The organism is Rhodococcus sp. IEGM1428 (assembly GCF_050321865.1).
Taxonomy (GTDB): domain Bacteria; phylum Actinomycetota; class Actinomycetes; order Mycobacteriales; family Mycobacteriaceae; genus Rhodococcoides.
Map to the genome: position 1 here is coordinate 469,646 of NZ_JBNQFW010000004.1, position 113,599 is coordinate 583,244.

General features: G+C 64.6%; 108 protein-coding genes, 1 tRNA gene and 1 pseudogene (2 of these 110 cut by a window edge). 64 read left to right on the forward strand and 46 right to left on the reverse strand.

Going from position 1 to position 113,599, the window contains the following annotated elements:
- A protein-coding gene (locus ACQR3T_RS20440; protein ID WP_052070819.1) for a DNA polymerase IV crosses the window boundary here: on the forward strand, positions 1-1,041 show its 3' portion. 270 nt of this gene lie to the left of the window's left edge; 1,041 of the gene's 1,311 nt are visible here — the last part of the coding sequence; its start codon lies off the left edge, out of view; it ends in the stop codon at positions 1,039-1,041.
- Between the two features lie 199 nt (positions 1,042-1,240).
- Positions 1,241-1,729, forward strand: a complete 489-nt coding sequence (locus ACQR3T_RS20445) for a hypothetical protein (protein ID WP_371829189.1) — start codon at positions 1,241-1,243, stop codon at positions 1,727-1,729.
- Between the two features lie 97 nt (positions 1,730-1,826).
- Here ACQR3T_RS20445 and ACQR3T_RS20450 read toward each other — a convergent pair whose 3' ends face one another.
- Entirely contained in the window at positions 1,827-2,570 is a 744-nt protein-coding gene (locus tag ACQR3T_RS20450) for a sensor domain-containing protein (RefSeq protein WP_032379032.1), read from the reverse strand.
- Entirely contained in the window at positions 2,567-3,538 is a 972-nt protein-coding gene (locus ACQR3T_RS20455) for a hypothetical protein (protein WP_428694651.1), read from the reverse strand. The genes ACQR3T_RS20450 and ACQR3T_RS20455 overlap by 4 nt, the downstream gene beginning before the upstream one ends.
- A 70-nt stretch (positions 3,539-3,608) precedes the next feature.
- Here ACQR3T_RS20455 and lspA point away from each other — a divergent pair, with 70 nt between their 5' ends.
- The 4 genes from lspA (at position 3,609) to dnaE (ending at position 9,525) form a co-directional block, all read left to right on the forward strand.
- Entirely contained in the window at positions 3,609-4,259 is a 651-nt protein-coding gene (gene lspA / locus ACQR3T_RS20460; protein WP_080730625.1) for a signal peptidase II, read from the forward strand.
- Complete coding sequence (locus ACQR3T_RS20465; RefSeq protein ID WP_428694652.1) at positions 4,256-5,182, forward strand: RluA family pseudouridine synthase; 927 nt, start codon at positions 4,256-4,258, stop codon at positions 5,180-5,182. Before lspA ends, ACQR3T_RS20465 begins: the two co-directional genes overlap by 4 nt.
- Complete coding sequence (locus ACQR3T_RS20470) at positions 5,182-5,841, forward strand: hypothetical protein (RefSeq protein WP_428694726.1); 660 nt, start codon at positions 5,182-5,184, stop codon at positions 5,839-5,841. The genes ACQR3T_RS20465 and ACQR3T_RS20470 overlap by 1 nt, the downstream gene beginning before the upstream one ends.
- A gap of 147 nt (positions 5,842-5,988) precedes the next feature.
- Positions 5,989-9,525 carry a DNA polymerase III subunit alpha gene (dnaE, locus tag ACQR3T_RS20475; RefSeq protein WP_428694653.1) on the forward strand — a complete coding sequence of 1,179 codons (3,537 nt, stop codon included), beginning with the start codon at positions 5,989-5,991 and terminating at the stop codon, positions 9,523-9,525.
- Here dnaE and ACQR3T_RS20480 read toward each other — a convergent pair.
- The gene (locus ACQR3T_RS20480; RefSeq protein ID WP_052070684.1) at positions 9,496-9,765 is read right to left on the reverse strand and encodes a hypothetical protein; all 270 of its coding nucleotides are present in this window, start codon (positions 9,763-9,765) and stop codon (positions 9,496-9,498) included. The two genes, dnaE and ACQR3T_RS20480, sit on opposite strands and share 30 nt — an antisense overlap.
- 165 nt (positions 9,766-9,930) lie before the next feature.
- On the opposite strand from ACQR3T_RS20480, the gene ACQR3T_RS20485 reads away from it, so the two are divergent.
- Together ACQR3T_RS20485 and ilvA are read left to right on the forward strand one after the other, a co-directional pair.
- Entirely contained in the window at positions 9,931-10,365 is a 435-nt protein-coding gene (locus ACQR3T_RS20485) for a nitroreductase family deazaflavin-dependent oxidoreductase (protein ID WP_032379532.1), read from the forward strand.
- 70 nt (positions 10,366-10,435) lie between these two features.
- The gene (gene ilvA / locus ACQR3T_RS20490) at positions 10,436-11,791 is read left to right on the forward strand and encodes a threonine ammonia-lyase IlvA (protein WP_032379531.1); all 1,356 of its coding nucleotides are present in this window, start codon (positions 10,436-10,438) and stop codon (positions 11,789-11,791) included.
- A 1-nt stretch (position 11,792) separates the two neighbouring features.
- Here the strand turns inward: ilvA and ACQR3T_RS20495 are convergent, their stop codons facing one another.
- Positions 11,793-12,317, reverse strand: a complete 525-nt coding sequence (locus tag ACQR3T_RS20495) for a TetR/AcrR family transcriptional regulator (RefSeq protein WP_032379530.1) — start codon at positions 12,315-12,317, stop codon at positions 11,793-11,795.
- 137 nt (positions 12,318-12,454) lie between these two features.
- Here ACQR3T_RS20495 and ACQR3T_RS20500 point away from each other — a divergent pair, with 137 nt between their 5' ends.
- Positions 12,455-14,002: an MFS transporter gene (locus tag ACQR3T_RS20500; protein WP_428694727.1), complete on the forward strand. Its 1,548-nt coding sequence runs from the start codon at positions 12,455-12,457 to the stop codon at positions 14,000-14,002.
- On the opposite strand, the gene treZ is transcribed toward ACQR3T_RS20500, so the two are convergent.
- From treZ to ACQR3T_RS20520, 4 genes are read right to left on the reverse strand one after another with little or no spacing between them, the layout of a single operon-like run.
- Positions 13,975-15,750, reverse strand: a complete 1,776-nt coding sequence (treZ, locus tag ACQR3T_RS20505; RefSeq protein WP_428694654.1) for a malto-oligosyltrehalose trehalohydrolase — start codon at positions 15,748-15,750, stop codon at positions 13,975-13,977. The genes ACQR3T_RS20500 and treZ overlap by 28 nt on opposite strands.
- Positions 15,747-18,122, reverse strand: coding sequence for a malto-oligosyltrehalose synthase (gene treY / locus ACQR3T_RS20510; protein ID WP_428694655.1), 2,376 nt, complete (start codon positions 18,120-18,122; stop codon positions 15,747-15,749). Before treY ends, treZ begins: the two co-directional genes overlap by 4 nt.
- Positions 18,123-18,125: 3 nt before the next feature.
- Positions 18,126-20,417, reverse strand: coding sequence for a glycogen debranching protein GlgX (gene glgX, locus ACQR3T_RS20515; protein ID WP_032379025.1), 2,292 nt, complete (start codon positions 20,415-20,417; stop codon positions 18,126-18,128).
- A 56-nt stretch (positions 20,418-20,473) separates the two neighbouring features.
- Positions 20,474-22,609, reverse strand: coding sequence for an acyltransferase family protein (locus ACQR3T_RS20520; RefSeq protein ID WP_428694656.1), 2,136 nt, complete (start codon positions 22,607-22,609; stop codon positions 20,474-20,476).
- Positions 22,610-22,866: 257 nt separating this feature from the next.
- On the opposite strand from ACQR3T_RS20520, the gene ACQR3T_RS20525 reads away from it, so the two are divergent.
- Complete coding sequence (locus ACQR3T_RS20525) at positions 22,867-24,075, forward strand: MFS transporter (RefSeq protein WP_428694657.1); 1,209 nt, start codon at positions 22,867-22,869, stop codon at positions 24,073-24,075.
- A 529-nt stretch (positions 24,076-24,604) separates the two neighbouring features.
- Here the strand turns inward: ACQR3T_RS20525 and ACQR3T_RS20530 are convergent.
- Positions 24,605-25,408 carry a MerR family transcriptional regulator gene (locus ACQR3T_RS20530; protein WP_428694658.1) on the reverse strand — a complete coding sequence of 268 codons (804 nt, stop codon included), beginning with the start codon at positions 25,406-25,408 and terminating at the stop codon, positions 24,605-24,607.
- Between the two features lie 68 nt (positions 25,409-25,476).
- Here ACQR3T_RS20530 and ACQR3T_RS20535 point away from each other — a divergent pair, with 68 nt between their 5' ends.
- Positions 25,477-26,424 carry a sensor domain-containing diguanylate cyclase gene (locus ACQR3T_RS20535; protein WP_428694659.1) on the forward strand — a complete coding sequence of 316 codons (948 nt, stop codon included), beginning with the start codon at positions 25,477-25,479 and terminating at the stop codon, positions 26,422-26,424.
- A 3-nt stretch (positions 26,425-26,427) separates the two neighbouring features.
- Here ACQR3T_RS20535 and ACQR3T_RS20540 read toward each other — a convergent pair whose 3' ends face one another.
- Complete coding sequence (locus tag ACQR3T_RS20540) at positions 26,428-27,024, reverse strand: CHAP domain-containing protein (RefSeq protein ID WP_428694660.1); 597 nt, start codon at positions 27,022-27,024, stop codon at positions 26,428-26,430.
- 47 nt (positions 27,025-27,071) lie between these two features.
- Between ACQR3T_RS20540 and ACQR3T_RS20545 the strand changes: the two genes are divergently transcribed.
- The gene (locus tag ACQR3T_RS20545) at positions 27,072-27,851 is read left to right on the forward strand and encodes an SIR2 family NAD-dependent protein deacylase (RefSeq protein WP_428694661.1); all 780 of its coding nucleotides are present in this window, start codon (positions 27,072-27,074) and stop codon (positions 27,849-27,851) included.
- A gap of 47 nt (positions 27,852-27,898) precedes the next feature.
- Here ACQR3T_RS20545 and ACQR3T_RS20550 read toward each other — a convergent pair whose 3' ends face one another.
- The 4 genes from ACQR3T_RS20550 to ACQR3T_RS20565 form a co-directional block, all read right to left on the reverse strand.
- Positions 27,899-28,969, reverse strand: a complete 1,071-nt coding sequence (locus tag ACQR3T_RS20550) for a hypothetical protein (RefSeq protein WP_428694662.1) — start codon at positions 28,967-28,969, stop codon at positions 27,899-27,901.
- Positions 28,966-29,826, reverse strand: coding sequence for an ABC transporter ATP-binding protein (locus ACQR3T_RS20555; protein ID WP_428694663.1), 861 nt, complete (start codon positions 29,824-29,826; stop codon positions 28,966-28,968). The genes ACQR3T_RS20550 and ACQR3T_RS20555 overlap by 4 nt, the downstream gene beginning before the upstream one ends.
- Positions 29,823-30,224, reverse strand: coding sequence for a GntR family transcriptional regulator (locus tag ACQR3T_RS20560; protein WP_032379018.1), 402 nt, complete (start codon positions 30,222-30,224; stop codon positions 29,823-29,825). Before ACQR3T_RS20560 ends, ACQR3T_RS20555 begins: the two co-directional genes overlap by 4 nt.
- Before the next feature lie 70 nt (positions 30,225-30,294).
- Positions 30,295-30,675, reverse strand: coding sequence for a helix-turn-helix transcriptional regulator (locus ACQR3T_RS20565; RefSeq protein ID WP_428694664.1), 381 nt, complete (start codon positions 30,673-30,675; stop codon positions 30,295-30,297).
- 62 nt (positions 30,676-30,737) lie between these two features.
- On the opposite strand from ACQR3T_RS20565, the gene ACQR3T_RS20570 reads away from it, so the two are divergent.
- Positions 30,738-31,127 carry a hypothetical protein gene (locus ACQR3T_RS20570; protein ID WP_428694665.1) on the forward strand — a complete coding sequence of 130 codons (390 nt, stop codon included), beginning with the start codon at positions 30,738-30,740 and terminating at the stop codon, positions 31,125-31,127.
- 55 nt (positions 31,128-31,182) lie between these two features.
- Here ACQR3T_RS20570 and ACQR3T_RS20575 read toward each other — a convergent pair whose 3' ends face one another.
- Entirely contained in the window at positions 31,183-31,752 is a 570-nt protein-coding gene (locus ACQR3T_RS20575) for a TetR/AcrR family transcriptional regulator (protein WP_428694666.1), read from the reverse strand.
- 76 nt (positions 31,753-31,828) lie between these two features.
- Here ACQR3T_RS20575 and ACQR3T_RS20580 point away from each other — a divergent pair, with 76 nt between their 5' ends.
- From ACQR3T_RS20580 to ACQR3T_RS20590, 3 genes are all read left to right on the forward strand, one after another.
- On the forward strand, positions 31,829-32,401 hold the full coding sequence (locus ACQR3T_RS20580) for a dihydrofolate reductase family protein (protein WP_032403972.1): 573 nt from the start codon (positions 31,829-31,831) through the stop codon (positions 32,399-32,401).
- A gap of 74 nt (positions 32,402-32,475) precedes the next feature.
- Positions 32,476-34,779, forward strand: a complete 2,304-nt coding sequence (gene secA2, locus ACQR3T_RS20585) for an accessory Sec system translocase SecA2 (RefSeq protein WP_428694667.1) — start codon at positions 32,476-32,478, stop codon at positions 34,777-34,779.
- Positions 34,772-35,179, forward strand: a complete 408-nt coding sequence (locus tag ACQR3T_RS20590) for an META domain-containing protein (protein WP_428694668.1) — start codon at positions 34,772-34,774, stop codon at positions 35,177-35,179. The genes secA2 and ACQR3T_RS20590 overlap by 8 nt, the downstream gene beginning before the upstream one ends.
- Before the next feature lie 12 nt (positions 35,180-35,191).
- Here ACQR3T_RS20590 and ACQR3T_RS20595 read toward each other — a convergent pair whose 3' ends face one another.
- On the reverse strand, positions 35,192-35,779 hold the full coding sequence (locus tag ACQR3T_RS20595; protein WP_428694669.1) for a TetR/AcrR family transcriptional regulator C-terminal domain-containing protein: 588 nt from the start codon (positions 35,777-35,779) through the stop codon (positions 35,192-35,194).
- Between the two features lie 123 nt (positions 35,780-35,902).
- Here ACQR3T_RS20595 and bioB point away from each other — a divergent pair, with 123 nt between their 5' ends.
- Genes bioB through ACQR3T_RS20610 form a run of 3 tightly spaced genes read left to right on the forward strand, consistent with a single transcriptional unit; the run spans position 35,903 to position 37,730 of the window.
- Positions 35,903-36,895, forward strand: a complete 993-nt coding sequence (gene bioB / locus ACQR3T_RS20600; protein ID WP_428694728.1) for a biotin synthase BioB — start codon at positions 35,903-35,905, stop codon at positions 36,893-36,895.
- A gap of 22 nt (positions 36,896-36,917) precedes the next feature.
- Positions 36,918-37,142 carry a hypothetical protein gene (locus tag ACQR3T_RS20605; RefSeq protein ID WP_032379013.1) on the forward strand — a complete coding sequence of 75 codons (225 nt, stop codon included), beginning with the start codon at positions 36,918-36,920 and terminating at the stop codon, positions 37,140-37,142.
- 6 nt (positions 37,143-37,148) lie between these two features.
- The gene (locus ACQR3T_RS20610) at positions 37,149-37,730 is read left to right on the forward strand and encodes a DUF2567 domain-containing protein (RefSeq protein WP_428694670.1); all 582 of its coding nucleotides are present in this window, start codon (positions 37,149-37,151) and stop codon (positions 37,728-37,730) included.
- Positions 37,731-37,744: 14 nt separating this feature from the next.
- On the opposite strand, the gene ACQR3T_RS20615 is transcribed toward ACQR3T_RS20610, so the two are convergent.
- Entirely contained in the window at positions 37,745-38,443 is a 699-nt protein-coding gene (locus tag ACQR3T_RS20615) for an NUDIX hydrolase (RefSeq protein ID WP_428694671.1), read from the reverse strand.
- A 79-nt stretch (positions 38,444-38,522) separates the two neighbouring features.
- Here ACQR3T_RS20615 and nadA point away from each other — a divergent pair, with 79 nt between their 5' ends.
- The 5 genes from nadA to ACQR3T_RS20640 all read left to right on the forward strand — a co-directional run bounded on the left by nadA (position 38,523) and on the right by ACQR3T_RS20640 (position 42,679).
- Complete coding sequence (nadA, locus tag ACQR3T_RS20620) at positions 38,523-39,581, forward strand: quinolinate synthase NadA (protein WP_052065879.1); 1,059 nt, start codon at positions 38,523-38,525, stop codon at positions 39,579-39,581.
- A complete protein-coding gene (locus ACQR3T_RS20625; protein WP_428694672.1) occupies positions 39,578-41,146 on the forward strand; it encodes an L-aspartate oxidase in 1,569 nt (522 codons plus the stop codon). Before nadA ends, ACQR3T_RS20625 begins: the two co-directional genes overlap by 4 nt.
- A 1-nt stretch (position 41,147) precedes the next feature.
- A complete protein-coding gene (nadC, locus tag ACQR3T_RS20630; protein WP_428694673.1) occupies positions 41,148-42,023 on the forward strand; it encodes a carboxylating nicotinate-nucleotide diphosphorylase in 876 nt (291 codons plus the stop codon).
- A 32-nt stretch (positions 42,024-42,055) separates the two neighbouring features.
- The gene (locus ACQR3T_RS20635; RefSeq protein ID WP_037150788.1) at positions 42,056-42,430 is read left to right on the forward strand and encodes an RNA-binding S4 domain-containing protein; all 375 of its coding nucleotides are present in this window, start codon (positions 42,056-42,058) and stop codon (positions 42,428-42,430) included.
- A 66-nt stretch (positions 42,431-42,496) separates the two neighbouring features.
- Positions 42,497-42,679 (forward strand): hypothetical protein, encoded by a 183-nt coding sequence (locus tag ACQR3T_RS20640; RefSeq protein WP_428694674.1) that lies wholly within the window; start codon positions 42,497-42,499, stop codon positions 42,677-42,679.
- A 53-nt stretch (positions 42,680-42,732) separates the two neighbouring features.
- On the opposite strand, the gene ACQR3T_RS20645 is transcribed toward ACQR3T_RS20640, so the two are convergent.
- Positions 42,733-44,526, reverse strand: a complete 1,794-nt coding sequence (locus ACQR3T_RS20645; RefSeq protein WP_428694675.1) for a DUF222 domain-containing protein — start codon at positions 44,524-44,526, stop codon at positions 42,733-42,735.
- Between the two features lie 79 nt (positions 44,527-44,605).
- On the reverse strand, positions 44,606-45,589 hold the full coding sequence (locus ACQR3T_RS20650) for a LysR family transcriptional regulator (protein ID WP_037177542.1): 984 nt from the start codon (positions 45,587-45,589) through the stop codon (positions 44,606-44,608).
- A gap of 99 nt (positions 45,590-45,688) precedes the next feature.
- Here ACQR3T_RS20650 and ACQR3T_RS20655 point away from each other — a divergent pair, with 99 nt between their 5' ends.
- Complete coding sequence (locus ACQR3T_RS20655) at positions 45,689-46,105, forward strand: DUF5997 family protein (protein WP_428694676.1); 417 nt, start codon at positions 45,689-45,691, stop codon at positions 46,103-46,105.
- Here ACQR3T_RS20655 and ACQR3T_RS20660 read toward each other — a convergent pair.
- The 3 genes from ACQR3T_RS20660 to rhtB are packed head-to-tail and all read right to left on the reverse strand — an operon-like array spanning position 46,102 to position 47,269.
- The gene (locus ACQR3T_RS20660; protein WP_428694677.1) at positions 46,102-46,485 is read right to left on the reverse strand and encodes a YchJ family protein; all 384 of its coding nucleotides are present in this window, start codon (positions 46,483-46,485) and stop codon (positions 46,102-46,104) included. The genes ACQR3T_RS20655 and ACQR3T_RS20660 overlap by 4 nt on opposite strands.
- A complete protein-coding gene (locus tag ACQR3T_RS20665) occupies positions 46,482-46,631 on the reverse strand; it encodes a hypothetical protein (RefSeq protein WP_155289322.1) in 150 nt (49 codons plus the stop codon). Before ACQR3T_RS20665 ends, ACQR3T_RS20660 begins: the two co-directional genes overlap by 4 nt.
- Before the next feature lie 11 nt (positions 46,632-46,642).
- A complete protein-coding gene (rhtB, locus tag ACQR3T_RS20670) occupies positions 46,643-47,269 on the reverse strand; it encodes a homoserine/homoserine lactone efflux protein (protein ID WP_428694678.1) in 627 nt (208 codons plus the stop codon).
- A gap of 81 nt (positions 47,270-47,350) precedes the next feature.
- On the opposite strand from rhtB, the gene ACQR3T_RS20675 reads away from it, so the two are divergent.
- The 12 genes from ACQR3T_RS20675 to hisI all read left to right on the forward strand — a co-directional run bounded on the left by ACQR3T_RS20675 (position 47,351) and on the right by hisI (position 56,326).
- Complete coding sequence (locus tag ACQR3T_RS20675; RefSeq protein ID WP_428694679.1) at positions 47,351-47,818, forward strand: SRPBCC family protein; 468 nt, start codon at positions 47,351-47,353, stop codon at positions 47,816-47,818.
- A gap of 21 nt (positions 47,819-47,839) precedes the next feature.
- The gene (locus ACQR3T_RS20680) at positions 47,840-48,358 is read left to right on the forward strand and encodes a DinB family protein (protein WP_037177552.1); all 519 of its coding nucleotides are present in this window, start codon (positions 47,840-47,842) and stop codon (positions 48,356-48,358) included.
- 89 nt (positions 48,359-48,447) lie between these two features.
- Complete coding sequence (hisD, locus tag ACQR3T_RS20685) at positions 48,448-49,800, forward strand: histidinol dehydrogenase (RefSeq protein WP_428694680.1); 1,353 nt, start codon at positions 48,448-48,450, stop codon at positions 49,798-49,800.
- A complete protein-coding gene (locus ACQR3T_RS20690) occupies positions 49,797-50,927 on the forward strand; it encodes a histidinol-phosphate transaminase (RefSeq protein WP_428694681.1) in 1,131 nt (376 codons plus the stop codon). Before hisD ends, ACQR3T_RS20690 begins: the two co-directional genes overlap by 4 nt.
- Positions 50,924-51,547: an imidazoleglycerol-phosphate dehydratase HisB gene (gene hisB / locus ACQR3T_RS20695; RefSeq protein WP_032379000.1), complete on the forward strand. Its 624-nt coding sequence runs from the start codon at positions 50,924-50,926 to the stop codon at positions 51,545-51,547. Before ACQR3T_RS20690 ends, hisB begins: the two co-directional genes overlap by 4 nt.
- Positions 51,548-51,608: 61 nt before the next feature.
- Entirely contained in the window at positions 51,609-52,727 is a 1,119-nt protein-coding gene (locus ACQR3T_RS20700; protein WP_428694729.1) for an MFS transporter, read from the forward strand.
- A complete protein-coding gene (gene hisH / locus ACQR3T_RS20705) occupies positions 52,724-53,353 on the forward strand; it encodes an imidazole glycerol phosphate synthase subunit HisH (RefSeq protein ID WP_032403988.1) in 630 nt (209 codons plus the stop codon). Before ACQR3T_RS20700 ends, hisH begins: the two co-directional genes overlap by 4 nt.
- Positions 53,350-53,556 (forward strand): hypothetical protein, encoded by a 207-nt coding sequence (locus ACQR3T_RS20710; RefSeq protein ID WP_428694682.1) that lies wholly within the window; start codon positions 53,350-53,352, stop codon positions 53,554-53,556. Before hisH ends, ACQR3T_RS20710 begins: the two co-directional genes overlap by 4 nt.
- A 56-nt stretch (positions 53,557-53,612) precedes the next feature.
- Entirely contained in the window at positions 53,613-54,347 is a 735-nt protein-coding gene (gene priA, locus ACQR3T_RS20715) for a bifunctional 1-(5-phosphoribosyl)-5-((5-phosphoribosylamino)methylideneamino)imidazole-4-carboxamide isomerase/phosphoribosylanthranilate isomerase PriA (protein ID WP_428694683.1), read from the forward strand.
- Positions 54,348-54,353: 6 nt separating this feature from the next.
- Positions 54,354-55,184 carry an inositol monophosphatase family protein gene (locus ACQR3T_RS20720; RefSeq protein ID WP_428694684.1) on the forward strand — a complete coding sequence of 277 codons (831 nt, stop codon included), beginning with the start codon at positions 54,354-54,356 and terminating at the stop codon, positions 55,182-55,184.
- Positions 55,181-55,954, forward strand: a complete 774-nt coding sequence (gene hisF / locus ACQR3T_RS20725) for an imidazole glycerol phosphate synthase subunit HisF (protein ID WP_428694685.1) — start codon at positions 55,181-55,183, stop codon at positions 55,952-55,954. The genes ACQR3T_RS20720 and hisF overlap by 4 nt, the downstream gene beginning before the upstream one ends.
- A 15-nt stretch (positions 55,955-55,969) precedes the next feature.
- Positions 55,970-56,326, forward strand: coding sequence for a phosphoribosyl-AMP cyclohydrolase (hisI, locus tag ACQR3T_RS20730; RefSeq protein ID WP_094704743.1), 357 nt, complete (start codon positions 55,970-55,972; stop codon positions 56,324-56,326).
- On the opposite strand, the gene ACQR3T_RS20735 is transcribed toward hisI, so the two are convergent.
- Together ACQR3T_RS20735 and ACQR3T_RS20740 are read right to left on the reverse strand one after the other, a co-directional pair.
- Entirely contained in the window at positions 56,317-56,838 is a 522-nt protein-coding gene (locus ACQR3T_RS20735; RefSeq protein ID WP_230594647.1) for a MarR family winged helix-turn-helix transcriptional regulator, read from the reverse strand. The genes hisI and ACQR3T_RS20735 overlap by 10 nt on opposite strands.
- A 121-nt stretch (positions 56,839-56,959) precedes the next feature.
- A complete protein-coding gene (locus ACQR3T_RS20740; protein WP_032378994.1) occupies positions 56,960-57,421 on the reverse strand; it encodes a peroxiredoxin in 462 nt (153 codons plus the stop codon).
- Positions 57,422-57,541: 120 nt separating this feature from the next.
- On the opposite strand from ACQR3T_RS20740, the gene ACQR3T_RS20745 reads away from it, so the two are divergent.
- The 12 genes and pseudogenes from ACQR3T_RS20745 to ACQR3T_RS20800 all read left to right on the forward strand — a co-directional run bounded on the left by ACQR3T_RS20745 (position 57,542) and on the right by ACQR3T_RS20800 (position 74,155).
- Positions 57,542-59,110: an anthranilate synthase component I gene (locus ACQR3T_RS20745; RefSeq protein WP_428694686.1), complete on the forward strand. Its 1,569-nt coding sequence runs from the start codon at positions 57,542-57,544 to the stop codon at positions 59,108-59,110.
- On the forward strand, positions 59,107-59,769 hold the full coding sequence (locus ACQR3T_RS20750; protein WP_428694687.1) for a TIGR02234 family membrane protein: 663 nt from the start codon (positions 59,107-59,109) through the stop codon (positions 59,767-59,769). Before ACQR3T_RS20745 ends, ACQR3T_RS20750 begins: the two co-directional genes overlap by 4 nt.
- Before the next feature lie 82 nt (positions 59,770-59,851).
- Entirely contained in the window at positions 59,852-60,661 is an 810-nt protein-coding gene (gene trpC / locus ACQR3T_RS20755) for an indole-3-glycerol phosphate synthase TrpC (protein WP_032378991.1), read from the forward strand.
- 135 nt (positions 60,662-60,796) lie between these two features.
- Complete coding sequence (trpB, locus tag ACQR3T_RS20760) at positions 60,797-62,068, forward strand: tryptophan synthase subunit beta (protein ID WP_428694730.1); 1,272 nt, start codon at positions 60,797-60,799, stop codon at positions 62,066-62,068.
- Positions 62,065-62,868 (forward strand): tryptophan synthase subunit alpha, encoded by an 804-nt coding sequence (trpA, locus tag ACQR3T_RS20765; protein ID WP_032378990.1) that lies wholly within the window; start codon positions 62,065-62,067, stop codon positions 62,866-62,868. Before trpB ends, trpA begins: the two co-directional genes overlap by 4 nt.
- On the forward strand, positions 62,865-63,872 hold the full coding sequence (gene lgt / locus ACQR3T_RS20770; RefSeq protein WP_428694688.1) for a prolipoprotein diacylglyceryl transferase: 1,008 nt from the start codon (positions 62,865-62,867) through the stop codon (positions 63,870-63,872). The genes trpA and lgt overlap by 4 nt, the downstream gene beginning before the upstream one ends.
- The gene (locus tag ACQR3T_RS20775; RefSeq protein WP_428694689.1) at positions 63,865-64,707 is read left to right on the forward strand and encodes an NINE protein; all 843 of its coding nucleotides are present in this window, start codon (positions 63,865-63,867) and stop codon (positions 64,705-64,707) included. The genes lgt and ACQR3T_RS20775 overlap by 8 nt, the downstream gene beginning before the upstream one ends.
- A gap of 140 nt (positions 64,708-64,847) precedes the next feature.
- Positions 64,848-65,336: pseudogene (locus ACQR3T_RS20780) on the forward strand (TM2 domain-containing protein); the annotation flags it as partial.
- 269 nt (positions 65,337-65,605) lie between these two features.
- Positions 65,606-70,189: a glutamate synthase large subunit gene (gene gltB, locus ACQR3T_RS20785; RefSeq protein ID WP_428694731.1), complete on the forward strand. Its 4,584-nt coding sequence runs from the start codon at positions 65,606-65,608 to the stop codon at positions 70,187-70,189.
- Positions 70,182-71,687 (forward strand): glutamate synthase subunit beta, encoded by a 1,506-nt coding sequence (locus ACQR3T_RS20790; protein WP_032378987.1) that lies wholly within the window; start codon positions 70,182-70,184, stop codon positions 71,685-71,687. The genes gltB and ACQR3T_RS20790 overlap by 8 nt, the downstream gene beginning before the upstream one ends.
- Positions 71,688-71,809: 122 nt before the next feature.
- The gene (pyk, locus tag ACQR3T_RS20795) at positions 71,810-73,228 is read left to right on the forward strand and encodes a pyruvate kinase (protein WP_080730620.1); all 1,419 of its coding nucleotides are present in this window, start codon (positions 71,810-71,812) and stop codon (positions 73,226-73,228) included.
- On the forward strand, positions 73,229-74,155 hold the full coding sequence (locus tag ACQR3T_RS20800; RefSeq protein WP_052065892.1) for an acyl-CoA thioesterase: 927 nt from the start codon (positions 73,229-73,231) through the stop codon (positions 74,153-74,155).
- On the opposite strand, the gene ACQR3T_RS20805 is transcribed toward ACQR3T_RS20800, so the two are convergent.
- Entirely contained in the window at positions 74,121-74,645 is a 525-nt protein-coding gene (locus ACQR3T_RS20805; protein ID WP_428694690.1) for a DNA-deoxyinosine glycosylase, read from the reverse strand. The genes ACQR3T_RS20800 and ACQR3T_RS20805 overlap by 35 nt on opposite strands.
- Positions 74,646-74,701: 56 nt before the next feature.
- Between ACQR3T_RS20805 and ACQR3T_RS20810 the strand changes: the two genes are divergently transcribed.
- Positions 74,702-74,905, forward strand: a complete 204-nt coding sequence (locus ACQR3T_RS20810) for a hypothetical protein (RefSeq protein ID WP_032378984.1) — start codon at positions 74,702-74,704, stop codon at positions 74,903-74,905.
- Here ACQR3T_RS20810 and ACQR3T_RS20815 read toward each other — a convergent pair.
- Both ACQR3T_RS20815 and ACQR3T_RS20820 read right to left on the reverse strand, forming a co-directional pair.
- Positions 74,881-75,372: a DUF1772 domain-containing protein gene (locus ACQR3T_RS20815; RefSeq protein WP_094620069.1), complete on the reverse strand. Its 492-nt coding sequence runs from the start codon at positions 75,370-75,372 to the stop codon at positions 74,881-74,883. The two genes, ACQR3T_RS20810 and ACQR3T_RS20815, sit on opposite strands and share 25 nt — an antisense overlap.
- Positions 75,369-76,250 carry an NAD(P)H-binding protein gene (locus ACQR3T_RS20820; RefSeq protein ID WP_428694691.1) on the reverse strand — a complete coding sequence of 294 codons (882 nt, stop codon included), beginning with the start codon at positions 76,248-76,250 and terminating at the stop codon, positions 75,369-75,371. The genes ACQR3T_RS20815 and ACQR3T_RS20820 overlap by 4 nt, the downstream gene beginning before the upstream one ends.
- Before the next feature lie 120 nt (positions 76,251-76,370).
- Between ACQR3T_RS20820 and ACQR3T_RS20825 the strand changes: the two genes are divergently transcribed.
- Positions 76,371-77,345 (forward strand): AraC family transcriptional regulator, encoded by a 975-nt coding sequence (locus tag ACQR3T_RS20825; RefSeq protein ID WP_428694692.1) that lies wholly within the window; start codon positions 76,371-76,373, stop codon positions 77,343-77,345.
- Positions 77,346-77,361: 16 nt separating this feature from the next.
- Here the strand turns inward: ACQR3T_RS20825 and ACQR3T_RS20830 are convergent, their stop codons facing one another.
- The 3 genes from ACQR3T_RS20830 to ACQR3T_RS20840 all read right to left on the reverse strand — a co-directional run bounded on the left by ACQR3T_RS20830 (position 77,362) and on the right by ACQR3T_RS20840 (position 78,412).
- Positions 77,362-78,093 (reverse strand): AAA family ATPase, encoded by a 732-nt coding sequence (locus ACQR3T_RS20830; RefSeq protein ID WP_032404005.1) that lies wholly within the window; start codon positions 78,091-78,093, stop codon positions 77,362-77,364.
- Positions 78,094-78,096: 3 nt separating this feature from the next.
- Positions 78,097-78,273, reverse strand: a complete 177-nt coding sequence (locus ACQR3T_RS20835; protein ID WP_165430221.1) for a hypothetical protein — start codon at positions 78,271-78,273, stop codon at positions 78,097-78,099.
- Positions 78,274-78,335: 62 nt separating this feature from the next.
- Positions 78,336-78,412, reverse strand: a tRNA-Leu gene (locus tag ACQR3T_RS20840).
- A gap of 120 nt (positions 78,413-78,532) precedes the next feature.
- Between ACQR3T_RS20840 and ACQR3T_RS20845 the strand changes: the two genes are divergently transcribed.
- Positions 78,533-79,165, forward strand: coding sequence for an ANTAR domain-containing response regulator (locus ACQR3T_RS20845; RefSeq protein WP_032378977.1), 633 nt, complete (start codon positions 78,533-78,535; stop codon positions 79,163-79,165).
- A 173-nt stretch (positions 79,166-79,338) separates the two neighbouring features.
- Positions 79,339-80,673, forward strand: a complete 1,335-nt coding sequence (locus ACQR3T_RS20850; RefSeq protein ID WP_032378976.1) for an ABC transporter substrate-binding protein — start codon at positions 79,339-79,341, stop codon at positions 80,671-80,673.
- A 145-nt stretch (positions 80,674-80,818) separates the two neighbouring features.
- Here the strand turns inward: ACQR3T_RS20850 and ACQR3T_RS20855 are convergent, their stop codons facing one another.
- From ACQR3T_RS20855 to ACQR3T_RS20870, 4 genes are read right to left on the reverse strand one after another with little or no spacing between them, the layout of a single operon-like run.
- The gene (locus tag ACQR3T_RS20855) at positions 80,819-81,622 is read right to left on the reverse strand and encodes an ABC transporter ATP-binding protein (RefSeq protein WP_032378975.1); all 804 of its coding nucleotides are present in this window, start codon (positions 81,620-81,622) and stop codon (positions 80,819-80,821) included.
- Positions 81,622-82,716 carry an ABC transporter ATP-binding protein gene (locus ACQR3T_RS20860; protein ID WP_428694693.1) on the reverse strand — a complete coding sequence of 365 codons (1,095 nt, stop codon included), beginning with the start codon at positions 82,714-82,716 and terminating at the stop codon, positions 81,622-81,624. Before ACQR3T_RS20860 ends, ACQR3T_RS20855 begins: the two co-directional genes overlap by 1 nt.
- The gene (locus tag ACQR3T_RS20865) at positions 82,709-83,698 is read right to left on the reverse strand and encodes a branched-chain amino acid ABC transporter permease (RefSeq protein ID WP_428694694.1); all 990 of its coding nucleotides are present in this window, start codon (positions 83,696-83,698) and stop codon (positions 82,709-82,711) included. Before ACQR3T_RS20865 ends, ACQR3T_RS20860 begins: the two co-directional genes overlap by 8 nt.
- Before the next feature lie 7 nt (positions 83,699-83,705).
- Complete coding sequence (locus tag ACQR3T_RS20870; RefSeq protein ID WP_052065943.1) at positions 83,706-85,046, reverse strand: branched-chain amino acid ABC transporter permease; 1,341 nt, start codon at positions 85,044-85,046, stop codon at positions 83,706-83,708.
- A 260-nt stretch (positions 85,047-85,306) separates the two neighbouring features.
- Here ACQR3T_RS20870 and polA point away from each other — a divergent pair, with 260 nt between their 5' ends.
- A complete protein-coding gene (gene polA, locus ACQR3T_RS20875; protein ID WP_032378973.1) occupies positions 85,307-88,048 on the forward strand; it encodes a DNA polymerase I in 2,742 nt (913 codons plus the stop codon).
- A 110-nt stretch (positions 88,049-88,158) separates the two neighbouring features.
- On the opposite strand, the gene trxA is transcribed toward polA, so the two are convergent.
- The 3 genes from trxA to ACQR3T_RS20890 all read right to left on the reverse strand — a co-directional run bounded on the left by trxA (position 88,159) and on the right by ACQR3T_RS20890 (position 90,329).
- Positions 88,159-88,530 carry a thioredoxin gene (trxA, locus tag ACQR3T_RS20880; RefSeq protein WP_032394311.1) on the reverse strand — a complete coding sequence of 124 codons (372 nt, stop codon included), beginning with the start codon at positions 88,528-88,530 and terminating at the stop codon, positions 88,159-88,161.
- Between the two features lie 87 nt (positions 88,531-88,617).
- Positions 88,618-89,616, reverse strand: coding sequence for a helix-turn-helix domain-containing protein (locus ACQR3T_RS20885; RefSeq protein ID WP_032378971.1), 999 nt, complete (start codon positions 89,614-89,616; stop codon positions 88,618-88,620).
- Between the two features lie 206 nt (positions 89,617-89,822).
- On the reverse strand, positions 89,823-90,329 hold the full coding sequence (locus tag ACQR3T_RS20890; protein WP_032404008.1) for a 2'-5' RNA ligase family protein: 507 nt from the start codon (positions 90,327-90,329) through the stop codon (positions 89,823-89,825).
- 10 nt (positions 90,330-90,339) lie between these two features.
- Between ACQR3T_RS20890 and ACQR3T_RS20895 the strand changes: the two genes are divergently transcribed.
- Complete coding sequence (locus ACQR3T_RS20895; RefSeq protein WP_428694732.1) at positions 90,340-91,437, forward strand: isocitrate/isopropylmalate dehydrogenase family protein; 1,098 nt, start codon at positions 90,340-90,342, stop codon at positions 91,435-91,437.
- Between the two features lie 12 nt (positions 91,438-91,449).
- Here ACQR3T_RS20895 and ACQR3T_RS20900 read toward each other — a convergent pair whose 3' ends face one another.
- Positions 91,450-92,277 carry a class I SAM-dependent methyltransferase gene (locus tag ACQR3T_RS20900; protein ID WP_032378970.1) on the reverse strand — a complete coding sequence of 276 codons (828 nt, stop codon included), beginning with the start codon at positions 92,275-92,277 and terminating at the stop codon, positions 91,450-91,452.
- Between the two features lie 213 nt (positions 92,278-92,490).
- Between ACQR3T_RS20900 and rpsA the strand changes: the two genes are divergently transcribed.
- The gene (gene rpsA, locus ACQR3T_RS20905) at positions 92,491-93,969 is read left to right on the forward strand and encodes a 30S ribosomal protein S1 (protein WP_027497255.1); all 1,479 of its coding nucleotides are present in this window, start codon (positions 92,491-92,493) and stop codon (positions 93,967-93,969) included.
- A gap of 162 nt (positions 93,970-94,131) precedes the next feature.
- Here the strand turns inward: rpsA and ACQR3T_RS20910 are convergent, their stop codons facing one another.
- Complete coding sequence (locus ACQR3T_RS20910) at positions 94,132-94,341, reverse strand: hypothetical protein (RefSeq protein WP_032378969.1); 210 nt, start codon at positions 94,339-94,341, stop codon at positions 94,132-94,134.
- Positions 94,342-94,470: 129 nt separating this feature from the next.
- On the opposite strand from ACQR3T_RS20910, the gene coaE reads away from it, so the two are divergent.
- Complete coding sequence (gene coaE, locus ACQR3T_RS20915) at positions 94,471-95,688, forward strand: dephospho-CoA kinase (protein ID WP_037150758.1); 1,218 nt, start codon at positions 94,471-94,473, stop codon at positions 95,686-95,688.
- A gap of 16 nt (positions 95,689-95,704) precedes the next feature.
- On the opposite strand, the gene ACQR3T_RS20920 is transcribed toward coaE, so the two are convergent.
- Positions 95,705-96,250: a DUF402 domain-containing protein gene (locus ACQR3T_RS20920; protein WP_428694695.1), complete on the reverse strand. Its 546-nt coding sequence runs from the start codon at positions 96,248-96,250 to the stop codon at positions 95,705-95,707.
- Positions 96,251-96,328: 78 nt separating this feature from the next.
- On the opposite strand from ACQR3T_RS20920, the gene uvrB reads away from it, so the two are divergent.
- Together uvrB and ACQR3T_RS20930 are read left to right on the forward strand one after the other, a co-directional pair.
- The gene (gene uvrB / locus ACQR3T_RS20925; protein ID WP_032378966.1) at positions 96,329-98,491 is read left to right on the forward strand and encodes an excinuclease ABC subunit UvrB; all 2,163 of its coding nucleotides are present in this window, start codon (positions 96,329-96,331) and stop codon (positions 98,489-98,491) included.
- A 64-nt stretch (positions 98,492-98,555) separates the two neighbouring features.
- Positions 98,556-99,422 carry an SCO6745 family protein gene (locus tag ACQR3T_RS20930; RefSeq protein ID WP_428694696.1) on the forward strand — a complete coding sequence of 289 codons (867 nt, stop codon included), beginning with the start codon at positions 98,556-98,558 and terminating at the stop codon, positions 99,420-99,422.
- A gap of 6 nt (positions 99,423-99,428) precedes the next feature.
- Here ACQR3T_RS20930 and ACQR3T_RS20935 read toward each other — a convergent pair whose 3' ends face one another.
- Positions 99,429-100,286 carry an ABC transporter permease gene (locus ACQR3T_RS20935; protein WP_037177595.1) on the reverse strand — a complete coding sequence of 286 codons (858 nt, stop codon included), beginning with the start codon at positions 100,284-100,286 and terminating at the stop codon, positions 99,429-99,431.
- Positions 100,283-103,135 carry an alpha/beta fold hydrolase gene (locus ACQR3T_RS20940; protein ID WP_428694697.1) on the reverse strand — a complete coding sequence of 951 codons (2,853 nt, stop codon included), beginning with the start codon at positions 103,133-103,135 and terminating at the stop codon, positions 100,283-100,285. The genes ACQR3T_RS20935 and ACQR3T_RS20940 overlap by 4 nt, the downstream gene beginning before the upstream one ends.
- 182 nt (positions 103,136-103,317) lie before the next feature.
- Between ACQR3T_RS20940 and ACQR3T_RS20945 the strand changes: the two genes are divergently transcribed.
- On the forward strand, positions 103,318-103,770 hold the full coding sequence (locus tag ACQR3T_RS20945; protein WP_032378962.1) for a universal stress protein: 453 nt from the start codon (positions 103,318-103,320) through the stop codon (positions 103,768-103,770).
- A gap of 71 nt (positions 103,771-103,841) precedes the next feature.
- Here the strand turns inward: ACQR3T_RS20945 and ACQR3T_RS20950 are convergent, their stop codons facing one another.
- From ACQR3T_RS20950 to ACQR3T_RS20960, 3 genes are all read right to left on the reverse strand, one after another.
- On the reverse strand, positions 103,842-106,163 hold the full coding sequence (locus ACQR3T_RS20950; RefSeq protein ID WP_428694698.1) for a HelD family protein: 2,322 nt from the start codon (positions 106,161-106,163) through the stop codon (positions 103,842-103,844).
- Positions 106,164-106,311: 148 nt separating this feature from the next.
- Complete coding sequence (locus ACQR3T_RS20955) at positions 106,312-107,502, reverse strand: DoxX family membrane protein (RefSeq protein WP_428694699.1); 1,191 nt, start codon at positions 107,500-107,502, stop codon at positions 106,312-106,314.
- Positions 107,503-107,635: 133 nt separating this feature from the next.
- Entirely contained in the window at positions 107,636-108,325 is a 690-nt protein-coding gene (locus ACQR3T_RS20960) for an MBL fold metallo-hydrolase (RefSeq protein ID WP_032404076.1), read from the reverse strand.
- A gap of 260 nt (positions 108,326-108,585) precedes the next feature.
- On the opposite strand from ACQR3T_RS20960, the gene uvrA reads away from it, so the two are divergent.
- Complete coding sequence (uvrA, locus tag ACQR3T_RS20965; RefSeq protein WP_032379507.1) at positions 108,586-111,516, forward strand: excinuclease ABC subunit UvrA; 2,931 nt, start codon at positions 108,586-108,588, stop codon at positions 111,514-111,516.
- Positions 111,517-111,595: 79 nt separating this feature from the next.
- On the opposite strand, the gene ACQR3T_RS20970 is transcribed toward uvrA, so the two are convergent.
- Positions 111,596-111,982 (reverse strand): DUF1844 domain-containing protein, encoded by a 387-nt coding sequence (locus tag ACQR3T_RS20970; protein WP_032404077.1) that lies wholly within the window; start codon positions 111,980-111,982, stop codon positions 111,596-111,598.
- Between the two features lie 382 nt (positions 111,983-112,364).
- On the opposite strand from ACQR3T_RS20970, the gene infC reads away from it, so the two are divergent.
- The 3 genes from infC to rplT form a co-directional block, all read left to right on the forward strand.
- Complete coding sequence (gene infC / locus ACQR3T_RS20975) at positions 112,365-113,105, forward strand: translation initiation factor IF-3 (RefSeq protein ID WP_052058412.1); 741 nt, start codon at positions 112,365-112,367, stop codon at positions 113,103-113,105.
- Positions 113,106-113,221: 116 nt separating this feature from the next.
- Positions 113,222-113,416, forward strand: a complete 195-nt coding sequence (gene rpmI / locus ACQR3T_RS20980; protein ID WP_008715923.1) for a 50S ribosomal protein L35 — start codon at positions 113,222-113,224, stop codon at positions 113,414-113,416.
- Positions 113,417-113,502: 86 nt separating this feature from the next.
- Positions 113,503-113,599 carry the 5' end (the start) of a 50S ribosomal protein L20 gene (rplT, locus tag ACQR3T_RS20985; protein WP_032378959.1) on the forward strand. The gene runs 293 nt beyond the window's last position, so 97 of the gene's 390 nt are visible here — the first part of the coding sequence; the start codon lies at positions 113,503-113,505; the stop codon falls past the right edge of the window.

Below are 113,599 nucleotides of genomic sequence, written 5' to 3' on the forward strand. Positions count from 1 at the left end.
CAGCTCTCGATCGACGAGGCATTCGGCGAGCCGCTCGAATTGGCCGGAGCGACGGTCGGTGAGGTCGAGCAGTTCTGCGCTGGGCTGCGCGCGCTGATACTCGCCGAGACCGGTTTGGTCGCCTCGATCGGTGCCGGATCGGGAAAACAGATCGCCAAGATCGCGTCGGGCCTGGCGAAGCCCGATGGCATCACCGTCGTCGCCCCTGGAATACAAGCAGAGCTGATGGCGGCCCTGCCGGTGCGGAAGCTGTGGGGTATCGGACCGGTGGCCGGAGAACGGTTGCGGCGTTTGGGAATCGATACCATCGGCAAGTTCGTGGCCACCCCCGAGTCCGAGGTGGCGTCGATACTCGGGGCCACGATGGGGCCGAGTCTGCATCAGCTGGCGCGAGGAATCGACAATCGCGTGGTGGCCGAGCGGGCCGAGGCAAAGCAGGTCAGCGCCGAAACGACCTTCGCGCAGGATGTCATCTCCCTCGCTCAGCTCCGACCGGCCATCGAAGCCATCGTCGAATCGACTCATCGCCGGTTGCTGAAGGACGGCCGGGGTGCCAGAACCGTGGTGCTCAAACTGCGGAAGTCCGACATGAGCATCATCACCAGATCGGCGACGTTGCCCTACGCGACCGTGGACAAGCAGACGATCGTGGCCACCGCACAGCGACTGGCGGTCGATCCCGTCGATGTCGGACCGATCCGGCTGGTCGGGGTCGGTCTGGCCGGGCTGTCGGCCGTTCGGCAGGGGTCGCTGTTTCCCGAACTCGAACACGAACCGATCGTGGATGCGGCAGACGCAACGGAGGAGTCGGCCGTGCCGGTGGCGGCCGCCGCGGACGTCGTCGTTCCGGACGGCCCACGATGGCAGCCCGGGATGGACGTCAGGCATCCCGAATTCGGTCACGGCTGGGTGCAGGGCGCCGGGCACGCGGTGGTGACCGTGCGATTCGAGACCCGCACCACCGGGCCCGGGACCGCGCGTACTTTCGCCGAATCGGACGAGAACCTGGTCGTCGCCGATGTTCTCGACAGCCTGAAGTGAGTTGTGGCAGAGCTGAGGAAACTCTGTGAGGTCTCACAGGTAGGCGTTACGGGTTGTGTCTCGACCGATCCGAGCTGACATAGTGGACTCCGGTCCGAGACGACCACTACCCGCAACGACCGACGAGTCACAGAACGATCGAGACGTGACTCAGAGTGAAAAGGACAAGCACTTGAAGCTTCGCAACACCCGACGGGCAATGGTTGCCGGTATCGCCATCGCCGCAGCCCTCACCATGACCGCCTGCAGTTCCGACGACGGCGGCACGACGGATACGACGACGACGGCCGCCACGACCACCTCCGCGGTCGCTGCTCCCGAGGGCGGCGCGTACCCGCCGGCACCCACGGTCGAGGAGCTCAACACCCAGCTCATGCGTGGACTGGATCCGAACGTCCCGGTCGAGGAGAAGGCGGCTCTGATCCAGGGCGCGTCCGAGGACCCGGATCTGATCAACCAGGTCGCCGCGGCTGCTGTGGCCAACAATGCTCAGATCGAGATCACCAGCATCGACGACCTCGGCACCGGTGTTCTCAACGCGGGCATCACCATCACCCTCAATGGGCAGGCCAACCCCGGCACGTTCCAGTTCGTCCCCGAGGACGGCGTGTGGAAGCTCTCCAAGGAGAACGCCTGCGGCATCGTTTCGCTCGCGCAGCTGACCAGCCCGGCGTGCCCCGCACCCTGAGTCCTGCCGATCGTCTCTGACCGCACCTGAACTGCCGGTGACATCTCCCCTCGGGGACATGTCACCGGCAGTTCTTCGTTCGGAGGCTCGTACCGACTCAGGCGCTGGGCGTGGCCGTTCGGATACGGTCGGCGGCGGCCTCGGCCACGGCCGTGACAGTCGCGGGTTCGAGTCCGCTCTGATCCGAGACGACGATCTGCAGGACGGTCGAATCGACCACGGCCACCACGACGTCGGAGATCAACGTGAATCCCTCGCTGCTGGTGGTCAGACGAATGGAGGCGGACGCGTCACCGATCTGCCGCTGCTCGCGGCCCGCCAACGCGTACTCGACGCTCACCCCGTCCGCATCCGTGCCGGTGAACTCGGCGCACCCGGTCCACGCCTGCTGCACCGATGCGAATGCCTCTGCTGTTCCGGTCCCGGTGTAGCTCGCCGCGTCCTCGTCGATCGACGAGAAGTTCGGCCCCGAGAAGCGAGCCACCGCGGACGACGCCGCACCGCCGAGTTGTTCCGAGACCGGTGCCAGTACGGCCGCGCACGCAGACGGGTCGGTACTGGACTTGTCGGGGGAGTCGTAGTCGGGGGCCGGGTCCAATCCCAGATCTCGGACCGGGTCCGGAATCGAGGAGAAGCCGTCCGGCAAGTCGCCCAGCCCCAGCATCGATGCCGTCAGAACGGCGCTGTCGGTGATGGGCACACCGAGCAGGGGATCCGGAGCGGCGACGGCAGTCGGTGCCGGCGCGGTGGCCTGCGACGGTTCGTCCGAGCTGCATCCGGCGGCTGCGGCGAGTCCGACCAACGACAGCCCGGCCAGCAGACGCGTGGTGGTTCGTGTCATCGGTCACCCCAGGTGATCGAATCTCCGACCGTCTGCCGCAACACGGTCGTGCTGTCGGGATCGGTGTACATCTGATCGCCACCCGCGGTGATCGTCCCACCGACGGGAAGCGGCTGTGTCAGGTCGATGTCGAGGGTTCCCGCGCCTGTATAGGTGTACGACGCGATGTTCAGCGTGCCGGAATTGTCGGGGAGGTTCCACACCGGTGATTCGGGTGTCTGTGTGATGGCGATATCCACGGTCGCCCGGTCGCCGTCGAGTGCTCGCAGCGTGACCGTCGTGCGCTGGTTCAGTGTGATTCCGCTCAGCACCTGCTGATCGATGGTCCACACGGCACCGACACCGACTTCTGCGTCGGGAAAGGCGACGGAGCGGTACACCGCGGCGTTGAACGAGCGTTCGATGGCTGCCCTGGCGGTATCGAGCGCGGCATCGGCCGGAGTGATGTGCAACGCAGTGATCGCTCCGGACTCGGTGGCCGCCAGCCGCGCCGTGGAGCCTTCCGACGCGGACAGTGCGTCGGTCAGGCCCTCGTCGGGTGAGGTGGCGGCCCCGATGGTCAGGTCGATCGACCGCGTCGCCCCGGTCGAGGCGTCGTCTTCCGGCACGGCATCGGCCGTCGACGCGCTCAGCGGCACCGTCAATTCGGGACTTGAGAAGTCCTGCGCCGCCCCGACGTCGATCTGTTGTTGGACGGTGGAGGTGGTCGTGAGGTCGATGTTCTGCGAGTCGGTGTCGGCTGTGTCGAAAGCCAGCACGCGGCGTGGCTCGGCCCCGGGGTCGACGACGGTGGTGGTCGTCGGCGTCACCGCGATCGTCACCTCGTTCGTGGACGCTGTCTGCTCGGCTGCGGGTTCGGTGTCGGTGCTCGAACATCCCGCCACCAGAGCCACCGCGCAGCATGCAGCGAGGAAACCGGCACGGACGGTGCTGGAGTGGACAGTGCTGGCGCGATCGGTCGACTTCACGGCCACCAGGCTACTGACAGCCCGGCCCGTAGCCGTATCGCGCGGCACGGATGAGTGTCCGCCGCCGCCGATGCGCCATGATGGACAGGTGAGTGAAGACCGCGCCGACGACCCGACACCCGAGAGCAGCGGTGTCTCGGCACCGAACGAGACCGCGGACCCGAAGGGGACCGATTCCGACAGTGCTGTCGCCAGGCCCGTGAAGCCACTGAAAACTCGACTGCTGATCGCCATCGCGGCGGTGATTCTGCTGTTCGATCTGGTGACCAAGATTGTGGTCGTGCACTTCGTGAAGCCCGGGAATCCGATCGAGATCGTCGGCGACGTGGTGACGCTGCGATTGGTGCGCAACCCCGGTGCGGCGTTCTCCATGGCGACCGGCATGACGTGGTTGTTGACGGTGGTGGCCGTCGCTGTCGCCATCGGTGTGATCAAGATCGGTCGGACGCTGCGATCACCGTGGTGGGCACTGGGATTGGGTCTGGTTCTCGGCGGCGCACTGGGCAACTTGATCGACCGCTTCTTTCGCGCTCCCGGTCCGTTCCAGGGCCACGTCGTCGACTTCGTGTCGGTGGGCTGGTGGCCGGTGTTCAATGTCGCCGACTCGTCCATCGTCTGCGGGGCGATTCTGCTCGTCGTGCTGAGTCTGTTCGGCTTCGAGCCGAACGGCGAACGCGTGACCAAGTCCACGTCCGATGCCCCGGAGAAGGCCGACTCGTGAGGGAATCGCGTTCCATGCCGGTGCCCGACGGCTTGGACGGAATGCGGGTCGATGCCGGGCTCGCGCGATTGCTGGGACTCTCGCGCACCGTCGCCGCGGCACTGGCCGAAGAGGGTTCGGTTCTGGTCGATCACGGGGCCGTGGGCAAGTCCGATCGTTTGGCCGCAGGCTCGTGGCTCGAAGTGACACTGCCCGAGCCCGCCCGTGTTTTGACGATCGAAGCCGAACCGGTCGAGGGGATGGAGATTCTCTACGCCGACGACGATGTCGTGGCCGTGGACAAGCCCGTCGGTGTCGCTGCTCATGCCAGCGTGGGCTGGACCGGCCCGACGGTGATCGGCGGTCTGGCTGCTGCCGGCTTCCGAATTTCCACCTCCGGTGCACACGAGCGTCAGGGAATCGTGCACCGTCTCGACGTCGGAACGTCCGGGGTGATGGTGGTCGCGACGTCCGAGCGGGCGTACACCGTGCTCAAGCGTGCGTTCAAAGCGCGGACCATCGACAAGCGTTATCACGCTCTGGTGCAAGGACATCCGGATCCGAGCAGTGGAACCATCGATGCCCCGATCGGGCGACACGGCAGCAACGACTGGAAGTTCGCGGTGCGCGCGGACGGCAAGCCGAGCGTGACCCACTACGACACGGTCGAGGCGTTCCAGGCCGCGAGTTTGCTGGATGTGCACCTGGAAACCGGTCGCACACACCAGATTCGAGTGCACTTCTCGGCCCTGCGCCACCCGTGCTGCGGGGATCTGACCTACGGGGCCGATCCGCGCCTGGCCGAACGGTTGGGCCTCGAACGCCAGTGGTTGCATGCACGTTCGCTCGGCTTCGCGCATCCGTCCGACGGCCGTTGGGTGGAGATCGAGAGTAAATATCCGGCCGACCTCGAGCACGCTCTCGAGGTGCTCCGGAAGGCGTGATGCGCGGATTCCCGGGCGTGGTCGGTCTCGTCGCCGCTGCCACTCTGGTGGTCGGGGGCCTGGCCGTCGTCGGGAATTTGAACCCGCAACGGCAACTGGGTGTGGGTACCGACCGGCTCGGCCCGGACAGCGGTGAGCAGGTGAGCGACTATCTGGCTCGCGCCGAGACGAGCCTGCTCGCCGATGGTGCCGAACCCCGCTGGGGCTCTGTGTCGTTCGATCGCGAACTCACCGCCGAACAGGCCTATGCCGCAGCGAACGGCGTGCGCATCTCGCAGGTGCTCTTCCGAGTGCCGCTCGATCGTGTGCAAACCCCGATACTCACGGTCGGTGTTCCGGGCACTGAACGGTCGGTATCGAACTCGACCGCACGCGCTGCCGGCCAGATACCGGAATCGTTCGGCGCAGGGGACCGGCAGGCGCAGATAGAGGCGGTGTCGCAGCGCCGGTTGCTTGGCGCATGCGCGTGCGTGGTGACATTGGTGGTGCGGGGCACCGCGGCCGAGCTGGACGAGGTGGCCGGCCGCGACGGAGTGCGGGCGGTGGAGGCGCTTCCGCCCGACGCTGTGTCCGGGAAGTTCGCTGTCGAGCCGTTGCTTCCGGAGTACGTCGACATCGTCGGGCCGCTGCCGGACGACGGGCCGATTCCGGCGGAATGAGGGCAACTCCAGTCTCGTTCGTCACACGCGTCACGTCCTCCCAGGACACACCGACAGCTACGAAAATTCTGTCGGTTCCACCGCTTAGAGTGGGTGCATTCGCGGCTCGTATTTTCGAAAACGCACGACCTTCAGGAGAGAACCTTCGTGGCCGATTCGTTCGTTCATCTGCACAACCACACCGAATATTCGATGCTCGACGGTGCCGCCAAGATCGGGGCCATGTTCGCCGAGGCGGCGCGGTTGGAGATGACGGCGGTCGGGATGACCGACCACGGCAACATGTACGGAGCCAGCGAGTTCTACAACGAGGCCAAGAAGGCCGGTATCAAACCGATCATCGGTATCGAGGCCTACATCGCCCCGGAGTCTCGGTTCAACAAGAAGCGCGTGCTGTGGGGCGATCGGAGCCAGAAGTCCGACGACGTCTCCGGTAGTGGTGCGTACACGCACATGACGATGGTCGCCGAGAACGCCACCGGCGTCCGCAACCTGTTCAAGTTGTCGTCACTCGCGTCGATCGAGGGTCAGCTCGGCAAATGGGCGCGCATGGACGAGGAGATCATTGCCTCGCATGCGGAAGGCATCATCGCCACCACCGGCTGCCCGTCCGGCGAGGTACAGACTCGGCTCCGGCTCGGCCAGGAGCGTGAGGCGCTCGAAGCTGCAGCCAAGTGGCAGGAGATCTGGGGACCGGACAACTTCTTCCTGGAACTGATGGATCACGGCCTGTCCATCGAGCGACGCGTCCGCGAGGGCCTGCTCGACATCGGTAAGAAGCTCTCCATCCCGCCGCTCGCTACCAACGACTGCCATTACGTCACCAAGGACGCCGCCGAGAACCACGAGGCGCTGCTGTGCATTCAGACCGGCAAAACGCTGAGTGACCCCACCCGCTTCAAGTTCGACGGCGACGGTTACTACCTCAAGTCGGCCGCCGAGATGCGCGCACTGTGGGACGACCAGGTGCCCGGTGCCTGCGACAGCACGCTACTCATCGCCGAGCGAGTCCAGCCGTACGACGAGGTGTGGGCGCACCGAGACCGGATGCCCATCTTCCCGGTTCCCGAGGGCCACACTCAGGGCACCTGGCTGCGCCACGAGGTCATGACCGGGCTCGAGCGTCGGTTCCCCGACGGCCCGGCCGAGGACTACCTCGCGCGGGCAGAGTACGAGATCAAGGTCATCCTGGAAATGGGCTTCCCGGCCTACTTCCTCGTGGTCGGCGACCTGATCAACCATGCCAAGGCCGTCGGCATCCGCGTCGGGCCCGGCCGAGGATCCGCGGCCGGGTCGCTGGTGGCCTATGCCATGGGCATCACCAACATCGATCCGTTGCCACACGGTCTGCTGTTCGAGCGATTCCTCAATCCCGAGCGCGTGTCGATGCCCGATATCGATATCGACTTCGACGATCGTCGCCGCGGGGAGATGGTGCGTTACGCCACCGAGAAGTGGGGCAGCGATCGCGTCGCTCAGGTCATCACCTTCGGCACCATCAAGACCAAGGCGGCCATCAAGGACTCGGCGCGGGTGCAGTTCGGTCAGCCGGGTTTCGGGATCGCCGATCAGATCACCAAGGCGCTGCCGCCGCCCATCATGGCCAAGGACATCTCGGTGGCCGGCATCACCGATCCGTCCCACGAGCGCTACAAGGAGGCCGTCGAGGTCCGTGCGCTCATCGATTCCAACCCCGACGTCGCGACGATCTACAAGACGGCCAAGGGCCTCGAGGGCCTGATCCGTAACGCAGGCGTGCACGCCTGCGCGGTCATCATGTCCTCGGAGCCGCTCACCGACGCCATTCCGGTGTGGAAGCGCGCGCAGGACGGCGCGATCATCACCGGCTGGGATTACCCGTCGTGCGAGGCCATCGGTCTGCTCAAGATGGACTTCCTGGGTCTGCGCAACCTCACCGTCATCGGTGACGCGATCGACAACATCAAGGCCAACCGCGGGATCGAGATCGACCTCGACGCACTGCCGCTCGACGATCCGGCCACGTTCGATCTGCTCTCGCGTGGAGACACACTCGGCGTGTTCCAGCTCGACGGCAGCGCTATGCGAGACCTGCTGCGCCGCATGCAGCCCACCGGCTTCGAGGACATCGTCGCCGTCCTGGCTCTGTACCGCCCCGGTCCGATGGGCATGAACTCCCACAACGATTACGCCGACCGCAAGAACGGTAGGCAAGAGGTCAAGCCGATTCACCCCGAGCTCGAAGAGCCACTCAAGGTGATTCTCGGTGAGACGTACGGCCTGGTGGTCTACCAGGAGCAGATCATGCAGCTCGCGCAGAAGGTCGCCGGGTACACCCTCGGCCAAGCCGACCTGTTGCGCCGCGCCATGGGTAAGAAGAAGCTCTCCGAGCTCGAGAAGGCGTACGCCGGGTTCCGACAGGGCATGTTGGACAACGGTTTCTCCGAGGCGGCCATCAAGGCGCTGTGGGACACCGTGCTGCCGTTCGCCGGCTACGCGTTCAACAAGTCGCACTCGGCGGGCTACGGGCTGGTGTCGTACTGGACCGCGTATCTCAAGGCGAACTACCCGGCCGAGTACATGGCCGGCCTGCTCACCAGCGTCGGCGACGACAAGGACAAGGCCGCGATCTATCTTGCCGACTGCCGCAAGCTCGGCATCACCGTGCTGCCTCCCGACGTCAACGAATCCGAGCTGAACTTCGCGTCGGTCGGCAAGGACATTCGGTTCGGTCTCGGTGCAGTGCGCAACGTGGGCACCAACGTGGTCGCCTCGATCATCAGGGCGCGATCGGAGAAGTCGAAGTACACCGATTTCTCGGACTACCTGGGCAAGATCGACGCAATAGCCTGCAGCAAGAAGGTCACCGAATCCCTCATCAAAGCAGGCGCTTTCGACTCGCTCGACCATCCGCGCAAGGGCCTGCTGCTCATTCACGCCGACGCGATCGACGCGGTGATGGGCACCAAGAAGGCCGAGGCGATAGGTCAGTTCGACCTGTTCGGCGGCGAGGACGCCGACGAGTCCATCTCGGCAGTGTTCAACGTTCGGGTGCCGGACGAGGAGTGGGAATCCAAGCACCGGCTCGCTCTCGAACGCGAGATGCTCGGCCTGTACGTCTCCGGCCACCCGCTCCTGGGCGTCGAGCACATGCTGGCCGCGAAGTCCGACTGCAATATCCCGACCATTCTCGAAGGTGACATCAAGGACGGCACTCAGGTCACCGTCGGCGGAATTCTGGCCTCGGTCAACCGGCGGATCAACAAGAACGGTCTGACGTGGGCGTCGGCTCAGCTCGAGGATCTGGCCGGTGGTATCGAAGTGCTGTTCTTCCCACAGGCGTACTCGGTGTTCGGCGCCGATGTCACCGAGGACTCGGTGGTACTCGTCAAGGGTCGGGTGTCGGTGCGCGACGACCGAGTCTCCTTGATCGCGAACGACCTTGCGGTGCCCGATCTTTCGGCGATCGGTATCGACAAGCCTCTCGCGGTCAGTCTGCCGACCCGGCTGTGCACGGCGGACAAGGTCGGTGCTCTCAAACGAGTCCTGTCAAGCCACCCGGGAACCTCGGATGTGCACCTTCGGCTGGTCAGCGGCGACAAGATCACCACGATGAAGCTGGACGACAGTCTGCGCGTCACGCCGACATCGGCGTTGATGGGAGACCTGAAGGCGCTACTGGGACCCGGCTGCCTGACGGGGTGATGCAGGCGCGGTCGGGTGTAGCTCGGTGAGGCGCAGCGTCCACCAGGCCGCGACCGCGATCGCGGCACCGGCGAGTACTGCGGCGTGCAGGGACCCGGCGATCACGAGCATCGCGACGAACACGAATGATCCCAGCGCGAGGGCTTCCAGTTTGTAGACCGGCCACGCGATGCCTGCGACGTCGACGCTGCGCAGGGCGGCGGTGGGTCGGTGGCTCACCCGGGTGCTCGTGAAGGTCATCGCGTTCTCCTCTGCTGCGCCCGGTGTGGTGACGATTCGGCTGTCCGGCGCGCGAAGTTCAGACTATACCCACCGAAAGATTCGGTCCACCGAACTTGGCATCCGGACCAGGCAATGTGGCCGATCTTGTGGCGTCACGCGTACGAGAGGTGTTCACTGAAAGTCATGCCATTGACAGGAGAATACGAACCGAGTTCATCCGACTGGGCCCGTGAGCAGGCCGAGCGATACGAGAACTCCGGCGGAACCGAGGGCACGACCATGAACGGGATGCCGGTCGTGCTGCTGACCACCAAGGGGAACAAGAGCGGCAAGCTGCGCAAGTCGCCGTTGATGAGAGTCGAACACGACGGCGAGTACGCCATCGTGGCCTCGCTGGGCGGAGCGCCGAAGCACCCCGTCTGGTACCACAACGTCAAAGCCGAGCCGCTCGTCGAGCTGCAGGACGGAACCGAGAAGCACGACTACGTCGCTCGCGAGGTGACCGGCGACGAGAAAGCCGTGTGGTGGGAACGCTCGGTCGCTGCCTACCCCGATTACGCGGACTACCAGAAGAAGACCGATCGCGAGATCCCGGTGTTCGTCCTCGCGCGCGTCTGATCGCGAGCCGTCAGAGGAGTGGAACGGTCCCGAGTGGGTGACCGTTCCACTCTGGTGGCAGCATGTGCTGGTGTCTTCATCCCCTGACCTCGCCTCCCAGCACCCATCGTCGGTAGCCGTCACCGCTGCCGATATCGATGCCGCTGCGGTGCGGATTTCGTCGGTGGTGGCCGCGACACCCCTGCAGTTGTGCGAGCGATTGTCGGCCGAGACCGGCGCGAGGGTCTACCTCAAGCGCGAAGACCTGCAGATCGTGCGGTCGTACAAAATTCGTGGTGCCTACAACCTGATGGACCAGCTGACCGATGCGGAGCGGGCTGTCGGCGTGGTCACCGCGAGCGCAGGCAACCATGCTCAGGGAGTGGCGTTCGCGTGTCGCTCGATGCAGGTGCACGGTCGCATCTACGTTCCCGCGAACACCCCCAAGCAGAAGCGCGACCGAATCCGAGTGCACGGCGGTGACTTCGTGGAGCTCATCGTCATCGGCGATACGTTCGATGCCGCGGCAGCTGCCGCAGCCGCAGATGTCGCCCGCACCGGTGCCACCATGGTGCCGCCGTTCGACGATCCGCGAACCGTGGCCGGGCAGGGCACCATTGCCGCCGAGATGATCGATCAGCTCGGTGGGGCACCCGATGTCGTCGTGATGCCCGTCGGCGGAGGCGGATGCATCGCAGGCATCTCCAGCTACCTCCGTGAGCGCGCACCGCAGACGTCACTGGTGGGTGTCGAACCGTCCGGCGCGGCGTCGATGACCGCTGCGCTGATCGCCGGCGGTCCGGTGACGCTCTCCGAGATCGATCCGTTCGTCGACGGGGCCGCCGTCCGCCGCATCGGCGACGTGCCGTACGCAGCGTTGCAGTCGCTCGGTGCCACGGTGGTGTCCCATGCTTCGTTGCCGCTGATCACCGCGCCCGTGTTCGACAGTTCCGGCCCCGGTGCATTCCTGATCACCCAGATCGACGAGGGCGCGGTCTGTACCGCGATGCTCGAGCTGTACCAGAACGAAGGCGTCATCGCAGAGCCTGCAGGCGCGTTGGCCGTTGCGGCGCTCGAGCATCTCGACATCGCGCCGGGAAGCACAGTCGTGTGTTTGGTGTCCGGCGGCAACAACGACGTCTCTCGCTACGGCGAAATTCTCGAGCGATCGCTCGTTCACCTGGGCCTGAAGCACTACTTCCTCGTGGACTTTCCGCAGGAGCCCGGCGCACTGCGTCGTTTTCTCGACGAGGTGCTCGGGCCCGAGGACGACATCACCCTGTTCGAGTACGTCAAGCGCAACAACCGGGAGACGGGTGCCGCGCTCGTCGGCATTCAACTCGGCGCTGCGGACGGCCTCTCTTCCCTCCTCGAACGTATGCGGTCATCGCACCTGCAGGTGGAGCAGTTGGAGCCGGGTTCGCCGGTGTACCGGTACCTGACCTGAGTCAGCGACCGAGCAGGCGGTCGACGACGCGTTTGTGCAGTTCGGGGTCCACGGCTGGCAGGTCGAGCACGGCACCGAGGTAGATTCCGTCGCCGACGAGCCGGATGATTTCGGCCTGGACCGGATCGTCTATCTCTGTGCGTAGACCCTCGTCCCACTGCTGCATCATGTCGGTGACGGCATCCTGCACCTCGCCCGAGTTCCCGTCGACGCTGCGCAGTGCCGCCAGCGTGGAGCGATACAGGGCGATTTCCTTGTCCGAAATGGAATCGGGTGGCTGCAGATACCACTCCGCCACAGAGGTGCCACCCTCCGCAGCGTCGGCACGCTGTAGATCGGCCTGAACGGCGAGCCGCCGGACCATGGCAGCAACCAGCGCGTCCTTTGTCTTGAAGTGATACAGCAAGCCGCCCTTCGATACCCCGGCGGCGGCGGCGACGCTGTCCAGAGTCACTTTTGTCATGCCGTGTTCGAGGAGCAGCGTCTCGAGTGAGTCCAAAATTCGGTCGCGGGTGTCCGATGACATGGAATCCACTTTACCGGCTGGACGGTTCGCGGTACTCTCAATCACTGTACCGGCTGGACGGTTGGTGCTGTGGAGCGTTTCGGACCCGGCGATCGCCGGCGCACCGGGCGCAGAACGTAGGAGATGTAGTGAGTGACATGCGCACCGGTTCGGTGCACGAGGTAGCCGGGGGATCCGAGCACCGGGCGACCCCGCGGGACTGGCTCGGTCTGGTGGTACTGGCGTTCGCCGTGTTGCTCATCGCTGTCGATGGCACTGTCCTCGACCTGGCATTGCCTTTCATCAGTTCGGACTTGGCACCGACCAGCAACCAGTTGCTGTGGATCATCGATGTCTACTCGTTCGTGCTGGCCGGCCTGCTCATCACCATGGGCACGCTCGGCGACCGAATCGGCCGTCGCCGATTGCTACTGATCGGTGCTGCGGGCTTCGGCATCGCCTCACTCGTAGCGGCCGTGTCGACCAGCGCGGAGATGCTGATCGCGGCCCGCGTGTTGCAGGGTATTTCCGGTGCGACACTGATGCCCGCGACCCTGGGCTTGATTCGAACCATCTTCCTGAACCCGCGTCAACGCGTCGCCGCGATCGGAGTATGGGGCGCGATGGCCGGTGGCGGTGCCGCTGCCGGTCCGCTCGTGGGCGGTTGGCTGCTCGAGCACTTCTGGTGGGGATCGGTGTTTCTCATCAACATCCCCGTGATGCTCGTGCTGATCGCGCTGGGACCGCTGGTGATTCCCGAGTCGAAGGACCCGAACCCGGGTCGGTTCGACCTGACGAGTTCGGCGCTGTCGATGCTCGCCATCGTGCCGCTGGTATTCGCGGTGAAGGAGACCGCGGCACACGGCTTCGAAGTGGTCTACCTGCTGTCGGCGGTGGTCGGTGTGATCGCCGGATACGTGTTCGTCCGCCGTCAGCGCACCCTCGCGGCACCGATGATCGACCTGAGACTGTTTGCCAACCGGGCCTTCTCGACGGGCGTCGCAACGAACTTCCTGTCGGTGTTCGCCCTCGCCGGGGTCCTGTTCTTCGGTTCGCAGTATCTGCAGCTCGTGCTCGGCAACAGCCCGCTCGAGGCGGGTCTGTTGCTGCTTCCCGGTACCGCCGCCAGCATCGTCACCTCACTGCTGGTTGCGGTCCTGGTTCGATACTTCAGTGCGGGAACGGTTCTCGGGGTCGCAATGTTCGTCGCCGCCGCGGGTGCCGGGATCCTGGTCGGCCTCGCAACCGACAGCGGTCCGGCCCTGTTCATTGCCGGGTTCGTCCTCGTGGGGGCCGGTGTCGGTGTCGCGCTGACGCTGACCTCGGAGCTGGTGGTCAGCGCCGTCGAACCCGAACGGGCGGGAGCTGCCTCGGCAGTGTCGGAAACCGCATACGAACTGGGTATCGCACTGGGCGTCGCACTACTCGGCACCGTTGTCATGGCGATCTTCCGTCGCGGCATCGACGTCACGCAGCTGACCCCCGAACTGGGGGCAAGGGCCGGTGAGACTCTCGGCGGTGCCGATTCGGTAGCCCGTGAGCTGCCGGACTCGGTGGCGACGGGTCTACTGGACTCCGCGCATGCTGCCTTCGTCTCGGGCATGCATGTCGCGGCCGTCGCCACCGCGGTGGTGCTGGCGATCACCGCCGTGTTCGTCCTGGTCAATCTACGCAGGCGTCAGGATTCCAGTACCACGACGGAGTGACCGGGAACCGTTGTGGCAGAGCCAGTTTCGTCCGATGTCGTCGGCTCCCACTCGAGCAGTGGTGAGCCGCCGACCGGCACGGTCACAGCGGATTCGGACAGGTTGCACACCACGCTGAGTCGGCTACGGCGAACGACGATCCATTTCGCGTCCTCGTCGTAGTCCACCTTCACGTGGTCCAGCCACGGGTCGGTCAGTTCGGTCCGGTCGCGACGCAGCGTCAACAGATCGCGGTAGACGGCCAACAGTCGTGCATGGTCGCCGTCGCCCAGTTCCGACCAGTTCAGCTTCGACCGCGTGAAGGTCTCGGGATCCTGTGGGTCCGGGATATCGCTCTTGTCCCAGCCATGTTCGGCGAATTCCGCCTTGCGTCCCTCGGCGGTCGCCTTACCGAGCTCGGGCTCTGGATGAGAGGTGAAGAACTGGAACGGCGTGGACGCTCCCCACTCCTCTCCCATGAACAACATCGGTGTGTAGGGCGAGGTCAACACCAGAGCAGCCTTGATAGCGAGCTGGCCGGGGGAGAGGTAGAAACCCGGTCGATCGCCGATTGCGCGGTTACCGACCTGATCGTGAGTGGTCGTGTAGGTCACCAGCGAACTGGCCGGAATTCGGCGCGTGTCCAGCGGGCGGCCGTGGATCCGACCGCGGAAGCTCGAATACGTTCCGGCATGAAAGAACCCCTGCCGCAGCGTGTTCGCCAAGCCCTGGAGGGAACCGAAATCGCCGTAGTAGCCCTGCCGCTCACCGGAGACAGCCGCGTGGATCGCGTGGTGAATGTCGTCGTCCCATTGCGCGTCGAGTCCGTAGCCGCCACCCGACCGTGCCGTGATCAGCGAAGGATCGTTGAGGTCGCTCTCGGCGATCAGGGTCAGGGGACGACCGAGATGCGCTGACAGAGTGCGGGTTTCGATCGAGAGCTGCTCGAGCAGATGCACCGCGGTGTGGTCGACTATCGCGTGAACTGCATCCAGTCGCAACGCGTCGATGTGGAACTCGGAGAACCAACGCAGAGCGTTGTCCAGGGCGTATCGCCGAACCTCGCCCGAGTCTGCATCGGCGTAGTTGATTGCCTGGCCCCAGCTGTTGGCCCCTTCGGTCATGTAGGGGCCGAAACGTTCGAGATAGTTGCCGGACGGGCCGAGGTGGTTGTAGACCACATCGAGGACGACGCCGATGCCGCGGCCGTGGCATGCGTCGACCAAGCGCTGCAACCCTTCCGGGCCGCCGTACGCCTCGTGCACGGTGTACCAGAGCACGCCGTCGTACCCCCAGTTGTGCACACCGTTGAACCCGTTGACCGGCATGATCTCGATGAACGAGACGCCGAGATCGACGAGGTGATCGAGCTTGCCGATGGCCGCCTCGAAGGTGCCCTCCTCGGTGAACGTCCCTATGTGCAGTTCGTAGATCGAGGAGCCGGGTAGTTGACGCCCGGTCCATGCCGAATCGGTCCACAGCGTGGGATCGACGTCGAACACCTGGGACAGCTCGTGCACGCCGTCGGGCTGCCTCGGTGATCGCGGATCGGGCAGTGCCTTGTCTGCGTCGTCGAGCAGGTAGCCGTATCGAGAGTTCGGTGCGGCATCGACGTCGGCGTGCCACCACCCGTCCGAGGAACGCTGCATCGGATGCACCGTGTCGTCGAGTTGCAATCGGACCGTCTCGGGGGACGGTGCCCAGACCTGGAATCGTCGTGTCGTCGCCGAAGAGGTCGCTGCCGTCGATGTCGCTGCTGTCGATGTCACTGTGTCACCGCTTCTTCGTTGTCGCGCACCAGGAGTGCGACCGGGAGTGAGGCGAACATCTCGGCTACCGAGACGGTGCCCGTGTGTTCGGAGCCGGTGATGCGATCGCGCCATCGGCCGTCGGGCAGCGTCACGGATGTCTCGCCCCAGCCCGTCTCGGACACGCCGAGCGAGAGTCTGGTCGCCAGTGCGATCACGTCGGCGTTTCCGGGAACCGGTCCGCGTGCGAATCCGACGAGGTGCTCGGCCGCGGATCCGTCCGCGACGATCGGCGCGTAGGTGCCACCGACGAAGCTCTCCGGCCGCTCGCGGCGCACGTGCAGCGCGGAGCGAACCACGGCCAGCTTGGCAGCACCCGTATCGATCGAGAGTGCATCGGTGTTCGACGCGGCGAGCATCGATCGACGGACGGAGTAGTCGACGGGTCTGCGGTTGTCGGGGTCGACGAGCGAGTCTTCCCACAACTCGGTGCCCTGGTACACATCGGGTATGCCGGGCCCGGCCAGATTCAACAGTTTCTGACCCAGTGCGTCGGAATGGCCGTGGGGAGCGAGCTTGTCGACCAGCATCGTCATCGATCGAGCGACGGCACCGTCGAAGATGGCGTCGAGCCAGCTGTGTACCGCGGACTCGAACTCCTCGTCCGGAGCAGTCCACGTCGTGCGGAGGGCGGCCTCGCGGATTGCCTTCTCCGCGTAGGCGTGAACGCGCTCACGCAGCGTGGACGTGATCACTCCGTCGACCGGCCAGATGCCGAAAAGGTTCTGCCACAAAAACATTCCTGTTGTACCGTCGGGACTCGGGGTCAGTTCTTCCCAGTCCGTGATGCAGCGAGCCCACAGTTCGGGAGTCTGTGACAGCACGCCGATTCGCGCCCGTACATCCTCGCCGCGTTTGGTGTCGTGAGTCGACAGGGTGGTCATCGCAGCCGGCCAGCGTTGCGCTCGATCGGCGTTGGTCAGATGGAAATACGCTGTGCTGCAACCGAATCGGCTCGGGTCGCCGCCCACCTCCTGCAGGGAGATCAACCGGTTGGCGCGGTAGAACAGGCAGTCCTCTACGCCTTTGGCCGTGACGGCACCGCAGACCTGGTCGAAGCGGACCGGCGATTCTGCACCGGTGACGAGGGCGGTCGCCAGTGCGCCCAGACCGCCGGCCAGGTCCGGCTGCTCCTCGCCGACAGCAGCGATCACGCCCGGCAGCACGCCTGCGAGCGGCGCGTAGTCGGTCCGGTAGACCGGGACGGCCGCGACGACGGCAACGATCGCGTCGATGACGGACTCGAGGTCGACGGTGGTGCCGGACTCGCGAACCACGGCCCGAGCGAGGCGTCGCACCTCGGGGGACAGGTCGCCGCGCGCAACGCCGGTCTTGAGATCCAACTCTGTCTCGTGCAACGTCTCGGCGTCGTAGGCGATGCCCGAGCGCACCTGAGACAGAGCAGTGAGTGCATGAACGCCCTCAGGGTCGACGAACACTCCGCCGACCGCGGCCAACGCGTCGTACCCGGTCGTTCCGTCGACGGGAAGCGACTCGTCCAGCGGTTCACCGTCGGCCAGAATCTTCTCGATGACGAGCCACCGGTCGGGCCCGAGAAGTCCGCGCAGTTCGGTGAGGTAGCCGGTGGGGTCGGCCAGGCCGTCGGGATGGTCGACCCGCAATCCGTCGATCAGTCCGTCGTCGATCCAACCTGCCACCTGACGATGGGAGTCGGTGAAGACGTCGAGGTCTTCCTGCCGGATTCCCGCCAGGCCGTTCACGGAGAAGAACCGTCGGTATCCGATCAGCCCGTCGGACCAGCTCACCAATCGGTAGGCCTGACGGTCGTGTACGGCCTGCGCATCGTCACCGTCGGTGCCGTCTGCGATGGGGAAGCGGTGCTCGTAGAACGCGAGGAGAGGCTGCTCCTCCGAGCGGTCGACGGTCAGCTCACCGACGTCGCTCGCGCTGCCGAGCACGGGGATCGCGATCTTGCCGTCGACGCCGTTGTCGGCTCCGAAGTCGATGTCGAAGTACGTCGCGTACTCGGAGTCGCGACCGCGTCGCAGCACGTCCCACCACCACGCGTTCTGCCGTGGGTCCTCCACTCCGACGTGGTTGGGGACGATGTCGACGATTATCCCCATGCCCACCTCTGCGGCACGAGAATGCAACTGCGTCAACGCTTCTCGACCGCCCAGGGCGGCCGAGACCGTCGAGGTGTCGGTGACGTCGTATCCGTGTGTCGATCCGTCGGTCGCGGTCAGGATCGGCGACAGATACAGGTGAGTGACCCCGAGGTCGTGGAGGTAATCGACCACGTCGGAGGCGTCGGCCAGAGTGAAGGCATCGCCCCGCAGTTGTAACCGGTATGTACTGGTGGGCAGCGGCATGTGTCAGGCAGTCTTTCGTAGAACGAGCAAGGAACGAGCGGTGACTTCCACCGGTGTACCCGCTTCTATCGATTTCTCACCCGCTCCCGTTCGGGCTGCTGTGTCCAAGGCGACCGTCCACTCCTTGGCGTAGTTCCCGTCCGGGGTCACGAACTCGAGCGTCTCGTGATGTGCGTTGAAGCACAACAGGAACGAGTCGTCCACCACTCGCTCACCGCGCTGATTCGGTTCCGGAATTCCTTCGCCGTTGAGGAACACGGTCAGCGACTTGCCGAAGCCGCTGTCCCAGTCCTCGGGCGTCATCTCTTCGCCCGCCGGGGTCAGCCAGGCGATGTCTCGTGCCTGCTCACCGGTTCGGATGGGACGGCCCTCGAAGAACCGGCGCCGGCGGAACACCGGGTGCTCGGCGCGCAAGGCGATGGCGTTGCGCGTGAACTCGATCAGTTCCGCGTTGGTCTCGGCCAACGACCAGTCCATCCATGCCAGTTCGGAGTCCTGGCAGTAGACGTTGTTGTTGCCCTGCTGTGTTCGTGCCATCTCGTCGCCGTGAGCGATCATCGGCGTACCTTGGCTGAGCAGCAACGTCGCCATGATGTTGCGGATCTGGCGGGCACGCAGATCCAGGATCTCCGGGTCGTCGGTCGGCCCCTCGACGCCGCAGTTCCAGGATCGGTTGTGGCTCTCGCCGTCGTTGTTGCCCTCACCGTTGGCCTCGTTGTGCTTGTCGTTGTACGAGACCAGGTCGTTGAGGGTGAACCCGTCGTGGGCAATGACGAAGTTGATGCTGGCTCCGGGGCGACGACCGTTCGACTCGTACAGATCCGAGGATCCGGTCAGCCTCGACGCGAACTCGCCCAGCGTCGCGGGCTCCCCGCGCCAGTAGTCACGCACAGTGTCGCGGTACTTGCCGTTCCACTCCGTCCACAGGCCGGGGAAGTTGCCGACCTGGTAGCCACCCTCACCGATGTCCCAGGGCTCGGCGATCAGCTTCACCTGGCTGACGACCGGGTCCTGCTGAACGAGATCGAAGAATGCACTGAGGCGATCGACGTCGTGCAGTTCGCGAGCCAACGTGGATGCGAGGTCGAATCGGAACCCGTCGACGTGCATCTCGGTCACCCAGTAGCGCAACGAGTCCATGATCAGCTGCAGCGTGTGCGGGTGCCGGGCGTTGAGACTGTTGCCGGTACCGGTGTAGTCCATGTAGTGCTCGAGATCGCCGTCGACGAGCCGGTAGTACGCCGCGTTGTCGATGCCGCGGAAGCTGATGGTCGGGCCCATGTGATTGCCCTCGGCGGTGTGGTTGTAGACCACGTCGAGGATCACCTCGATGCCGGCGGCGTGGAACGAGCGAACCATGGCCTTGAACTCGGTGACCGCCGCACCGGGGGACTGCAGTGAGGAATATTCCGCGTGCGGGGCCAGGAAGCCGAATGTGTTGTAGCCCCAGTAGTTTCGCAGTCCCTTGTCCAGCAGAACCTGATCCTGCATGAACTGGTGCACCGGCATCAGTTCGATGGCCGTGACTCCGAGGTGGTTGAGGTGATCGATGATCGCCGGATGCGCCAGCCCGGCGTAGGTGCCGCGCTCGGCCTCGGGAATGTCGGGGTGGTTGATCGTCATGCCCTTGACATGGGCCTCGTAGATCACGGTCTCGTGGTACGGGCGTTTGGGGGCGCGATCCGCCTGCCAATCGAAGAACGGGTTGATCACGACGGTGGTCATCGTGTGACCTAGCGAATCATGCTGGGGGAAATCGTTGTTCGGCACGTCGTCGTGCGCGATGGGAGCTTCCTCGATGATCTCGTCGTCGGGATCGGCAAGATCGGTGGCGTCCTCGAACGGGGCCTCGGCGTCGAGTGAATCCGCGGATTCGTCGTCGATCTGTACCTCGGCCTCGGGTTCGGGAGCGGGCGCGTCCATGTTGTACGAGAACAGCGATCGGTCGCCGTCGAACGATCCCTCGAACGCCTTGCCGTACGGATCCACGAGCAGCTTGCTCGGGTCGCAGCGATGCCCGGCTGCCGGATCCCACGGGCCGTGAACGCGGTAGCCGTAGCGCTGACCCGGTACCACGGTGGGTAGATATGCGTGCCAGACGTAGCCGTCGGACTCCTCGAAACGGATGCGGGTCTCGGTTCCGTCGTCGGCGATCAAGCACAGATCCACGGCCTCCGCGACCTCGGAAAACAGTGCGAAATTGGTTCCTGCTCCGTCGTAGGTCGCGCCGAGCGGATAGGCGGATCCCGGCCATACTGCGATGGCAGGCGTGTCGTCGGAGGCTTCGTGCAGCATGTATCAACCCTACTGTGGCCGGTGGGCCCGGGCTTACCGAGCGCGAGGCGCTCGGCTCACGGTCCGGCCCACCACCCGGTGGCCGATCCGACCTGCCGTCCCAGCTCGGTGGTCAGAGTTCGCACGTAGGTCGCAGTGAGATGATGCTCGTCACGGTAGACGAGTACGTTGCCTTGCTCGACGCGGCACACGGTGGCGTCGCAGACTGCATCGGACAAGTCGAGAGCGGAGAACCCGGGGAGCCGGAACGAGGCCGCAAGCGCGGGATTGACGGGGTCGAGTGCTTCGTCCCGTGGAATGCCGCACGAGGTGGCATCGCCGCCGTCGGCCAGGCAATCGATCGCCCGGTACGCGAGCCACGGGGTGTCCCGAACACCCAGAATTCCGACACCGTCCGCAGCGAGTTGCTGCCACACCGCGGCGTACCAGGTGGGGGTGTAATCGCCGGGGAAGTCCTCCCGCGGGCGGGTGGCGGTGGTGAACACGTAGGCAGGTTCCATCGCTGCGACGTCGGCGAGCACGGTCTGCGTCCAGTCGAGACAATCCGGGTATTCGTTGGGGCCGAGCATCGGCATCGTGTCGATGCTCAACGGGCAGCCCATCTTCAGGAATGTGACGACCTTGAACCCGTGCTGGAGTCCGAGTGCGTCGAGGGCCGTCACCCAGTGCTCGGCGTGTGAGCTGCCCGCCAGCACGATGGTTCGGTTCGCGTCGAGGTCGCCGTAGCTACACGAGACCGCATCGCGTGTTTCGAAGTCGGCGATGCAGCCTTCGAGGGTGGTGGCGGGGAGGTCCTCGGGAGCCGAGTACAGCGGGGGACGGACGGCGGCCGGCTCGGCGCGAATCCCGTCGGTCAGTTCGAGCGCCCCCGGGTGAGTCAGTTCGTCGACCGATTCATCGGCCTGCACCGCGGTGATCGACCGGTCGATGTAGACGTTCCATCCGACCGAACCGGCCGTGACGGTGAGCGCGGCGATCCCCGCGCAGGCAGTGACCGCGATGCGTCCCGGCGTGAACGTGCTCGACTGCGTGGGGCGCTCGACCAGGCGCACGGTCAGCCATGCGAGTGCGACCGACGCCCCGACGATGCCGAGACCCCCGAGCGCGTCTGCATGGGATCTGCCGGTGGCCGACAAGTAGAAGATCAGCAGCGGCCAGTGCCACAGATACAGCGGAAATGCGATCGATCCGACCCAGGCGAAGAAACGGTTGGAGAGCGTTGCCGCGACGGCGGTCTCGGACCCGGCGACGATCAACGCGAGGGTCGCGAGCACCGGAATCAAAGCCAGGGGACCGGGAAACGCAGTCACTCCGTCGACGACGAAACCGCACGCGACGATGACGGTCATGCCGAGAACAGCCAGGACTCCGCGTGTCGTCGACGACCAGCGGGCACGTCCGGGCGAGGCGGCGGCCACCGAGGTGCTGGTTCGCGAGGCGAGCACTGCCGCCAGTGCGGCACCGAGCATGATCTCCCAGAGTCGCGCACCGGTGTCGTAGTAGTTCCATGCCTGATGCCGTCGAACGCCGTCCGCCGCGTACACGAAGGACACCACAGCGATCATGGCGAAGATCACGGCAAAGGTGCGTGGTCGAAGACTTCGTGGCCCCTCGGGTCGGGCGATGCGTCGGAGCCATGCGAGACCGAACACGACGGCAATGGCCAGCAGATAGAACTGGAACTGCACAGCGACCGACCACAGATGCTGAACGGGGCTCACCGAGGGATCGGCCGCCAAGTAGTCGTTCGCTGTTGTCGCCAGCTGCCAGTTCACGTAATAGAAGACACCGGATACGAGTTGATCACCCAGGTCTGCCCAGCGGGTGCGCGGCAGCAGGAACACCGATGCGACGGCGACTGCGAGCAGCGTGATCAGCAGCGGTGGACCCAGTCTGCGCAGCACGCGCGTGATGCGGGTGATCGGATTCAGGCTTGCCCCGGCCTCGGCCGATCGCAGTAGGGATGCGGTGAAGAAGAACCCGGACAGCGTCAGGAAGACGTCGACGCCACCCGACACGCGACCCATCCAGATGTGGAACACGACGACGAGTGCGATCGCGACGCCGCGCAAGCCATTGAGATCATGCCGTTGCGGTGGTCGACCCTGTGGGCCGGGTGCCGGAGCGGAAGCGCCCTGGACCGGTGTCGAGAAATCGGTGGCCGAGTCGCTGTCGGTCGGGTGTACATGCATGAAGGAGAAGTGGCTCCGGCTGTCGATCGACTACTCGGTCGGATGTGCGATACCGGGCAAACAATACGTGTACGCGAGGTGAAGCACTTCTCGGAGTCTGCTTCGGGGCAATAGTCCCAGTTCGGGAGCGTAGATGTTGATCCGGCACATTGCCTTCTTGCGCGGATAGAGCGCGTATGCAATTATTTGCCAAGCGCGTGCAACTACACGCGATAGCCAGATATTTACCTACGCCACTTCGTCTCAGGAGATTCGACATGCCTCTCGGCCTGCTCGCCCTCGCAATCGGAGGATTCGGCATCGGTTTGACCGAATTTGTCATCATGGGCCTACTACCGGAGGTCGCGGCCGACTTCTCGGTCACCGAAGCCACTGTCGGCTGGCTCATCACCGGATATGCGTTGTCCGTCGTCGTCGGAGCGCTGGTGGTCACCGCTGCGGTGACGCGACTTCCCCGCAAGACCGTCTTGCTTGCACTGATGTGCCTGTTCATCGCAGGCAACCTGATTTCTGCACTCTCGGGCAGCTACGACACGATGCTGCTCGGTCGTGTGGTTGCCGCACTGTGCCACGGAGCCTTCTTCGGAATCGGTGCCGTGGTCGCGGCAGGTCTGGTCGAGCCCGCAAAGAAGGCGGGAGCGATTGCCATGATGTTCGCCGGCCTCACCGCCGCCAACGTTCTCGGCGTTCCGTTCGGAACGTTCCTCGGTCAGAGCTACGGATGGCGGTCGGCGTTCTGGGCCATCACGGTGATCGGCATCGTTGCGCTGATCGGCATCGCGGCCCTCGTTCCTCGGGAAACCGGGATCGGTGAGGAGAGCGATCTGCGCCGCGAATTGCGTGCGTTCCGGTCTCCCCAGGTGTGGCTCTCCATCGCCACGACGGTGCTCGGATTCGGCGGTATGTTCGGCGCGTTCACGTATATCGCGTTCACCCTCACCGATGTCAGCGGTTTCGCGTCGAGCTCGGTGCCCTGGCTGCTCGTGCTGTTCGGTGGAGGCCTCTTCATCGGAAATTACCTCGGCGGCAGGGCCGCCGACCGCAACCTGACCGCCACGTTGCTGACGTTGCTCGGCGCGTTGACCGTCGTTCTGGTCTTCTTCGCGCTCACCGCAGAGAGTCGACCGGCAACTGTTGCCTCTCTCGTCCTCATGGGCGCTTTCGGTTTCGCGACGGTGCCGGGGCTGCAGATGCGGGTGATGTCGTTTGCGCCCGACGCACCGACGATGGCGTCCGGTGCGAACATCGCCGCGTTCAATCTCGGAAATGCGTTGGGCGCGTGGCTCGGCGGCGTGACGATCTCGGCCGGCCTCGGCTACACCTCGCCCATCTGGGCCGGATCCGGTATCACCGTGCTTGCGTTGCTGGTCCTGTTGTTCGCAACTCGTCTGCTGCGCCGCTCCACTTCGGGTGCCGCAGTGGACGGAGTGAGCGCAGCAACCAGTGCTGCGGGATCGTCCACCTGAACACCGAACGAGTGAGCGAAGCCGGATATCCGCCATCGCGGCAGGAGTGCGGGAACCACCACCTCTGCGGCACTGGACAGCTCGATATCGACCGTGGTTCCGTCCTGGTTCGGTAGGACGAGCCGGCCTCCGTCGAGAGCGGGCGACACGACGCCGTAGCGACGGTGGATACGAACCGACACGATGTTCGCACGGTCGACCCTCGCTACGACCGTGCCCGACATGCGCAGAACGAGGGCTTCGGGTGAGAGAACATGCGGGTGCGCCCGAGCCAGGGCGACCGCTGACGCGAGTAGCACCAGGGACGCCACCGACGCGGCTGCGACCAGCGCACTGAGCCACAGCCACGGAATCAGCAGGTGCAGAACGACCATCTCGATCACGGTGGCAGCACCGAACATCAGGGGTAATCCGAGTGTTCCGCGGGTAGCAGTGAACACGGCCGCGTCCGCAGCGATCGGCGCGTGCTGCCCGCGCGTCCAGAGCGCCAACGAGTGCCATCTACCGACCTGGACAGGGAAGTCGACCGTCATCGGGTGCCTCCGGAGCGTGGGTGTTCGGTCGTCTGCAGGCGTGTGGTGGCGCGGACGATCACGGTGCGCTGGGCCGGATCGGGCAGGATGTCGTCGATACTCAGCGAACCGATCTCCTCGGTGTCCACAGTGGTATCGGACGGATCGGAGGCGAGTGAATCGAGATCGAACATCGACTCCAGCTCTGCGGCGAGCGACGCGATATCGCTCTCGGCCTCGGCCGGATTTCGGCCCTCCAGTGCGCTGAACCTGCGGAGAAGTCCGAGGTACCTCTGACGAAGGCTGTGGTCGCCGAGTGTGGTGGTCACCGTCTCGAAGAACGATGCGGGAACGGCGCCCGATATCGCCATCACCTCGAGTAGATCGCGTTCACGGATCAATGCTTCTCGGTCCGTCTCCGCGGAAGTGCCGATCAGCGCGCTCAGGGCGTCGGCAACCTCGCGCGGAAGAGCGGTCAGCTGGCGATGCTCGACTGCGTCGTTCAGCAGTGCCGACAGGCGGATGTGCTTGCGCGCGAGCGCGGACTGCTCCCGTTCCAAACCGACGAGAAGCGCCCTGAGATCGGCGACCACATCGGTCTCGCCCGCCGGAGACTCACCGAGGGCGGCGGCTATCTCGCCGAGTGGCATCCCGCAGTCGGCCAGCCACCGGATTCTCATCAGACGAACCACGTCGTCGATCGTGTATTCGCGATATCCGTTGGACAGACGGCGCGGCTCGTCGAGCAGGCCGAGGCGGTGGTAATGACGCACCGTTCGCGGTGTCGTTCCGACGGCCTCCGCCAGAGATCCGATTCTCATGTGTTCAGTGTGAACCTTGACGCTACGTCAACGTCAAGACCGTCTGCCTCGCCTTCCCAGGGCCGGGCGTGGCAGCGCGGCGTATCGTCGGGTCGTCGTGTGAGTCGTCGTGGCTCGCACCGTTCGAGGAAGAGACCTGGCTGAAGATGGTCGACGCCGATCGTTGGTACCGGGAGATGTTCGAGGCCAGCACGGTCGGGTTGGCGCTCGCCGACGAAGACGGACTGCTCGTTCTCGCCAACGAGGCCTACGCAGCCATCGTCGGATGTCCTCGTGAGCGCCTGCCCGGCAGATCTTCTCGTGAATTCACCCATCCCGACGACCTGGCCCAGCACGCCGCCATGGAGCAGATCATGGACGACGCGAAGACTCGAGGGGAATCGGTTCACGTCGAGAAGCGATACCTGCATGCCGACGGCACAGTCCGGTGGGGTTGGATCTCGGCCAGCGAGGTTCCTGGGCCGGAGGGACAACGGTGGACGATGGCCGTTGTGCACGACATCACCGATCGAAGGCGCGTCGAGGAAGACCTGCGCGTGGCCGCACAGACCGACGCCCTCACCGGACTGCTCAATCGGCGCGGATGGCGAGATCGGTTGCACCAGTTGACCACACCGCCGGGGGCCGAGGGCACGGTAGCGCTCGCCATGATCGATTTCGACCGCTTCAAGCTGTACAACGACAGGTACGGCCACGGCCGCGGTGATCAACTGTTGGTTCGGTTCTCCGCTGCTGCGGCAGATCTGCTCGGTGGCCGAGCCTCGATCGCGAGATGGGGTGGGGAGGAGTTCGCTCTCGCGATGCCGGGAGTGGGATCGACGACGATGGCGGCCGTGCTGACCGAGCTTGCCGCCGTGGTTCCCGACCGGCAGACGTTCTCCGCGGGGCACACGACGTTGCGGCGAGGCGAATCCGTGGACGACTGTTTCGATCGCGCAGACATGTTGCTCTTTCAGGCCAAGCGAGATGGTGGCGCGCGATCGTACAGCGACGGAAGCCGCCGATCCGGCGAGTGAGCGTCAGCTCGCCAGTCGGCCGAATCCGACCACGCCGGAGTCGGATCCGTAGTGCAAAGTGTGAACTCGGATCTTGCCGGCCTCGTTCCCACCGACGGTGACGGCCTCGTCGCCGTCGACCGCCACGATCACGTTCGTGTGTTGGCCGATCCAACTGGTGTTGTCGTAGAGCACCACGTCGCCCACCGCCGGCGTGTAGCTACCGACAGCCTCGAATCGGCCCTGCTCCTGGTAGTACTCCTGCAGGGTGTAGACGCCGGGTATGCGCCACGAACCGGAATTGGGGTTCGACAGCGGCATATCCGCTTCCTTCATGATCCAACTGACGAAGTCGGCACACCAGGCTTCGTCCACACCCTCGGCATAGAACGTTCCCGGGCGCTGCTGCTCGTGCTCGGTGCGCAACAGTTCCACCACCCGGGCCTGATCGGCGGTCAGCTCACCGGTGTTCACCTCGGGAAATGCCTCGGTGTCCCACGGGAGGTATCGGCTCGGGGCCAGCCACAGAACACCAACGACCGCAACCACGACGACGGCCGTGCAGGCTGCCACCCACAGCGGCCACCGTCGTCGGGTTCGCGAGGCGGTATCGATGCTCATGCGACCACGGTAGCGCGACGGGTAACACCGCTCGGCACAATGACTGTGTGACCGCTTCCGAGAATCTGCATCCCGTTACCGTTCCGGAATCCATCGTGGACTCCGCGCGCCGAGCATCGCGCATCGCCGTACTCACGGGCGCAGGCATGTCCGCCGAGTCGGGGATCGCAACATTCCGGGACGCCCAGACCGGGTTGTGGAAGGACTTCGACCCCAAGGATCTCGCCAGTCCCGAGGGCTGGACGGCCGACAGTGATCTGGTGTGGGGCTGGTACCGATGGCGAGCGGAACTGGTCCGACGCTCCGAGCCCAACGCCGGTCACGTGGCACTCGCGCAATGGCAGCACCGAGCGCACGTCGACATCGCTACCCAGAATGTCGACGACCTCCACGAGAGAGCCGGAGCCACGGTGTTGTCACATGTGCACGGGTCTCTGTTCGAGCCGTATTGCAGCGACTGTGGGACGCGAGCAGCACTCGACGCCGGTGCCGCCGACGCACCGGCCGAGGAGGACCAGCGGGTTCCGCCGCCGGAATGTCCGTTGTGCGGCGGGCTGATTCGGCCGGGCGCGGTGTGGTTCGGCGAATCGCTGCCCGAGGCCGCGTGGGACGCGGCCGAGGACGCCGTCCGACGTGCCGACCTCGTTCTCGTTGTCGGCACGTCGGGAGTCGTGTACCCGTTCGCGGGACTGCCTGCGATCGCTCGTAGCGCCGGGGCCACGGTAGTGGAGATCAACCCGGTCGAGACCGAGGTCTCGGACATGGCCGATCACCGGTGGCGCACCACTGCGGCGGTGGGATTACCGGCCCTCGTTGCGCGACTGTGAACGCCGAAACACGCTGTCGCCGTGGCCGTTGCACCGACCGCTCGGCCTCAGGGCCGCAGTCTCTTGACGAGTAGCAGCGACAGTCCTCCGAGTAGACCGGCGATCAGCAGCGTCAGAGCTGTCTCGATCGCCTGGAACCGCCAGAACAATCGATCCTCGTGGTACTTCGTCTCGAAGGCTTCGGCACCCTGACCACTGATGCAGTCGAGTTGTAGGCCCTTGATCCGTTCGAGTAGCAGGTTCGAGTATTCCTCGTACTCGGCGACCGTCTCGAATTCGCTCATGTCTCGACGGTTCTCGAGTTGGGCGCATTGTTGCCAGTCGATCGCCACGGGTTGTCCACTCGAATCGACATAGTCGGACGAAAAAACCCAACGCGCATAGAAAAGGTCACTCGAGTCGAGTGGCAGAAAGAAGTCCGGGGTACCGCCGCCGTACATCTCGTTACTTTTCTGCTCCAGGGTCAGCTCGTCGACGGACGCCGCCGCGTAGTGCTCCCGAATCTGCGTGGGGAACAACGCGATCAGTAGCGAGGTCGCGATGACGGTCCCTACCATCGCTGCCACTGTGTTTCGTAGAGCCAATGCAAGGGCCGCGCCGAGCATCAATCCGACGGCGGTGTACCCACCTGCGACGAATCCCGTTGCACCGAAAACCGGAAACTCGAGGGCCGAATCGTATCCGCCGAACGAGACGGCGAACTCATCGGGCACGGTCTGGTACTTGGCCCAGTACAAAGCGCATCCGAGCAGCGTCATGGCGAGCACAGTGGGCACGAACACCACGGCGACACGCGTCGTGTACCACCGCCGTCGGCTGACCGACTGGGTCAAACCGAGAACGTGAGTTCGGCGTTCGAGGTCGCGAGAGAACACGGTCACGCCGACGAAGGCTCCCAGTGCCACCGGTAGGACAACGGTCAGCAGAATCGCCAGAGCCTGCGCGGTCTCGGCCCTGCACCCCGTGTCATCGAACGAGAAGCATCCACGGAGAGCAGCAGTGGGAAAAACGCCACCGTCGATCAGCGTGATCGCAATCGTGATGGCCGCCAACAACAGTGGCGTCAGGACCCCGAACAGAATTGTCGCGCGGAATTGTCTCCATGTCACCCAGATCATGCCGCTACCTCCGCACCGAGGTGTGCGAGTACGACGTCGTCCACGGTGGCGTCCTCGAGGGTCCAGCCCGGTCGCGCTGTCTCCGGTCGAGTGCCGTGGACGACGAATACTGCTGCATTGGAACCGGATACGTCGGAGATGATGGTTCCGTTGTCAACAGTGGGTTCGGCCTCGGTGCTACCGACGAGCAGGTAGTGCTCGGCGGTGATGGTATCCAGTTCACCGTCGAGTCGAATGCGGCCGTTGCGCAACAGGAGTAGTCGGTCGGCGACGTCGACCAGTTCCGACAACACGTGCGACGACAGCACGATGCTCGTGCCGTTCTCGGCCGCGTCGCGCATCAATGTCCGGGCCACAGCACGGCGGGCAACCGGATCCAGATCTGCAAGAGGCTCGTCGAGCAGCAGTACCTCCGGTCGGCGACCCAGAGCCAAGGCCAGCGCGACCCGGGTGCGGTGGCCGGGAGAGAGTGACTTGACGCGTGCCGAGACGGCTATCCCCGCTGCGTCCACGAGTTCTGCCGCATACGCATCGTCCCAGTGCACGTTGGTGTTTCGGCCGAAGCGGAGCGTATCGGCGACAGTGAAGTGTGGATAGAGAGGTTTGTGCTGAGCGAGGTAGGAGAGGCCGGGCGCGATGCCGCGTTGGCCCACGGCTTCGCCCAGTACTCGAATGTTCCCGGAGTCCGGTGTGAGCAGTCCGACCGCCAACGACATCAGAGTCGACTTGCCTGCGCCGTTGGAGCCGACCAACGCTGTGACGCTTCCTCTTTCGATGGCAAACGAGCAGTGGTCGAGGACGGTCTTTCGGCGGAACGACTTGACCACCTCGTCCATGGTGAGAACTGCGTCGGTCATGATCCGTCTCTTTCCGGTCGGTCGAAGTGGGTGTCGAGGGCAGCGGTGACGATGGCCTCGAGGTCCGGTCTGTCCAGTCCTGCTGCCAGGCAATGGCGAATCCAGCGGCTCAGTTCGTTCTCAAGGGCCGATCGTTCGGCCATACCGGGTTTCGCCAGGGAGGCGACGACGAAGGTTCCCGATCCGGTCCGTGGTTCGACCAGGCCTTCTCGCTCGAGTTCGCGGTAGGCCTTGAGCACGGTGTTCGGGTTGATGGCGAGCGCCGTGACCACGTCTTTCGCCGTCGGGAGCTTGTCGCCGACAGTGAGTGATCCGAGGCGCAGGGCCTGTTTGGTCTGCAGTATCAGTTGGACATATGTAGGGATGCCGGACTGACGATCGATACGGTAAGCGATCACCAGGACCCTTTCACTAGTTGATTAGTGGAAGACGATAATGCGGAGTCGTCTGTTTGTCCAGGTTTTGCGGTCAGTGGATGGTCAGGGCATCGATGAGTGCGCTCATTGCCGATGCGGCACTGTCGGTTTCGGTGGGTCCCAGGGCGGCGAGACTAGCGATGAGGGCTGCTATCTCCGGGACGGTCAGACGCACAGGACGTGGACCGGGCACACTCGCCAGCCGTGATCCGCCGTGCACACCCGAGGCCGCATCGATGGGTACGCCGGATTCACGCAATCGGGCGAGATCGCGCTCGACCGTGCGCACGCTCACTCGCAATCGCTGCGCAAGTTCGGGTGAGGTCAGCGGCATCGCTGCCGAACTCAGCCACTCGACGATCCGTTGCTGGCGCACGACGCGACGCAGGGTGAGGGCGCTGTCGAGCGAGTGGGGCGAGGTCTCCTTGGGCACTGTTCGAATTCTTCCCGATTCCCGACACCGACCTGACGGGAATGAGTCGTACCGTTCTCGGTATGACCTCCGAAACGGAAACGATCGACCGCTTCTTCGCTCGCTACACGGGGTATCTGACCTCGGGTGATCTCGACAATCTGGCAGAGATCTACAACTACCCTGCGCTGGCTGTGACGGCGCGAGGCTGCGCAGCTATCACCGCGCCTCAGCAAACACGAGAGTTCTTCGAGCAGGGGCAGGCCTACTATCGATCGCGCGGAGTACAGGGCGTACGAGCACGCGACATCGTCACCGAGATCGAGGTGCCGGGGGTGTGGGTCGGTCATCTGCTTCTGGAGAACCTCGACTCCGACGGCCTGCCGGTGGGAACCGAGCGCAATGCCTATCAGGTGGTGACGGCCGAGGACGGTACTCGTCGAATCGCGGTGACAACGCCCCTCGACGCCTAGGGGCGGTGGTCGTGTGCGCCCGAGTCGCCGATCCTGGACTGGTTTCGGTAAGCGATCAGGGGTGGAGAAGACCCGCAACCAGGGCGTCGACAACCTCGTCCGTCGAGGTGTTCGGATCGATCGGGTAGGTCAGGCGGTCGAGCAGAAGTCCGTCGATCGCGTAGTGGAAGAGTGCGACTTCCTTACGACCCCCGGGTAATCCTGCGGCGAGGTTGAATTCGACGTCGGCGGAGAAATTCGAGTGCTGCCAGCTGCCGAGCATCTCCTTGATCTCCGGCCGTCTCGATGCCTCGAGCCGCAGCTCGAACAGCGCGAGTGTCACGTCGCTGTTCGCGAGGAGTCGGGCGACGATGTCGCGGATGTACGCGCCGAACAGCTCGGGGCTGGGGGGTTGCGCAGCGAGTGGTTCGTGGACCTCGGCGTCGGGGGCGAGTCTCTCGCCGATCCGCTCGATCAGTCCGGCAATGATTTCGGTGCGGGTCTTGAAATAGTTCGATGCCGTTCCCTTGGGCACAGCTGCTTCCTCGTCGATCGCGCGGTGGGTCAGTCCGCGCGCTCCTTCCGCGGCGAGCAGGCGAAGTCCGGCGTCGGCCAGTTCGGAGCGTCGTAGTGGGTTGCGAGCCATGAAAACAGACTAGCGGAACCACTACGGATGTCGTAGTCTAAAACAACCACTACACCCGTCGTGATCGGAGAAGCTCATGCGTGAACTGGTCTATTACGTCGCCGTCAGTCTTGATGGCTACATCGCTGCCCCCGACGACTCCTTCGCCGACTTCCCGATGCACGGCGACCACATCGACATGATCCTGCGTGAGTACACCGACACCATTCCGACGCTGGGCCTTCGGGCGACGGGCCTGACCCCCGACCTGAGTCGTTTCGACACCGTGCTCATGGGGTGGAACACGTACAAGGCCGGTGGAATCCATCCCCCGGAGGGTCCGTACGGCCACCTGAAGCAGTACGTTTTCTCGCGCGATCACTCGGGCGTGGAAGCGGCCGTGACGCTCACCGGTGAAGATCCCGTAGCGGTCGTGCGAAAGCTGAAGAGCGAGAATGGAAGTGGGATCTGGCTGGCCGGGGGAGGGATGTTGGCGTCGGCTGTGGCGGGCGAAATCGACAGGCTGATCCTCAAGGTGAACCCGATCCTCCTCGGCTCGGGTAAGCGTCTCTTCGCCGAGCGTGCGTACTCACCGATCCGAAGTCGCCTCGTGGCCAGTACCCCCTTCGAGTCCGGGGTGGTGGTGAACGAGTACACGGTCGATCGATGATGTGGAACCGAGGACGACGTCACACTCGGTACTGTGGAAAGGAACGTTCTTTCTTTCTCAGGTAGGGATTGCACATGGCTTTGGGCTCCGACCGGTTCTGGCGTGTACTCGGACGCTCCGCGCAGAAGGCGCAGAGCACGTCCCGTCAGCACGTCGACCGAGCCCAGGAGCACGCCGAGTGGGCGGCCGCTCTGGACGACAGCGACTTGGCGACAGAGGCGACCGCACTTCGCGTCGACAACACAGCGCGGCTCGATGTTCCGCGGTACCTCGCGTTGGTGCGAGAGGCGAGTGAGCGAACACTGTCCATGCGGCCCTTCGATGTCCAGCTCCACGGTGCCGTGCGACTTCTCGCCGGCGACGTGGTGGAGATGGCGACCGGTGAGGGCAAGACGTTGGCCGGCGCCATCGCTGCCGTTGGGTACGTCTTGTCCGGGCGCGCGGTGCACGTCATCTCGGTCAACGACTTCCTTGCGCAACGCGATGCACAGTGGATGAAGCCGTTGTTCGAGGTTCTGGGTATCACGGTCGGTTCCATCGGTGAGGCGTCGAGCGCGCAGGAGCGTCGCACCGCCTATGCCTGCGACATCACGTACGCCTCGGTCAACGAGGTCGGCTTCGACGTCCTGCGTGATCATCTGGTGAACGACCGACAGGATCTGGTCTCGCCCGTCCCGGACGTCGCACTGATCGACGAGGCCGACTCCGTGCTGGTCGACGAGGCGCTCGTCCCGCTGGTGTTGGCCGGTTCGGTATCGGGTGACGTCTCGACCTCGACCGTGATGGACGCAGTCCGATTGTTGGACAAGGGTGTTCACTACGACACCGATGCCGAAGGGCGGAACGTTTTCCTCACCGACGAGGGTGCCCTGCGGATCGAGAAGGAGCTCGGCGGAATCGATCTGTACTCGGAACAGCATGTCGGATCGACCCTGGTGGCGGTCAACGTGGCCCTGCACGCCCAGGTGCTGGTGCAGCGCGACGTCGATTACATCGTTCGTGACGGACGGGTTCAGCTGATCAACGCCTCGCGTGGACGCGTCGCCGAACTTCAGCGCTGGCCGGACGGGCTGCAGGCGGCGGTCGAGATCAAGGAGGGGCTTGCTCCCACCGAGACCGGCGAGATTCTCGACACGATCACCGTGCAGGCATTGATCAATCGGTACGCCACGGTGTGCGGCATGACCGGAACGGCCATGGCGGCGGGGGAGCAGCTTCGGACGTTCTACAGCCTCGGGGTCTCGGTCATCGAGCCCAACGTGCCGACGGTGCGCGTCGACGAAAACGACCGTGTGTACAACACGATCGAGCACAAGAACGCTGCAATTGCTGTGCAGGTGAAGGAGATTCACGAGACCGGGCAGCCGATTCTCATCGGAACCCATGATGTCGCCGAGTCCGAGGCGTTGGCGGCGACTCTCACGGCCTCGGGCGTGGACGTGGTGGTGCTCAACGCGAAGAACGATGCTGAGGAGGCAGCGGTCGTCGCCGCGGCCGGAGTGCACGGCGCGGTGACGGTGTCGACTCAGATCGCCGGTCGCGGAACCGATATCAAGCTCGGTGGTCCCGACGGTGCCGATCGCGAACGTATTGCCGAGCTCGGCGGACTGTTCGTTCTCGGGACCGGTCGCCACACGACCGAGCGACTCGACAACCAGCTCCGGGGACGCGCAGGTCGACAAGGAGATCCGGGTCGTTCGCTGTTCTTCGGCAGCTGGGAGGACGACGTCGTCAAGAACAACATCGGCGACAAGGATGCTCCGAAGGGTATCGACGACAGCGGAATGTTCACCTCGCCGGCAGCGGCCGATCGTGTCGATCACGCACAACGCATCGCCGAGGGTCAGATGCTCGAAATACATTCTCGTACTTGGCGTTACAACCAGTTGACGGCTCAGCATCGTGAGATTCTGGATCGCAGTCGGGCGACGTTGCTCAACTCGGACGAGGCGTTGACCCTGCTCGAGGCGCACTCGCCGAAGCGCTCGAAGGAGCTTCGCGACACAGTCTCGGAGGAGACGCTGATCGAGGTCGCTCGCCAGATAGTTCTGTACCACCTAGATCGATCGTGGTCCGATTACCTCGCGCACCTCGCAGACGTGCGTGAGAGCATCCACCTTCGGGCATTGGGCCGCGAGAATCCGCTGGACGAGTATCACCGCATTGCGGTCGAAGCGTTCAAGACGGTGTCGTCGAAGGCGATGGATCTCTCGCACGCCACCTTCGAGTCGGCCGACATCACTTCCGACGGAATCGATCTCGACGATGCCGGTTTGCGTCGACCGACGTCGACCTGGACGTACATGGTGCACGACAACCCGTTCGCGTCCCGCGGAAATGCCGGTGCGGCCGGCCTGGGGCCGATCTTCGGTGGCTGACGCGCAGCGCGCGTTGGTCGCTCTGGCGTTGGGCGTGAGCGCGGTGGCCTCCGGGTGTGCCGACTCGTACGGCGAATTCCCGGCCGACAAGATCTACACGTCGATCGACGCTTCCGACTCCTATGCGCCGGTGGACGGAACCACGATCAGGCTCGAATTCGCCGACGACCGAATCTCGGCGGAGGCCGGGTGCAACAGATTGTTCGGCACGGTCGACACCTCGCAGGGCAGGATCACCACCGACTCTCTCGGTTCTACCCGTATGGGCTGCCCACAGGCATTGATGGATCAGGACGCGTGGCTCTCGGCATTCTTGACGTCCACGCCGCGGTGGTCTCGGAACGACGGCACCATGACCCTGGACAACGGAAGCGAACGGATCGTCTTCGCGGAGTCCTGATCGGCCGGAGCTCTAGCGCCGGATCCGATCGGTTGTCGAGTGGCGGACTCCGTCGACGAAGAGCCGCAATCCGAAATCGAATCTGCTGGTCGGGTCCGGACTCTCGAAGATCGGGGATGCTTCGGGGGTGAGGGCTCCTGCGGAGTCCATCTGTAGACGCGATTGTTCGTCCACTGTCTGGCCGAGAACGTAGTACAGCAGGGTGTCGGCGGTCAGTTCCGCGTCGCGTCGCGGAAGTCCCGCGCGAATGCAGACGGCGGCAATGCGTTCGCGAATGCGATTGGTGGTCATCCTCGACGCGTAGGTCGCGGCGACGAGTTCGGCCCCGTCTCGACGGGAGAGAAGCGCGTCGCGCAGCCGATGCGCTATCTGCTCGATCTGCGTATCCCACGCGCCCTCGGCCGGTGGTGCATCGGCGCTGGACAGCAGATGGTCGGCGATCGCGCCGAGCAGGGTCTGTTTGTTGGGGAAGTGCCAGTACAGCGCACCGGGCTGCACGTGCAGGGACGTCGCAAGCCGTCGCATGGTCAGGTCGGCAAGGCCGTACTCGTCGAGAATGACGATCGCGCCGTCCAGGACGTCTTGCCTGTTGAGTTGCACTGCTTCCCCCAAGTCGATCGACGCCTCGTCGCTTTGACAGTAGCCGAGCGCGGTGCCTAACGTGAACGCCGTTCAACTTGAACGGTGTTCAATGTGTCACCGTTCGACTACGAGGGGACCGGAATGGACATTTTGCGCACGGCGCGTACACAGGTGCTCGACGACGGCATTGCACTCGAACGATCTCAGGTTCTCGAGGTCCTCCAGCTCGGCGACGACCGTCTCGAGGAGGCGATGCTGCTCGCGCACGAGGTACGGATGAAGTGGTGCGGCCCCGAGGTCGAGGTCGAGGGAATCGTCAGCCTCAAGACCGGTGGATGCCCCGAGGACTGCCACTTCTGTTCGCAATCGGGACTTTTCGCATCTCCGGTGCGCGCTGCCTGGCTCGACATCCCGTCTCTGGTCGAGGCGGCCAAGCAGACCGCGAAGACAGGGGCGACAGAATTCTGCATCGTCGCGGCGGTCCGCGGACCCGACGCCAGGCTGCTCGCCCAAGTCGCTGCGGGAATCGAAGCCATTCGAGGCGAGGTGGACATCGACATCGCGTGTTCGCTGGGCATGCTCGAGCAGGATCAGGTCGATCAGCTCGCAGCGATGGGTGTGCACCGCTACAACCACAACCTGGAGACCTCTCGCTCGTACTTTCCGAATGTCGTGACCACGCATACCTGGGAGGAACGGTGGAACACGCTTCGGATGGTGCGGGAGGCAGGCATGGAGGTGTGCTGCGGCGGCATCCTCGGGATGGGGGAGACACTCGAGCAGCGAGCCGAGTTCGCGGCCGATCTCACCGCACTCGAGCCCGACGAAGTGCCCTTGAACTTCCTCAATCCGAGACCGGGAACCCCGTTCGGAGACCTCGACGTGCTGCCGGCATCCGACGCTCTGCGCGCCGTCGCCGCGTTCCGTCTCGCGCTGCCGCGGACGATTCTGCGATTCGCGGGCGGGCGCGAGATCACTCTCGGTGATCTGGGTGCCAAGCAGGGAATTCTCGGCGGCATCAATGCCGTCATCGTCGGCAACTACCTGACGACGCTCGGTCGTCCGGCCGAGCAGGATCTCGATCTTCTCGGCGAGCTGCAGATGCCGATCAAAGCGCTCGACTCGACTATCTGATGGGCGTATTAGGGTGGGTCGAATGACGAGTGAGACCCGCTACGACCCGTACACCGGTCGGCCTGTCGACGCCGGAGCCGAGGTGGGTGCGGATTCGTTGTCGGTCGCCGTCCGGCTCGGGTTGGAGCCGCCTCGGTTCTGCGCAGAATGCGGTCGCCGCATGGTGGTGCAGATAGTCCCCGACGGGTGGTCCTCGGTGTGCTCGCGGCACGGCCTGATCGACTCGGCAGCGACGGGCAGGCGCTAGGTGTCCATGTCGGAAATGCTCGAAAGTCCGCCGCGACGCAGCACCCGCCGGGTTCTGGCGGTGGTGGTAGCGATATCGGTGGCGCTGTCCGCACTGGGCGGCATGCTGTGGGGCCTGTTGGCGCCTGCGCAGCAGTTGCTCGTGGTGGCGCAGGACCGCGGGGCGGCTCTGACCGGTGAAAGTCTGCACCGATTCGACGCCATCGCGATCTTCTCCCTCGTCTCGTTCGCGCTCGGTCTCGTACTCCCGGTCGGTTGGTGGCTGTGGAAGTCGGAGCGGGGTCCACGCCTCTTCGTGGCAATTTTCGTGGGTGCGCTCGCCGGTTCGATCGCTGCGATCGTGGTCGGCAATGCTATTGCCGCCCTGCGATTTCCGGAGGCCACCGACCCTGCAGTGGGCTCGATCGTCACGGTGGCACCGAGCATCGAGACTCCACTGGTGCTGATCGTCCAGGCGCTGACGGCGTCGTTGGTCGTCCTGCTGTTGGCAGCAATGAACCCCAACGACAATCTGCGACATACCGATCCCGAACCCGAGGACGCCGAGCCGTTCCCGCCGCCGTCGTTCGATTCGAATCGGGCCGACTGACACGTCGGCAGGGTTCACGCCTGCGGAGGACGCAACGCAGCGAACTCGTCGGTGACCCGAATGCTGTTGTCGGCAAAGCGAAACAGAGCCGGCGGCCTGCCGCCGGCTTTGCCGGACGGCGCTCGACGGCCGGTGGGTTCGATGACGCCCCGACGACTCAGCACCCGCTGCAGGTTGGTGGCATCCACCTGGTACCCCAGTGCCGCACCGTAGATTTCGCGCAGCGACGAGATCGCGAAGTCGACCGGAGCCAGTGCGAAGCCGATATTGGTGTACGACAGCTTCGCTACCAAGCGGTGTCGGGCGTGAGCGACGACGGTTCCGTGGTCGAACGACATGTCGGGCAGCGCGGAAACCGGGTGCCATGCGGTGTCCGAGGGGAGTGTCGGCTCGGCCGATATCGGCACCAGGCCGAGGAACGTCGACGCGATTCGGCGATCTCCCGGTACGCGGTCGGGTTCGCTGAAGATGGACAGCTGTTCGAGGTGCGCAACCGAGCGCACATCGACCTTCTCGGCGAGCTGACGGCGCGCGGACGCGGCGAGATTCTCGTCGTCGCGCAGGGTCCCACCGGGAAGCGACCAGGTGCCGACCTCGGGGTCGAGAGCGCGCTGCCACAGCAGCACTGCCAGTTCAGGGCTATCCGGGTCGGAAAAGGCTCGAACTTGGAACACCGCGATGAGTACTTCGTGGACGGTGCTACGATGAATCATGTTTTCGATCATAGGTCGAAAACTCCCTCGGAGGAAATTCGGTCACCGACGACCGGATGATCGGTGAAGGAGAACCGTCATGACCAGCAGCGCTACCCGGGTGAACATCCTGGACTCGGCATTCGCCGGAGTTCGCGACATCGTCGACGGAGCAGGTGGCTACGGGGGAGTGGAAGCAACTCCGGAATGGGCGGCCGAAGTACGACGGCTCGCCGATCTGCGCGGCGCGACGCTGCTCGCGCACAACTACCAGCTGCCCGCGATTCAGGACGTCGCGGACCATGTCGGCGACTCCCTTGCGCTCTCGCGTATGGCGGCCGAGGTCTCCGAGGACACCATCGTGTTCTGCGGAGTTCATTTCATGGCCGAGACCGCCAAGATCCTGAGCCCGCAGAAAACGATCCTGATCCCGGACCAGCGCGCCGGCTGCTCGCTGGCCGATTCCATCACCGCAGACCAGCTCCGCGAATGGAAGGCAGATTTTCCCGACGCTGTCGTCGTCTCGTACGTCAACACCACCGCCGAGATCAAAGCACTGACCGATATCTGCTGCACATCGTCCAACGCTGTGGAGGTCGTGCAGTCCATCGACCCCAGCCGCGACATCCTGTTCCTGCCCGATCAGTTCCTCGGCGCACACGTCAAGCGCGTGACAGGACGCGAGAACCTGCACATCTGGGCCGGAGAATGCCACGTGCACGCCGGTATCAACGGCGACGAGTTGGCCGAGAAGTCTCGCACCCATCCCGATGCCGAGCTGTACGTGCACCCCGAATGCGGTTGCGCCACGTCGGCTCTCTACCTCGCCGGCGAAGGGTTCGTTCCGGCCGAGAAGGTCAAGATCCTCTCCACCGGCGGCATGCTCGACGCGGCCCGCACTACCGCGTCGAAGCAGGTTCTGGTCGCCACCGAGATCGGCATGCTGCACCAACTGCGCATGGCCGCACCCGACGTCGACTTCCTCGCTGTCAACGACCGTGCATCGTGCGGCTACATGAAGATGATCACCCCTGCCGCGCTGCTTCGTTGCCTCGTCGAAGGGCGAGACGAGGTACATGTCGACCTCGAAACTGCGAACATCGCCAGCAAGTCGGTGCAGCGGATGATCGAAATCGGTACCCCCGGCGGCGGAGAGTGAATCCGTCCGTCGGGTGGGAAACGGGAGCTGATCTGGTCGTCGTAGGCGGCGGTATCGCCGGGCTCACTGCGGCTCGTACCGCTGCCGCCCGCGGCCTCAGGGTGCTGACCGTGAGCAAGGGCAGCTCCACCGACACCGCGACACAGTATGCCCAGGGCGGGATCGCGGTCGTCGGAGCAGAATTCGGCGATTCGATCGAATCGCACGTGGCCGATACGTGTGCTGCCGGTGCCGGACTGTGCGACGAGGACGCCGTGCGCTCCATCGTTGCCGGCGGGCGTGCGGCGATCGCTTCGCTCGAAGCTGCGGGAGCAGAATTCGATCGTGCTGCCGACGGCTCCGTCGCACGCACCAGGGAAGGCGGCCACAGTGTGCGCCGCATCATCCATGCCGGCGGCGACGCCACCGGTGCGGAGGTGCAGCGCACGCTGGACGGTGCAGTGCCGACGGTGCAGTTCGACACGACCGCGTTGCGGGTGCTGACCACCGAGGGCGAGGTTGTCGGTCTGCTCGTCCGCGGGCCCGACGGCCTCGGAATCGTTCATTGCCCGACGGTTCTCCTGGCCACCGGCGGACTGGGACAGCTGTACTCGTGCAGCACCAATCCGGCCGGCGCGACGGCAGACGGCATCGCGCTCGCCCTCGATGCAGGTGCCCGCGTGGCCGATCTCGAATTCGTGCAGTTCCATCCCACGGTGCTGTTCGCTGCCGGGACGACGGGACGCCGTCCGTTGATCAGCGAGGCGGTACGCGGCGAGGGTGCCCACCTCGTCGATGTCGCAGGCCGCGCGTTCATGGCCGGAGTGCACCCGCTCGGTGATCTTGCCCCGCGCGACGTGGTGTCCCGGGCCATTGCCGAACTGCTGCACGACAGCGGCGACGACCTCGTGCTGCTGGACGCCCGCCGCGTGGAGCACTTCCACGAGCGATTCCCGACCGTGACCGCCTCGTGCCTCGAGGCCGGCATCGATCCGGCGGCCAACCTGATTCCGGTGGCACCCGCAGCGCACTATTCGTGCGGAGGAGTGGTGACGGACACGGCTGGACGCACCTCGGTTCCGGGCCTGCTCGCCGCGGGTGAAGTGGCACGCACGGGCTTGCACGGCGCAAACAGGTTGGCGTCGAACAGTCTGCTCGAAGGTCTTGTCGTGGGTGAACGTGCGGCAATTGTGGCTGCCGAACGGGTCGGCAGGAGGGTCGAGGTGACGGACCTCGCGTTACCCATCTATCGCCGCATCGACCGGGGCGTGCTGCAGCGCACGATGACTGCCGAGGTCGGTGTGGTTCGCGATGCAGTGGGACTCGCTGCGGCACAACGCGTCCTGGCTCAGGGTGTCGTATCGGAACCGCCGGTCGACGCCCGTGCTGTCGAGGATGCTGCGCTGACAGCCGCGGCGGAGGTCATCGTCCTGGCCGCGAACCACCGCCGCGAAAGTAGAGGGTGCCACACCCGACGCGATTTCCCCGAGAGTGCGCCATCGCAACGCCGAAGCCTGCACATCGAACGAGATCCCGAGGGACGGCTGGGGATCGTGAACGACGACGTGATGACGGGAGCAAGCTGACATGTCCGAAATCTCGACCGAGGTGAACCCGGGTGTCGACCGAGCCGAGGTGCTCGCACTGATCCGGACGGCGCTGGACGAGGACTTGCGGTACGGGCCCGACATCACTACCACGGCAACGGTTTCCGAGGACGCGGTGGCGACGGCCTCGGTCGTGTCACGCCAGTTCGGCACGATCGCCGGCCTCGACGTCGGCCTTCTGGTCCTCGACGAGGTGATCGGTCCCGAGGGGTATTCCATCGTGCATCGCGTCGAGGACGGGGCGAATGTGGAACCAGGACAGGCCGTTCTGACGGTCGAGGCCCCGACTCGAGGGTTGCTCACGGCCGAGCGCACGATGCTCAACATCGTGTGCCATCTCTCGGGAATCGCCACCGCGACAGCCGGCTGGGTCGCCGAGGTTGCCGACACCGAGTGCAAGATTCGGGACAGCCGAAAGACGTTGCCGGGCATGCGTTCTTTGCAGAAGTACGCGGTGCGCGCCGGCGGTGGCGTCAATCATCGAATGGGGTTGGGCGATGCTGCGCTCATCAAGGACAATCACGTTGCGGCTGCCGGTTCGGTCGTCGCTGCGTTGAACGCGGTGCGGGCCGCTGCGCCGAACATCGCCTGTGAAGTGGAGGTCGACAGCCTCGAACAACTCGACCAGGTGCTTGCCGAGAACGTCGAACTCGTTCTGCTGGACAACTTTGCGCTGTGGCAGACACAGATGGCGGTTCAGCGTCGTGACAAGTTCGCTCCCGAGACCAAGCTGGAATCCTCGGGTGGGTTGACGGTCGACGTGGCACGGGATTACGCGCGGACGGGGGTCGACTTTCTTGCCGTGGGCGGTCTGACACACTCGGTGACAGTGCTCGATCTCGGTCTGGACATGTAGTCAGGCCCGCGATGTGAGGAATTCGTTCGAAGATGGAAGTACAGAGTGCCCGCCTCGACAGCTGGATCTGGGCGGTGCGGTTGTTCAAGACGCGGTCCGCTGCAGCCGCTGCCTGCCGTGGTGGGCACGTCCGCGTCAACGGAACCCCAGCCAAGCCTGGTCTGCGAATCGGCCCGAACGACGAGGTTCGGCTGCGGGTCGACGGCGTGGAGAAGATCGTCGTGGTCGTGCGGGCGATCACCAAGCGTGTCGGTGCAGCTGTCGTCCCCGAGTGCCTGATCGATCACAGTCCGCCGCCGCCTCCGAAGGAAGTTCTGGCCTCCGTACCGCGTCGTGATCGAGGAGCCGGCAGACCGACCAAGCGCGATCGTCGTGAGATCGACCGACTGCGGGGCCTGGGTCTCTAGTGCGCGCGAGCCTATTCGGTTACCTTAGGTAACGACAAGAGGCTCGTACGCGCAAGGAGGTGTGGCATGGACTCCGTCCTGTGGACCCCACGTTTCGCGGCTGTGTACTTCCCTGCAGCAGCGTTGCTACTCATTCTGTTTCTTGCTATCGACGCGTCCCTCGCCATTGCCGCACCTCTTCTGTTGATTTCGGTAGGACTCGGAATCGCAGTTCTGATTCGAAATCGAAAGCGTCACCCTGTTCGCTGAGGCGCTTTGGGGCCTGCCCAGGCAGAGCTGTGCCGTGATTCTGGTGTAGGTCGTCATGCGGGTTGTCGTGGTTCCTCGTCGCCTGTGTCGTCGTGGTGGTCGGGTGGGTAGAGCACTTCTTCGGGGTGGTGTGCGTGGTTGATCAGCCCGCGGCGCTTGGGGTCCATTCCTGTGGGTGGGTGCCAGAGGGTGCGGCCCGGATATCGATGTGCTGCTGTGGTTTTGGTGGTTGCCCATTTTCCTGGTCCGGTGCCGACGAGGGCGTGGTGCATGTCGCAGCCGAAGGTCAGGGAGTCGATGTCGGTGTAGCCGCCGTCGGTCCAGTCGTCGAGGTGGTGGGCTTGGCACCAGGTCGCGGGGCGGGTGCAGGAGGGGAAGCTGCAGCCGCGGTCGCGGGCGATGAGCACGATGCGTTGGTCGGCGGAGGCGATGCGTTTGGAACGGCCGAGGTAGAGGGCTCGTCCGTGGTCGTCGAAGATGGTGAGGTAGTGGTGGGCGTGGGAGGCCATGCGGATGGCGTCGCGGATGGACACGCGGGATCCGGTGGCGGTCATGGCGTAACCGCAGCCGGCGTTCAGGTCTTTGAGGGTCATGGTGACGATGGCGGTGACGGGTAGGCCGCGGTGGGTGCCGAGGGTGCCGGAGGCGAGGGTGTGCCGGAGTGCCATTTTCAGGGCGTCGTGACGGCGTTCGTTCTGGGTACGTCGATCACGCGCGGCGGCAGCATCCCGCGTAGCGGTGTCGGGTGCGCCCTCGGTATCGGTTATGCCGTCCGGGTCAGCAGCGTCCTTGGGTGTCGCAGCGTCCTTGGGTGCCGTTGCGTCCTTGGGTGCCGCTGTGCCGTCGTGCGTTGTTCCACAACGACAGTCGACACCAATGCCGCAATCGTCGTCACTGTCGCTGTTCGTCTCATCCCACAGGCCTGCATCGCTGGAGTCTGCTTCGTGGGTGGTCGGCTCGGGCTTCGGTGCTGCGGCACTGCCGCTCTCGCTGCCCTCGGCGGCGCTGCCGTTCTCGCAATCTTCATCGTCGTGGACGACCGATGTCGGGTCGGCCGGATTGTTCACGCCCGGTTTCGCGGCTTTGGAGAACAGGGCCTCGAGGTAGGCGCGTAGTTCGGAATCGACGCAGAAGTTGCCTTCCGACATACCGTCGGCACCCTGCTCACCGAGATAGAAGAATGCATCGCGTCGTTTGCGTGGCTTGGGCTTACCGTCCTCGTCCTCGTCCTCGTCGTAATCACCGTCGGGGTTGAGGATCGAGTCCAGGTGCGCCACCAACGGCGCGAAATCGTCGGGTCGCCGGGTCGAGGCGTACCCCACCAACTGCTGTTCTGCAAGATCGCGGGTCTGCGGGTCGACGCTGACCGGCAAGTGCTTGAAGAATTCGCGGATCATCTGCACATGCTTGGCATCGAGCAACCCCGCCCGCAACGCTTCCGCGGTATGCGGGAGCAACGGAGGGAGGACTTCACCCGACAACGCGGTGCGATCGCCCAACTCCGCGGCCAGACGTACTCGTGCACCGGCTGCGCGTGGGGTGATCCGCAGCATCCATGCCACCGAGCACGGCACCGACCCCGGATAGACATCGAGGCCGTGTTGGGTGATCAGTTCGTTGAGCCAGGTGTACGAGTACGCCGTCACCGATCGGGTGAGTGTTTCCATGCGTTGGATCACCGCACGCCGGTCGGCATTCGTCCACGACACCGACCCCTGTTCGGCCAATTCGGCGGCCGCGGACTCGACACGATCGATCAGTACCGACAGTTCGGGATCGGACACCTCAGGGGCGGGCGGCACCGTTTCGATGCCGTCCACCCCTGGTCCGCCGTCCCCCGAAAGCATGAACAGAATCTATCGCGACCCACCGACAAGTATTCGAACACACGTTCCCGTGGACCGGAAGCGACGTGGGGAGACCGACTCAGCGACGCTTGCCGCTGCGGCGGGCGTTCGTTTTCGTCTTCGCAACCGGACGGGCCGGCTTGGAGGGGTGCGCCTTCTTCTTCTTGACCGGCGCATCGTCTGCCGAACCTCGTGAGCTACGGGTCGACCGTCCTCGAACGATGCCGATGAACTCCTCGATGCGGTCGTCCTCGTGTTCGGCGACCCACGCCAATGCAATCTGGGAGTGCTCGATGTCGGTCACCGGGCGGTAGACCAGATCTTTGCGAGCGTTGAATCGGGCCACCGAGTGCGGCACGATCGCCACCCCCAGCCCGGCCGCCACGTACTCGAACGTCTCGGCAGTGGAATTCATCGGGGGCAGGGCAGGGCGGTTGCCGGCTTCGAGTTCCGTTGCCACAGCTGCCCATTCGGGCACCGTCGCGGGATCGGCCAGCAGATGCTCGTCGGCGAGATCGCTCGCGGTGACAGAATCGAATGCTGCGACGGCATGGTCTTTCGGGACCACCACAACCTGGACTTCCTGATACAGGCCGATCGCATTGAGGCCCTCCCGATCCAACGGCGGTCGTACGAAGCTCACATCGACCGTTCCGTCGTGCAGGGCCGACACCTGAGTCTCCGGCGTCGTAGCCGTTACGGACAGCGTGACGTCCGGGAACCGATCCGCCCAGATTCGCGTCCACTTCGTCAGCGTCACACCTTCGGCGTAGCCGATGGTGAACGTCGTCGGCTGGGTAGCGGCGGCCTGCGCGAGCTCCGAGCGCCGATCGTCCTCGGCAATCTCCACCAGAGCCCGCTCGAGCAGAGCGCGGCCGTCCTCGGTGAGTTCGGTGGGGGAGACGCCCGGCACGAACAGGTCGACGCCGAGTTGCTCCTCGAGTTCCACGATGGTCTTGCTCAGGCGGATTCGCGATATTCCGAGCGACTGAGCAGCGCGGGCGAAATGCAGTTGTTGCGCCACTGCGGCGTACCAGCGCAGTGTCTGCACGTCGATGTTCACGGAGTCGAGCCTATTGGATGACGCGAATCGCGAGCGGGACGGCGCGCACCGCGCGGAACGGTGGCGTCGAGACCGCGGAATGCCGGATAAGCTGGTCGGGTGAGCCCGGAGAACAAACAGCAGACCATGAAGCCATTGACCGCGGCGAACAAGCTCGGCATCTACCTTCCCGCAGCGCCCGAAGAGTTTCGGAACTCGATGGTCAGCAGGTCCGACCTCGACGCGTTGCGCAACGATCCGCCGCAGTGGCTGACCGAACTGCAGACCAACGGACCGTTCCCGCGCGACGTCATCGCGAAGAAGCTCGGCGTGTCCATCGCAGGCCTTGCCCGCGGCGGAGTCACCGAAGCATTGACCAGTGACGCCATCGACGAGCTCGTCGCCAGCCCGCCGCAGTGGCTCGTTCGTGAGCGCCGCACGCAGATCCAGGTTCGCAAGGATGCCGAACGAATCAAGGAGAAGCAGGAAGCGCGTCGTACTGCAGGGAACCGGCCGACCAAGCTGCGCAACCTCTAGCGCGAGACCACTCCGTCGAGGTAGAGCCAGCGGCCGCCCACGCGGACGAATCGACTTACCTCGCTCATCGTGCCCGCACCCTCGGGGTGCTTGTAATGCGCTCGGAACTCGACTGTTCCCTCGTCGTCGAACAGACCGCCCGCGTCGACCCCGACGATGTCGAGTCGGTACCACCGCTGATCGGAATCGAGATCCAACTCGTGCGGAACCGTAGCGGGATGCCACGACGCGCGTAGGTAATCCGCATCGCCGACGGCGAACGCAGTGAATCGAGATCGCATCAGCTTCTCGGCTGTCGGCGCGCTCGCATCGCCACGCAGATACGGCTCGCAACACGTGTCGAACGCGTCACCGCTCGAACAGGGACACCACCGGCTCACTCCGCTGCTTCCACTTCCACTGTGTAAGTGCCGAGTTCGTGCTCGTCACGCTTACCGACATCCTGAATCCACGTGTTGGCTTCGAGGAGAGTGTCGAACAGTCCCAACGGGATCGGGTCTCCGCCGAGCGCGTTCTTCATGATCACGCGGTACTTCCTCACGGTGTCACCCGACGGACAGTCGCGAGAAACGTTGCGGCAGCGAAGAACATCCCGGCGAACGTGCGATTCATCGTCTTCTGTTGGCGCTGTGAGCGCATCAGCCGCAGCACCCGAGATGCCAGCGAGGTGTATCCGGTCATCACCAGCATGTCGACCGCGACCATCGTGGCCGCGATGACCAGGTACTGAGCGAGCAGGGGCCGCGCCGGATCGAGGAACTGGGGAAGGACGGCGACCATGAACACGACGGCCTTCGGGTTACTGGCGTTGACCAGGAATCCTCGTGCCAGCATCGTCGTTCCGCGATCGGCCACCGCGGGGACGTCGGCGACGTCGGTGGGAGCTGCACGCCACTGACGAACACCCAGGTAGACCAGGTAAGCAACACCGAACCACTTGATCGCGGTGAACGCCAGCGCCGAGCTGGCGAGGACTGCACCCAGTCCGACGGCGACGATGCCGATCTGCAAAAGCAAGCCGATCTGCAGACCGAAGATGTTCCAGTACCCGCGGCGCAGGCCGTAGCGAAGCCCGGTGGACATCGATGCGATGGCACCGGCTCCGGGGGACAGACTGATGACGATGCTCGCGCCGAGAAACGCGAGCCACACTGACCAGGACATGTGTTCATTGAACTATGCCCGTCAATTCGCTTTCGTCTCGACCGGTGTGTCGAACGAGGCGCTGTGGGGTAGGCCGTGGGAATGGCAGACATCAGAACTATCGACACAGGTCCGCAGCAAGTCACCCGTCAGACCGAGGTGCGGGCGTCGGCGACCGAATTGTTCGACATCGTCGCCGATCCCACTCGGCACGGCGAGCTCGACGGATCGGGCACGGTCAAGGACACCGTCCGCGGTCCCGATCGCCTCAGCACCGGCGCGAAGTTCTCCGTCGGCATGAAGCAGTACGGCGTGCCGTACAAGATCACCAGCACCGTCACCGAATTCGTCGACGCCGATCGGCACAAGGTCGTCGAGTGGCAGCACCCGATGGGTCACAGCTGGCGCTGGGAATTCGAGGAGACGCAGCCAGGTCTGACCACGGTGACCGAAAGCTTCAAGTACGGCACCGCCAAGGTCCCGAAGATGCTCGAGCTGTTCAAGATGCCGCAGAAGAACGCGCAGGGCATCAAGAGCACGTTGCACAACCTGGCTGCCCGCTACGCCTGACCTGAATCTATTCTGACCGGCATGCCGATCGATCCCGACACCAAGAACTGGACCTGGGTACTGGAGCGAGCGTGCCCGGATTGCGGGTTCGACTCGAGTGCCGTCGATTACGACGACATCCCGGACCTGATCCGCGCCGACGTCGAGCGTTGGGATGCAGTTCTTCGGCGCGACGACGTAGCGCTGCGCCCCGACGACGCGACGTGGTCTGCGCTCGAATACGCCGCTCATGTCCGTGACGCGCATCGGATTTTTCGTACCCGCCTGGAGCTGGTGCTCACCGAGGACGATCCTGAGTTCGCGAACTGGGATCAGGACGCCACCGCGGTGTCCGAGAACTACAACGATCAGAACCCTGCGGCGGTGGCGGCGGAGCTCGGCGATGCTGCCCGGGCCCTCGCCGACGATTTCGCCGCCGTGCCGCCGGAGAAGCGCCACCGGACGGGTCGACGCAGCGACGGGTCGAACTTCTCCGTCGAATCACTCGCCGCGTACTACATCCACGATCCGATTCACCATCTGTGGGACGTGCGGGGCTGAGCCGAATTCGGTGGAACTATCCTGGGAGTTCGGACAACACTGATTCGACCGAACCCCGGCACCGAACCGACTTCACGAAGGGGCCCACTATGCCTGCCCGCATCGAGCTCGCCCGCGTCGATCTACGCGGACGAACTCCATCCACCGCCGAACTACGCGGCGCACTTCCCCGAGGCGGAGTGGATGTCGATTCGGTGCTACATCAGGTTCGCCCCGTCGTCGACGCGGTCAAGGAGCGCGGTACCGACGCGGCCCTCGAGTTCAGCGAGAAGTTCGACGGAGTCCGACCGGACCGCATTCGAGTTCCTCAGCAGGAATTGGTTCGTGCACTCGACGAGCTGGATCCGGCCGTCCGGGCCGCGCTCGAGGTTGCCATCGAACGAACCCGTCTGGTGCACTCTGATCAGCGCCGAACCGACCACACCACTCAGGTGGTACCCGGCGGCACCGTGACCGAGCGCTGGATTCCGGTCGATCGCGTAGGGCTCTACGTGCCCGGTGGCAACGCCGTGTACCCGTCGTCGGTCGTGATGAATGTCGTTCCGGCCCAGATCGCAGGTGTCGGTTCGCTGGTGGTGGCGTCACCGCCGCAGAAGAACTTCGGTGGCCTGCCCCACCCGACCATCCTCGCGGCCGCGCAGCTCCTCGGCGTCGACGAGGTCTGGGCTGTCGGCGGCGGCCAGGGCGTTGCGCTGCTCACCTACGGCGGTGTGGATACAGATGGGGGCGAACTGGCACCGGTCGATCTGATCACCGGTCCCGGCAACATCTACGTCACCGCCGCCAAACGGCTGTGCCGCTCGCTCATCGGAATCGACTCCGAGGCAGGCCCCACCGAGATCGCGATTCTCGCCGACGGCACCGCTGACCCGATACATGTGGCAGCAGACTTGATCAGCCAGGCCGAACACGACGTCATGGCCGCCAGTGTGCTGGTGACCGACAGTATGGAGCTCGCCGAGGCCGTGGACGAGGCTGTCAATGCGCAGATCGCGTTCACCCGGCACGCGGAACGCGTCACCACGGCACTGAACGGCAGCCAGTCCGGCATCGTGCTGGTCGACGACGTCACGCAGGGGTTGGCGGTGGTCAATGCGTATGCCGCCGAACACCTCGAGATCCAGACCAAGGATGCGTCCGACGTCGCGGCTCGGGTGCGCAGCGCCGGTGCAGTGTTCGTCGGAGCCTGGTCGCCGGTGAGCCTCGGTGACTACTGCGCCGGGTCCAATCACGTGCTCCCGACGGCCGGGTGCGCTCGGCACTCGTCCGGCCTGAGCGTGCAGACGTTCCTGCGGGGCATCCATGTGGTGGACTACAGCGAAGCCGCGCTCAAAGATGTTGCTGCGCATGTCATTGCATTGGCCAATGCGGAGGATCTGCCGGCCCACGGCGAAGCGGTGCGGCTGCGGTTCGAAGGGTTGCGCACCGGTGATGCGTCATGAGTGATGCTCTGGGACAGTCGGTTTCGCTGGAAGATCTACCTCTGCGCGAGGCGCTGATCGGCAAGTCGCCGTACGGCGCGCCGCAGCTCACCGTTCCGGTTCAGTTGAACACCAACGAGAATCCGCATCCGCCGACGCAGGCCTTGATCGACGACGTCGCCGAATCGGTGCGGATCGCGGCTGCGCAACTGCACCGCTACCCGGACCGCGATGCCGACGAGTTGCGTGCCGACCTCGCGCGCTACCTCACCGACCAGACCGGCTTCGCAGTCGCCACCGCCAACGTGTGGGCGGCCAATGGATCCAACGAAATTCTGCAGCAGCTTCTGCAGGCGTTCGGCGGACCGGACCGGACCGCGCTGGGTTTCGTGCCGTCGTACTCGATGCACCCGATCATCTCATCGGGAACTCAGACCGAATGGATTCCGGCGAAGCGTCGGGCAGACTTCTCGCTCGACGTCGACTATGCGGTGCACGCGATCGAGGAGCGTAAGCCCGACGTCGTGTTCGTCACCAGCCCCAACAATCCGACGGGGCACAGCATCGACGAGCAGGATCTGCGGCGGATCCTCGACGCCGCACCGGGAATCGTGGTGGTCGACGAGGCCTACGCCGAATTCTCCTCCGCGACAAGCGCAATCGGACTGATCGAGAGCTACCCCAGCAAGATCGTGGTCAGCCGAACCATGAGCAAAGCGTTCGCGTTCGCCGGTGGTCGGCTGGGATACCTCGTTGCGGCCCCGGCCGTCGTCGACGCAATGTTGTTGGTGCGCTTGCCCTATCACCTCTCGGTCGTCACCCAGGCCGCCGCTCGCGCGGCGCTGCGGCATGCCTCGGACACCCTCGGCAGCGTGGCCGAGCTCTCGGCCGAGCGCGATCGGGTTGCACGTGCACTCGCCGCCCAGGGATACGACGTGGTCCCGTCCGACGCCAACTTCCTGCTCTTCGGCCGGTTCTCCGATGCGGCCGCAACCTGGACGCGGTACCTGGACGAAGGCGTCCTCATCCGGGACGTCGGAATCGAAGAATATCTACGCGTCACCATCGGACTGGCGCACGAGAACGACCGGTTCCTCACCGTCAGCGCAGCACTCGCATCGACCGAAAGAGCAGAGGCACAGAAGTGACCACACCCGCTCCCCGCATCGCCAAGATCGAGCGCACCACCAAGGAATCCGACATCTCGGTCGAGCTGAACCTCGACGGCACCGGCATCGTCGATATCTCCACCGGCGTTCCCTTCTACGATCACATGCTCACCGCGCTGGGCACCCATGCTCGTTTCGACCTGACGGTTCGGGCGAAGGGCGACATCGAGATCGAGGCACATCACACCGTCGAGGACACCGCCATCGTGCTCGGTCAAGCCCTCGGGCAGGCCCTCGGCGACAAGGCCGGCATCACCCGATTCGGCGACTCGTTCATTCCGATGGACGAAACGCTCGTGCATGCGGCCGTCGACGTGTCCGGTCGTCCGTACTGCGTGCACACCGGCGAGCCCGACTACATGGTGCATTCCGTGATCGGCGGCTACCCCGGTGTTCCGTATTCGACCGTGATCAACAAGCACGTGTTCGAGACGCTGGCCTCGAATGCTCGGATTGCGTTGCACGTCCGAGTGATCTACGGACGCGACCAGCACCACATCACCGAAGCAGAGTTCAAAGCGGTCGCGCGAGCACTGCGCCAGGCCACCGAGTACGACCCTCGGGTGACCGGAATTCTGTCCACCAAGGGAAGTCTGTGATCGATCGACCGGCACTCGTACTTTGAGCGGTCTGCTGGCGATTCGCGGGCTTCCGGCCGCGATGGCAATGGGGGCAGCGTCGTTCGGTGGCTGGGGCTTGTTGCTTCCGGTCATGCCCCTGGCAGTCTCGCAATCCGGGGCATCCGACGCGGTGGCAGCGGCCAGCACCGCGATCTTCATGACCACCACGGTGATCACTCAGCTGTTCGTGCCGCGGATGCTGATGCGCGTCGGCCACCGCGCGGTACTGGCCGCAGGGTGCTTGCTGCTGGGTGTTCCCTCTCTGCTGTTCATCGTGTCGGTCGATGCCGTACCGGCATTGGCCGTGTCGGCCCTGAGAGGAACAGGCTTCGGCATGCTGACGGTGGCCGGTGCTGCCATCGTCGCCGAGCTGGCCCCCACTGCTCTGCTCGGCCGTGCGACGGGCGCGCAGGGGATCGCCGTCGCATTGGCTCAGATGATCACGCTGCCAATGGGTTTGGTGATCTTTGCGGCGAATCCGACTGCCGTGTTCGTGCTCGGCGCTCTCGTGCCTGCAGCAGGCTTGATCGGCGTGGCGCTGTTGCCGCCCACCAGACCCGCGCCGCAGCCGCCCAGAATCGAACGGGTTCGCCTCGACGTACGGCAATTCCTCGTGCCGTGTCTCGTCGTGGCCTCGGTGTCCGCGGCGTACGGCGGAATCACCAGCCTGTTGCCGATCGCGGAATCGAACCGAGCCGCCATGATCGGTCTTGCCTTGGCCGTCGTCAGTGCCGCGATGCTCGTCGGCCGGTACACCGCAGGATCGGTTGCAGATCGAATCGGCATCGGACGCTCCGTCGTTCCCGCTCTGGTCTCGGCTGCGATCGGCATCGCGCTGTTCGCGATCGCAGCGCTGGGCAACATGCCCGCTGCACTGTTCTTCGTCGCCGCAGTTCTGTTCGGAATCGGGTACGGAGCATGCCAGAACGACAGTCTGGTGATGGCGTTCGACGCGGCCGGGCCCGCTCGCTACAGCAGCGCCAGCGCCGTCTGGAACATCAGCTTCGACGCGGGCACCGGTGCGGGTGCGCTCGCGCTGGGCGTTCTCGCCACGAGCGTGGGGTACACCGCGGGGTTCACCGCGGCCGCAATCACGGTGGTCGTCGTTGCGGCGGTGGCGCTCATCGCCCGACCACGCCCCGATAGACTCCCCTCATGACTTCTGTGGTGTTGCTCGATTACGGCTCGGGCAATCTGCACTCGGCGAAGAGGGCGTTGGCCCGGGTCGGTGCCGACGTGACGGTGACCTCGGATTTCGACGAAGCCCTCGATGCAGAGGCATTGGTCGTTCCCGGTGTCGGCGCGTTCGCTGCGTGCATGGAGGGTCTACTGGGGGTGCGCGGTGACCGCATCATCGGGCGTCGCCTGGCCGGCGGACGCCCGGTGTTGGGAATCTGCGTCGGAATGCAGATTCTGTTCGATCGTGGCGTCGAATTCGGTGTCGAGGCCAACGGATGTGGTGAATGGCCGGGAACGGTCGAGCGCCTGCAGGCCGACGTGTTGCCCCACATGGGCTGGAACACCGTCGAGGCACCGGAGAAAAGCGTGCTGTTCGACGGCATCGATCCCGAGACCCGCTTCTATTTCGTCCACTCCTACGCTGCGCAGCAGTGGGAGCTCGAACCCAGCGACACCATCGCCGCGCCGTTGCTCACGTGGGCCGATCACGGTGGCCGATTCCTCGCTGCCGTGGAGAACGGCGCACTCTCGGCCACTCAGTTTCACCCGGAGAAATCCGGTGACGCCGGTGCCGCGCTACTCGAGAACTGGGTTCGATCGGTGTGAGCGACCGCGAGTTCTCGCTGGGCAGGTTGGCCTTCCGGGCACTCGGTGCCGCCGTCGCGGTGCTGGCTCTCGCCACTGGCCTGATCGCCGTCCTGCAGCCGAGCGCCGGCATAGCTCTGTTCATTGCCTTGGCCGGTGTGGTCGGAGCGATCGCAGCAATGGGAGTGGTGTCCACGCGCATGACGCGCAGGGACCTCCGGTAGGACCACAGACGACCCGTTTTGAGTTCACGCCCGCTCGGCCCGTAGCATAACCGCACGTGAGCCTGGTCTTATTGCCTGCTGTCGATGTCGCAGGCGGCGAAGCTGTTCGTCTCGTTCAAGGAGAAGCCGGAAGCGAGACCAAGTACGGGTCGCCTCGTGATGCCGCCCTCGCGTGGCAGAACGACGGCGCGGAATGGGTCCATCTCGTGGATCTCGACGCTGCGTTCGGGCGGGGTTCCAACCGGGAGTTGCTCGCGTCGGTCGTCGGCGAACTCGACGTCAAGGTAGAGCTGTCGGGCGGCATTCGCGACGACGAGTCGCTGCGCGCGGCGCTGGCGACCGGTTGTGCGCGAGTCAATCTCGGTACCGCAGCCCTCGAGGATCCGCAGTGGTGCTCCCGTGCGATCGGAGAGTTCGGTGATCGCGTAGCGGTCGGCCTGGACGTGCTGATCGTCGACGGAGCTCCGCGACTACGCGGCCGCGGCTGGGTCAGCGACGGCGGCGATCTGTGGGAGGTGCTCGAGCGGCTCGAGCGCGACGGGTGTTCGCGCTACGTGGTCACCGACGTGACCAAGGACGGCACGTTGACGGGGCCCAATCTCGAACTGCTCGCCGACGTGTGTGCCAAGACCGACAAGCCGGTCATCGCGTCGGGCGGCGTGTCCACTATCGCAGATCTCGAAGCGATTGCCGGCCTGTTCGATCGCGGCGTGGAAGGTTCCATTGTCGGAAAGGCGTTGTACGCCGGACGTTTCACGCTGCCCGACGCCCTCGCCGCGGTGTCTCGGTAGCAACGAATGACCCTTCCCGAGGAACCGACTCGTCTGCTCGAGATCGCCGGTGGATTGCTCGACGGCGTCCACGATCGGTTCGTCGCGGGCGTCGGCGCACCGAGTGCAGTGCAGAAGGGACCCGACGATTTCGCCACAGCGGTGGATCTGGAACTCGAGCGTCGGCTCGGTGCGGAACTGTTCGATTCGACCGGAATTGCAGTTCACGGTGAAGAATTCGGCGGACCGGATCTGAACTCCGGGCTCGTCTGGGTGCTCGACCCCATCGACGGCACGTTCAACTACTCGTCGGGGTTGCCTTCGGCAGGAACGTTGTTGGCGTTGCTCGACGACGGTTTGCCCGTACTCGGCCTGACGTGGCTGCCGCTGGTGGACCAGCGTTTCGCTGCGGTGGCGGGCGGTCCGCTTCTGCTGAACGGTGTTGCGCTCCCGACGCTGCAGCCGAAGGTGTTGCGCGAGTCCATGATCGGCTTCGGTGCCTTCAACGTCGCCAGTCGTGGCTCGCTGCCCGGACGGTTCAGGTTCCGCATCCTCGAAGAACTGTCGATGCAGTCCTCTCGTCTGAGGATGCACGGTGCCACCGGAGTGGACCTGGCCTACACGGCCAGCGGTGTACTGGGCGGCGCTGTGGTCTTCGGCCACCGGGCCTGGGACAACGCTGCCGGTGCTTTGCTGGTGCGCGCCGCAGGCGGAATCGTCACCGACCTCGCCGGCGAACCCTGGACGGTCGACTCGACATCGGTGCTCGCGGCCGGGCCCGGGGTGCACGATCAGCTACTGAAGGTGATCACCGAACTCGGTGACCCCGCCGACTACCTGGAAGGACCTGCGCGATGAGCGTCGCGGTCAGAGTGATTCCGTGCCTCGACGTCGATGCCGGACGTGTCGTCAAGGGCGTCAACTTCGAAAACCTCCGCGACGCAGGTGATCCCGTCGAACTAGCGGCTGCCTACGACGCACAGGGAGCCGACGAGCTCACCTTTCTGGACGTCACCGCGTCCACCTCGGATCGAGGCACGATGCTGGACGTCGTCAGCCGTACAGCCGAGCAGGTGTTCATTCCGCTCACTGTCGGCGGGGGAGTACGCACCGTCGCAGACGTCGATCGTCTGTTGCGGGCCGGAGCGGACAAGGTCAGTGTCAATACCGCCGCGATCGCCCGACCCGAGTTGCTGCGCGAGCTCAGTGAGCGGTTCGGGTCTCAGTGCATCGTGCTCTCGGTCGACGCTCGTACCGTTCCGCAGGGGCAGCAGGACACCCCATCGGGCTGGGAGGTCACCACCCACGGCGGCAAACGTGGAACCGGCATCGACGCCGTCGAATGGGCGGTTCGTGGTGCGGAACTGGGCGTAGGAGAAATTCTGCTCAATTCGATGGATGCCGACGGAACTAAGGCCGGGTTCGATCTACCGATGATCGCGGCTGTCCGGGCTGCGGTGCACGTGCCGGTCATCGCCAGCGGGGGAGCGGGACGGGTGGAGCATTTCGCACCAGCAGTGCAGGCCGGGGCGGACGCCGTTCTCGCCGCCAGCGTCTTCCATTTCGGTGACCTCACCATCGGTCAGGTCAAAGATGCGATGCGCCTCGAGCGCATCGTCGTCCGATAGCAAAGAGGTTTTCCGATGACACTCGACTCGAGTCTGTCCGCGAGACTCAAGCGCAACGAGGCCGGACTGTTCAGTGCGGTCGTGCAGGAACGATCGACCGGGCAGGTGCTGATGGTCGCTTGGATGGACGACGAGGCACTGTCTCGAACCCTCGAAACCCGCAAGGGCACTTACTATTCCAGGTCCCGGCAGCAGTACTGGGTGAAGGGTGAGACGTCGGGGCACACGCAGTACGTGCACGAGGTCAGGCTCGACTGCGACGGTGACACCGTGCTTCTGGTCGTCGATCAGGTCGGTGCGGCATGTCACACCGGCACGCACACCTGCTTCGACGCCGACCTGCTGATGGGGCCCGAGAACTCTCAGGCGTGACCTGTGCCCGCAGCGATTCCCTTGTCCAACTGGGCCAACAGGGTTGCGCTCAAGGTCGAGAGCTGCTCGACCTCCGCGTCCGAGAGCCCCTCGAACACCAGCGCCTGTACCGTGCCGACGTGCCCGGGAGCCGATTCCACGACCTTCGCCATACCCGAGTCGGTCAGCACCGCGTAGGAACCGCGGCTGCCCGGGATGGACTCTCGGCGAACCCACCCGGCCTTCTCGAGCTTGGTCACCACATGTGAGAGCCGCGAGAGCGACGCATTTGCGAACTCTGCCAGATCCCGAAGTTGGATTCGCCGCTGTGGGCTCTCGCTGACGGTGGCGAGAACGAAGTAGTCGAAGTGGGTCAGCTGAGAATCGCGCTGCAGCTGCGCGTCCAGCGCGGCCGGAAGTCGAGTGACGAGGGCGACGAGCGACCGCCAGGCCTCCTGTTGACTCTCGGTGAGCCACTGGGGATCCACCGCATCACTCGGTGTCGCCTCCATCGGTGTCGCCGACATGTCCATCGCGGGGAACCTCTCGATCTCTGGGTCGTTCCTGCAGGCTTCACTCCTGCCCAGATAGTTGTGGTCTGCACATGATGCCTCGAGGGTCCCCCCACCCGAGGCATCACGTCGGACAGATGTTCTACGTGCGATGCGCGCGCAGGTACTCGAGCGCCTTGTCCGCATGAGCCTCGAACCGTACTTCGCTCGAGAAGGTCTCGAGCACCTTCCGGTCGGTGCCGATGACGAACGTTGCCCGCTTGACCGGAGAGAGCTTGGCGAGCAGACCGCGCTTGACGCCGAACGCGGTGGCGACGGCACCGTCTTCGTCGGAGAGCAGGGGGTAGTCGAAAGACTTGGCCGCGGCGAACTCCGCCTGCTTGGCGACGGCATCGGCACTGATACCGACTCGAGTGGCTCCGATCTCGGCGAACTCCGAGGCCAGGTCCCGGAAATGGCACGCTTCGGCCGTGCACCCGGGGGTGAAGGCAGCCGGGTAGAAGAACAGCACTATCGGACCGTTCGTCAGCAGTTCGGTCAGGGTTCGGATCTGTCCGGTCTGGTCCGGTAGGGAAAAGTCGGGAACGAGTTCGCCTGGTTTCATGCTCGGCAGGTTACCGCGAGCGCCGGCCTTGTCGCCGGAGCGGAGCCTGCGGAGTGACCTTTCGGTCAGGAGCGGAGCCTGCGGAGTGACCCGTTGTGCCGAACCTGGGAGGATGGGGCAATGCGCGGCGAGACGACCACCGACCCCAGTCCCACCTCCGGTACCGAGAACTCGGACTCGACCACCTCCCGCGAGGTGTTCCGGCAGCTCGCGGCCGAGCACCGAGTGGTTCCGGTGACACGAAAGGTGCTCGCCGACTCCGAGACTCCGTTGTCGGCGTACCGCAAGCTCGGTGCGGACCGGCCCGGCACTTTTCTACTCGAGTCTGCGGAGAACGGCCGTTCGTGGTCGAGGTGGTCGTTCATCGGTGCAGGCGCTCCGGCGTCGCTGACGGTCATCGACGGCCAGGCGGCCTGGCGCGGAAACGTTCCGGCAGGGGTGCCCAGCGGGGGCGATCCACTCGAGGTCCTGGCCAGGACTCTGGAGCTGTTGCACTCGGAGCGGGTGCCAGGTCTGCCCCCGTTGACCGGCGGCATGGTCGGCTACCTGGGATACGACTCGGTACGGCGCATCGAGAAGCTACCCGAACATGCACAGGACGACCTCGGTGTGCCCGAGCTGGTCATGTTGCTCGCGACCGATCTGGCGGCCGTCGACCACCACGAGGGTGCGATCACCCTGATCGCGAACGCGGTCAACTGGGACGGAACCGACGACAACGTCGACGAGGCCTACGACGACGCCGTGCGCCGACTGGACCGCATGTGCGCCGACCTGTCCAAGCCGGCTGATTCCACCGTCTCCACCGTCTCCAAGCCTGCACCGCAGTTTCGTCGGCAGCGAACCTCCGAGGGATTCGGTGCCGACGTCGCCCGCCTGGTGGAGGAGATCGAAGCCGGCGAAGCGTTCCAGGTGGTTCTCTCGCAACGTTTCGAGATGGACACCGATGCGTCGCCGCTCGACGTCTACCGCATGCTGCGGGCCTCCAACCCCAGTCCGTACATGTACCTGATGCACGTTCCGGGAGACAACGACGAGACTGCGTTCTCGATCGTCGGATCGAGCCCCGAGGCCCTGGTGACCGTGGTCGACGGCCTCGCCACCACGCATCCGATCGCGGGCACGCGGTGGCGCGGTACCTCCGAGGAAGAGGACGTGCTGCTCGAGAAGGATCTACTCGCCGACGAGAAGGAGAACGCGGAGCACCTGATGCTCGTGGACCTCGGTCGTAACGATCTCGGGCGCGTCTGTGCCCCCGGCACGGTCCGGGTGAGCGACTACCGCCACATCGAGCGATACAGCCATGTCATGCATCTGGTCTCGACGGTGACGGGCCGTCTGGCCGAGGGCAAGCGTGCCCTCGACGCGGTCAAGGCCTGCTTCCCGGCGGGGACCTTGTCGGGCGCGCCGAAGGTGCGCGCCATGGAACTGATCGACGAGCTGGAACCGACGCGACGCGGTATCTACGGCGGCATCGTCGGCTACCTCGATTTCGCGGGTGACGCCGATACCGCCATCTCGATTCGGACCGCTCTGATCAAGGACGGGACCGCCTACGTTCAGGCCGGTGCGGGAGTCGTGGCGGATTCCGTCGCGCAATACGAGGACGACGAGGCACGAAACAAAGCCATGGCCGTACTGGGCGCAGTTGCGGCCGCAGAATCGCTCCGCGAGGTCGGTGGGCGATGACCGAGCGATCCGGTCGTCGCGCGGCGGCCGCTGTGCCGGTCGCTCTGCTGATCGTGGCTGCGGCATGCCTGTGGGGATCGTCGAGAATGACGTGGGTTCGGGTGACGTCCTCCGACGGTCTCGGGGAGAGTCGAACGGACGACCTTCTCGGTGGCACCTGGGCCGCTGCCACCACACCGCTCGCGCTGGTGCTGCTGGCGGCGGTGGCCGCGTCGTTCGCGGTGCGCGGGTGGGCCTCTCGGGTGCTGGCTGTGTTGATCGCGGTGGTGGCCGTGTCGGCCGCTGTTCCGGCCGTTCGACTGCTCACCGCGGGAGCATCCGACTCGGAGTCGGCGGCCCTTGCCGAACTCCCCGCCAGGGCTCAGGTCTCGATGACGGAGGTGTCGATTCTCCCGGCGATCGTCACCCTGATCGGCGCGTTGTGCGCCCTCGTTGCGGCGGTGGTGTCGATTCGGAAAACAGCTGCCTCGCAGGTACTCTCGTCCAAGTACGACGCTCCGGCGGTGCGACGTGACGAGGTGGCTCGACGCGTTCGCAGTTCCTCGTCCGACAACGGCGTGCAGGACGAAGGCGAGGACCTCACCGAACGCATGATGTGGGACGCGCTCGATGCGGGCGAAGATCCTACCGACGAGTCCGGTACCCCGCGTTCGTCGTGATGAAACCGCCCTCTACGCTAGGTCCGACCCCGATGAGATTCCTCACATCGGAAGTCGACGCTCAGAAAGGACTGGGGGCACCATGACTGTTCTCGACTCGATTCTCGACGGTGTGCGGGCCGACGTGGCCGCGCGTGAATCGGTGGTCGATTTCGCCGCCGTCAAAGCAGCAGCGAAAGCAGCCCCGGCACCTCTCGACGCAGCGGCAGCCCTTCGTGAGGACGGGATCGGCGTCATCGCCGAGGTCAAGCGTGCCAGCCCGTCCAAGGGTGCGTTGGCGGACATCGGTGATCCAGCGGTTCTGGCCCGTGCATACGAGCAGGGCGGTGCCCGCATCATCAGCGTCCTCACCGAAGAGCGTCGCTTCCACGGATCTCTCGCAGACCTCGACGCGGTTCGTGCCGCAGTCTCGATTCCGGTGTTGCGCAAGGATTTCATCGTCGGTCCGTATCAGATCCACGAGGCTCGGGCCCACGGTGCCGATGTCATCCTGCTGATCGTCGCGGCACTCGAACAGGATGCCCTGGCGTCGTTGCTCGATCGCACGGAGTCGCTGGGCATGACGGCACTGGTCGAGGTGCACACCGAAGCCGAGGCGGATCGTGCTCTCGAGGCCGGTGCCCGCGTCATCGGCATCAACGCACGTAATCTCAAGACACTCGAAATCGACCGCGACAGCTTCGGCCGAATTGCGCCCGGTCTGCCCAGCGAGGTCATTCGTGTCGCAGAGTCCGGTGTACGAGGAACTGCCGACCTGCTGGCCTACGCCGGTGCCGGTGCCGACGCAGTGCTCGTCGGCGAGGGCTTGGTCACCGCAGGCGATCCCCGGACCGCCGTCTCGGACCTGGTGACGGCGGGAACACATCCGTCGTGCCCCAAGCCCGCACGCTGACTCTGCAGGACCGACTCGGGCACCCGACCCGAGCGCGGCGGCAGTCCGCCGTTGGGGCACACTGGTCCGGTGAGCACCAGCAATTCTTCAGGCACCACGGACGCCCCACAGGTAGTCCGTTTCAAGGGCGCTGATCTGCCGCAGAGCAGCATCGGCCTCACCGATCGCAGCGCGCACGAGCCCGATGTGGGCGGGCATTTCGGTGTCTACGGCGGCAGGTTCGTCCCCGAGGCGCTGATGGGTGTGATCGAGGAAGTCACCGCCGAGTACGAGAAGGTGCGCAGCGACAACGAATTCCTCGGCGAACTCGATCGACTGCAGCGCGATTACACCGGCCGACCATCACCGGTCTTCGAGGCGACACGGCTGTCCGAGCACGCCGGCGGCGCTCGTATCCTTCTCAAGCGAGAAGACCTCAACCACACAGGTTCTCACAAGATCAACAACGTTCTGGGCCAGGTTCTGCTCGCGAAGCGAATGGGCAAGACTCGTGTCATTGCAGAGACCGGTGCCGGTCAACACGGCGTCGCAACCGCCACGGCCTGTGCCCTTATGGGGCTCGAATGCGTTGTGTACATGGGTGAGGTCGACACCGAACGCCAGGCACTCAACGTCGCTCGGATGCGCTTGCTCGGATCGAGCGTCGTGGCCGTGAAGTCGGGATCGCGCACCCTCAAGGACGCCATCAACGAGGCTCTACGCGATTGGGTCACCAACGCGGACAACACGTACTACTGCTTCGGCACCGTCGCCGGGCCGCACCCGTTCCCGGTCATGGTGCGCGACTTCCAGCGCATCATCGGCCTCGAGGCGCGGCAGCAGGTGCTCGCCTCCACGGGGAGGCTGCCCGACGCCATCGCCGCCTGCGTCGGTGGTGGGTCCAACGCGATCGGTATCTTCCATGCGTTCATCGACGACGCCGACGTTCGGCTGATCGGGCTCGAGGCGGCGGGCGACGGCGTCGAGACGGGCCGTCACGCTGCGACGATCAGCGGTGGAACTCCGGGAGCGTTGCACGGGGCGTACTCGTACCTGCTGCAGGACGAGGACGGCCAGACCGTCGAATCCCACTCGATCTCAGCAGGATTGGACTACCCGGGCGTCGGCCCCGAGCATTCCTACCTGCATGACATCGGGCGCGCAGAGTACCGGGGCATCACCGATACCGAGGCGATGAATGCGTTCAAGCTGCTGTGCCGTACCGAGGGCATCATTCCGGCCATCGAGTCCTCACATGCCATCGCAGGCGCACTGACCCTCGGCAAGGAGCTGGGCGAAGGTGCGATCATTCTGGTCAACCTGTCCGGGCGCGGCGACAAGGACGTCGACACCGCGGCCGAGTGGTTCGGGCTGATCGACGGAGACGGCGACGCGAACGTGGACGAAGAAGTGGGTATCAAGCCATGAGCAACAACGACTCTCGCCTGTCGGGAACCTTCGCGCAGTGCCGCGCCGAAGGTCGCGCAGCACTCGTCGGATACCTCCCCGCAGGTTTTCCCACCGTTCCGCGCTCGGTCGAGGTGTTCAAGACCATGGTCGACGCCGGATGCGACATCGTCGAGGTCGGCATTCCGTATTCCGATCCGGTGATGGACGGACCCACGATTCAGGCCGCAGCCGACGTCGCGCTGCGAGCCGGTGCTCGGGTCAAGGACGTGTTCGCAGTGACCGAGCAGGTCTCTGCCGCGGGCGGAAAAGCTGTCGTCATGACCTACTGGAATCTGGTCCTCAAATACGGCATCGAGAACTTTGCCCGCGATCTCGCCGGTGCGGGCGGGCTCGGAATCATCACCCCCGATCTCATTCCGGACGAGGCGCAGGAATGGATCGAGGTCTCCGACAGGTACGGACTCGACCGCATTTTCCTCGTAGCTCCGTCGTCCACCGAGGAACGGCTCGTCAGCACCGTCGAAGCCAGCAGCGGTTTCGTCTATGCCGCCTCGACGATGGGCGTGACCGGTGCCCGCGACGCGGTGTCCTCGATGGCCCCCGAACTGTCGGCTCGCATCCGTAAGCACTCCGATATCCCCATCGGCGTCGGCCTCGGTGTTCGCTCGGGCGCTCAGGCCGCCGAGATCGCCCGCTACGCCGACGCAGTCATCGTCGGATCGGCCTTGGTCAGTGCCGTGGACAACGGACTCGACGCGGTGCGTGACCTGACGACGGAACTCGCCGAGGGTGTCCGTTCCGCTAACGTAGCGTCGTGACCTCGACCGAGATTCTGGCCTACATTCCCAGCCCTGCGCAGGGAGTGTGGCACGTCGGACCGCTCGCTCTGCGGGCCTACGCCCTGTTCATCATCATCGGCATCGTCGTATCGGTGGTATGGGGCGATCGCCGTTGGGTCGCTCGAGGGGGAACCAAGGGCACCGTTCTCGACGTCGCAGTCTGGGCCGTTCCGTTCGGTTTGCTCGGTGGACGTCTCTACCACGTGGCGACAGACTGGAAGACGTACTTCGGTCCCGGCGGAAATCCGGTCGAAGCTCTGTACGTCTGGAACGGCGGTCTCGGAATCTGGGGAGCGGTGTTCCTCGGCGGAGTCGGTGCTTGGATTGCCTGCCGTCGACGAGGGATCCCCTTGCCTGCATTCGGTGACGCGGTGGGGCCCCCGATTCTGCTGGCCCAGGCGATCGGCCGCATCGGTAACTACTTCAACCAAGAGCTGTACGGTCGCTCAACCACGCAGCCGTGGGGTCTGGAAATCTACGAGCGAGTCGACTCGAACGGTCGACTGGACCCTCTGAACGGCGTGTCGACCGGGTTCGTGGAGAAGGTCGTCCACCCGACGTTCCTCTACGAGTTGCTGTGGAGCCTCGCGATCGTCGCCCTGCTGGTGCTGATCGACCGCAAGTACACGATCGGCCACGGACGGTTGTTCGCGTTGTACGTCGCCGGATATTGCGTCGGACGTTTCTGGGTGGAACTCATGCGTGACGATTTCGCGACGAAGATCGCGGGACTTCGCGTCAACACCTTCACATCCGCCATCGTCTTCGTCCTGGCGGTCGCATACTTCGTGATCGCGACGAAGGGTCGCGAAGACCCCGCGACTCTGAAATCGAACGACGACGTGGACGGCGGTAACGACGCCGCAGACGGCGATGCCTCCGGCGATGCGGACGAGACCGACGTGAACGACCGAACCGCCGATGCTCTGGACGTGCACACGTCCGACAAGAAAGCCGAGGAAGAAGGCAGTACACGTGGTTGATTTCGACAAGACCCACGGCCCCGAATCCGGTTCCGGCACAGGCGATTCCAGTGACGGTGACGCCAAGCCGACCACGCCGTTCGGCACTCCGTTCGACTACGGTGCCACCGCCGAGGCGTCGCTCTCGGAGCCGCCGGCAACCTCGGAATCCGCACCGTCGCACGGTCCCACCGGGCCCACGGGGCCGGGCTGGGATACGTATTCGGGTATCGGAAACGGCCCAGGTTGGTCCAGCACGCCGAGCTACCCGGCTCCGAGCCCGGACGGCAGTATCGACAATCCCGTGGGAGGATTCCCGCCGCCCCAGAACTACCCGGCCCAGAACTACCCGGCCCAGAACTACCCGCAGCAGCGGTACGGCCAGCAGCAGGGCTACCCGCAGCAGGGGTACGGCCAGCCGCAGGGCTACCCGCAGCAGGGGTACGGCCAGCCGCAGAGCTACCCACAGCAGGGCTACCCGCAACAAGGGTTCGGTCAGTCGCAGGGTTTCGGTGCGCCCATGGGCTATGCGGGCGGACACCCGTTCGGCGTCGGCCCAGACGCTCCGTACGGTCGCGATCCGGTCACCGGCGAGCCGTTGTCGGACAAGTCCAAGATCGTCGGCGGCCTGCTGCAGATATTTCTCGGTTGGTTGGGTGTCGGTCGCTTCTACCTCGGCAGTACCGGGATCGGTGTCGCCCAGCTGCTCCTGTTCTTCTTCGGTGTTCTGCTCACCGCAGTGTTCGGCCTCGGGCTGATTCTGCTGTTCGGGCTTTTCGTCTGGCACGTCGTAGACGGCGTGCTCATTTTGGTGGGCAATGTAACGGACGCTCAGGGGCGAAAACTGAGAGACTGAGCCCTCGTTCGCACTGCACTCGAACAAGGGAGCCCGAAGTGAGTGACTCAGGTACATCGTCGTCCGACGGATCACCGGGCGACGCATCCGGTTCCACGGAACCGACGATCTCGTTCGAGAAGGGCACCCCTGCAGGCTCGGGTCCCGTCTACGGCGCACCCGATCCCAATTACACGACCCCGAACTACGGCACCCCGAACTCGAACACTCCCGGTGCCGCCGATCAGGGTCAGCCGTTCGGACCTCCTCCCGGTGTCGGTTATCCACCGCCCGCCGATGGTTCGGGTCAGTACTTCGCCGCGCCGCCGCCGTACGCGGGTGGTCAGTACGGTGGGCCGCAGTACGCGGGTGGGCCTGGTTTCATGGACCCGATGGCTCCCTACGGCCGGCACCCGGTCACCGGCGAACCCTTCTCCGACAAGCAGAAGCTGACGGCAGGCCTGCTCAACATCCTCCTCGGCGCATTCGGAGCCGGTCGCTTCTATCTCAACCAGCCGGGTATTGCAGTGGCCCAGATTGCCGTCACGTGGCTCACCTGCGGTATCGGTGGCATCTGGCCGTTGATCGACGGGATCATGATGCTCACCGGCAGCGTGCGCGACGAACACGGTCGACCGCTGCGCGACTGACGACCGTTTCGACGGCCACCGGCATTCGCGATTGCATCGTTGCGAATTCCAACTGCTACGATTTCGCCATCCGGGAGCAATCTCGGATTCTTTCGCGGGCCAGGGCTGTCCCGGTGAATTCCCGACAGGCGTTTCGATTTCGGCTTGTGAGACCGTTCCGGTCGACATGAGCCGAACCAGCCGGCGGGGTTGCCGAGACTCACGGCGCAGCGGTCGAGGTCGCTGCTTCGCCCTCACGCACCCCACCGGCCTACGTGGAGGTGATCGTGGTGCTGTTTTCTCGGATGCCTGCGGAGCAGGGTCTGTACGACCCGAGCTTGGAGAAGGATTCCTGCGGCGTGGCGATGATCGCCGACATCGCGGGACGACGGTCTCATGCCATTGTGGCCGACGGCGTTCTGGCACTGGAGAATCTGGAACATCGTGGCGCTGCCGGGGCCGAGCCGAACAGCGGCGACGGCGCGGGCATTCTGATCCAGCTCCCGGTCGAACTTCTCGTCTCTCTCGCGCCGTTCGATCTACCTACGGCATCGGCCGACGGTGACAATACGTTTGCAGCAGGCGTGTGTTTTCTGCCGCAGGGAATCCGGGAGCGTGCGCTCGCCGTCGAACGTGTCGAATCCGTTGCGACCGAAGAAGGTCTGGAGATCCTGGGTTGGGTCCCGGTCGAGGTCGATCCCGATCGAGCCGACGTGGGAGTCACCGCTCTGGGCTGTATGCCGTACATGAGCTACCTCTTCGTCACCGCCCCCGAGGTCGACGGCGTGCGGCCGGCCGGTCTGGCGCTCGATCGGCTGGTGTACGCGCTACGTAAGCGTTCCGAACGGGTCACCCCCGAGATCGAGGCCGAGGGCTCCGGGTTGTTCTTTCCGTCGCTGTCCTCGCGCACCATCGTCTACAAGGGCATGCTCACCACGATGCAGTTGCCGCTCTACTTCCCAGAGTTGCGGAACCCGTTGTGCACGAGCGCTATTGCCATCGTTCACAGTCGATTCTCCACCAACACGTTTCCGTCGTGGCCGCTGGCGCACCCGCATCGCTACGTGGCCCACAACGGTGAGATCAACACCGTCAAGGGCAACCGAAACCGAATGCGGGCTCGAGAAGCGCTGCTCTCGAGCGACCTGATCCCCGGTGACCTCGAGCGGTTGTTCCCGATCTGCAATCCCGATGCGTCGGACTCGGTGTCCTTGGACGAGGTGCTCGAACTGCTGCACCTCGGTGGACGCAGTGTTCCGCATGTGGTGATGATGATGGTGCCGGAGCCGTGGGAGAACCACCGCACGATGGATCCGCGAGTGCGGGCGTTCTATCAGTTCCACTCGTCGATGATGGAGGCCTGGGACGGCCCGGCTTGTGTGACGTTCACCGACGGCAGCTACGTCGGGGCCGTGCTCGATCGCAACGGGCTTCGCCCCGGTCGCTGGTGGCAGACGGCCGACGGTCGCGTGATCCTCGCCAGCGAGGCCGGCGTGCTCGATGTGCCGCAATCCGAGGTCGTCGCCAAGGGCCGACTCGAGCCGGGCAAGATGTTTCTGATCGACACCGTCGCCGGACGACTGGTACCCGACGAGGAGATCAAGCTCCAACTGGCCACCGAACATCCGTATCAGGAGTGGCTGCATGCCGGACTGCTCGAGATCAAGAGCCTTCCCGAGCGCGCGCACATCCAGTACAACCACGACTCCGTGGTGCGCAGGCAGGTCGCGTTCGGTTACACCGAGGAAGACCTGCGCGTCGTCCTGACGCCGATGGCCGCATCCGGGGGAGAGCCACTGGGGTCCATGGGCACCGACACCCCTGCGGCAGTGATGTCGCAGCGCTCGCGTCAGCTCTACGACTACTTCATCGAGCTGTTCGCCCAGGTCACCAACCCGCCGCTGGATTCGATCCGGGAGGAGATCGTGACCTCGCTCGCGCGGGTGATGGGTCCCGAGCAGAACCTGCTCGAGCCCACCGCGGCGTCGTGCAGGCAGATCGTGTTGCCGTGGCCGGTGCTCGACAACGACGAGTTGAACAAGATCATCCACATCAACGACGACGGCGACCACCCCGGATTGTCGGCGACGGTGTTGCGTGGTCTCTACGAGGTCGAGCGCGGCGGCGAAGGTCTCGCCGAGGCCATCGAGGAACTGCGTGCTCGGGCATCGGAAGCCATCGCTGCCGGGTACACGACGCTGATCATCTCCGATCGCGACTCGGACCACACCCGCGCTCCGATTCCGTCGTTGCTGGCCACCTCGGCCGTACACCACCATCTGGTGCGCACCAAGGAGCGCACCAAGATCGCACTCGTCGTGGAATCCGGCGATGCACGCGAAGTCCATCATCTCGCGCTGCTCATCGGATTCGGTGCCGCCGCGGTCAACCCGTATCTGGCGATGGAATCGATCGAGGATCTCGTCGGCGAGGGTGAGCTGACCGGCGTCGAACCGACGATCGCAGTACGGAACTATCTGTACGGTCTCGGCAAGGGTGTGCTCAAGGTGATGTCCAAGATGGGCATCTCGACCGTCGGGTCCTACACCGGCGCACAGGTTTTCGAGGCGGTCGGTCTCGATCGCGAGGTGGTGCGCGAGTACTTCAAGGGCACGGTCAGCAAGCTCGGCGGTGTCGGTCTGGACGTGCTCGCCGAGGAGGTCAAGCTGCGCCACCGTCGGGCGTACCCCGAGAACCCCACCGACCGTGTTCACCGTCGGTTGGATATCGGCGGTGAGTACCAGTTCCGGCGGGAAGGTGAACTGCACCTGTTCACGCCCGAAACGGTGTTCCTGTTGCAGCATGCGACCCGCACCGGGCGCTACGACGTGTTCCAGAAGTACACCGACGAGGTGGACCGGCTCGCCCGTGAAGGCGGTGCCCTGCGTGGTTTGTTCGAGTTCAAAGATGGTGTGCGGCCGTCGGTTCCGCTCGACGAAGTGGAGTCGGTCGAATCGATCGTGACGCGGTTCAACACCGGAGCGATGAGCTACGGATCCATTTCCGCCGAAGCACACGAGACGATGGCCGTGGCGATGAACAACCTCGGCGGCCGGTCCAACTCGGGTGAGGGCGGTGAGGACGTCGACCGCCTCTACGACCCGAAGCGCCGCAGTGCCGTCAAGCAGGTGGCCAGTGGCCGCTTCGGGGTGACCAGCGACTACCTGGTCAACGCCACCGATATTCAGATCAAGATGGCGCAGGGAGCAAAGCCGGGCGAGGGCGGTCAGTTGCCCGGCTACAAGGTGTATCCGTGGGTCGCGAAGACGCGACATTCCACGCCGGGCGTCGGCTTGATCTCGCCGCCCCCGCACCACGACATCTATTCGATCGAGGATCTCGCGCAGCTGATCCACGACCTCAAGAACGCCAACGAGAATGCGCGCGTGCACGTCAAACTCGTCAGTTCTGTCGGCGTCGGCACGGTGGCGACGGGCGTCAGTAAGGCGCACGCCGACGTCGTCCTCATCTCGGGATACGACGGCGGAACCGGGGCGGCACCGTTGACCTCGCTCAAGCATGCCGGCGCTCCGTGGGAGATCGGCCTGGCCGACGCTCAGCAGACGCTGGTGCTCAACGGCCTGCGTGACCGCATCACCGTGCAGTGCGACGGTGGAATGCGCACCGGTCGCGACGTCATCGTCGCGGCACTTCTCGGTGCGGAGGAATTCGGATTCTCGACGGCTCCGCTGATCGTGGCGGGATGCATCATGATGCGTGTCTGCCACCTCGATACGTGCCCGGTCGGGGTCGCGACCCAGAACCCGGAGCTGCGCAAGCGGTTCACCGGGAAGCCGGAGTTTCTCGAGGACTTCTTCAAGTTCATCGCCGAGGACGTGCGAAAGTACCTCGCGCAGCTCGGCTTCCGCAGTATCGACGAGGCAGTGGGCCACGCCGACGTACTGGAGACAGCGGCAGGCGTCGCACACTGGAAGAGCAAGGGCCTGGATCTGGCTCCGATCTTCGCGATGCCCGTCGACCGGCACGGTGCCCCGATGTCGCAGCGTCGACGCCTTCGCGGGCAAGACCACGGTCTCGATCTCGCACTGGATCGGACGCTGATCCAGTTGGCGGAGGGAGCGCTGGAGGACGCGCATCCAGTGAAGCTCGAGCTGCCGGTACGTAACGTCAACCGCACTGTCGGAACGCTTCTGGGGTCCGAGGTCACCCGACGCTACGGCGCGGGTGGACTCCCGGACGACACCATTCGCGTTGCGTTCACCGGATCGGCAGGGCAGTCGCTCGGTGCCTTCCTGCCGCCGGGTATCACGATCGATCTGGTCGGTGACGCGAACGACTATGTCGGCAAGGGACTGTCGGGTGGTCGCATCGTGGTGCGCCCGGCCGACGATGCGCCCTTCGTCGCCGAGGACAACGTGATCGCCGGCAACACCATTCTGTACGGCGCAACCTCGGGCGAGGTGTACCTGCGGGGCAAGGCAGGGGAGCGCTTCGCGGTCCGCAACTCGGGTGCGGTCGCGGTGAACGAGGGCGTGGGTGACCACGCGTTCGAGTACATGACCGGTGGCCGGGTCGTCGTGCTGGGCCCGACCGGTCGCAACATGGCCGCGGGAATGTCCGGCGGTATCGCCTTCGTTCTCGGTCTCGATCCGGCCGACGTGAACATGGCCATGGTCGAACTGCAGGTCCCCAACCCGGACGATCTGGTGTGGCTGCGCGAGACCGTCGAGAATCACCAGCGCTGGACCGGGTCCACCGTCGCGACCTCGTTGCTGGCCGACTGGCCACGCCGGTCTGCGCTGTTCACCAAAGTCATGCCCGTCGACTACCAGCGGGTGCTGGAAGCGACTCGAATGGCGCGTGCCGAAGGGCGCGACGTCGATGCTGCGATCATGGAGGCTGCACGTGGCTGATCCACAGGGATTTCTGAAAGTCGTCAAGCGCGAGGCTGTCAAGCGTCCGATCGGCGAGCGCGTCAAGGACTGGAACGAGGTGTATTCGCACCAGCCCACGAGCGAACGGGCCGCGGAGGTCTCCGATCAGGCACGTCGTTGTATGGACTGCGGAATTCCGTTCTGCCACTCCGGAACTGCGGGTTGTCCGCTGGGCAATCTGATTCCCGAGTGGAACGATCTGGTTCGTCGTGACCGGTGGGATGCAGCGAGCGACCGACTGCACGCGACCAACAACTTCCCGGAGTTCACCGGTCGGGTGTGCCCGGCACCGTGCGAATCGGCCTGTGTGCTTTCGATTTCCGAGGCGGCCACCGGCGGTAGCGTCACGATCAAGCGGGTCGAGCAGACCATCGCGGATCTGGCCTGGGAAGAGGGCAGCATCGTTCCGCAGCCGCCGACGATCACCACCGGGAAGCGAGTCGCCGTCGTGGGATCCGGTCCTGCGGGATTGGCTGCGGCACAACAGCTCACACGTGCCGGACACGACGTCACGGTGTACGAGCGGGATGACCGCCTGGGCGGTCTGCTCCGGTACGGCATCCCGGAGTTCAAGCTCGAGAAGTCGGTGCTGGATCAGCGCCTGATGCAGATGCGGGCCGAGGGAACACATTTCGTGACCGACTGCGAGGTGGGCATCGACTTCACGGTCGAGCAGCTCCGCGAATCCTTCGATGCCGTCGTGCTGGCGGTCGGCGCTCTGCGGGCCCGAGACAACAACGAGGTGATCGGTCGCGAACTCGACGGTATCCACCTGGCGATGGAGCACCTGGTGCCGTCGAACAAGGAATGTGAGGGCGACGGTCCCACGTCGATCTCGGCCGCGGACAAGCATGTGGTGATCATCGGCGGCGGCGACACCGGGGCCGACTGTCTGGGTACAGCGCACCGCCAGGGTGCCGCGTCGGTCACCCAGCTGGACTACAACCCCGCCCTGCCGGGTGCCCGTGACGACAGCCTGTCGCCCTGGCCGTCGTGGCCGTTGGTGCTGCGCACCTCGCCTGCGCACGCCGAGGGTGGCGTTGTGCGTCATCAGGTGGCCGTGCAGCGCTTCCTCGGTGACGAGCGCGGACACGTGCGTGCCATGGTGCTGGCCGAGGTTGAGGTGCAGCGTGACGCGGACGGTCGACGCGTCGTCACACCGATCGGTGAAGAGGTGGAACTGCCCTGTGATCTGGCGCTGTTCGCCATCGGTTTCGAGGGTGTAGAGCACGGTCCGTTGCTCGACGAGTACGGCCTCGCGCTCACCAAGCGTGGTGCGTTGTCGTGTGGTCCCGACTGGCAGACCACCGCGCCTGGGGTGTTCGTCTGCGGAGATGCGCATCGAGGTGCGTCGTTGGTCGTGTGGGCGATCGCAGAGGGACGGTCGGCGGCTCACGGAGTCGACGCTTTCCTCACCGGGCACTCGGAATTGCCGTCTCCGGTACACCCCACGGCACTGCCTCTCGCGGTGGTGTGACGCTCGTCTCTGAACCGGTGCAGACCGTCCCAGCAGCGGCGTAGCGAGGCTACCGATCGGTATTATCCGACTGGGAACGTCTGCGATAGAGAACGCGGCGTCCAGCGGCTAGGCTCGCTTTCGTGAGCCGACGTACGAAGATTGTCTGCACCCTTGGACCCGCAACCGCAACCACAGAGCGAATCCGTGAACTCGTAGAGAGTGGAATGGATGTCGCACGACTGAACTTCAGCCATGGAGATCACCCCGATCACCAAGCCAACTACGAGAGGGTCCGCGCAGCGTCGGACGCCACCGGCAAAGCCGTGGGCATTCTGGCCGACCTGCAGGGACCGAAGATTCGTCTCGGCCGCTTCGCCGAGGGCTCGACCACCTGGGCCAGCGGTGAGCTGATCCGTATCACCGTCGAGGAGTGCGAAGGTACCCACGACCGGGTGTCGACCACCTACAAGGAACTGGCTCAGGACGCGAAGGAAGGCGACCGCCTCCTCGTGGACGACGGCAAGGTCGGCCTCGTGGTCACCGGAGTCGAAGGCAACGACGTGCTGTGTCGTGTCACCGAAGGTGGACCGGTCAGCAACAACAAGGGCGTCTCCCTGCCCGGCATGGACGTGTCCGTTCCGGCCATGAGCGAGAAGGACATCGCGGACCTCGAATTCGCACTCGCTCTGGGATGCGACTTCATCGCGCTCTCGTTCGTCCGTTCGCCCGCGGACGTCGAACTCGTCCATGCCGTCATGGATCGTGTCGGCCGCCGAGTTCCCGTCATCGCCAAGCTGGAGAAGCCCGAGGCTGTCGACAACCTCGAAGCCATCGTGCTCGCGTTCGACGCCATCATGGTTGCCCGCGGTGACCTCGGCGTCGAGTTGCCGCTCGAGCAGGTCCCGCTGGTACAGAAGCGCGCCATTCAGATCGCTCGCGCCAACGCCAAGCCCGTCATCGTCGCGACTCAGATGCTCGAATCGATGATCGAGAATTCCCGTCCGACGCGCGCCGAGGCCTCCGACGTGGCCAACGCGGTGCTCGACGGCACCGATGCGGTGATGCTGTCCGGTGAGACCTCGGTCGGCAAGTACGTCATGGAGACGGTGCGGACCATGGCCCGCATCGTCGAGACCGTCGAGACCGAGGGCGACAGCGTTCCGCCGCTGACACATGTCCCGCGCACCAAGCGCGGCGTGATCTCCTACGCCGCCCGCGACATCGGCGAGCGGCTCGATGCCAAGGCCCTCGTGGCCTTCACGCAGTCGGGTGACACCGTTCGACGGTTGGCCCGTCTGCACACCAAGCTTCCTCTGCTCGCCTTCACCTCGATCTCCGAGGTACGCAGCCAGCTGTCGTTGAGCTGGGGAACCGAGACGTTCCTGGTACCCGACGTGGGATCCACGGACGCGATGGTCAAAGAGGTCGACAAGGCGCTGCTCGAACTCGGTCGGTACAACAAGGGCGATCAGGTCGTGATCGTGGCCGGTGCCCCTCCCGGCACAGTAGGCTCGACCAACTTGATCCATGTGCACCGAATCGGAGAAGAGGACCGGTAAGTGGTCGAAGCGGGGGGAACCGGCGTCAGCGAAAGCGCGCCGAGCAGTACAGCGGTGAAGACCGATCTCGAGACGCTCCTCGATCTCCTCGCACTGGAGGAGATCGAGGAGGACGTGTTCGTCGGCGTTCACCCCGAGCAGGTGGGGAGCCGTACGTTCGGGGGACAACTGGTCGCACAGGGTCTGATCGCTGCGGGTCGCACCGTGTCCGGCACGTCGCGGGACGTACACGCGATCAACGCCCACTTCATCCGCGGTGGTGACGTCAAGAAGCCCATCGAATACCGGGTCTCGCGCCAGCGCGACGGCCGCGCCTTCGCCAACCGTCAGGTGACTGCTGTCCAGGACGGCAACGAGCTGTTCGTCATGCTCGCAGCGTTCCAAGATTTCGGTAAAGGCCTGGAGCACAGCGTCGAAGTTCCCGAGGTCCCGTACCCCGACGCGCTGCCACCCCTTGGCGATCATTTCGTCGGGTACGAGGATCGACTTCAGATGTTCGTGGATGCTCTCAAGCCGATCGACATGCGCTACGCGAACGATCCGGCCTGGATCATGCACGGCACCGGTGAGAAGCTCAATCACAATCGAGTCTGGATGAAGGCCGACGGCGATCTGCCCGACGCCTCGATATTTCACGCCGCGACCATGGGCTACGCGTCGGACACCACTGTGCTCGATTCGATCATCACCACTCACGGCCTGTCGTGGGGACTCGATCGGATCGTCGCCGCCACGGTGAACCACTCCATCTGGTTCCACCGACCGTTCAGATTCGACGAATGGGCCCTGTACGCCACCGAGTCACCCGTCGCCGCCGGCTCGCGTGGCCTGGCCACCGGTCGTTTCTTCTCGATGGACGGCCAGTTGCTGGCAACGGTCGTGCAAGAAGGCCTCATTCGACATTTTCCGAAGCGGGTCCGCGACTGAACGCGCTCGCCCAGGCCCGAGTCTTGGCTGCAAGGTCCAGTGAGGCGTGCGCCGGACTGGTAGAGGGCAACCGGGTGAATTCGACGCGGGGGAGTGGCAGTCCCGTCGCCACGTGACGTCGGTAGCTCTCGGCCGCCTTGGCTCCGTTGAAGAACACCCTGTCGATATTCGGCTGCTGCGCGAACAGTGTCTCGAAATCGTTTGCAACGATGGATGATTCGACAATTGCCGAGTCGAGACTGCCCGCGCGCGTGCACAGCTTCAGTACATCCCAGACGGCAATTCCGTGGGCTCGGAGACGCTCGGTGCGTGCGTCGTACGGGAGTTCGGGTCCGGCACCGAACAACGTTCCCATGATCGGCCAGAACGCATTTCGTGGATGGGCGTAGTACTGCTGCGCCGCCAGTGATGCGACGCCGGGCATGGAGCCCAGCACCAGGGTGGTTGCGCCCGGGGCGACGATCGGCTCGAAACTGTGCACGACGTTCATGGCGCGATTGAAGCAAATCCCCGCGGGGGTGCGGGAGTGGGGACCACAATGGAGAGATGTTGGATCCACGTGTACTCGACAACAACGAACTCGAAGCCGAACTCGCCGCACTGCGCCGGGGGCGTGACGCAGCGATGGACGAGGGCGCACGCGACGTCTCGACCGCCGACACCGACCACCTCATCGCGCGGTTCGAGGAAGAAATTCGCAAGCGACACCAGGATTCGACGTCCGATCAGCCCAGTACCGATCTGCCCTGACCCAGAATCAGGACCGCGCATGCGGCGGTCGCGGCCGCGGTACGAATGTTGTTCCACAGCACCCACTTCGTCGTGAACTCTTCCCACGTCGCCGCTCCTGCCGCGGTGGTCGAGTCGGCTGCAGCCAACGCGTCGTTGAGGGGCACATTCAGTGTGACCGTGACCGCGAAGCACCCGATCACGTACAGCACTGCCCCGGCGATGATCAGTGCGGAGTGGCCGCGGTCGGTGAACGGAGTCGACACGGCTGCGATCACGCAGGACAGCGCCGTGCCCATGAACAGGATGAGAAACAGCGGATTGAGGATCGCCGCATTGGCACTCTGCATCGAGGAGATCGCGACCGGAACCGGAAGGGTCTTCAGTCCGGGCAGCACGCTGATCGAGAACGCCAGCAGCACTCCCGCCATCAATGCTGATCCGATTGCGCCGACAAGTGTTGATGCGGAGGCTATTCGGTCGATCATGACACGGCTGCCGGTGCCGGAATCGAGTCCGCGAAATCTTCGAAGGAGGTCTCGGTGCTGTTGTCGGGTGACCGGCGAACGTCACGGGTCAGTTCTTCGGTGTTGAATGCCCTGGTCATGTCGACGTACAACTGTGCATACGATCGCGAGAATCCAATCGAGACGAGCACGTCTGCCATGGCCTCGTACGGCAGGCGCTCGTAACGCGCCGCTGTGATTGCCAGTCGGTCACCCAGAATTGCCGTGGCCTCGGCGTAGCTGAGGTCTCGCTCGCCCAGCAGAACCTGGGTGCGTACACCGTCCCACGGCGAATCGGTCAGTGCCCGTACGGCCGCGTCGGCGATGTCCGAGGTGGCGATCATCGGAATCGGAAGGTGCGGGTCCACCGAGTCCACGTGTTTACCACTGTCGGTCAGCTGTTGCGCCGCCGGAAGTAAGTTCTCGAAGAACGACACCGGACGCAGCAGGTGCAGGCTCCGATCGGTCAATGTCCGGAGGCGTTCTTCCTGTTCGGCGAGGCAGCCGATGACGCCGGGTGCGTCGAGTCGATCGGCACCGAGGCTGCTCAGCGCCACGATCCTCTCCACCTCGGACACGCGGAGGGCATCGACGATCGAGGCACCCCACATTGCCTGCTCGGCGGCGAAGTCCTCGGCGTAGGGATTGCTCGGCAGCATCGCGAAGACGGCCTCGCTCCCGTCGAAGGATGCGGCCGGCGCGGGCGTCAGGTCCGCCTGGACGGTGTGCGCGCCACCGGCCGCCAGCGCGTCGAGGCGAGCGGTGTTCCGGCCGATTGCGCGCACGTGCCTGCCCTCCTTCAGAAGTCTCTCGGCGACGCGATATCCGACCTGACCGGTCGCTCCCAGAATCGTGATCATGGTGTTCCTTCCGTTGAGTCCGTTGTCACTGCATCCACTCTGAACGTCCAGAGCTGGATGGACAATGACTTATCGGCTCAAAAAGATGTCCGATCGTCCACGCTGTGAGACGATCGATCAATGCGTGGACTCGACCCGTGGAAGTCGCCCGATCCCCTCGGGGAGGCGCTGCACTTTCTGCGAATGACAGGATCCTTCTACTGCAGATCCGAGCTGTCCGGGTCGTGGGGTTTGAAGTTGCCGTCCATGGAAGACGCGCTCTGGTTCCACACCGTCGTCAGCGGGCGATGTAGGTTGTCGGTGCCGGGCGTCCCTACTCGCGACCTCCTTCCCGGTGACTTCGCTCTGGTTCCGCACGGCCGCGGGCACGTGCTCGCCAGCGATGACGACGCAGCAGTGAGTGCGCCTGTTGTCTACGACCTTCCGCACGACTACGTCAGCGATCGATACGCGGTCATCCGAAGCGGCAGCGGGGAAGCGAGCGCGACGCTCATGTGCGGCGCAGTTCGACTGGATCATCCGGCGGCGCAGCAACTCATCGGTGTGTTGCCTGCGCTCGTCGTCATCGATGCGGATTCGGGACCGCGGCAGTCTCGGATGCACTCGCTCTTGGCCATGGTCGCCGACGAGGCGACCTCGCTGGAGCCTGGGGGAGAAGCGGTCATCACCAGGCTGTCCGACGTGCTGGTGATCCAGGCTCTGCGGTCGTGGATGGCGGACGACGAGCGGGCACGGTCCGGATGGCTCGGCGCACTCGCGGATTCTCAGGTCGGCGCGGCGCTCGCCCTCATTCATCGAAACCCCGACGCGCAGTGGACGGTTGCCGCATTGGCTGCCGAGGTGAAGATGTCTCGTTCGGCGTTCTCTGCCCGATTCACCGAGTTGGTCGGTGAATCGGTGATGCGCTACCTCTCGATGTGGCGGATGCAGATCGCCCACGACAGTCTTCGGTCGGGCGATGTCTCGGTAGCCGAATTGGCCCGGCGCAGTGGCTATCTCTCGGAGGCGGCGTTCGGTAAGGCGTTCAAACGCGCGACGGGGTTGTCACCGGGGAGCGTGCGTCGTCGTCAGGAGGTCTCGCTGACGGCAGGGTGAGCGACGGGGCTGCAGGTCAGCCCAGCAGATGGCGGAGGTAGCTGTTCGGATCGTCGAGGTATCGACGCCAGTGCTGCACCAATTCGAGTTCGTCCCAGGTGCTTCGGCGCAGACCGTGTTCGCCCACTTCCACGATGTCCGCGCCCGGTGTCGAGGCCAGGATCGGAGAGTGCGTGGCACAGACGATCTGTGCCCCCTCGTCGCCCAGTTCGGACATCAGCGCGACGAGCTGCAGGCTTGCGGTGAACGACAGAGCCGACTCGGGCTCGTCCAGGACATAGAAGCCGGGTTCGGCCAGCATCGCACCGAACATGGCGAGGAAGCCTTCGCCGTGACTCATCTCGGCTGTGTTCTCTTCCCAGAAACCCGGCATACCACCGAGGTTTTCGGCCATGTCGAATGCGGTTTCGGCGCGGAGGAAGAAGCCGCGTTTCTGCAGTCGTGGGCCACGAAGCATTCGAGAGCCCCGCGGTGTGGTTTCCAACTCGAGCACCTCGCCGAGGGCGCTGGTCACCTCGTCGAGTCGACGCGACTGCTGCGCCGCCCGCCCGCCGCGGGCATCGATTCCGAAACCCTCGGCGATCGCCTCGACAAGGGTCGATTTACCGGAACCGTTGTCGCCGACCAGAATTGTGACCGGTGCCAGGAATTCGAGTCCGTCGCGAGCGAGGTCGGCGACTGCAGGCACGGTGAAGGGCCAATCCGATCCGACGTCGTCGGCATCGACGTAGGCGCGCTCTACGAACATGATTCAGGCGGTGACCAGGCGGTCGACGTAACCGGTCTCGTGAGCGGAGTCCGCGCTGCAGGTGTAGTACACCCACTGAGCGGACTGGTCCGCGGAATCTCCGAAACGGTGGTCGACCTTCTGCGCGCACAATTTGCCCGCGCTGGTGTCATGGCATCGAAGACTGCTGGGTATGTACATGACTCCACTGTAGGCGCGATCGTGGGCGGTCTTTACAGGCGTGACGATCGAACGCTGTGCTGTGGTGCCCTCGGTGAGACTCGAACTCACACTGGACGGGTTTTGAATCCGTTTCCTCTGCCAATTGGGATACGAGGGCTGGCGTCTTTCAAGCAACGATTGACGAGTTTAGAAGATGCGCTTTCGGGGGCGCGCACCGGTACCCTTCAGATGCTCGACGGCCCTGATGGGCGATGACTGTCAAAGGAGACCGATACAGATGAACGCTCCTGGTGCGCACGGTACTGGCAAGCCCCCGCTTCGGGTGGTGGTGGCAGAGGACGAATCCCTGATTCGATTGGACCTCGTGGAGATGCTCCGCGAAGAGGGCTACGACGTGGTCGGGGAGGCCGCGGACGGCCAGCAGGCGGTGGACTTGGCCGTCGAACTGCGTCCCGATCTGGTCATCATGGACGTCAAGATGCCGCGTCGAGACGGGATAGATGCGGCGTCGGAGATCGCCGAGAAGCGCATCGCCCCCGTCGTCATTCTCACCGCGTTCAGTCAGCGTGAGCTGGTCGAGAAGGCACGCGACGCCGGAGCGATGGCGTATCTGGTCAAGCCGTTCACCAAAGCAGATCTGATGCCCGCAGTGGAGTTGGCAGCCAGTCGTTTCAGCGAGATCTCTGCACTCGAATCCGAGATAGCCGATCTGCAGGATCGACTGGAAACGCGGAAGTTGATCGAGAAGGCCAAGGGCATTCTGATGGAGTCGCAATCGCTCACAGAACCGCAGGCGTTCAAGTGGATTCAACGCGCAGCGATGGATCGCAGAACGACCATGAAGGCGGTCGCAGAGGTTGTGATCGAGACACTCGGTACTCCTGCGAACAAGCCTGCGGCAGAGGGCTGATCGGCTCGCGAAAGCTACGGCCACGTAAAACTTCGTCTCTCTAGGTCACAGTCAGGTCACGAGCGTCGTTCTAGGCCTTGCGAATCGACTCCGAGCATTAGCGTCTGATCCACACGTGAGCCACATGTAACTCAGGTGCGCTTCAACGACGAGCAATTTCAAGGAGAACCTAGATGGCAATTCGGACCTATGTCCGCACGGCTGCGGTGCTGAGCGTCACCTCGCTCGCACTGTTCGGCTGTTCGTCGAGCGACGACTCCGGCTCGACCGATACCACCAGTGCCAGCGGCGGCACTGCAGCCGCGGAAACGACCGTCTCCACCGACTGCACGCCCGAGCAGGCCACTGCCGGGGCAACCCCCGACACGTCGCCTCTGGTGGTGGGAACCCTTCTCCCCGAGACCGGAACCCTGGCCTTCCTCGGACCGCCCGAGGTTGCCGGCGTTCAGTTGGCCGTCAACGACGTCAACGGTGCCGGTGGCGTCCTCGATCAGCCCGTCACCCTCATCCCCGGTGACTCCGGCGATACGACGACGGACACCGCCAACACCACGGTCGACCGCCTGCTCGCCGGCGGCGCGAACGTCATCGTCGGTGCAGCATCGTCCTCGGTCTCCCTCAAAGTGATCGACAAGATCGCCAGCGCAGGCGTTGTGGAGTTCTCGCCTGCCAACACCTCGGACCAGTTCGTCTGCTACCCGGACAAGGGACAGTACTTCCGTACCGCTCCCACCGACGTGCTGCAGGCACAGGCCCTTTCACAGCTGATCGCCGAGGACGGCGCGCAGCGCGTATCCATCCTCGCGCTCAACGATCCCTACGGCACGGGTCTGGCCAAGAACACCGCGGACAACCTCGAAGAGGCAGGCATCGCGGCAGACCAGATTCAGACGACCATCTACGACCCGAACGCACAGTCGTTCAACGCCGAGGTCGACGGCGTGAAGAACTTCAACCCGGATGCCGTTGCCATCATCGGCTTCGAGGAGTCCGCGAAGATCATCACCCGTATGCACGAGATCGGCATCGGACCGTCCGACGGCACGGCAGTGTTCGGCGTCGACGGCAACATGGGTAATGCGCTCGGTGAGTCTGTGGCAGCAGGTCTGCTGGACACCATGCGTGGAACCACCCCGTTGACCGATGTCGGAACGGCCTTCCAGGACCGCCTCAAGGGAGTCGACCCGGCGCTGGTGGACTTCAACTACGCCGGTGAGTCCTACGACGCAGTGGTCATCTCGGCACTCGCAGCCGAGCAGGCGAAGTCGACGGCAGGCACCGATATCGCTGCCAACATCAACAGCATCACCAAGGACGGCACCAAGTGCACGAGCTACGCCGAGTGCCTTCCGCTCGTCAAGGCCGGAACGGATATCGACTACGACGGAATCACGGGCGCGCTGAACTTCAGTGACGCAGGTGAGCCCGCCACCGGTTCCTACGGCAACCTGGTCTTCGGACCGGACAACAAGCTGACGACGGACGGATACATCGTCGTCGGTGAGTGATCTGTAACCGACACACAGGCACTGGGCCCGAGTCCTCGATCAGGACTCGGGCCCAGTGTTGTGTGTACCCGCCGATGCGGGTGCAAAGACGAAGCCCCGGTTCGACATCGAGTCGAACCGGGGCTTCGTCGTAGACGAAGAAGATCTACGTCTTCTTCTCCTTGCTTCCGGCCAGTGTGCCGAGGTACAGCTCGATCACCTTCGGATCGTTCATCAACGCAGGACCGGTATCGGTGTACGCGTTGCGGCCCTGATCGAGAACGTAGCCGCGGTCGCAGATCTGAAGGCAGCGACGAGCGTTCTGCTCGACCATGATGATCGAGACCCCCGCCGCGTTGATCTTCTTGCAGCGGATGAACACCTCGTCCTGGAACATCGGCGACAGTCCGGCCGACGGTTCGTCGAGCAGCAGTACCGAGGGCTCCATCATCAGTGCGCGTCCCATGGCGACCATCTGTCGTTCGCCACCGGACAGTGCGCCTGCCTTGACCTTCTTGCGCTCTCCGAGCAGGGGGAACAACTCGCTGACGAACTCGAAGCGCTCGCCGAACTTCTTGGGACGCAGATAGATTCCCATTTCGAGGTTCTCCTCGATGGTCAGCGACGGAAACACGTTCTGGGTCTGCGGAACGTATCCGACGCCCTTCGTGACCAGCACGTGCGCCTCGGCAGAGGTGATGTTGTCACCGCGTAGCTTCACGCTGCCCTCGCGCACGGCAACGAGCCCGAAGAGCGTTTTGAGCAATGTCGACTTACCGGCACCGTTGGGCCCGATGATGCCGACGATCTCGCCGTCGTTGAGGAAGAAGTTGCATTCGCTGAGGATGTTGACGCCGGGGATGTAACCGGCGACCAGCCCGTCTGCGCGCAACAGTGCACCTTCGGCCAGGCGAGCGTGCTCCTCGGGTGTGGCCGCGAATTCGGCCGGCGTCAATGTCTGTTCGCTCATCAGTTGTCCTCCTTGGCCCGGTGCGAGCCGCCCTCGGCGACGTCGGGCGTCACTGGGCTGACGAACTCCGGTTCCGAAAGATCGCCTCCCGCTTCGAGTTCTTCCTTCTCGGCCTGTTTCAGCGCCTCCGCCAGTTCGGCGGTTGCTCCGACCGGATTGCCGTCGGCGTCGAACTCGAGAGCCTGATCGTGGTGGCTGCCGAGGTAGGCGTCGACGACAGCACCGTTGTTTGAGAGTTCCTCCGGCGTGGACTCGGCGATGATGCTGCCCTGAGCCATCACCACCACCCAGTCACTGATGTCGCGGATGACGTCCATGTCGTGTTCGACGAACACCACGGTCATACCGTCGTCGCGCAGCGACTTGATGTGCCCCAGAAGTGATTGCGTCAGAGCAGGATTGACCCCGGCCATCGGCTCGTCGAGCATGACCACCGACGGATCGGTCATCAGCGCACGTGCCATCTCCAGCAGTTTGCGTTGACCGCCCGACAGTGATCCGGCCAGGTCGTCGGCCTTGGCGTCGAGCTTGAAGCGACCCAGCAGTTCGTAGGCGCGTTCGGTGATCTGACGCTCCTGGGCCTTCCACGTCCACGGCATGAACGTGTTGATCATGCGCTCGCCGCGCTGACCTGTTGCGCCCAACCGAACATTGTCCAGCACAGTCAGTTTCGACAGCGCTTTGGTCAACTGGAACGTGCGCACCACACCCTTGCGGGCCACCTGGTGCGGGTGCATTCGGCCCAGCTCCTGGCCATCCATCGACCAGGTCCCGGTGTCGGGGCGATCGAATCCGGTGAGCAGGTTGAACAGCGTGGTCTTACCCGCACCGTTCGGACCGATGAGACCGGTGATGCAGCCGCGCTGGATTTCGAGGTGCGCCACGTCGACGGCTTTGAGGCCGCCGAAGGTGCGGGACACGCCGTCGACCACCATGGTGGCGTCGGGTTTCGGCGCGCCGGGTTCGTTGGGCACACCGGCGAACAGGGCGGCGCGTTGATCGCTCGACAACGCCTGGGCAGCGCGTGATTCGAGTGTGCTGGCTTTCTTGCTCGGTGCAGCCGTTTCAGCAGCATCCTTGCTCAGGTCAGGCATTGAGTTGAACCTCTCGCTTGTTGCCGAGAATGCCCTGAGGTCTGAACACCATCAACACGGCGATCAGGATTCCCAGGAGCACGAATCGCGTGGCACCGACCTGGGCACCGGTGAGGTTGAGGACCGGGTCGTCGCCGGAGATCAATTGCCGCAGAATCGCATCGGGAATGGACAGCAGGAACCAGAAGAGCATCGCGCCCAGTACCGGGCCGAACACTGTTGCCGCCCCACCGAGAATCAGTGCGCCGAAGGCGAAGAACGTCTGCGCCGTCGAGTAGAAATCGGGGTTGATGGACTGAGTCTGCAGTGCGTTGAACACACCGCCCATACCGCCGATGACGCCGCCGAGAACCAGCGCCTGCATCTTGTAGACGAAGACGTTCTTGCCCAGTGAGCGGGCGGCGTCCTCGTCTTCACGGACGGCCTTGAGTACACGCCCCCACGGGCTGTGGGTCAGCAGGTAGATCACTCCGCACAGGAGCAGCACCAGTGTCCAGCCGACGAGCATGGCCCACAAGTCGTTACCCAGGAAGCGCACGCCGATGAAGCTGTACGACTTGCCGCCCTCGAACGGGCTCATACTGGTGAACGGGCCGGCGAAGCCGGTGATGCCGTTGGTCGACTTGGTCACCGAATCCGTTGCGGTCGAACGGAACACCAATCGCAGGATCTCCGAGGCCGCGATGGTGACGATCGCGAGATAGTCGGCTCGCAGTCGCAGAGTCGGAATACCGAGAACCAGAGCAAGCAAGCCTGCCGCGGCGAGACCGACCAGAATGCCGAGCCACAGTGGCTGCTCGTAGGTGATCGTGGTGATGCCGACGCCGTAGCCGCCGAGCAGTGCGAAGCCGATCTGCCCGAAGTTGAGCAGTCCGGCGTAGCCGAAGTGCAGGTTCAGGCCGATGGCGAGCAGAGCGTAGAAGATGGCCGACGGTCCGACCAGCTGAGCGAGTGAGATCTGAAGTGCGCCGATGATATCCATGTGGTGGTCACCCGATCCTTTGTCGCGAGCCGAGGATGCCCTGTGGTCGGACGACGAGGATGAGAATCAAGACGAGCAACCCTCCGATGTATTTGAGATCGGGATTGATGACCAACGTCGACCACTGGACGAGCAGACCCACGATGACGCAACCGAGGAATGCGCCGTAGGCCGTTCCCAGTCCGCCGAGCGTGATTCCTGCGAACATCAGCAGCAGGAGCTTGAAGCCCATCTCCCACTGGACGCGTCCGCCAAGTTCGGAAAGTCCGAAGAGCACGCCGCCGAGCGCGGCCAGGCCGCCACCGAGGCACCAGACGAACGTGACGACACGCTCGACGTTGATGCCCGAGGACGCGGCGAGATCACGGTTGTCGGCCACCGCTCGCATGGCCTTGCCGATCTTGGTGCGCTGCAACATCAGTGCAACGCCGACCAGGACGACGACGCTGATGATGATGCACGCCAGATTGACGTTGGTGATCGACAGTGGGCCCCAGTTGTTCTCGGTCTGGGCCTGGTAGTCGTCGAAGGGCTCGGAGCGATCCGAGAAGAAGATCAGGATGAGGTAGCGCAGTGCGATCGCAAGTCCGATCGTCACCACGAGCTGTGCGATCAGGCCGGTTCGACGCTTGCGCAGTGGTCGCCAGATCAAGGCATTGTTGAGCCATCCGATCGCGACTCCGACGATGATTGCCAGCACCGTGGCCGGAATCAGCTGTATTCCGAGGCTCACGTTGAAGAACCACGCCGCGACGGCCCCGAGGGTGACGAGTTCACCGTGCGCGAAGTTGGTCAGGCCGGTGGTGCCGAAGATCAGGCTCAGCCCTACCGCCGCCAGAGCGATGACCAGGCCGAAACGGAAACCGTCGACCGTGGTGCGAACGAACTTCTCGTAGAACGGAATGCTGGTGGCAGTTCTGGCTTCACCGAACGAGAAGATGACGGTGTTCGAACGCCCGGCCTGAACGTCACGCTGGACTTCTGCCTGGACGCTCACCCCGTCGGGAAGCGTTTCCTGGACCACCTGGAATGTGTATGTCCCGGGAGACAATTCGAGAGTCCAGCGGCCGCCGGTTTCACTGGTGGTTCGAGCGACTTCGGTGCCGCTCGCGTCGAGCGCCGCGACATCGACGCCGACGAGTCGCTCGCCGGCGTTGTTGAGAGATCCCGCGACGCTGACGGCGTCTGCGGGGGGTGCCTGCTCGGCACTTGTCCCCGGCGCAGCCGGGGGAGTGGGCGTAGGTTCCTGGGCCAACGCCGGCGCACTGAACAGCAGCGCGGCGATCGAACTCAGAACGGCGAGTAGGAGTGTTCGCTGAAGTAGCCGAACGGCAGATCTTGCGCGCAACCTCGGCGGTTGCACCTTTCTGGTCCATCGAACATTTGGAGCCACGCACGTCCTCCGGACGGTTGTCGTTGAGTCACGGGTTGGGGATTTACTGCAATTGTCGGACTCTATCCGTTGAAACGACGCAAAATCGGCGACTGAGATTTCCGGAAAGTATCGGTTGTGTTTCGCGGTGCACGACGCTCGTCGTGAGGGCGAGCGCGTCGCCGAGCGAGCATCCGGGTACGCGTTGTCGGACCCGCTACCTAGACTGGTCAACCGTGAGCCCAGTAACCGAGAAAAGCGCAGCGCCCGCGGCCGAGACCGATGCGAAAGCAGGCGGGGAGCGTCCCACTCTGCTCCTCATCGACGGCCACTCCATGGCGTTTCGCGCGTTCTTCGCGCTGCCTGCGGACAACTTCAAGACCACAAGCGGTCAGTCCACCAACGCCGTGTACGGATTCACCTCGATGCTGATCAATCTGCTGCGAGACGAGAAGCCGACGCACATCGCCGCGGCCTTCGACGTCTCGCGGCAGACCTTCCGCGCCGAGCGGTTCCCCGAGTACAAGGCCAACCGGAGCAAGACCCCCGACGAGTTCGCAGGCCAGGTGGACATCACCAAGGATGTGCTCGGGGCCATGGGCATCCCGGTGATGGCAGAGGCCGGATTCGAGGCGGACGACATCATCGCCACCCTGGTGACGCAGGCGGAGGCGCTCGGCTACCGCGTTCTCGTGGTCACCGGCGACCGCGATGCATTGCAGTTGGTGACCGACAACGTGACGGTGTTGTACCCGCGCAAGGGGGTTTCGGACCTGACCCGGTTCACCCCCGAGGAGGTCGCCGGCAAGTACGGGTTGACGCCGTCGCAGTATCCGGATTTTGCTGCCCTGCGCGGAGATCCGAGTGACAACCTGCCCGGCATTCCCGGCGTGGGCGAGAAGACGGCGACCAAGTGGATCATCGAATACGGTTCGCTCACTGCCCTCGTCGACAACGTGGACAAGGTCAAGGGCAAGGTGGGAGACGCACTGCGCGCCAACTTGTCGAGTGTGGTGCTCAATCGCGAGCTCACCGAAATGGTGCGTGATGTGCCGTTGCCGTACACCCCCGATCAGCTCGAACTTGCCCCATGGGACCGCGAGAAGATCCACGCACTGTTCGACGATCTGGAATTCCGCATTCTTCGGGACCGACTGTTCGAGACGCTCGCGTCGGTCGAGCCCGAAGCCGAGGAAGGCTTCGACGTCCGCGGTGGCATCGTCGCCCCGGGCGAGTTGGCCGAGTGGTTGGAAGAACACGCGTCCGACGGCCGCCGCAGCGGCCTGTCCATTCTCGGTCCGCGCAGGCCCTTCGACAGTGACGCGACTTCCCTGGCCATCGCCGCGGCCGACGGGGAAGGCGCGTTCGTGACGACAACAGCCCTCGACGAATCCGACGAGCGCGCGCTCGCGGCCTGGCTCGCCGATCCGGCGCAACCCAAGGCGCTGCACGAGGCCAAGTGGGCGTTGCACGCGGTGCGGGGGCGTGGCTGGACCCTCGGGGGGTTGACCACCGACACCGCCCTGGCCGCGTATCTCGTTCGGCCCGGTCAGCGTTCGTTCAACCTCGACGACCTGTCGTTGCGCTACCTCAAGCGAGAGCTCCGTGTCGAGGATGCGGGTGAAGGCCAGATGTCGTTGCTCGATGCCGAGGACACCGCTGACGCGGTATTCGCCGAGGGCGAGATCCTCAAAGCACGGGCCGTCATCGACCTGGCCGAGGCCCTGGACGCCGAGCTCGCTGCCATCGAATCGACCACCTTGCTCTCCGAGATGGAGCTGCCGTTGCTGACGGTCTTGGCCGATGTCGAAGCAACCGGCATCGCCGTCGACAGCGACCACCTGCGTTCGCTGCAGTCCGGTTTCGCCGCGCAGGTCGACGAGGCCGCGAACTCCGCGTACGGCGTGATCGACAAGCAGATCAACCTCGGGTCACCGAAGCAGTTGCAGGTGGTGCTGTTCGAGGAACTCGACATGCCCAAGACCAAGAAGACCAAGACCGGTTACACCACCGATGCCGATGCGCTGCAGGGGTTGTTCGAGAAGACCGAGCATCCCTTCCTGAAATTCCTGCTCGATCACCGAGACGCGACACGCATGAAGGTGACGGTCGACGGCCTGCTCAAGTCCGTTGCCGACGACGGACGCATCCACACCACCTTCAACCAGACCGTTGCGGCCACCGGGCGGTTGTCGTCCACCGAACCCAACCTGCAGAACATCCCGGTGCGCAACGAGGCAGGACGCCACATCCGGGACGGCTTCGTCGTCGGGGCGGGTTACGACACCCTGCTCACCGCCGACTACAGCCAGATCGAGATGCGCATCATGGCGCACGTGTCCGGCGACGAGGGTCTGATCGAGGCGTTCAACACCGGTGAGGACCTCCACAGTTTCGTCGGTTCCCGCGCGTTCGGGGTCCCGATCGAGGAGGTCACCCCCGAACTGCGTCGTCGGGTGAAGGCGATGTCCTACGGATTGGCCTACGGGCTCAGCGCATTCGGCCTCGCCGCGCAGCTCAAGATCTCCACCGAGGAGGCGAAGCAGCAGATGGAGGCGTACTTCGCGCGGTTCGGCGGTGTCCGCGACTACCTGCGCAACGCCGTCGAGGAAGCGCGCAAGGTGGGGTACACCTCGACCCTGTACGGCAGGCGTCGGTACCTACCGGATCTCAACAGCGACAACCGTCAGCGTCGAGAGGTAGCCGAGCGCGCTGCACTCAATGCTCCGATCCAGGGCACCGCCGCCGACATCATCAAGGTCGCGATGATCGATGTGCACCGCTCACTCGCCGAGTCGACTCTGGAGTCGCGCATGCTGTTGCAGGTACACGACGAACTGGTGCTCGAGGTCGTCGACTCCGAGCGCGAGGAAGTCGAAGCGCTCGTGCGGAACAAGATGTCGTCGGCGATCGAACTCTCGGTGCCGCTCGAAGTGTCGGTCGGTACCGGCCGAAGCTGGGATGCCGCAGCTCACTGAATCGGGCCAGCCCACTGAATCGGGCCAGCTCACTGATCCAACCCGTGGCACAGCGAAGGGCCGCTCACCGAACTCGGTGAGCGGCCCTTCGCGTTGTGCTGAGTGCAGAACTACTCCGCTGCGGGAGCCTGCTCGGCGATCTGCTGGCGTACGACGTCCATGTCGAGTGCCTTGATCTGTCCGACAAGGTCTTCGAGCGCAGGTGCGGGCAATGCACCGGGCTGTGCGTAGACGAGGATTCCCTCGCGGAACGCCATGATCGTCGGGATCGACTGGATCTGTGCTGCCGCAGCGAGACCCTGCTCGGCCTCGGTGTCGACCTTGGCGTGCACGACGTCGGGGTGAGCGTCAGACGACTTCTCGAATGTCGGGGCGAACTGGCGGCAGGGGCCGCACCAGGATGCCCAGAAATCGACCAACACCACGTCGTTACTGGTGACGATCTCGTCGAAATTCTGCTGAGTCAAAGTCTGAGTGGCCACGCGGTCCCTTTCGATTGATTGCGCTTCTGGTGTGTCTCAACGCAGGTACTCGCCTGAATCTTCCCGGCTGCGTCGGAGCGCGGCGTGTCAGGCGGGCTGGGGTGCGGCGCGGAACGTCCGGCGGTACGAGTTCGGGGTGGTGCATCGCAATCTCACGAAGTGCTGCCTCAGAGCGGCGGCGTTTCCGAAGCCGACCACCTCGGCGATCGAATCCATCGGCAGATCGGAGTTCTCCAACAACTGCTGCGCGGCCAGCACGCGTTGATCGTTGAGCCACCGCGCGGGCGTCGTTCCGGTTTCGGCCGCGAACCTACGCGCAAAGGTGCGTGCCGACATGTTCACTCGTGCTGCCAGTCGCCCGATCGTCAGCTCGGAGTCGAGATTCTCGGTCATCCAGTCCAGCAGCGGTGCCAATGTCTCGGTGTGCGTGGCGGGCAGGGGACTGGTGACGAACTGAGCCTGGCCACCGTCGCGATGCGGCGGGACGACCATTCTGCGGGCGATCCCGTTGGCCACGACACTGCCCTGGTACTTGCGCACGATGTGCAGGCACAGGTCGATTCCGGCGGCTGTGCCTGCGCTGGTGAGGACGTTGCCTGCGTCCACGTAGAGGACGTTCGGATCCACCTGAGCCAGCGGGTATTTCGCGGCCAGCGACGCCGAATGCCGCCAATGGGTCGTGCACGGCCGATTGTCGAGCAGCCCTGCCTGGCCCAGCACGAACGCACCGTTGCACAGGCTGGCGACCATGGCACCTCGGTCCACCGCCGCACGGAGTTTGGCCAGCAAGGGCTCGATGGACGAGTTGTATCCGATGCCGCACACATAGCTGCCGTCGTCCGCCGCCTCGGTGCCGCCGGCCGGAATGATGATCAGGTCGGCGCTGTCGAGACTGTCGAGATCGTGTGGCACGTCGATGGTGTAGCCGACGCGGGTGCGGATCGGTTGGGGGACACCCGCGATCAGGGAGAAGTCGTAGGTCGGGAGGCCCTCGTCCGAGCGGTCGAACCCGAACACCTCGCATGCGACGCCGAGCTCGAACTGTTCGGTCAACGGCATCAGCGCAACGACCACTCGTTTCAGCATGCGACGAGTATGGCAGAAATTCGAGGATATGTGGCGTTACTGCCACTCGTGGAGACTCTCCGCAGGTAGGACGCTAGGTGCATGACAATTGTATTGGTAGTTGTGCTGTCGTTCCTGGCCATCGATGCTCTCGTGGTCGCAGGCTTTGCTCCCGACACCCACGCGGAGGTGACACAGTTCGGCGACTTCACCTTCTGATGTTGCGGTCAGCCGATTCGCCACTCGCGCTTGGCCTCGCCGTCCCAGCGACGCAGGGCCACGGCAGAGCCCACCAGGTCCTCGATGCTCGTCGACAACAGTCGTACGGCGGTTCCCGCCTCCTCGGACGTCAATCGCCGGGCCAGTGTCACGTGCGGTGTCCATCGGCCGGGGTCGAGGTGATCGAGCGAGTCTTCGCCCACGGCCGCGTGCATCCTGGCGTGCAGATCGAGCAACTCGCTGGTCGGAACGACCAGGCGTGCCAAGGTGATCGCCCGACCGCCGAACACGACGAGGCCGCCGAGGCGCACATCGAACGGATCGAAACGAACGGCTGCGCCGTCGTCCACCGCGACGGGCATCGACGCTGCCACCGCGACGGTGATGTGCGGTCGGTTCGATTCACCTCGGTGCCGATTCTGGCTCGGGAGGCCGGCATCCGACAGCGCCGCCCACTCGCGGCGAACCGCAGCATCGAGGCCGGAGTCGAGTAGAAGTTCTGCGGACTGCACCATGGAGGCCATGATGTCGCAGACGGACGGCCGGAATGCAACGACGCTACGGATCGGGGCGATGACCGGCGACGGAATCGGTCACGAGATCGTGCCCGCCACGATCCGAGTGGTCGACGCGGCGATCGCGGCAGTCGGGGGATCGGCGGTCGATTGGGTGCACCTCCCGCTCGGCCGCGGTGCCATCGACGAGTACGGCACGCCGCTACCCGAGAGCACGTTGCAGGAACTGGGCGAGCTCGAGAGTTGGATTCTGGGGCCACACGACAGTGCCTCGTATCCGGAGCCGTTCCGTTCGCAGCTGACCCCAGGCGGACGGATTCGAAAGGACTTCGACCTGTTCGCCAACATCAGGCCCGCGAAAGCCCTTGCCGGCGTGCGAGCGATGTCGCCGAACATGGACTTGGTAGTGGTGCGGGAGAACACCGAGGGGTTCTATGCCGATCGCAACATGTTCGTCGGCAGCGGAGAATTCATGCCGACCCCCGACGTGGCACTTGCGGTCGGGGTGTTCACCCGCAGGGCATGCGAACGCATTGCGCGCGAGGCATTCCTGCTCGCAGACAGACGCCGCCGCAAGCTCACCATCGTCCACAAGACCAACGTGCTGTCGATGACGACGGGATTGTTCCGCGATGCGTGCCGCGCCGTGGGCGAGCAGTTCCCGCACGTCGAGGTCACCGAGGAACATGTCGACGCGTTGGCCGCACACCTGGTTCGACGCGGTGAGGACTACGACGTCATCGTGGCCGAGAACATGTTCGGCGACATCCTGTCGGATCTGACGGGAGAGTTGTCCGGCTCGCTCGGTACCGCCCCGTCGATCAATTCCTCGCAATCACAGGCCATGGCGCAGGCGTCACACGGTTCCGCCCCGGACATCGCCGGCAAGAATCGCGCAAACCCGACGGCGCTGTTCCTGTCGGCAGCGATGCTGCTCGAGTGGCTCGCCGACCGGCACGGTCACGATCGGCTCGCCGCAGCTGCCGGCCGGATCCGACACGCTGTCGACGACACCGTCCAATCCGGCGTAGCGACAGCAGACCTCGGTGGGCAGGCGTCGACCAGCGCTTTCACCGAGACCGTCGAGGCGCGGGTGCACCGGCGCTGATCGACGACGGGCTCAGTGCGGTTTTCGACTGCTGAAGATCGCGGTGCCGGGAAAGAGCTGCCCACGCAGCGGGCTCCACTGCCCCCACTCTCGGTCCAGCCACTCCGGCCAGTCCGGCTCGACGATGTCTCGCACCTCGAGGCCTGCAGCGACCAGTTCGCGCACTCGGTCACCGATCGTGCGGTGATGCTCGACGTAGTTCGGGACTCCATGTGCGTCGTATTCGACGTAGGGGGTTCGGTCGAAGTACGGAATCGTCGCGGTCAGCCCACCGACCCCTGGATCGTCGGGGAACACCCAGCGCATCGGGTGATTGACGGCGAACACCCAGATGCCGCCCGGTCGGAGCACTCGCGCGACCTCCTTCATGACGTTGCCGGAGTCGGCGACGAACGGGACCGCGCCGAAGGCCGAGCACACGATGTCGAAGCGTTCGTCGGCGAACGGCAACGACTCGGCACTGGCCTGGACCAGCGGAACCGTCGAACCACCCGCGGCCATGGCGTCGACGCCTCGTTGCAACATGCCCATCGAGATGTCGAGACCGATTGCGCGGGCACCCTGAGCGCCGAGCCAGCGCGCGCACGGTGCACTGCCGCAGCCCACTTCGAGTACGTCCTTGTCTGCGACGTCGCCCAACAGGTGCACATCGCCCTCGTGCAGTCCCTCGGGGCACCAGACGAATTCGCCGGTGTCTGTCGACACACCGAGAAACGCGCCGTGCGTACGGTGGTAGTTGTCGGCGTCGGAGTCCCACCAGAGTCTGCTGGCGCGGTCGCTCGCGGCCGAATCGACACGGCCGCGGCCGGGAGTGGACGACGGCTCAGGAAGATCGCTCACACGCCGACTCTAACCGGGTTTGTGCTGGTACTGCGGCATCGCGTACCCTGATCACCGCGAGTGTGTTCATGCTGCGCTCAGGTCGGGTCCGCCCGTCCTCGGCGTTCGCGGAGTCGGCAGAATATCGCCGTCGACACTCGTGCTGCACATGTTCTACAAGTCCGACCGAACATCCATCAACCGATACCCAACCCGTCCGGAGCAACTCAACACATGCCCTCAACCACAACCTCACCGCAGGTGGCCGTAAACGATATCGGCTCCGCAGAGGATTTTCTCGCAGCCATCGACGCGACGATCAAGTACTTCAACGATGGTGACATCGTCGAAGGCACCATCGTCAAGGTCGATCGCGACGAGGTTCTACTCGACATCGGTTACAAGACCGAAGGCGTCATCCCTTCTCGCGAGCTCTCCATCAAGCACGACGTCGACCCCAACGAGGTCGTCTCCGTGGGAGATGAGATCGAAGCACTCGTCCTCACCAAGGAGGACAAGGAAGGCCGCCTGATCCTGTCCAAGAAGCGAGCTCAGTACGAGCGCGCTTGGGGCACGATCGAGGAGCTCAAGGAGAAGGACGAGGCCGTCAAGGGCACCGTCATCGAGGTCGTCAAGGGTGGACTCATCCTGGACATCGGTCTCCGCGGCTTCCTGCCTGCCTCGCTCGTCGAGATGCGTCGCGTCCGCGACCTCCAGCCGTACGTCGGCAAGGAGATCGAGGCCAAGATCATCGAGCTCGACAAGAACCGCAACAACGTGGTCCTGTCGCGCCGCGCATGGCTCGAGCAGACCCAGTCCGAGGTCCGCAGCGAGTTCCTGCACCAGCTCCAGAAGGGCCAGGTCCGCAAGGGCGTCGTGTCCTCCATCGTCAACTTCGGTGCCTTCGTGGACCTGGGTGGCGTCGACGGCCTCGTGCACGTCTCCGAGCTGTCCTGGAAGCACATCGATCACCCGTCCGAGGTTGTCGAGGTCGGCACCGAGGTCACCGTCGAGGTTCTCGACGTCGACCTGGACCGCGAGCGTGTGTCGCTGTCGCTCAAGGCAACTCAGGAAGATCCGTGGCGCCAGTTCGCTCGCACCCACGCGATCGGCCAGATCGTGCCCGGAAAGGTCACCAAGCTGGTTCCCTTCGGTGCGTTCGTTCGCGTCGAAGAGGGCATCGAGGGCCTCGTGCACATCTCCGAGCTGGCCGAGCGCCACGTGGAGGTTCCGGACCAGGTCGTGGGTGTCGGCGACGACGCGCTCGTCAAGGTCATCGACATCGATCTCGAGCGTCGCCGGATTTCGTTGAGCCTCAAGCAGGCCAACGAGGACTACGCAGAAGAGTTCGATCCGTCCAAGTACGGCATGGCCGACTCGTACGACGAGGGTGGCAACTACATCTTCCCCGAGGGCTTCGACTCCGAGACCAACGAATGGCTCGAAGGTTACGAGAAGCAGCGTGAAGAGTGGGAAGGTCGCTACGCCGAGGCCGAGCGTCGCCACAAGATGCACACCGCTCAGATGGAGAAGACGGCCAAGGACGAAGCCGCCGAAGCCGCCAACACCAACTACTCCTCCGAGTCGGGTCAGGCCCCCGCCGATGCAGAAGGCGATGCTCCCGCAGCGTCGGCTCCGGCCTCGACCGGTGGATCGCTGGCCAGCGATGCGCAGCTTGCTGCACTTCGCGAGAAGCTGTCCGGCAACGCCTGATAGAAGTTGTCCACCCGTGAGGGTGTGACCGCAGCCCCGGTTCTCTTCATGAGAGCCGGGGCTTTCTCGTTCGATAGCAGTCGGGCGGACATGTTCTGCTTGCGAGACGACAATGGACCCGGTTCCGATGAACCGGGCCCATGTGTGAGGGGGAAGTGCGAACTACGCGGCGGTGGCTGGACTCCACTGACCGACGCTCTCCGTACGCTTGCGCATGCTGGCAAAGCTGTGGCGGGCGGGGGTCAGGAGGTTGGTGAACCAGTTACGCCGGTGGTCGGCCAACGCCGAGGCAACTTCCGGAATGAGAACGCAATGTACGCCTGCATCCATGCCAAGGCGGTGCCGACCCGGTTGGATCTGATTGCTTCGCATGGGTGTCCTTTTCAATAGCTGTGGGTCGGCACATCGAGGTCGCGCTCGTCGAAGATAACCGACAGACCTCCGAAACCGGTGTATTTGGGGCTGGTGTGCTTCGGCGTGTTCGAGTGTCAGACTGGGTGCATGCTGAGACTTGGACTGACCGGTGGAATAGGTGCCGGAAAATCGACCGTTGCCAAGGTGCTGACCGAGCTGGGTGGAGTTCTTGTCGACTCCGATGTGCTCGCCCGTGAAGTCGTGGAACCGGGAACGCTTGGCCTGCAACAACTGACGGATACGTTCGGGGCCGACATTCTCGCACCGGACGGTTCGTTGGACCGTCCGGCGTTGGCGGCCGTGGCGTTCGGGAACGAGGAATCCCGGAAGAAGCTCAACGGCATCGTCCACCCGTTGGTCGGTCAGCGTACTGCCGAGATCATCGACGGTGCGTCCTCGGATGCCATTGTGGTGCAAGATATTCCGCTCCTCGTCGAAGGCTCGATGGGTCCGTTCTTCCACCTGGTCGTGGTCGTCTGGGTCGACGCCGAAGAGCGCGTACGCCGACTCACCGGGCAACGAAACATGCCCGAGGCCGACGCCCGCGCACGCATCGCCGCGCAGGCAACCGATGACGCACGCCGAGCCGCAGCAGACGTCTGGATCGACAACACCGGTGCGCCGGGCAGCGTCGACGAGCAGGTTCGACTCCTGTGGAACGAGCGCCTGATTCCCTTCGAGCGCAACATCAGAGAGGGCATCGTCGCCCGCACGCATCCGGAACAGGTGACGGCAGACCCGGCATGGGAGTTGCAGGCCCGCCGGATCATCGGCCGCCTGGCTCTCGCCTGTGCGGACGAAGCCGTCCGGATCGATCACGTGGGATCCACCGCGGTGCCCGGCCTGGACGCCAAGGACGTCATCGATATTCAGATCACGGTGCGTTCTCTCGACGACGCGGATGCGGTCGGTGATCGGTTACGTCTTGCCGGGTTCCCCGGAGTCGAGACCAGTAACTTCGACGACCCCAAGCCTGCATACGGAATGGGCGGTGAGGCAGATCCTGCGGTGTGGGGCAAACGCTTTCACGGCAACGCGGACCCCGGACGTCCGGCCAACGTGCACATTCGGGTCGACGGTTGGCCGAACCAGACTTTCGCCCTGTTGTTCCGCGACTGGCTGCGCGAGGACTCGTCTGTTGCGACCGAGTACTCGGGGATCAAGCGACGTGCCTCCGAGGTGGCCGCAGGGATCAAGGATTACCGTGCGGCGATCGAAGCGTACGAGAACGCCAAGGCACCGTGGTTCGACGTGGCCTACCGTCGGGCGTGGCAGTGGGCTGAGCAGACGAACTGGACTGCCTGACGCAGAGCTGCGCGCATCAGGTCGGCTTACCGTTCCACTCGGTCGGCATTCCGACGGATGCGAGCCACGCGTTCAGGTCGTAATCGTGCCGCGTCAGTCCTTCGATGGCCGTGATCGATCTGGCCAGCGCGAGCTCGGCCGTCGGGGTGTCCAGGTGCTGCGCCACTCTCGCGTCGAACAACTCGTCGACGTCCAGTAGGTCGTAATCACGGCCGGTGCGGACGCTGAGGTCGAGATAGTGGTCGACGGATGTCCACTCGGTGGTGCCGGCCGTGTACTCGCCGATGTCGACGTAGTAGTCCTGGTCGCGTGCGTGCGCGGGTAGGTAATGGAACACCGAGGCGCGGAGCCCGAGAGCAGGCAGTAGCCAGGACTCGAGGTAGTCGAAGTGGGCGTGGTCCGAGGGTCGGGCCATGTAGAGCCCCCACGGCTCGACGCGATATTCGTCGACCACGCGTACGAAACCTTTGGGGTCCACGTTCGTTTTGGCGACGAGGTCGAACGTCTCGTGCTTGGGAGCATGTACGACGGTGTGCGCACCGGCTGACGTGTGAGCGACCATGCCTGTAGAAGCTACCGGGAACAGACCTTCGGGGTCTGCCCGACGGAACTTGTCGGTGGTCGCGTCTACGCTTGTGCAATGGCGTTTGCATCCGAACATCCCGTTGTCGCGCACTCCGAACACCGTCCGGTGGGCGCGATCGAGCGCACCGGACCGGCGTTCGAGGTCGTCAGCGAACACGTGCCGGCCGGTGATCAGCCGACCGCCATCGCCGAGCTCGAACGGCGGATCAAGGCGGACGAGAAGGACGTCGTGCTTCTCGGTGCCACGGGTACCGGTAAATCGGCCACCACGGCCTGGCTCATCGAGAAGCTGCAGCGCCCCACCCTGGTGATGGCACCGAACAAGACTCTGGCTGCACAGTTGGCGAACGAGCTGCGAGACATGTTGCCCAACAACGCAGTCGAGTACTTCGTGTCGTACTACGACTATTACCAGCCCGAGGCGTACATCGCACAGACCGACACCTACATCGAGAAGGACTCGTCCATCAACGACGACGTCGAGCGGCTACGGCACTCGGCCACGGCATCTCTGCTCTCGCGACGCGATGTGGTCGTGGTGGCCTCGGTGTCGTGCATCTACGGCCTCGGTACGCCTCAGTCGTACGTCGACCGGTCGATCGAGCTGGAGGTCAATGTCGAAGTTCAGCGTGATGCACTGCTCAGGCTGCTGGTGGACGTGCAGTACACCCGCAACGACATGGCTTTCACTCGTGGATCGTTCCGGGTTCGCGGCGATACCGTCGAGATCATTCCGTCCTACGAGGAACTGGCGATTCGCATCGAGTTCTTCGGCGACGAGATCGAAGCGCTCTACTACCTGCATCCGCTGACCGGGGACATCGTCCGACAGGTCGATTCGGTACGCATCTTCCCGGCCACTCACTACGTCGCCGGGCCCGAGCGCATGGAACGAGCCGTCAAGGACATCGAAGCCGAACTCGAAGCCCGTCTGGCGGAGCTGGAGGGCAAGGGGAAGCTGCTCGAGGCGCAACGGTTGCGGATGCGGACGCAGTACGACCTGGAGATGATCAAACAGGTCGGGTTCTGCTCGGGAATCGAGAACTACTCGCGCCACATCGACGGACGAGGGGCCGGCACCGCACCGGCGACGTTGATCGACTACTTCCCCGAGGACTTCTTGCTCGTGATCGACGAGTCGCACGTGACCGTGCCGCAGATCGGTGCGATGTACGAGGGTGACATGTCGCGTAAGCGAAACCTGGTCGATTTCGGGTTCCGCCTCCCGTCGGCGACCGACAACCGTCCTTTGACGTGGGAAGAGTTCACGCAGCGGATCGGCCAGACGGTCTATCTCTCCGCCACCCCGGGAAAGTACGAGCTGGGTCAGACCGGGGGCGAATTCGTCGAGCAGGTCATCAGGCCCACCGGACTGGTCGATCCCCAGGTGGTCATCAAGCCGACCAAGGGACAGATCGACGATCTGGTGCACCAGATCCGGGAGCGCGCGGAGAAGGACGAGCGCGTGTTGGTGACCACCCTCACCAAGAAGATGTCGGAGGATCTCACCGACTACCTTCTCGAACTGGGCATTCGCGTGCGTTACCTGCATTCCGACATCGACACGCTGCGCCGAGTCGAGCTGCTCCGGCAACTTCGACTCGGCGAGTACGACGTATTGGTCGGCATCAACCTGCTGCGCGAGGGTCTCGACCTACCGGAAGTGTCGCTCGTCGCGATTCTCGACGCCGACAAGGAAGGCTTCCTCCGTAGCGGCACGAGCCTCATCCAGACCATCGGTCGTGCCGCCCGAAATGTGTCCGGCGAAGTGCACATGTACGCCGACAAGATGACGGACTCGATGACCTATGCGATCGAGGAAACCGAACGTCGACGCGAGAAGCAGATCGCGTACAACAAGGAGCGGGGTGTCGATCCGCAGCCGCTGCGCAAGAAGATCGCAGACATCCTCGATCAGGTCTATCAGGAAGCCGAGGACACCGACAACGTCGTCGAGATCGGCGGGTCCGGTCGCAACGCCAGCCGGGGCCGACGCGCGCAGGGCGAAGCAGGGCGGTCGGTCAGCTCCGGGGTCTACGAGGGGCAGGACGTCTCGTCGATGCCGCGTGCAGAACTGGCCGATCTGATCAAGAACATGACCGACCAGATGATGAACGCTGCCCGCGAGTTGAAGTTCGAGCTCGCGGGACGCCTACGAGACGAGATTCAGGATCTGAAGAAGGAACTGCGCGGGATGGATGCGGCCGGGCTCAAATAGGGCAGGCCGGCGACGCGAGTGGAGCCTGCGGAATGAGCCGTAAGCGTCGCGATACGGTTCAGCGATGGACGCAACCACCGCCGGCCGCACCTCTCGCGCGCTCGAACTGATTCACTCGATGACCTACTTCCTACCGGAGACACAGGATGCTCTGGTCGCGGCGGGGTTGCCGCCGCGGGCGTGCTATTTCGCGGGTCGGGCAGCGCCTCTGGGACGGGTCGGCGCAGGTGTCGTCACCGCCACGTTCTACAACTTCAACCGTGAACTGGTGGCACCGCTGATCCCGGCCGCCTGGGACATCGCGTCACCCGACGAGATCATGGCCATCCGGTACGCGACTCTCGACGCTGCCTTCGGCCGACTGCTCGGCCCCGAGGTTCTGACGTCCGCGGACATGGCCGAGGCTGCCGACCTGGCATCGATCGCAGCCCGTGGAATCCCCGGCGACGACGGTCGACCCCTGTACGCCGCGTACGCCGAGCTCGACTGGCCCACTGCGCCGCATCTGGTGCTGTGGCATGCCCTGACCCTGATCCGCGAATACCGCGGCGACGGTCACATTGCGGCGCTGCAGACGGCGGGCCTGAGCGGCCTCGAAGCGCTGATCACCCACACCGCCACCGGCTACGGCTTCGAGAAGGAGTTCGCGCGCAAGCGTCGCGGTTGGTCGACCGAGCAGTGGGACGGCGCGGTCGCATCTTTGGCCGACCGAGAACTGCTCTCGTCCGACGGTGCCCTGACTCAGGACGGCAAAGATCTCCGCACGTTGGTCGAGGACATCACCAACGACCTCGCTGTTGCGCCGTGGGCCGCCCTCGGCGAGGACGGTGCAGCTCGGCTGGTCTCGCTCGCGACGCCGTGGCGTGAGTCGATCGTCGGTCAGGGCGTCATTCCCGAGGGCGTCTTCGGACCGGCGATCAAGAAGAAGTAGGCCGCCTCAGCTGGTGATGTCCTTGGTCGCGAAACGTCGCCACGCGATCGACCCGAACACGGCCGCGTACGTGATGGCCGAGAACGATCCCACCACCATGTCGTTCCAGTCGATGCTCGTTCCGAACGCATCGATCCACGAATTGGCGTAGTGCCCGGGAAGATAGTTGCGAAGTGATCCCAGTGCGGTGATCTGATCGAGAATCTGCATCAGAATCGACGTCATCACCGCGCCGCCGACGGCCCCGAGCGGGGCGTCGGTGAGCACCGACAGCAGCATCGCCAGGCCGGCCACCCACAGCAGGTTGATGCCGATGTAGGCGACTGCTATCAGTAGCCGCACCAGCGAGGTTCCGTACGACAGACCCTCACCCAGTGGGGTGATGAGAGACTCTGCGCCGTACATCACGGTGCCGATCAACAGCGAAACGCCGACGAGCACGACGATCGCCGCACTCGACAACGTGGCCGACACCAATGCCTTCTGCGTCAGCAGTCGACTCCGGGGAACCGGGATGGCCAGGAGGTACCGCAGACTCGACCACGAAGCTTCGCTTGCCACCGAGTCGCCGAAGAACAGCGCCACCACGACGATCAGCAGGAACCCCACGGACATGAACAGAGCGAAGACCGTGAAGTTCATGCCTCCGCGAGTACCGAGTTCGATCAGTCCACCGGCGTCCGAGTCGGCACTCGAGCTGCCGACGGTGAAGGCGATCGCAAGAATCACCGGGAGCAGGGCAAGAAATCCGATGGCCAACTGAGTGCGACGGCGTCCCAGCTGCCTGCGTAACTCGGTACGGAAGGGCAAGGTACTGCCGCCGGTGTAACCGGCGGCGCGCCCGTCGGCGTGTGCGGTGCTCATGAGCGATCCTTGCTGGTGTCGGACCCGGGGGTGTCTCGGTGGACGAGGTCGAGGAACACATCCTCGAGGCGGGTCGATTGGGAGAAGCCGCGCACCGAGACGCCCGCGGTGACGAGTTCCCTGATGACTACGGCGGAGTCGGCGTCGGTCAGGTCGACGGTGACCGTTCCGTCGTCGACGATCACCGCGCCGTCGTGGCCGGAGGCGTCGAGCACCGACCGCGCGCGGGTGGCGTCGTCGACCCTGATCTCCGTTTGCCCGCCCGCTGCGGTCAGTTCGCGCACCGTGCCGGAACTGATCACCGATCCGCGATTCATGACGACCACATGCGTACAGGTCTGTTCGACCTCGGCGAGTAGATGGCTCGACACCAACACCGTTCTCCCGGTCTTCGCGTAGTTGATCAGCACGTCGCGCATCGTCCTGATCTGTGGTGGGTCGAGTCCGTTGGTCGGTTCGTCCAGAACCATCAGATCCGGCAGCCCCAGCATGGCCTGGGCGATGGCCAGCCGCTGCCGCATGCCTTGGCTGTACGACTTGACCTTGCGTTCGATTGCGGCGCCGAGGTCGGCGATCTCCAGTGCCTCTTCCAGGTGGGCGTCCTCGATCGGCCGCCCGGTTGCCTCCCAGTACAACCGTAGGTTCTGAGTTCCGGTCAGGTGGGGAAGGAATCCTGATCCCTCGACGAACGAGCCGAGTCTGGACAGCACCGGCGCGCCCGGCGTCACCTTGTGGCCGAAGACGCGGATGTCACCGCCGGTGGGAGTGATCAGGCCCATCAGCATCCGCAGGGTGGTGGTCTTTCCGGCACCGTTGGGCCCGAGGAGACCCAGAACCTGGCCCTGCTTCACCTCGAAGCTCACGCCGTCGACCGCGCGGAAGCCGTTGGAGTACGTCTTGGCCAGATCGGTGATCACCAGCGGAGTGTCGATCAGACTCTCGTCCACTTCGGCGACCGCGCGGCGTCTGGTCCGCACGACTCCGGCCACGATCGCACCAGCGACCGCGAGCAGGACGACCCCGATGCCGATCAGCGGTCCCACCGGAACGGTGCTGCTGGCGCTCTCCTCTGCGGGGACGGTGGGCAACGCAATGGTGTTGTCGGTCATGGCCACGCTGAACTGGGCCGGTTCGAGCGGAACGGCGTAGGCCTGATCCGTGGTGGAAATGCTCAGTTCGAGGTGATGACCCTGCTGGACGGTGTAGCTGATGCCAGGCAGCGCGACGGTGACATCGACGGGATCGATGCCCTCGGTGTCGGGGAGGCGGATCGCCGAGACCGCACCGCCGGGAAGCGTTCTCGTGCCGTTCGGTGCAACGTCGTAGAGCTTCGCGAACAGAACGGCTTGACCCGGTGATGCCAGTGACGCCACCCGTAGGTTCACTCGAGATGCACCGGTGATCGTCACGGACGAATCGACGGGATCGCTGGTGAACGTTGCCGACTGGCCCGGCAGGTCCGCGGTCAGGGCTGCTCCGGCCCCGGTCGATCCGAGAGTCGAGAGCACCGAGCCCAAACCGGGTACCGACGAGATCGCCGACGGCGACGCTCCGGGCGGACGAATGATCGACTGGTTCTCCGCCTTGGGAGTGAACGTGACGGATTCGGTCCGGGTGGCGTCGGAGTCGGCCGCCAGTCCCGGGTAGTCGGGAGCGGTCATCCGGCGGTTGCGGTCGCCGCCGCGTTCGTCGGCTGCCCGCTGAGTGGAGTAGACGAACGGCTGGCCACCGGTGGCAGTGTCGTTGTCACGCAACGTCGTGTCGAAGAAGTCGGCGATGGCCCGATCGCTCGTGCCGTCCGTTCCGCCGGCGTCGTGGCCGCCGTCGAACCATCGCACGGTGACGTTCCCACCGGCCGCCGCGATCTGACGCGCCGTCGCGTCGGCCTGATCCAGGCCGAACAGTGTGTCCTGGGTGCCCTGCACCAGCAGAGTCGGTGCGGTGATGTTCGACGCCACCGCGACGGGTGAGTGTGCGGTCAGCAGATCGAGGAGCTGTTGGCTGGGGATCCCTGTCACCGCGGATTGGGCGTAGGCGTCGCAGAACTCGGGTGAGAACCTGCCGCATGCAGACGCGCCCTCGCCGGTCCCCGATGTTTCGGCCCCTGCATCACCGTCGTCGCCGGGCGGCGTGCTCGATGCGCCCGCTCCGAAGAACACACCCGCCCAGCCACGCTTGAGCACGCCGGGTCCGCCGTACTCCGCCGCGGCGGGAGTGGTCGTGTCGCCGAGGGCTTCTCGGCCCTCGGTCGAGGTGACGCCGTAGTTGGGGAACAGGGCCTGACCCAGGTCGTTCCAGGTGATCGCGGCGGCGATGGAATCGATGCGGGGGTCGGTGCCGCCTGCACTCAGTGCCAGCGCGCCGCCGTACGAACCACCGGCGACTCCTATGTGCGGGTCGCCGGGAGCGTCGAGTTCCACCTCCGGTTGTTCGGCGAGCCAGTCGATGAGTCCGCGAGCGTCGGCGACCTCGCGATCGGGGTCGTTGATCGAGATCGAACCCGTACTGTCGCCGAACCCGCGTGCGCTGTAGGCGAGGACGGTGTACCCGCGAGCCGCGAGGTCGCGTGCCTCACCGTCGACCGAGTCCTTGCTGCCGCCGAAACCGTGGGCGAGGAGCACCGTCGGCGCGGGTGTGACAGCCGGGGCGTAGAGCCGCGCGTCGATGTCGACGGTGCCCGTCGAGTCGGGGCTGTCCGGTAGCGTGATGCGCGCATCACGAGTGGATGTGTCGGCGCTCGAATCCTGGGGGAGGAGTACGAATGCGAGAGCGGCTACCGCTAGAACTGCAATCACAGCGGCACCGACAGTCATGGCCCGTCTCGACAGTGGCGGGCGGGGAATCGGCATGCAAACCAATGTATGTGAGTGGCGCGGATCGTGTTGTTCCCCAAGTTCACGTGCCGATCGGCCGGTTCCGGCTAATGTCAGCGAATCAGTCTCCGGACCACGTCATTCGGTCCTGTGACATGCACCAATCGAGATCGACCAGAAGTGTCACATCTGTGTGTGACCGACAAATGGAGGAATGAATGAGCGCCTACCGCACCGTCGTCGTCGGGACCGATGGCTCCGAATCGTCACTGCGGGCAGTGGAGAAGGCCGCGGCTCTGGCGGGAGACGCCGATGCCACCCTGGTGATCGCCTGCGCGTACTACCCGGCCGATCCCAAGGACACGTCCGCTGCCGCCGACGCATTGCGCGAGGACGCCTACCAGATCACCGGATCGGCACCGACGCGTGAAATTCTGCGCACTGCGCGCGAGCATGCCACCAAGGCCGGTGCGAAGAACATCGAGGAGAAGGCGATCGTCGGTGCTCCCGTCGAGTCGCTGCTGGCACTCGTGGACGAGGTGAAGGGCGATCTGCTCGTCGTCGGCAACCGCGGCCTGAACTCGTTGACCGGCCGCCTGTTGGGTTCGGTTCCGTCGGACGCTGCTCGCAAGTCCACCTGCGATGTCCTGATCGTGCATACCGTCCGCTGATTTCACCCTGCGCACGCCTTCCGGCCCGCTCCATCGAATCGACGGAGCGGGCCGTTGGTGTGTGCAGGTCTCTAGGCTTCCGGCTCGAACGGCTGCAGCGCCGAGAGTTCCTTCGGTAGCGGGTCGACGTGCACCACGCCGAGTCGCTGGGTGGCTCGGGTGAGTGCCACGTAGAGGTCGTTCATTCCCTTCGGCGACTCGGCCACGATGGCACTCGGCTCGACGATGAGAACCGAGTCGAACTCGAGCCCTTTCGCGTCCTTGACCGACGACACGGTCACCACGTCCGAAGCCAGATGTCGGAAGTCGGAGACGCGTCCGGCTGGAACGAGCACTGCGCTCAGTCCAGGTCGTGGGTGCTCTGCGACCCGCTTCTCCACTGCGGTGAACAGGTCCGCCTCCAGCACCTGTAGCGCCCACGGTGTCACGCCGGTGCTGCGGATGGACCGGGGCTCGGACTGCTCCGGATCGATCGCGGCCAGCACGTCGTGCGCCACCACCATGATCTCCGACGGCGTCCGGTAGTTGACCGTCAGTTCGGTCCGCTTCCAGCGCTGTGCCACATACGGTTCGAGTACCGAACTCCAGGAGGACGTTCCGGCGGGATCGCCGGTCTGCGCAGTATCGCCCACCAGGGTCATCCACCGATTCGGTATGCGCCGCATCACCATTCGCCACGCCATGGTCGACAGTTCCTGAGCCTCGTCGACGATAACGTGCCCGTATGTCCAGGTCCGGTCGCCGGCTGCCCGTTCGGCGGTGGTGAGGCGTTGACCCGAATTCTGCCGTCGCGCAAGCTGATCGGCGTCGATCAAGTCGTAGGCCATCAGGATCTCCGGATCGAGTTCGTCCTCGAGGTCCTGTGGTGCCGAACCGGTCAGGATGTCCAGTGCGCCCTGGGCGTCGGCGATCTGGCCGCGCCACTGACGTTGTGCCTGCTCACGTTCGGCCGCATCGTCCACGCCGAGCAACTCGGCCAGCTCGTCGAGCAGGGGAGCGTCGGCGGCGGAGAAACCCCGGCCCCGACGGCTCAGCGAGTCGCGCTCTTCCGCATCCAGTTCCGGTGCGGCCGAGGCGATCTTCTCGGGCGAAGCAAACAGGTCGTGGAGAACCTGTTGGGGAGACAGATCCGGCCACAGCTCGTCGACAGCGGCCATGACGTCATGGTCTTCGCGCATCTCGTCGCGCATGTCCGCGATATCGTCGGCGCTGAGCAGGCTGGATCCGTCGACCAGGTTCTGGCCCAGCTTCGCTGCCAGTTGGTTGGCCAGTTGATCGATCACCGAGGACACGAACAGTGGCCGAGCGAGGTTGTGCGGTCGCCGCGACGAGCGAGCGCGTCCTCGAGCTCGGGTGACGATCTTGCGGTCGAGCGTGATGTCGTAGGTGTCGAATTTCAGCCGCCTCGGTTGCGCGGGAACTTCCTGCCGGTCGCGTACCGCTCGGGTCAGCACGTCGACCATCGACAGTCTGCCCTTGACCTCGGTGGCCAGGGCCGAATCCTCTCGTTGCGCACGGATTCCCGGGTAGAGGTCGCCGATCGTGGACAACAGCACACCGGTTTCGCCGAGCGAGGGCAGCACCTGTCCGATGTAGTCGAGGAACGTGGCGTTGGGTCCGATGATGAGCACGCCGCTCTTACCCAGCTGCTGGCGGTAGGTATAGAGCAGATACGCGGCGCGGTGCAACGCGACGGCCGTCTTGCCGGTGCCCGGTCCGCCTTGAACGACCAGCACACTGCGATGCTGCGACCGGATGATCGCGTCCTGTTCGCTCTGGATCGTTTCGACGATGTCGTTCATCTGGCCGGTACGCGCAGCATCCAGCGCCGAGAGCAGCGCACCTTCGCTTGCGACGCCGCCTGCGACGGCAGCATCGCTCGACGATCGAGCCGAGTTCAGATCCAGGAATTCGTCGGCGATCGACGTCACGCGGCGGCCGCGGGTACGAATGTGCCTGCGCCGCAACACGTTTTCCGGTGCGGCCGGTGTCGCCAGATAGAACGGCCGGGCCATCGGTGCTCGCCAGTCCAGCAGCAGTGTTTCGTAGTCGTTTTTGTCGTCGAGGATTCCGACGCGGCCGATGTAGCGTTCGGGACGATCGTCGACCTTGGGGTCGAGAGAATCCGGATCGAGGTCGATACGTCCGAAGCACAGTCCGTTCTCTGCGGCGTCGTACTTGGCGATGTCCTCGGTGTACATCTGGTTGAACGATTCGCGTTCGCTTCGGGCCTGTGGTGTTCCACCGGTCTCCAACAGCACGGCCCGCAATCGGTTCGCCGCGTATTCGCGCAGCGCGTCGAGCTGCGTGTACAGCCTCGTCAGATGCGCTTGCTCGAGGTCTTCTTCGATCGGTATGTCGGAACCGCTCGATGTGTGGCCGTCGTCCGGCAAAGGGTCTCCTCGGGGATTCGGCCGAGGCGAAGATATCGCCTCGAAATCAGCCAGAGCAGTCTACGCCGCACAACGGCCCTGCCGCAGAACCTCGAGTTCCGGGGCAGGGCCGCTGTGCACGAGCGTGCGCTCGTTGTGTCCGCGAGGACTACTTGGCGTACTGCTGAATCTTCTTGTCCAGATTCTTCTGAGCCTTGGCGACTCGCTTCTCGAGCTTGGCGCGGGCCTGCTCGGTGACCTTCTCCAGCTCCTTGCTCTGCTTCTCGGCGCGCTTGCGAGCGCGCTTGCCGAGTGTCTCCACGCGATCGGACGCCAGATCGGCCCACGTGACTCCGCGCTTCTGAGCCTCGTCGGCGAGGACGGAGCCCTTCTCAGCGGCCAGATCGGCGAGCTTGGATGCCCGCTTCTGCGCTACGTCGGCCAGTTCGACGCGACGATCCGCAGCTACGTCGACGAGCTTCGACCCACGCTTCTGCGCGAGTTCGGCCAGGTCGGTTCCGCGGTGCGCTGCCTTGTCGGCGAGCTTGGATCCGCGCTTCTGGGCCTCGTCGGCCAAGTCGCTGCCGCGGTCGGCGGCGAGTTCGGCGAGCTTGGACCCGCGCTTCTGTGCTTCCTCGGCCAGTTCGGAGCCCTTGTCGGCTGCGATATGAGCCCAGCGGCTCAGTGCCGGCTGAGCAACCTCGGCCAACTCCGAGCCCTTATCGGTAGCGATGTCCGCGAGCTTGGCCAACTTGGGCTGGGCGGCGTCGGCGAACTTGGCCAGCTTCGGCTGGGCAGCCTCGGCGAGATCGGCGCTGCGGCTCGCGGCGACGGCTGCGATTTCCTTGACGCGCTCACCGGTCTCGTGGGTGGAGTGCCCCGGCAGTGCCGAGACGACGGTATCCTGCGCGCGGCGTGCTGCCCGCTTGCTGCGCCATGCGACGGACGGCTTGCCCTCGGTGTCGACGGCCGCGATGAGCAGTCCGCCGAGGAGGCTCAGGTTCTTGAAGAAGTGGATGCGCTGCGCAGCCTTGGTCTCCGGGTCGGTCTCGTTCCAGAAGGCGTGACCCGCCAGCGTCGTCGGAACGAGGCTTCCGGCCAGTGCGATCGATGCGATGCGTGGTGCCTTGCCGGTCGCCAACAGAATGCCGCCCGCAACCTGAATGCCGCCGTTGATGCGAACCAGCGTCTCCGGGTCCTCGGGCACATTTGCGGTGACCTCGTTCGGCAGCGCGTCCTTGCCCTGCTCGATCAGCGGAGCGGCAACCTTTGCCTTGCCACTGGGGTTACGGAGTGCGTCGACGCCCCCGGCGATGAAGATCGTAGACATCAACGGACGGGCGATACGGCGGACCAGCATTGACAGCCTCCTGCGTAGTTTCTCGTGTCATCGGCGTTAGGACATCGCACAGCGGTCGGGGAAACCTACCGGGGTGCGTCCTTTTGTCACACTATTCATACCCCGTGTTCGACGGTCTCAAGCGCGCCGATCGTCACCAGCCCCGTTCTCGCCATTCGGCCAGGTGAGGGCGCTCGGCACCGAGTGTGGTGTCCTTTCCGTGGCCCGGGTAGACCACGGTGTCGTCGCCGAAACGGTCGAACAACTTTGCCGTCACGTCGTCGAGAAGGTGGGTGAAGTCCTCCGGGCTTCCAGTTTTTCCGACGCCCCCGGGGAAGAGTGAATCTCCGGTGAAGAGATGGGTGCGGGTGCCGTCCGTATCGGTCAGCGCGAGTGCGATGGAACCGGGGGTGTGTCCGGTCAGGTGCACCACGTCGAACGTGAGCTCGCCCACCGTCACCGTGTCCCGATCGGCCAGCAGGCGGTCCGGAGCGACGGGCAGCGGCTCGGCATCGAGTGCGTGAGCGGCCGTCGGTGACTCGGTGCCACCAGCGATGTCCGCCAGCGCCTGCCAGTGGTCGGCGTGCTGATGCGTCGTCACGATGAGCGAGAGCGTCGGTGCGTTCTCGTCGATGAGCAGCGAAATGCGTTCGGCCTCGTTGGCGGCGTCGATCAGCACCGAATGACCCGTTGCGGAACAGACGACCAAGTAGGTGTTGTTGTCCATGGGGCCGACCGACATCTTCGTGATCGTCGCGCCGGGAATCGTGCGCCGCTGCGGCTGCGAACCCTGAGAGACGACGCCGGTGTAGTTGTCGTCGATGACCATGAGGTGCTCGTCCATTTCGAGGACGCTACCGTCGGCGGCCGGACGAGGGGCGTCGGGGTCGTGCACGTGGAAAAGTGTGTCGGTGCCTGGATCTACCATTGCTACTGCGTGAGGTTCGTCCCTCACCAAGACAGGTTTTCGACGTGGGGTCGTCGGTTACACGACGTGTAACCGGTGCATCGGCACCACACGTCATCACGCGACTCGACAGTTGCGCAGTGCTGCGTCGAGCAGCGACTCGACTGGACGTGCTCGTTCGGAAAGAAGGGAACACAGTGGCGGATCGCCTGATAGTGCGAGGTGCACGAGAGCACAATCTGCGGGGAGTCGACATCGACCTGCCTCGTGATGCGCTGATCGTGTTCACAGGTCTGTCCGGCTCGGGCAAGTCGTCCCTCGCCTTCGACACGATCTTCGCCGAAGGTCAGCGTCGCTACGTGGAGTCGCTGTCCGCCTACGCGCGGCAGTTCCTCGGCCAGATGGACAAGCCGGACGTCGATTTCATCGAGGGGCTCTCGCCTGCGGTCTCCATCGATCAGAAGTCGACCAACCGCAATCCACGGTCGACCGTCGGCACCATCACCGAGGTCTACGACTACCTTCGGCTGCTGTACGCCCGTGCCGGCACGGCGCACTGCCCGGTGTGTGGTGAACAGATCGCGAAGCAGACTCCGCAGCAGATCGTCGATCAGGTGCTGGACATGGAGGAGGGTCTGAAGTTTCAGGTCCTCGCTCCGGTGGTCCGTACCCGCAAGGGTGAATTCGTCGATCTGTTCGACTCTCTCAACACGCAGGGTTACTCCCGTGTGCGCGTGGACGGCGTCGTACACCAGCTCACCAGTCCTCCTGTTCTCAAGAAGCAGGAAAAGCACGACATCGAGGTCGTCGTCGACCGCCTGACCGTCAAGTCCAGCTCGAAGCAGAGGTTGACGGATTCGGTCGAAACCGCCCTTCGACTTGCGGACGGCATCGTCGTTCTGGACTTCGTCGACCGCGACGAGAACGCTCCGGACCGCGAACGCCGGTTCTCCGAGAAGCTCGCGTGCCCCAACGGTCACCCGTTGTCCATCGACGATCTCGAGCCACGATCCTTCTCGTTCAACTCGCCGTACGGTGCCTGCCCCGACTGCGTCGGACTCGGCGTACGCAAGGAGGTCGATCCCGAGCTCGTCGTTCCCGACGGCGATCTCAGCCTCGCCGACGGAGCCATCGCACCGTGGTCGATGGGCCAGACATCGGAGTACTTCGGCCGCCTGCTGTCCGGGCTCGCCGACGCGATGGGGTTCGATCTGAATGCACCGTGGAACAAGTTGCCCGCCAAGGTCAAGCGAGCGGTCCTCGAAGGCAGCGACCACCAGGTGCACGTGAAGTACAAGAACCGTTACGGCCGTACGCGCTCGTACTACGCCGAGTTCGAGGGAGTGATGCCGTTCCTGCATCGTCGTCTCGAGCAGACCGAGTCCGAGCAGATGAAGGAACGCTACGACGGGTACATGCGCGATGTGCCGTGCCCCACGTGCAACGGTGCCAGGTTGCGGCCCGAGATCTTGTCGGTCACGATCGCGGCAGGCGACTTCGGTCCGAAGTCGATCGCCGAGGTGTGCGAGCTGTCGATCGCCGATACCGCGAACTTCCTGAACAGCCTCACCCTCGGTCGTCGTGAGGAGGCGATCGCGGGCCAGGTACTCAAGGAGGTGCAGGCGCGCCTCGGCTTCCTGCTCGACGTCGGCCTGGAATACCTCTCACTGGCTCGAACGGCCGGCTCCCTGTCCGGCGGAGAGGCCCAGCGAATCCGGCTCGCCACCCAGATCGGATCGGGCCTCGTCGGCGTTCTCTATGTGTTGGACGAGCCTTCGATCGGTCTGCACCAGCGAGACAACCGTCGGTTGATCGATACGCTGACCCGGCTCCGCGACCTCGGAAACACGCTGATCGTCGTCGAGCACGACGAGGACACCATTCGTACCTCCGACTGGATCGTCGACATCGGGCCGTTGGCCGGTGAGCACGGCGGCCGCGTCGTGCACAGCGGCTCGTACGAGGACCTGTTGACCAACGAGGAATCTCTGACCGGCGCGTACCTTTCCGGGCGGATGGAGATTCCACTGCCGGACACCCGCCGCGTCGTCGACAAGAAGCGTCTGGTGACCGTCGTGGGTGCCCGCGAACACAATCTGCGCGGTATCGACGTGAGCTTCCCCCTCGGGGTGCTCACCTCGGTCACCGGAGTGTCCGGTTCGGGCAAATCCACGCTTGTCAACGACATCCTCGCGACCGTGATGGCCAACAAGCTCAACGGTGCCCGCCAGGTTCCCGGTCGGCACACCCGGATCAACGGACTCGACCAACTCGACAAACTCGTCCGGGTCGACCAGTCGCCCATCGGACGCACGCCGCGCTCCAACGCGGCAACCTACACCGGGGTCTTCGACAAGATTCGTACGTTGTTCGCAGCCACCACCGAGGCCAAGGTGCGCGGCTACCAGCCCGGGCGGTTCTCGTTCAACGTCAAGGGCGGTCGGTGCGAGGCATGCTCGGGCGACGGCACTCTCAAGATCGAGATGAACTTCCTCCCGGACGTCTACGTTCCGTGCGAGGTCTGTGAGGGCGCGCGGTACAACCGCGAGACACTCGAGGTGCATTACAAGGGCAAGACCATCGCCGAGGTTCTGGACATGCCGATCGAGGAGGCCGCGGACTTCTTCGAGGCCATCACCTCGATCCATCGATACCTCAAGACACTTGTCGAGGTCGGTCTCGGATACGTGCGGCTCGGTCAACCGGCCACCACCTTGTCCGGTGGTGAGGCGCAACGCGTCAAACTGGCCGCTGAATTGCAGAAGCGGTCCACCGGCCGCACCGTCTACATTCTCGACGAGCCGACCACCGGCTTGCACTTCGAGGACATCCGGAAGCTGCTCGGCGTGGTGAACGGTTTGGTGGACAAGGGCAATACCGTGATCGTCATCGAGCACAACCTCGATGTCATCAAGGTCTCCGACTGGGTGATCGACATGGGGCCCGAGGGCGGTTCCGGTGGCGGAATGGTTGTGGCGCAGGGTGATCCGGAGGCCGTGGCGGCTGTGCCGGAAAGCTACACGGGTAAGTTCCTGCAGGAAGCGCTCACTCGTGAGTCGGTTGTCTCGCAGCCGGTGAAAGCCGCCCCGAAGAAGCGCAGGCCGCGAAAGGTCGCCGCAGTCCGGTAGCGCCCGCGAACGACGAACGCCGCATCCGGTAGTGCACCGGATGCGGCGTTCGTGTTCGGGTGGTCGTCGATGCTCTCGCTCAGTGCACCGGACCGGTGTACTTCTCGCCTGGGCCCTTTCCTGGCTCGTCCGGGTGGGCCGATGCTTCCCGGAATGCGCGCTGCAGTGCTTGCAGTCCATCGCGAATGGGTCCGGCATGGGGGCCGAGGTACTCGACCGACGCGGTGACCAGGCCTGCCAGTGCGGTGATGACACGTCGTGCCTCGTCGAGGTCCAGGTAGGGGCTCTCGGCGGGATCCGGCTCGGAGAGTCCCAACTTCTCGGCTGCGGAACTCATCAGCATGACCGCAGCGCGGCTGATGACCTCGACCGCGGGGACCTCGGCGAGTTCACGGACTTCGGGCTCGGTGCCGACTGGGTCGACACCCGCGGGATCGCCATCGGCGGGAGTGGGGGAGCTGGTCATGCCTACGAGAATCCCACGCCGCCTGCGGCCGGGAGAATCGGGTGCCGACGAGTTCGGGGGCAATCGGGCTCGATTGTCGGTTTGTCGAATCTGCTGGTAGTGTGACTCGACGACCGTCTTCGGCGTGCGCTCCTCGATGGAGTTCACCGCACGGAGGCAGCAAGTGGAGCCCGACTCCCACCGGCACGTAGCCTTCAACAAGCTACTTCCGGTCCGGTCGCACGATGGAGATCTTCACAGGTTTCCGGCGTGCTTCCTCCCAGTGAGGAGACTGTACGACGACAGTTGTCGTGCGGGTCGACCGGTCGACATCGGGCCCTGCTATCGGTTCACACCGAGAGCGGGGTTTTTTCTTTGTAGCGGTTCGTATCGCTGCTCGGGAATGTCGAGGATCGACGGCAACGGGCTGTGCCAGTGGCAGGCGGTCGGGTTACACACCACACCGCACTACCTAGGAGGCCCCATCAGCACTGAGACCCGCATCAACGATCGCATCCGAGTTCCCGAGGTCCGGCTTGTCGGACCGGGCGGTGAACAGGTGGGGATCGTGCGTGTTGAAGATGCACTCCGCTTGGCTCTCGAAGCCGACCTCGATCTTGTCGAGGTAGCTCCCGACGCACGTCCGCCGGTCTGCAAGATCATGGACTACGGGAAGTTCAAGTACGAGGCTGCGCAGAAGGCGCGCGAATCGCGCAAGAACCAGACGCTCACCGTCATCAAGGAGCAGAAGCTTCGCCCCAAGATCGACGCGCACGACTACGAGACCAAGAAGCGCAACGTCGTTCGCTTCCTCGAAGCCGGCTCGAAGGTCAAGGTCACCATCATGTTCCGCGGTCGCGAGCAGTCGCGACCCGAACTCGGTTTCCGTCTGCTGCAGCGTTTGGGCGCGGACGTCGCGGAGCTCGGCTTCGTGGAGACCTCGGCCAAGCAGGACGGCCGCAACATGACGATGGTGTTGGCGCCGCACAAGGGTGCCAAGACTCGCGTCAAGGCACAGGAGAGCGCAGCGGCACCGCCCGCGCAACGCGCACCGGCTCCCGCGCCGGAACAGCCCGCCGATGCAGCCCCGGCTGCCGAGGCACCGGCCGCAGCAGCTCCGGCTACTCCGGCGCAGACCAACTGAGCTTCGTGCTCTACCAGTAAGACAGCCCTACAACTGCTTCGGTGCACAGGTTTTCCGTTGCGCTGTACGGCTGTGCCATGCAACACCGAAGAGCTATTACAGAAGAAGAGGATTTCATGCCCAAGCAGAAGACCCACAGTGGTGCCAAGAAGCGATTCAAGGTGTCCGGCAGCGGCAAGATCCTGCGCCAGAAGGCCGGCCGTCGCCACCTGCTCGAGCACAAGCCCACCAAGGTGACTCGTCGCCTCGATGGTGTCGCCGTTGTCAAGAAGGCCGACGTGCCGCGGATCAAGCGCCTTCTCGGTATCTGATCCGGCCCGCCGCCGACTGATCTCGGTCGGCTTCATCCCTTACCATTCGGGGTTTTCACACACCCCCAGATCGACAGGATTCACCAGTGGCACGCGTAAAAAGGGCCGTCAACGCCCAGAAGAAGCGCCGTTCGATTCTCGAAGCGTCCAAGGGCTACCGCGGACAGCGCTCACGTCTGTACA

Excerpts from the sequence above, each read along its gene's own strand:
- ACQR3T_RS20960 (WP_032404076.1), bottom strand. The coding sequence starts at position 108,325 with ATGGACGAGCACCTCATGGTCATCGACGACAACTACACCGGCGTCGTC.
- ACQR3T_RS20530 (WP_428694658.1), bottom strand. The coding sequence starts at position 25,408 with ATGAGAATCGGATCTCTGGCGGAGGCCGTCGGAACGACACCGCGAACG.
- rpmI (WP_008715923.1), top strand. The coding sequence starts at position 113,222 with ATGCCCAAGCAGAAGACCCACAGTGGTGCCAAGAAGCGATTCAAGGTG.
- hisH (WP_032403988.1), top strand. The coding sequence starts at position 52,724 with ATGACTTCTGTGGTGTTGCTCGATTACGGCTCGGGCAATCTGCACTCG.
- ACQR3T_RS20820 (WP_428694691.1), bottom strand. The coding sequence starts at position 76,250 with ATGATCACGATTCTGGGAGCGACCGGTCAGGTCGGATATCGCGTCGCC.
- ACQR3T_RS20520 (WP_428694656.1), bottom strand. The coding sequence starts at position 22,609 with ATGCATGTACACCCGACCGACAGCGACTCGGCCACCGATTTCTCGACA.
- ACQR3T_RS20450 (WP_032379032.1), bottom strand. The coding sequence starts at position 2,570 with ATGACACGAACCACCACGCGTCTGCTGGCCGGGCTGTCGTTGGTCGGA.
- ACQR3T_RS20540 (WP_428694660.1), bottom strand. The coding sequence starts at position 27,024 with ATGAGCATCGATACCGCCTCGCGAACCCGACGACGGTGGCCGCTGTGG.
- ACQR3T_RS20615 (WP_428694671.1), bottom strand. The coding sequence starts at position 38,443 with ATGATTCATCGTAGCACCGTCCACGAAGTACTCATCGCGGTGTTCCAA.
- ACQR3T_RS20525 (WP_428694657.1), top strand. The coding sequence starts at position 22,867 with ATGCCTCTCGGCCTGCTCGCCCTCGCAATCGGAGGATTCGGCATCGGT.
- nadC (WP_428694673.1), top strand. The coding sequence starts at position 41,148 with ATGTCCGAAATCTCGACCGAGGTGAACCCGGGTGTCGACCGAGCCGAG.
- hisI (WP_094704743.1), top strand. The coding sequence starts at position 55,970 with ATGACACTCGACTCGAGTCTGTCCGCGAGACTCAAGCGCAACGAGGCC.
- ACQR3T_RS20845 (WP_032378977.1), top strand. The coding sequence starts at position 78,533 with ATGAACGCTCCTGGTGCGCACGGTACTGGCAAGCCCCCGCTTCGGGTG.
- ACQR3T_RS20580 (WP_032403972.1), top strand. The coding sequence starts at position 31,829 with ATGCGTGAACTGGTCTATTACGTCGCCGTCAGTCTTGATGGCTACATC.
- secA2 (WP_428694667.1), top strand. The coding sequence starts at position 32,476 with ATGGCTTTGGGCTCCGACCGGTTCTGGCGTGTACTCGGACGCTCCGCG.
- ACQR3T_RS20735 (WP_230594647.1), bottom strand. The coding sequence starts at position 56,838 with ATGGACATGTCGGCGACACCGATGGAGGCGACACCGAGTGATGCGGTG.
- ACQR3T_RS20675 (WP_428694679.1), top strand. The coding sequence starts at position 47,351 with ATGGCAGACATCAGAACTATCGACACAGGTCCGCAGCAAGTCACCCGT.
- treY (WP_428694655.1), bottom strand. The coding sequence starts at position 18,122 with ATGCCGCTGCCCACCAGTACATACCGGTTACAACTGCGGGGCGATGCC.
- ACQR3T_RS20910 (WP_032378969.1), bottom strand. The coding sequence starts at position 94,341 with ATGCGAAGCAATCAGATCCAACCGGGTCGGCACCGCCTTGGCATGGAT.
- rhtB (WP_428694678.1), bottom strand. The coding sequence starts at position 47,269 with ATGTCCTGGTCAGTGTGGCTCGCGTTTCTCGGCGCGAGCATCGTCATC.
- ACQR3T_RS20750 (WP_428694687.1), top strand. The coding sequence starts at position 59,107 with ATGACCGAGCGATCCGGTCGTCGCGCGGCGGCCGCTGTGCCGGTCGCT.
- ACQR3T_RS20895 (WP_428694732.1), top strand. The coding sequence starts at position 90,340 with ATGTCGCAGACGGACGGCCGGAATGCAACGACGCTACGGATCGGGGCG.
- ACQR3T_RS20445 (WP_371829189.1), top strand. The coding sequence starts at position 1,241 with ATGGTTGCCGGTATCGCCATCGCCGCAGCCCTCACCATGACCGCCTGC.
- ACQR3T_RS20930 (WP_428694696.1), top strand. The coding sequence starts at position 98,556 with ATGGACGCAACCACCGCCGGCCGCACCTCTCGCGCGCTCGAACTGATT.
- ACQR3T_RS20850 (WP_032378976.1), top strand. The coding sequence starts at position 79,339 with ATGGCAATTCGGACCTATGTCCGCACGGCTGCGGTGCTGAGCGTCACC.
- ACQR3T_RS20470 (WP_428694726.1), top strand. The coding sequence starts at position 5,182 with ATGCGCGGATTCCCGGGCGTGGTCGGTCTCGTCGCCGCTGCCACTCTG.
- hisF (WP_428694685.1), top strand. The coding sequence starts at position 55,181 with ATGAGCGTCGCGGTCAGAGTGATTCCGTGCCTCGACGTCGATGCCGGA.
- ACQR3T_RS20500 (WP_428694727.1), top strand. The coding sequence starts at position 12,455 with ATGCGCACCGGTTCGGTGCACGAGGTAGCCGGGGGATCCGAGCACCGG.
- ACQR3T_RS20720 (WP_428694684.1), top strand. The coding sequence starts at position 54,354 with ATGACCCTTCCCGAGGAACCGACTCGTCTGCTCGAGATCGCCGGTGGA.
- ACQR3T_RS20890 (WP_032404008.1), bottom strand. The coding sequence starts at position 90,329 with ATGGTGCAGTCCGCAGAACTTCTACTCGACTCCGGCCTCGATGCTGCG.
- ACQR3T_RS20690 (WP_428694681.1), top strand. The coding sequence starts at position 49,797 with ATGAGTGATGCTCTGGGACAGTCGGTTTCGCTGGAAGATCTACCTCTG.
- ACQR3T_RS20865 (WP_428694694.1), bottom strand. The coding sequence starts at position 83,698 with ATGGATATCATCGGCGCACTTCAGATCTCACTCGCTCAGCTGGTCGGA.
- trpA (WP_032378990.1), top strand. The coding sequence starts at position 62,065 with ATGAGCAACAACGACTCTCGCCTGTCGGGAACCTTCGCGCAGTGCCGC.
- lspA (WP_080730625.1), top strand. The coding sequence starts at position 3,609 with ATGCGCCATGATGGACAGGTGAGTGAAGACCGCGCCGACGACCCGACA.
- ACQR3T_RS20605 (WP_032379013.1), top strand. The coding sequence starts at position 36,918 with ATGACGAGTGAGACCCGCTACGACCCGTACACCGGTCGGCCTGTCGAC.
- ACQR3T_RS20940 (WP_428694697.1), bottom strand. The coding sequence starts at position 103,135 with ATGCCGATTCCCCGCCCGCCACTGTCGAGACGGGCCATGACTGTCGGT.
- ACQR3T_RS20815 (WP_094620069.1), bottom strand. The coding sequence starts at position 75,372 with ATGATCGACCGAATAGCCTCCGCATCAACACTTGTCGGCGCAATCGGA.
- ACQR3T_RS20945 (WP_032378962.1), top strand. The coding sequence starts at position 103,318 with ATGAGCGCCTACCGCACCGTCGTCGTCGGGACCGATGGCTCCGAATCG.
- ACQR3T_RS20835 (WP_165430221.1), bottom strand. The coding sequence starts at position 78,273 with ATGTACATACCCAGCAGTCTTCGATGCCATGACACCAGCGCGGGCAAA.
- ACQR3T_RS20740 (WP_032378994.1), bottom strand. The coding sequence starts at position 57,421 with ATGAAACCAGGCGAACTCGTTCCCGACTTTTCCCTACCGGACCAGACC.
- ACQR3T_RS20495 (WP_032379530.1), bottom strand. The coding sequence starts at position 12,317 with ATGTCATCGGACACCCGCGACCGAATTTTGGACTCACTCGAGACGCTG.
- glgX (WP_032379025.1), bottom strand. The coding sequence starts at position 20,417 with ATGCTGCACGAAGCCTCCGACGACACGCCTGCCATCGCAGTATGGCCG.
- ACQR3T_RS20955 (WP_428694699.1), bottom strand. The coding sequence starts at position 107,502 with ATGCTGGTCCGCCGTATCGCCCGTCCGTTGATGTCTACGATCTTCATC.
- ACQR3T_RS20555 (WP_428694663.1), bottom strand. The coding sequence starts at position 29,826 with ATGACCGACGCAGTTCTCACCATGGACGAGGTGGTCAAGTCGTTCCGC.
- ACQR3T_RS20830 (WP_032404005.1), bottom strand. The coding sequence starts at position 78,093 with ATGTTCGTAGAGCGCGCCTACGTCGATGCCGACGACGTCGGATCGGAT.
- ACQR3T_RS20860 (WP_428694693.1), bottom strand. The coding sequence starts at position 82,716 with ATGCCTGACCTGAGCAAGGATGCTGCTGAAACGGCTGCACCGAGCAAG.
- ACQR3T_RS20970 (WP_032404077.1), bottom strand. The coding sequence starts at position 111,982 with ATGACCAGCTCCCCCACTCCCGCCGATGGCGATCCCGCGGGTGTCGAC.
- ACQR3T_RS20745 (WP_428694686.1), top strand. The coding sequence starts at position 57,542 with ATGCGCGGCGAGACGACCACCGACCCCAGTCCCACCTCCGGTACCGAG.
- ACQR3T_RS20825 (WP_428694692.1), top strand. The coding sequence starts at position 76,371 with ATGCGTGGACTCGACCCGTGGAAGTCGCCCGATCCCCTCGGGGAGGCG.
- ACQR3T_RS20610 (WP_428694670.1), top strand. The coding sequence starts at position 37,149 with ATGTCGGAAATGCTCGAAAGTCCGCCGCGACGCAGCACCCGCCGGGTT.
- ACQR3T_RS20855 (WP_032378975.1), bottom strand. The coding sequence starts at position 81,622 with ATGAGCGAACAGACATTGACGCCGGCCGAATTCGCGGCCACACCCGAG.
- ACQR3T_RS20920 (WP_428694695.1), bottom strand. The coding sequence starts at position 96,250 with ATGGTCGCTCACACGTCAGCCGGTGCGCACACCGTCGTACATGCTCCC.
- nadA (WP_052065879.1), top strand. The coding sequence starts at position 38,523 with ATGACCAGCAGCGCTACCCGGGTGAACATCCTGGACTCGGCATTCGCC.
- coaE (WP_037150758.1), top strand. The coding sequence starts at position 94,471 with ATGCTGAGACTTGGACTGACCGGTGGAATAGGTGCCGGAAAATCGACC.
- ACQR3T_RS20485 (WP_032379532.1), top strand. The coding sequence starts at position 9,931 with ATGCCATTGACAGGAGAATACGAACCGAGTTCATCCGACTGGGCCCGT.
- ACQR3T_RS20575 (WP_428694666.1), bottom strand. The coding sequence starts at position 31,752 with ATGGCTCGCAACCCACTACGACGCTCCGAACTGGCCGACGCCGGACTT.
- infC (WP_052058412.1), top strand. The coding sequence starts at position 112,365 with ATGTCGAGGATCGACGGCAACGGGCTGTGCCAGTGGCAGGCGGTCGGG.
- ACQR3T_RS20640 (WP_428694674.1), top strand. The coding sequence starts at position 42,497 with ATGGACTCCGTCCTGTGGACCCCACGTTTCGCGGCTGTGTACTTCCCT.
- ACQR3T_RS20645 (WP_428694675.1), bottom strand. The coding sequence starts at position 44,526 with ATGCTTTCGGGGGACGGCGGACCAGGGGTGGACGGCATCGAAACGGTG.
- ACQR3T_RS20570 (WP_428694665.1), top strand. The coding sequence starts at position 30,738 with ATGACCTCCGAAACGGAAACGATCGACCGCTTCTTCGCTCGCTACACG.
- rpsA (WP_027497255.1), top strand. The coding sequence starts at position 92,491 with ATGCCCTCAACCACAACCTCACCGCAGGTGGCCGTAAACGATATCGGC.
- ACQR3T_RS20935 (WP_037177595.1), bottom strand. The coding sequence starts at position 100,286 with ATGAGCACCGCACACGCCGACGGGCGCGCCGCCGGTTACACCGGCGGC.
- ACQR3T_RS20805 (WP_428694690.1), bottom strand. The coding sequence starts at position 74,645 with ATGAACGTCGTGCACAGTTTCGAGCCGATCGTCGCCCCGGGCGCAACC.
- ACQR3T_RS20700 (WP_428694729.1), top strand. The coding sequence starts at position 51,609 with ATGGCAATGGGGGCAGCGTCGTTCGGTGGCTGGGGCTTGTTGCTTCCG.
- ACQR3T_RS20680 (WP_037177552.1), top strand. The coding sequence starts at position 47,840 with ATGCCGATCGATCCCGACACCAAGAACTGGACCTGGGTACTGGAGCGA.
- uvrB (WP_032378966.1), top strand. The coding sequence starts at position 96,329 with ATGGCGTTTGCATCCGAACATCCCGTTGTCGCGCACTCCGAACACCGT.
- ACQR3T_RS20635 (WP_037150788.1), top strand. The coding sequence starts at position 42,056 with ATGGAAGTACAGAGTGCCCGCCTCGACAGCTGGATCTGGGCGGTGCGG.
- bioB (WP_428694728.1), top strand. The coding sequence starts at position 35,903 with ATGGACATTTTGCGCACGGCGCGTACACAGGTGCTCGACGACGGCATT.
- ACQR3T_RS20480 (WP_052070684.1), bottom strand. The coding sequence starts at position 9,765 with ATGACCTTCACGAGCACCCGGGTGAGCCACCGACCCACCGCCGCCCTG.
- hisD (WP_428694680.1), top strand. The coding sequence starts at position 48,448 with ATGCCTGCCCGCATCGAGCTCGCCCGCGTCGATCTACGCGGACGAACT.
- ACQR3T_RS20550 (WP_428694662.1), bottom strand. The coding sequence starts at position 28,969 with ATGATCTGGGTGACATGGAGACAATTCCGCGCGACAATTCTGTTCGGG.
- ACQR3T_RS20810 (WP_032378984.1), top strand. The coding sequence starts at position 74,702 with ATGTTGGATCCACGTGTACTCGACAACAACGAACTCGAAGCCGAACTC.
- trpC (WP_032378991.1), top strand. The coding sequence starts at position 59,852 with ATGACTGTTCTCGACTCGATTCTCGACGGTGTGCGGGCCGACGTGGCC.
- ACQR3T_RS20885 (WP_032378971.1), bottom strand. The coding sequence starts at position 89,616 with ATGCTGAAACGAGTGGTCGTTGCGCTGATGCCGTTGACCGAACAGTTC.